This window comes from Curvibacter lanceolatus ATCC 14669 (assembly GCF_000381265.1).
Classification (GTDB): Bacteria; Pseudomonadota; Gammaproteobacteria; order Burkholderiales; family Burkholderiaceae_C; genus Curvibacter; species Curvibacter lanceolatus.
Genome location: NZ_KB906270.1, coordinates 1 through 115343, shown reverse-complemented (window position 1 = coordinate 115343; position 115343 = coordinate 1). Strand labels below are relative to the sequence as shown.

General features: G+C 66.3%; 93 protein-coding genes and 1 pseudogene (1 of these 94 running past the window's edge). 35 read left to right on the top strand and 59 right to left on the bottom strand.

Annotated elements, in window-relative coordinates:
- The 10 genes from F624_RS0124350 to F624_RS0124305 all read right to left on the bottom strand — a co-directional run.
- Positions 1–892, bottom strand: partial view of a potassium transporter Kup gene (locus tag F624_RS0124350; protein ID WP_031256141.1) — the 5' end (the start) only. The gene continues 977 nt to the left of window position 1, outside the view; the window shows 892 of its 1869 coding nt (coding positions 1–892); the start codon lies at positions 890–892; its stop codon lies off the left edge, out of view.
- Between the two features lie 168 nt (positions 893–1060).
- Complete coding sequence (gene gshA / locus F624_RS0124345) at positions 1061–2356, bottom strand: glutamate--cysteine ligase (protein WP_019576990.1); 1296 nt, start codon at positions 2354–2356, stop codon at positions 1061–1063.
- A 114-nt stretch (positions 2357–2470) separates the two neighbouring features.
- Positions 2471–3751 (bottom strand): glutamate-5-semialdehyde dehydrogenase, encoded by a 1281-nt coding sequence (locus F624_RS0124340; RefSeq protein WP_019576989.1) that lies wholly within the window; start codon positions 3749–3751, stop codon positions 2471–2473.
- A gap of 52 nt (positions 3752–3803) precedes the next feature.
- Positions 3804–4853, bottom strand: coding sequence for a DNA polymerase III subunit delta (gene holA / locus F624_RS0124335; RefSeq protein WP_019576988.1), 1050 nt, complete (start codon positions 4851–4853; stop codon positions 3804–3806).
- 12 nt (positions 4854–4865) lie between these two features.
- Positions 4866–5363: an LPS-assembly lipoprotein LptE gene (locus F624_RS0124330; RefSeq protein ID WP_019576987.1), complete on the bottom strand. Its 498-nt coding sequence runs from the start codon at positions 5361–5363 to the stop codon at positions 4866–4868.
- A gap of 1 nt (position 5364) precedes the next feature.
- The gene (leuS, locus tag F624_RS0124325; protein WP_019576986.1) at positions 5365–8043 is read right to left on the bottom strand and encodes a leucine--tRNA ligase; all 2679 of its coding nucleotides are present in this window, start codon (positions 8041–8043) and stop codon (positions 5365–5367) included.
- Positions 8044–8121: 78 nt separating this feature from the next.
- Positions 8122–8586, bottom strand: a complete 465-nt coding sequence (locus F624_RS0124320) for an ExbD/TolR family protein (RefSeq protein ID WP_019576985.1) — start codon at positions 8584–8586, stop codon at positions 8122–8124.
- Positions 8583–9233 (bottom strand): MotA/TolQ/ExbB proton channel family protein, encoded by a 651-nt coding sequence (locus F624_RS0124315; RefSeq protein ID WP_019576984.1) that lies wholly within the window; start codon positions 9231–9233, stop codon positions 8583–8585. Before F624_RS0124315 ends, F624_RS0124320 begins: the two co-directional genes overlap by 4 nt.
- Before the next feature lie 12 nt (positions 9234–9245).
- Entirely contained in the window at positions 9246–10058 is an 813-nt protein-coding gene (gene dapB, locus F624_RS0124310) for a 4-hydroxy-tetrahydrodipicolinate reductase (RefSeq protein WP_031256140.1), read from the bottom strand.
- A 58-nt stretch (positions 10059–10116) separates the two neighbouring features.
- Entirely contained in the window at positions 10117–10668 is a 552-nt protein-coding gene (locus F624_RS0124305; RefSeq protein WP_031256138.1) for an outer membrane protein assembly factor BamE, read from the bottom strand.
- Between the two features lie 85 nt (positions 10669–10753).
- Here F624_RS0124305 and fur point away from each other — a divergent pair, with 85 nt between their 5' ends.
- On the top strand, positions 10754–11176 hold the full coding sequence (fur, locus tag F624_RS0124300) for a ferric iron uptake transcriptional regulator (protein ID WP_019576981.1): 423 nt from the start codon (positions 10754–10756) through the stop codon (positions 11174–11176).
- 34 nt (positions 11177–11210) lie between these two features.
- Here fur and hprK read toward each other — a convergent pair whose 3' ends face one another.
- The 4 genes from hprK to F624_RS0124280 all read right to left on the bottom strand — a co-directional run bounded on the left by hprK (position 11211) and on the right by F624_RS0124280 (position 15778).
- Positions 11211–12161: an HPr(Ser) kinase/phosphatase gene (hprK, locus tag F624_RS0124295; RefSeq protein WP_019576980.1), complete on the bottom strand. Its 951-nt coding sequence runs from the start codon at positions 12159–12161 to the stop codon at positions 11211–11213.
- A gap of 22 nt (positions 12162–12183) precedes the next feature.
- Entirely contained in the window at positions 12184–12651 is a 468-nt protein-coding gene (locus F624_RS0124290; RefSeq protein WP_031256137.1) for a PTS sugar transporter subunit IIA, read from the bottom strand.
- A gap of 143 nt (positions 12652–12794) precedes the next feature.
- Entirely contained in the window at positions 12795–13124 is a 330-nt protein-coding gene (hpf, locus tag F624_RS0124285) for a ribosome hibernation-promoting factor, HPF/YfiA family (RefSeq protein ID WP_027477820.1), read from the bottom strand.
- A gap of 368 nt (positions 13125–13492) precedes the next feature.
- Positions 13493–15778: a sensor domain-containing diguanylate cyclase gene (locus F624_RS0124280; RefSeq protein ID WP_019576977.1), complete on the bottom strand. Its 2286-nt coding sequence runs from the start codon at positions 15776–15778 to the stop codon at positions 13493–13495.
- Between the two features lie 308 nt (positions 15779–16086).
- On the opposite strand from F624_RS0124280, the gene corA reads away from it, so the two are divergent.
- Positions 16087–17073: a magnesium/cobalt transporter CorA gene (gene corA / locus F624_RS0124275; RefSeq protein ID WP_019576976.1), complete on the top strand. Its 987-nt coding sequence runs from the start codon at positions 16087–16089 to the stop codon at positions 17071–17073.
- Between the two features lie 16 nt (positions 17074–17089).
- Here corA and F624_RS0124270 read toward each other — a convergent pair whose 3' ends face one another.
- The 6 genes from F624_RS0124270 to F624_RS0124245 all read right to left on the bottom strand — a co-directional run bounded on the left by F624_RS0124270 (position 17090) and on the right by F624_RS0124245 (position 23495).
- Positions 17090–17854 (bottom strand): 5'-methylthioadenosine/adenosylhomocysteine nucleosidase, encoded by a 765-nt coding sequence (locus tag F624_RS0124270; protein WP_031256130.1) that lies wholly within the window; start codon positions 17852–17854, stop codon positions 17090–17092.
- A 109-nt stretch (positions 17855–17963) separates the two neighbouring features.
- Positions 17964–19640 carry a long-chain-fatty-acid--CoA ligase gene (locus F624_RS0124265; protein WP_019576974.1) on the bottom strand — a complete coding sequence of 559 codons (1677 nt, stop codon included), beginning with the start codon at positions 19638–19640 and terminating at the stop codon, positions 17964–17966.
- A gap of 185 nt (positions 19641–19825) precedes the next feature.
- Positions 19826–21265 carry an NAD(P)(+) transhydrogenase (Re/Si-specific) subunit beta gene (locus F624_RS0124260; RefSeq protein ID WP_031256129.1) on the bottom strand — a complete coding sequence of 480 codons (1440 nt, stop codon included), beginning with the start codon at positions 21263–21265 and terminating at the stop codon, positions 19826–19828.
- Positions 21262–21585 carry an NAD(P) transhydrogenase subunit alpha part 2 gene (locus tag F624_RS0124255; protein ID WP_019576972.1) on the bottom strand — a complete coding sequence of 108 codons (324 nt, stop codon included), beginning with the start codon at positions 21583–21585 and terminating at the stop codon, positions 21262–21264. Before F624_RS0124255 ends, F624_RS0124260 begins: the two co-directional genes overlap by 4 nt.
- Positions 21586–21618: 33 nt before the next feature.
- A complete protein-coding gene (locus F624_RS0124250; RefSeq protein WP_157443613.1) occupies positions 21619–22356 on the bottom strand; it encodes a hypothetical protein in 738 nt (245 codons plus the stop codon).
- Positions 22353–23495 (bottom strand): Re/Si-specific NAD(P)(+) transhydrogenase subunit alpha, encoded by a 1143-nt coding sequence (locus F624_RS0124245; protein ID WP_019576970.1) that lies wholly within the window; start codon positions 23493–23495, stop codon positions 22353–22355. The genes F624_RS0124250 and F624_RS0124245 overlap by 4 nt, the downstream gene beginning before the upstream one ends.
- Positions 23496–23684: 189 nt before the next feature.
- On the opposite strand from F624_RS0124245, the gene F624_RS0124240 reads away from it, so the two are divergent.
- The 7 genes from F624_RS0124240 to F624_RS0124210 all read left to right on the top strand — a co-directional run bounded on the left by F624_RS0124240 (position 23685) and on the right by F624_RS0124210 (position 32715).
- The gene (locus tag F624_RS0124240; protein WP_043330468.1) at positions 23685–24173 is read left to right on the top strand and encodes an NUDIX hydrolase; all 489 of its coding nucleotides are present in this window, start codon (positions 23685–23687) and stop codon (positions 24171–24173) included.
- 47 nt (positions 24174–24220) lie between these two features.
- Positions 24221–25336, top strand: a complete 1116-nt coding sequence (gene mnmA, locus F624_RS0124235; RefSeq protein ID WP_019576968.1) for a tRNA 2-thiouridine(34) synthase MnmA — start codon at positions 24221–24223, stop codon at positions 25334–25336.
- A gap of 288 nt (positions 25337–25624) precedes the next feature.
- Positions 25625–26983: an NAD(P)-dependent oxidoreductase gene (locus F624_RS0124230; protein ID WP_019576967.1), complete on the top strand. Its 1359-nt coding sequence runs from the start codon at positions 25625–25627 to the stop codon at positions 26981–26983.
- 17 nt (positions 26984–27000) lie between these two features.
- Complete coding sequence (gene preA / locus F624_RS0124225) at positions 27001–28305, top strand: NAD-dependent dihydropyrimidine dehydrogenase subunit PreA (protein WP_019576966.1); 1305 nt, start codon at positions 27001–27003, stop codon at positions 28303–28305.
- Positions 28306–28414: 109 nt separating this feature from the next.
- Positions 28415–29905, top strand: coding sequence for an NCS1 family nucleobase:cation symporter-1 (locus tag F624_RS0124220; RefSeq protein ID WP_019576965.1), 1491 nt, complete (start codon positions 28415–28417; stop codon positions 29903–29905).
- Positions 29906–29981: 76 nt separating this feature from the next.
- The gene (gene hydA / locus F624_RS0124215) at positions 29982–31439 is read left to right on the top strand and encodes a dihydropyrimidinase (RefSeq protein ID WP_019576964.1); all 1458 of its coding nucleotides are present in this window, start codon (positions 29982–29984) and stop codon (positions 31437–31439) included.
- A gap of 19 nt (positions 31440–31458) precedes the next feature.
- A complete protein-coding gene (locus F624_RS0124210; RefSeq protein ID WP_019576963.1) occupies positions 31459–32715 on the top strand; it encodes a Zn-dependent hydrolase in 1257 nt (418 codons plus the stop codon).
- Positions 32716–32758: 43 nt separating this feature from the next.
- On the opposite strand, the gene F624_RS0124205 is transcribed toward F624_RS0124210, so the two are convergent.
- From F624_RS0124205 to F624_RS0124185, 5 genes are all read right to left on the bottom strand, one after another.
- Positions 32759–33439, bottom strand: a complete 681-nt coding sequence (locus tag F624_RS0124205; protein WP_019576962.1) for a TetR/AcrR family transcriptional regulator — start codon at positions 33437–33439, stop codon at positions 32759–32761.
- Positions 33440–33599: 160 nt separating this feature from the next.
- The gene (locus F624_RS0124200; RefSeq protein WP_019576961.1) at positions 33600–34604 is read right to left on the bottom strand and encodes an ABC transporter substrate-binding protein; all 1005 of its coding nucleotides are present in this window, start codon (positions 34602–34604) and stop codon (positions 33600–33602) included.
- Positions 34605–34691: 87 nt separating this feature from the next.
- Positions 34692–35843, bottom strand: coding sequence for an ABC transporter permease (locus tag F624_RS0124195; RefSeq protein WP_245573730.1), 1152 nt, complete (start codon positions 35841–35843; stop codon positions 34692–34694).
- The gene (locus F624_RS0124190; protein ID WP_031256123.1) at positions 35840–36724 is read right to left on the bottom strand and encodes an ABC transporter permease; all 885 of its coding nucleotides are present in this window, start codon (positions 36722–36724) and stop codon (positions 35840–35842) included. The genes F624_RS0124195 and F624_RS0124190 overlap by 4 nt, the downstream gene beginning before the upstream one ends.
- Positions 36711–37535: an ABC transporter ATP-binding protein gene (locus F624_RS0124185; RefSeq protein ID WP_019576958.1), complete on the bottom strand. Its 825-nt coding sequence runs from the start codon at positions 37533–37535 to the stop codon at positions 36711–36713. The genes F624_RS0124190 and F624_RS0124185 overlap by 14 nt, the downstream gene beginning before the upstream one ends.
- 476 nt (positions 37536–38011) lie before the next feature.
- On the opposite strand from F624_RS0124185, the gene bcsD reads away from it, so the two are divergent.
- From bcsD to F624_RS0124150, 7 genes and pseudogenes are all read left to right on the top strand, one after another.
- Complete coding sequence (bcsD, locus tag F624_RS0124180) at positions 38012–38485, top strand: cellulose biosynthesis protein BcsD (protein WP_019576957.1); 474 nt, start codon at positions 38012–38014, stop codon at positions 38483–38485.
- Positions 38486–38523: 38 nt separating this feature from the next.
- Positions 38524–38661: pseudogene (gene bcsP, locus F624_RS36545) on the top strand (cellulose biosynthesis protein BcsP); the annotation flags it as partial.
- Between the two features lie 742 nt (positions 38662–39403).
- A complete protein-coding gene (gene bcsQ, locus F624_RS0124170) occupies positions 39404–40177 on the top strand; it encodes a cellulose biosynthesis protein BcsQ (RefSeq protein ID WP_019576955.1) in 774 nt (257 codons plus the stop codon).
- Entirely contained in the window at positions 40174–42384 is a 2211-nt protein-coding gene (gene bcsA, locus F624_RS0124165; protein WP_019576954.1) for a UDP-forming cellulose synthase catalytic subunit, read from the top strand. Before bcsQ ends, bcsA begins: the two co-directional genes overlap by 4 nt.
- Before the next feature lie 17 nt (positions 42385–42401).
- Positions 42402–44780 carry a cellulose biosynthesis cyclic di-GMP-binding regulatory protein BcsB gene (gene bcsB, locus F624_RS0124160; RefSeq protein ID WP_019576953.1) on the top strand — a complete coding sequence of 793 codons (2379 nt, stop codon included), beginning with the start codon at positions 42402–42404 and terminating at the stop codon, positions 44778–44780.
- 122 nt (positions 44781–44902) lie between these two features.
- A complete protein-coding gene (bcsZ, locus tag F624_RS0124155) occupies positions 44903–46084 on the top strand; it encodes a cellulose synthase complex periplasmic endoglucanase BcsZ (RefSeq protein ID WP_245573729.1) in 1182 nt (393 codons plus the stop codon).
- Positions 46060–50616, top strand: a complete 4557-nt coding sequence (locus F624_RS0124150; protein ID WP_031256122.1) for a cellulose synthase subunit BcsC-related outer membrane protein — start codon at positions 46060–46062, stop codon at positions 50614–50616. The genes bcsZ and F624_RS0124150 overlap by 25 nt, the downstream gene beginning before the upstream one ends.
- A 265-nt stretch (positions 50617–50881) precedes the next feature.
- Here the strand turns inward: F624_RS0124150 and F624_RS0124140 are convergent, their stop codons facing one another.
- Positions 50882–52501, bottom strand: a complete 1620-nt coding sequence (locus F624_RS0124140; protein WP_031256121.1) for a hypothetical protein — start codon at positions 52499–52501, stop codon at positions 50882–50884.
- Positions 52502–53427: 926 nt separating this feature from the next.
- On the opposite strand from F624_RS0124140, the gene F624_RS35055 reads away from it, so the two are divergent.
- On the top strand, positions 53428–54252 hold the full coding sequence (locus F624_RS35055; protein ID WP_157443612.1) for a PAS domain-containing protein: 825 nt from the start codon (positions 53428–53430) through the stop codon (positions 54250–54252).
- Positions 54253–54455: 203 nt separating this feature from the next.
- Entirely contained in the window at positions 54456–55289 is an 834-nt protein-coding gene (locus F624_RS0124125) for a hypothetical protein (protein ID WP_019576946.1), read from the top strand.
- Positions 55290–57393: 2104 nt separating this feature from the next.
- Here F624_RS0124125 and ssb read toward each other — a convergent pair.
- Both ssb and F624_RS0124110 read right to left on the bottom strand, forming a co-directional pair.
- Positions 57394–57966, bottom strand: coding sequence for a single-stranded DNA-binding protein (gene ssb, locus F624_RS0124115; protein ID WP_019576945.1), 573 nt, complete (start codon positions 57964–57966; stop codon positions 57394–57396).
- 16 nt (positions 57967–57982) lie between these two features.
- A complete protein-coding gene (locus F624_RS0124110) occupies positions 57983–59182 on the bottom strand; it encodes an MFS transporter (RefSeq protein WP_019576944.1) in 1200 nt (399 codons plus the stop codon).
- 160 nt (positions 59183–59342) lie between these two features.
- On the opposite strand from F624_RS0124110, the gene uvrA reads away from it, so the two are divergent.
- Positions 59343–62288, top strand: coding sequence for an excinuclease ABC subunit UvrA (gene uvrA, locus F624_RS0124105; protein WP_019576943.1), 2946 nt, complete (start codon positions 59343–59345; stop codon positions 62286–62288).
- A 33-nt stretch (positions 62289–62321) separates the two neighbouring features.
- On the opposite strand, the gene F624_RS0124100 is transcribed toward uvrA, so the two are convergent.
- Entirely contained in the window at positions 62322–64313 is a 1992-nt protein-coding gene (locus F624_RS0124100) for an EAL domain-containing protein (protein WP_019576942.1), read from the bottom strand.
- A gap of 260 nt (positions 64314–64573) precedes the next feature.
- Between F624_RS0124100 and F624_RS0124095 the strand changes: the two genes are divergently transcribed.
- Together F624_RS0124095 and F624_RS0124090 are read left to right on the top strand one after the other, a co-directional pair.
- Positions 64574–65026 carry an acyl-CoA thioesterase gene (locus tag F624_RS0124095; RefSeq protein WP_019576941.1) on the top strand — a complete coding sequence of 151 codons (453 nt, stop codon included), beginning with the start codon at positions 64574–64576 and terminating at the stop codon, positions 65024–65026.
- Complete coding sequence (locus tag F624_RS0124090; protein ID WP_019576940.1) at positions 65023–65964, top strand: EamA family transporter; 942 nt, start codon at positions 65023–65025, stop codon at positions 65962–65964. Before F624_RS0124095 ends, F624_RS0124090 begins: the two co-directional genes overlap by 4 nt.
- 9 nt (positions 65965–65973) lie before the next feature.
- Here F624_RS0124090 and F624_RS0124085 read toward each other — a convergent pair whose 3' ends face one another.
- The 8 genes from F624_RS0124085 to F624_RS0124050 all read right to left on the bottom strand — a co-directional run bounded on the left by F624_RS0124085 (position 65974) and on the right by F624_RS0124050 (position 72846).
- On the bottom strand, positions 65974–66939 hold the full coding sequence (locus F624_RS0124085) for a M14 family metallopeptidase (protein WP_031256115.1): 966 nt from the start codon (positions 66937–66939) through the stop codon (positions 65974–65976).
- Between the two features lie 4 nt (positions 66940–66943).
- Entirely contained in the window at positions 66944–67942 is a 999-nt protein-coding gene (locus F624_RS0124080) for a Bug family tripartite tricarboxylate transporter substrate binding protein (RefSeq protein WP_019576938.1), read from the bottom strand.
- A gap of 181 nt (positions 67943–68123) precedes the next feature.
- Positions 68124–69026, bottom strand: coding sequence for a LysR family transcriptional regulator (locus F624_RS0124075; protein ID WP_019576937.1), 903 nt, complete (start codon positions 69024–69026; stop codon positions 68124–68126).
- Between the two features lie 34 nt (positions 69027–69060).
- The gene (gene pyrF, locus F624_RS0124070) at positions 69061–69885 is read right to left on the bottom strand and encodes an orotidine-5'-phosphate decarboxylase (protein ID WP_019576936.1); all 825 of its coding nucleotides are present in this window, start codon (positions 69883–69885) and stop codon (positions 69061–69063) included.
- Between the two features lie 65 nt (positions 69886–69950).
- Positions 69951–70691, bottom strand: a complete 741-nt coding sequence (locus F624_RS0124065) for a uracil-DNA glycosylase family protein (RefSeq protein WP_019576935.1) — start codon at positions 70689–70691, stop codon at positions 69951–69953.
- Positions 70688–71140 carry a ribosomal protein S18-alanine N-acetyltransferase gene (gene rimI / locus F624_RS0124060; protein ID WP_019576934.1) on the bottom strand — a complete coding sequence of 151 codons (453 nt, stop codon included), beginning with the start codon at positions 71138–71140 and terminating at the stop codon, positions 70688–70690. The genes F624_RS0124065 and rimI overlap by 4 nt, the downstream gene beginning before the upstream one ends.
- Positions 71141–71148: 8 nt before the next feature.
- Positions 71149–71838, bottom strand: a complete 690-nt coding sequence (gene tsaB / locus F624_RS0124055) for a tRNA (adenosine(37)-N6)-threonylcarbamoyltransferase complex dimerization subunit type 1 TsaB (protein ID WP_019576933.1) — start codon at positions 71836–71838, stop codon at positions 71149–71151.
- A gap of 15 nt (positions 71839–71853) precedes the next feature.
- Positions 71854–72846: a DMT family transporter gene (locus F624_RS0124050; RefSeq protein ID WP_043426616.1), complete on the bottom strand. Its 993-nt coding sequence runs from the start codon at positions 72844–72846 to the stop codon at positions 71854–71856.
- A 93-nt stretch (positions 72847–72939) separates the two neighbouring features.
- On the opposite strand from F624_RS0124050, the gene dacB reads away from it, so the two are divergent.
- From dacB to F624_RS0124030, 4 genes are all read left to right on the top strand, one after another.
- The gene (gene dacB / locus F624_RS0124045) at positions 72940–74397 is read left to right on the top strand and encodes a D-alanyl-D-alanine carboxypeptidase/D-alanyl-D-alanine endopeptidase (protein WP_019576931.1); all 1458 of its coding nucleotides are present in this window, start codon (positions 72940–72942) and stop codon (positions 74395–74397) included.
- A gap of 14 nt (positions 74398–74411) precedes the next feature.
- Complete coding sequence (locus F624_RS0124040) at positions 74412–74666, top strand: SemiSWEET transporter (RefSeq protein WP_019576930.1); 255 nt, start codon at positions 74412–74414, stop codon at positions 74664–74666.
- Between the two features lie 139 nt (positions 74667–74805).
- Positions 74806–76422 (top strand): alpha/beta hydrolase family protein, encoded by a 1617-nt coding sequence (locus F624_RS0124035; protein WP_019576929.1) that lies wholly within the window; start codon positions 74806–74808, stop codon positions 76420–76422.
- Between the two features lie 27 nt (positions 76423–76449).
- Positions 76450–77157, top strand: coding sequence for an OmpW/AlkL family protein (locus F624_RS0124030; RefSeq protein WP_019576928.1), 708 nt, complete (start codon positions 76450–76452; stop codon positions 77155–77157).
- A gap of 152 nt (positions 77158–77309) precedes the next feature.
- On the opposite strand, the gene F624_RS0124025 is transcribed toward F624_RS0124030, so the two are convergent.
- Genes F624_RS0124025 through purE form a run of 4 tightly spaced genes read right to left on the bottom strand, consistent with a single transcriptional unit; the run spans position 77310 to position 81001 of the window.
- A complete protein-coding gene (locus tag F624_RS0124025) occupies positions 77310–78251 on the bottom strand; it encodes an SGNH/GDSL hydrolase family protein (protein WP_031256109.1) in 942 nt (313 codons plus the stop codon).
- 43 nt (positions 78252–78294) lie between these two features.
- Entirely contained in the window at positions 78295–79284 is a 990-nt protein-coding gene (locus F624_RS0124020) for an L-threonylcarbamoyladenylate synthase (RefSeq protein ID WP_019576926.1), read from the bottom strand.
- A gap of 20 nt (positions 79285–79304) precedes the next feature.
- Entirely contained in the window at positions 79305–80501 is a 1197-nt protein-coding gene (locus F624_RS0124015; RefSeq protein WP_019576925.1) for a 5-(carboxyamino)imidazole ribonucleotide synthase, read from the bottom strand.
- Positions 80498–81001, bottom strand: coding sequence for a 5-(carboxyamino)imidazole ribonucleotide mutase (gene purE, locus F624_RS0124010; RefSeq protein ID WP_031256104.1), 504 nt, complete (start codon positions 80999–81001; stop codon positions 80498–80500). Before purE ends, F624_RS0124015 begins: the two co-directional genes overlap by 4 nt.
- 106 nt (positions 81002–81107) lie before the next feature.
- Here purE and trxA point away from each other — a divergent pair, with 106 nt between their 5' ends.
- Positions 81108–82067, top strand: coding sequence for a thioredoxin (gene trxA / locus F624_RS0124005; RefSeq protein ID WP_019576923.1), 960 nt, complete (start codon positions 81108–81110; stop codon positions 82065–82067).
- Between the two features lie 302 nt (positions 82068–82369).
- Here trxA and F624_RS32805 read toward each other — a convergent pair whose 3' ends face one another.
- From F624_RS32805 to pyk, 5 genes are all read right to left on the bottom strand, one after another.
- Positions 82370–82744, bottom strand: coding sequence for a ribbon-helix-helix domain-containing protein (locus F624_RS32805; protein ID WP_043426626.1), 375 nt, complete (start codon positions 82742–82744; stop codon positions 82370–82372).
- A 98-nt stretch (positions 82745–82842) separates the two neighbouring features.
- Complete coding sequence (locus tag F624_RS0123995; RefSeq protein WP_019576921.1) at positions 82843–83424, bottom strand: DJ-1/PfpI family protein; 582 nt, start codon at positions 83422–83424, stop codon at positions 82843–82845.
- Positions 83425–83550: 126 nt separating this feature from the next.
- Complete coding sequence (locus F624_RS0123990; RefSeq protein ID WP_019576920.1) at positions 83551–84459, bottom strand: phosphoribosylaminoimidazolesuccinocarboxamide synthase; 909 nt, start codon at positions 84457–84459, stop codon at positions 83551–83553.
- Positions 84460–84670: 211 nt separating this feature from the next.
- Complete coding sequence (fba, locus tag F624_RS0123985; RefSeq protein ID WP_031256100.1) at positions 84671–85735, bottom strand: class II fructose-bisphosphate aldolase; 1065 nt, start codon at positions 85733–85735, stop codon at positions 84671–84673.
- Between the two features lie 178 nt (positions 85736–85913).
- On the bottom strand, positions 85914–87350 hold the full coding sequence (pyk, locus tag F624_RS0123980; protein WP_019576918.1) for a pyruvate kinase: 1437 nt from the start codon (positions 87348–87350) through the stop codon (positions 85914–85916).
- Positions 87351–87749: 399 nt separating this feature from the next.
- Here pyk and F624_RS0123975 point away from each other — a divergent pair, with 399 nt between their 5' ends.
- Positions 87750–88856, top strand: coding sequence for a fatty acid desaturase (locus tag F624_RS0123975; protein WP_019576917.1), 1107 nt, complete (start codon positions 87750–87752; stop codon positions 88854–88856).
- 95 nt (positions 88857–88951) lie between these two features.
- On the opposite strand, the gene F624_RS0123970 is transcribed toward F624_RS0123975, so the two are convergent.
- From F624_RS0123970 to def, 6 genes are all read right to left on the bottom strand, one after another.
- The gene (locus F624_RS0123970; RefSeq protein ID WP_019576916.1) at positions 88952–90148 is read right to left on the bottom strand and encodes a phosphoglycerate kinase; all 1197 of its coding nucleotides are present in this window, start codon (positions 90146–90148) and stop codon (positions 88952–88954) included.
- A 93-nt stretch (positions 90149–90241) separates the two neighbouring features.
- Entirely contained in the window at positions 90242–90577 is a 336-nt protein-coding gene (locus F624_RS0123965; RefSeq protein WP_019576915.1) for an AzlD domain-containing protein, read from the bottom strand.
- Positions 90578–90600: 23 nt separating this feature from the next.
- Positions 90601–91338 (bottom strand): AzlC family ABC transporter permease, encoded by a 738-nt coding sequence (locus F624_RS0123960; protein ID WP_019576914.1) that lies wholly within the window; start codon positions 91336–91338, stop codon positions 90601–90603.
- A gap of 14 nt (positions 91339–91352) precedes the next feature.
- Positions 91353–92312 carry a methionyl-tRNA formyltransferase gene (gene fmt / locus F624_RS0123955; protein ID WP_031256097.1) on the bottom strand — a complete coding sequence of 320 codons (960 nt, stop codon included), beginning with the start codon at positions 92310–92312 and terminating at the stop codon, positions 91353–91355.
- A gap of 27 nt (positions 92313–92339) precedes the next feature.
- Complete coding sequence (locus F624_RS0123950; protein ID WP_019576912.1) at positions 92340–92858, bottom strand: hypothetical protein; 519 nt, start codon at positions 92856–92858, stop codon at positions 92340–92342.
- A complete protein-coding gene (gene def, locus F624_RS0123945; protein ID WP_031256093.1) occupies positions 92858–93364 on the bottom strand; it encodes a peptide deformylase in 507 nt (168 codons plus the stop codon). The genes F624_RS0123950 and def overlap by 1 nt, the downstream gene beginning before the upstream one ends.
- A 169-nt stretch (positions 93365–93533) precedes the next feature.
- Here def and F624_RS0123940 point away from each other — a divergent pair, with 169 nt between their 5' ends.
- From F624_RS0123940 to F624_RS0123930, 3 genes are all read left to right on the top strand, one after another.
- Positions 93534–94823 (top strand): LysM peptidoglycan-binding domain-containing protein, encoded by a 1290-nt coding sequence (locus F624_RS0123940; protein WP_019576910.1) that lies wholly within the window; start codon positions 93534–93536, stop codon positions 94821–94823.
- 42 nt (positions 94824–94865) lie between these two features.
- Positions 94866–96038, top strand: a complete 1173-nt coding sequence (gene dprA, locus F624_RS0123935) for a DNA-processing protein DprA (RefSeq protein WP_031256092.1) — start codon at positions 94866–94868, stop codon at positions 96036–96038.
- A gap of 68 nt (positions 96039–96106) precedes the next feature.
- Positions 96107–96613 (top strand): Smg family protein, encoded by a 507-nt coding sequence (locus F624_RS0123930; protein WP_019576908.1) that lies wholly within the window; start codon positions 96107–96109, stop codon positions 96611–96613.
- Between the two features lie 48 nt (positions 96614–96661).
- Here F624_RS0123930 and F624_RS0123925 read toward each other — a convergent pair whose 3' ends face one another.
- The 5 genes from F624_RS0123925 to F624_RS0123905 all read right to left on the bottom strand — a co-directional run bounded on the left by F624_RS0123925 (position 96662) and on the right by F624_RS0123905 (position 106270).
- Entirely contained in the window at positions 96662–99079 is a 2418-nt protein-coding gene (locus F624_RS0123925) for a DUF1631 domain-containing protein (protein WP_019576907.1), read from the bottom strand.
- A 32-nt stretch (positions 99080–99111) separates the two neighbouring features.
- Complete coding sequence (secF, locus tag F624_RS0123920) at positions 99112–100065, bottom strand: protein translocase subunit SecF (protein WP_019576906.1); 954 nt, start codon at positions 100063–100065, stop codon at positions 99112–99114.
- A gap of 62 nt (positions 100066–100127) precedes the next feature.
- Complete coding sequence (gene secD, locus F624_RS0123915; RefSeq protein WP_019576905.1) at positions 100128–102014, bottom strand: protein translocase subunit SecD; 1887 nt, start codon at positions 102012–102014, stop codon at positions 100128–100130.
- Between the two features lie 83 nt (positions 102015–102097).
- Positions 102098–102433, bottom strand: a complete 336-nt coding sequence (gene yajC / locus F624_RS0123910; protein ID WP_019576904.1) for a preprotein translocase subunit YajC — start codon at positions 102431–102433, stop codon at positions 102098–102100.
- A gap of 243 nt (positions 102434–102676) precedes the next feature.
- Complete coding sequence (locus tag F624_RS0123905; RefSeq protein WP_031256089.1) at positions 102677–106270, bottom strand: indolepyruvate ferredoxin oxidoreductase family protein; 3594 nt, start codon at positions 106268–106270, stop codon at positions 102677–102679.
- Between the two features lie 344 nt (positions 106271–106614).
- Here F624_RS0123905 and F624_RS0123900 point away from each other — a divergent pair, with 344 nt between their 5' ends.
- From F624_RS0123900 to F624_RS0123885, 4 genes are all read left to right on the top strand, one after another.
- A complete protein-coding gene (locus F624_RS0123900; protein WP_019576902.1) occupies positions 106615–108021 on the top strand; it encodes an alkaline phosphatase in 1407 nt (468 codons plus the stop codon).
- A 38-nt stretch (positions 108022–108059) separates the two neighbouring features.
- On the top strand, positions 108060–109496 hold the full coding sequence (locus F624_RS0123895) for an alkaline phosphatase (RefSeq protein ID WP_019576901.1): 1437 nt from the start codon (positions 108060–108062) through the stop codon (positions 109494–109496).
- Positions 109496–110233: a hypothetical protein gene (locus F624_RS0123890; RefSeq protein WP_019576900.1), complete on the top strand. Its 738-nt coding sequence runs from the start codon at positions 109496–109498 to the stop codon at positions 110231–110233. The genes F624_RS0123895 and F624_RS0123890 overlap by 1 nt, the downstream gene beginning before the upstream one ends.
- A gap of 112 nt (positions 110234–110345) precedes the next feature.
- On the top strand, positions 110346–110849 hold the full coding sequence (locus F624_RS0123885; RefSeq protein ID WP_019576899.1) for an Lrp/AsnC family transcriptional regulator: 504 nt from the start codon (positions 110346–110348) through the stop codon (positions 110847–110849).
- A 43-nt stretch (positions 110850–110892) separates the two neighbouring features.
- Here the strand turns inward: F624_RS0123885 and F624_RS0123880 are convergent, their stop codons facing one another.
- A complete protein-coding gene (locus F624_RS0123880; RefSeq protein ID WP_019576898.1) occupies positions 110893–112800 on the bottom strand; it encodes a PhoX family protein in 1908 nt (635 codons plus the stop codon).
- Between the two features lie 133 nt (positions 112801–112933).
- Positions 112934–114175, bottom strand: a complete 1242-nt coding sequence (gene mltA, locus F624_RS0123875; RefSeq protein WP_084679637.1) for a murein transglycosylase A — start codon at positions 114173–114175, stop codon at positions 112934–112936.
- Positions 114176–114365: 190 nt separating this feature from the next.
- Here mltA and F624_RS0123865 point away from each other — a divergent pair, with 190 nt between their 5' ends.
- Positions 114366–115019, top strand: a complete 654-nt coding sequence (locus F624_RS0123865) for a YiaD family glycine zipper/OmpA-like lipoprotein (RefSeq protein WP_031256081.1) — start codon at positions 114366–114368, stop codon at positions 115017–115019.
- The last annotated feature ends 324 nt before the right edge of the window (positions 115020–115343 follow it).

The following is a 115343-nucleotide window of genomic DNA, read 5'->3' as shown; positions in this document are numbered from 1 at the left end:
CAGTGGCCATCGTGGCCAGCGCGACGATGGGCAGCAAGGCCCACTCAGGCGCCAGCAGGAAGAACGGGTTTTCCGCAGCCGAGGGATCACGCAACACCAGGGCGCCTTGGCCGAAGTAGTTGAGCATCAAGGCCGGCATCACCAAACCGAACCATGCGATCTGAATCGGCTTCTTGCCGAAGTGGCCCATGTCGGCATACAGCGCCTCGGCCCCTGTCGTGCAAAGGAACACGGCGCCCAGGGTGATGAACGCCAAGCCGTAATGCTCGATCGCGAAGTGGATCGCATAACCAGGCCAGACGGCCTTGAGCACAGAGGGGTTCTCGACAATGGGCGGCACACCCATGGCAGCGATCGAGATGAACCAGACCACAGTGATCGGCCCGAAGAACTTGCCGATATCGCCTGTGCCACGCCGCTGAACCAGAAACAGCAAAACCAACACGGCCAGTGAGATGGGGACCACATAAGGCTTGGCCGATGGAGTCAGAATCTCCAAGCCCTCGACTGCGGAGAGGACCGAGACGGCCGGCGTGATGATCCCGTCACCAAAGAACAAGGCCACGCCAAAAACACCCGCCGCCACCAGAAGACCCCTGGCTTTCGGACGATCCTTCACAGACAGGGAGGCCAGGGCCAGCAAGGCCATCAAACCACCTTCGCCGTGGTTGTCCGCCCGCATGATCAGCGCCACGTACTTGACGGACACCACCACCGTCAGGGTCCAGAAAAACAAGGACAACACACCCAACACATTGTCTGGAGTGATGGGCACATGCCCGCTGATAAAGACTTCCTTGAACGCGTAAAGACAGCTGGTTCCGATGTCGCCATAGACGACACCAATGGCGCCGAGCGTGAGCGCCGCGAGAGAGGATTTAGAAGCTGACACAAAAAACGCCCTGCCCGCAAAGGGCGAGGCCGGTTGCCTGAGGGATCGCTATTGTGCTCTGCAGGCCAGATCGCGCAAGCAGTCAATCCCCCCTAATCCAGCGGGAAGGACTGGCTCTGTTGCAGCGCAGCAACTTCAAGGCCGCATCGGTTGCGGCGTCACAAAAAATCAGGCATAGACCTCGGCATTCGGATCGGTGGCCTCCATCTCATAGCTGCTGGCCAGCATCGCCAAGCGGGCCACCACACCGTACATGTAGAAACGATTCGGCGCACTGGCCCCCGGTTTCATCCCCGGTTGCGGCAGATGGGTGCTGTGCTCGAAGGCCAAAGGCACAAAGCTCGCACCTGGGGCATTGAGGTTCTCGTCCACTCCGCGGTCGGCATGGATGCGGTAAAAACCACCCACCACATAGCGGTCCATCATGTAGACCACGGGTTCGGCCACGCTGTCGTTCACGCGCTCGTTGGTCAACACGCCCTCTTGGATGATCACTTCATTGACGGTCTGGCCGTCTTTGATCATGTTCATCTTGTTCTTGGTCTTGCGGTTAAGCACATCCAGGTCTTTGACGTCACGCACGGTCATGATGCCCATGCCGTGGGTGCCGTTGTCGGCCTTGACCACCACAAAGGGCTTTTCGTTGATGCCGTATTCCTTGTACTTGCGCTTGACCTTGGACAGCAAGGCATCCACGTTGCTGCGCAGGCATTCGATGCCTTGATCGGCCGAGAAATCGACATCACCACACTTGGCGAACATCGGATTGATCAACCAGGGGTCGATGCCCAGCATCTTTCCGAAACGCTTGCTGATGTCTTCGTAACTCTGGAAATGATTGCTCTTGCGTCGCACCGACCACCCCGCATGCAGGGGCGGCAACAGATACTGCTCATGGAGGTCTTCCAGAATCCCCGGGGCCCCGGCTGACAAGTCGTTGTTCAGCAAAATGGTGCACGGGTCAAAGTCCTTAAGCCCCAGGCGGTGCTGACTGCGGATCACCGGCTCCAGGGTGACCTGCTCCCCACCGGGCAGGTCGATCACCGTGGTTTCCTTGATCTCTGGGCTGATCGAGCCCACGCGCACATTCAGCCCGGCCATGTGGAAGATGCGCTGAAGCTGCACCACATTGCTCAGGTAGAACGTATTGCGAGTGTAGTTCTCCGGAATCACCAGCAGGTTCTTGGCCTCGGGGCAGATCTTCTCGATCGCCGCCATGGCGGCCTGCACGGCCAGCGGCAGCATCTCGGGGGTCAGGTTGTTCCAGCCGCCGGGGTACAGATTGGTGTCCACCGGTGCCAGCTTGAAACCTGCGTTGCGGATGTCCACCGAGGTGTAGAACGGAGGCGTGTGCTCCATCCACTCCAGACGGAACCAGCGCTCGATGGCCGGCGTGGAGTCGAGGATGCGCTGCTCGAGTTCGTTGATCGGGCCTGTCAGCGCCGTGATGAGATGCGGAACCATGCGGGCCCTTGTGCGAAGGTGTAGAAACTGAAGAAAGGCAGAACTGGAACGATATGGGGCTGGGTCAGGGCTTTGCAAGCCCCCATCCAGCCAAACAACACCCGAACAAGCGAATCAAGTCCGGATCTCGCCTTCCCCCAACACAATCCATTTCAGAGAGGTCAGGCCCTCGATGCCCACAGGGCCACGGGCATGGAACTTGTCTGTGCTGATGCCGATTTCGGCGCCCAGACCATACTCAAAGCCATCGGCAAAGCGGGTGCTGGTGTTGACCATCACACTGGCCGAGTCCACCTCACGCAAAAACTGCTGGGCATGCACATGGTCACGCGTCAGGATGGCCTCGGTGTGGTGCGAGGAGTAGCGGTTGATGTGGGCAATGGCCTCATCCACCCCGGCCACCACCTTCACGCTGATGATGGGCGCCAGGTATTCCTCCGACCAATCCTGTTCGGTGGCCTCGACCAGGTTCGCCCCCGGCACGGCGGCCAGAATCGCCAGCGCTTCGGCATCGCAGCGCATCTCAACCCCCTTCTGGGCAAACACGGCCCCGATGCGCGGCAGAAAAGCCTGGGCCACACCGCGGGCCACCAGCAGGCTTTCGCTGGCATTGCAGGGGCTGTACTTCTGGGTCTTGGCGTTGTCGGTCACCTTGATGGCCAGGTCCAGATCGCAGGGGTCGTCCACATAAGTGTGGCAATTGCCGTCCAGGTGCTTGATCACCGGCACCTTGGCCTCGCGGCTGATGCGCTCGATCAAGCCCTTGCCGCCGCGTGGAATGATCACGTCCACGTACTCGGGCATGGCGATCAAATGGCCAACCGCCTCGCGGTCCGTGGTCTGCACCAGTTGCACGGCATGGGGGGGCAAGCCGGCTTCCGTCAGGGCCTGCTCCACCAGACGCGCCAGCGCCTTGTTGGACTCGATGGCCTCAGAGCCACCGCGCAAGATGCAGGCATTGCCGCTCTTGATCGACAGGCTGGCTGCCTCGATGGTCACGTTGGGGCGGCTTTCGAAGATCATGCCGAAGACGCCGATCGGCACGCGCATCTGCCCCACACGGATGCCGCTGGGCTGCTGCTTCATGCCAAGCACTTCGCCCATGATGTCGGGCATCGCAGCCAATTGCTCGCAGCCTTCGGCACAGGTCTCGAGCACCTTGGGGGTCAATTTCAGGCGGTCCACCATCGGGGCCGACAGGCCAGCGGCTGTGGCACGCTCCAGGTCGCGCGCATTGTCGAGCGCCAAGGCGGCGGTGTTTTCGCGCAGCAGGCGGGCCAGGGCCTTCAAGGCCTTGTTCTTGATGGCAGGCGTGGCGCGCGCCATGCTGGCAGAGGCCACCTTGGCCTGCAAACCGAGGGTCTGGGTGTATTCGGCAACGTTCAGGGCATTCATAGCCCCATTTTGCCGCAAAGCACCGCAGCAGGCCGCCCCGTCAGGAGCGGGGTCAGGGACGGCAGAGCGAACAGACCATCATGGCCAGGCGCTGCAAAGCCTGCCAGTTGTCGGTCGGCCAATCCGGGCGTTTCAAGCCTTTGACAATGCCATCCACCAGGTGCGCCGCCCGCAACAACTCAGCCAGTTCATGCGAGGCCAAGCGTGGAATCACGCGCTCAAACAGGCGTTCGCGCGGGCCCCACACCCGCTGCTCACGCAGGGCCATGGGCAAGGGTCGCCCGGCCACCACGGCGTCCTTGACACGTTTGAGGGCCCGGATGTCCTCGGCCAGCGTGTAGTGCACCAGCACCTCAGCCTCGCCTTCGGCACGCAAACCATCCAGCATGCGCTGCACCCGGCCGGCACGGCCCGACAACACCGACTCGGACAACTTGAACACGTCATAGCGCGCCACGTTCAGCACGGCGCCTTCCACCTGAGCCGCCGTCAATTCGCCAGCGGGATACAGCAAGGCCAGCTTCTGGATCTCCTGGTGGGCCGCCAGCAGATTGCCTTCCACCCGGTCGGCAAAGAACTGCAAGGTTCGCTGCCCCTCTTCACCCGCCGCCACCCGCTGTCCCTGCTGTTGCAGGCGCTGGGCAATCCAGGCCGGCAAGGCCTGGCGCTCGATGGGTTCCAGCGCAATGGTGACGCCCTGCTGCTCCAGCGCGGTGAACCAGGCGCCCGTCCGGGTGGCTTTGTCCAGACGCGGCAGGACGAAAATGGTGAGCGTGCTGTCGTTGCCGACAGCCGCCTGCGCCAGTTGCTGGATCGCCGGGCTGCCCTCTTTGCCGGGCTTGCCGGAGGGGATGCGCACCTCCACGATCTGGCGTTCGGCAAACAGGCTCAGCGAGCCCCCTGCCGCCAGCACCTCACTCCAGTCGAAGTGGGCACCCGCCACCGTGTAGCTGCTGCGCTCGGTATAGCCCTGCACACGCGCTGCCGCCCGGATCGCATCGGCCGCCTCCTGCTGCTGCAGTGGCTCATCACCGTGCAAGGTGTAGAGCGAGCGCAGGCCTTTGGCCAGATGGTTCTGCAGTTGCGCGAAAGCCAGTTGCATGAAACCAGGCCCTCAAAGCTCGCGCACAGCCGCCAGGCGCCGCATGAGTTGCTGCACCACATCGGTCTGCATGCTCTTGTAGAGCAGGGCTTCTTCGGTTTCCTTGGCCAGGGCCAGGGTTTCGCTGTAGTTGATGTCGCGCTGCTGCAGGATTTCAGTCGGGGCAATCAGCTCCTTGCCCTGCAAGGTGCGCAGCTTGAAACGCACCCGCACCCGCAGCTGGAACTGCCGCACCTGGCCCGAGGCGTTCAGGGCCACCACCACCTTCTCCCGCTGATCCGACAACAGGTCAATGATCACCTGCGCCGTCTCCATCTGCCGGGCATCCCGGATCACCTGCAGCTTGTCGAGCGACTCCAGGTTGCGGCGCAGTTCTTCAGACAAAGGCGAATTGGGCTGGCCATTGATGAACACGCGCTCGAAGACGAAATCGGGCGCCCGGCGCAGCTGGAAGCCGCAGCCGGTCAGCAACAGGCCCACAGGCCAGATCAGGGCGGTGCGGCGCAGCACGTCAGACCACCAGGTTGACGAGACGACCGGGCACCACCACCACCTTCTTGGGGGCGGCACCGTTGGCCAACTTGACAAACACCTCGCTGGCCAAGGCGATGCCTTCGATGGCCGCCTTGTCCGCCGCGGCCGGCACCAGGATGGAGCCGCGCAGCTTGCCGTTGATCTGCAACATCAGTTCGATCTCGTCTTGCTGCAGCGCCGCTTCGTCCACCTGAGGCCAGGCGGCATCCAGCAGGTCGCCCAGCGAGCCGGCATAGCCCAGCTCGGTCCACAGGCTGTGCGCGACGTGGGGGGTGGCGGGGTAGATGCAGCGCAGCAAGATGCCAAAGCCCTCAATCAGCGCCACCTGGGCACCTGGGCAATCCATGGCCTTGAAGTCTTCCAAGGCGTTGAGCATCTTCATGGCGCCCGACACCACGGTGTTGTACTGCATGCGCTGGTAGTCATAGTCCACCTGCTTGAGCACGGTGTGCACCTCCAGGCGCAGCGCCTTGGCCTCCTTGCCGAACACCACCTCGCCCAGCGAACTGGCCTGGGCCGTGCTGGCGTTGGCGGCCTCGACATTGATCGCCAGCAGCTTGCTGCCGAAGTTCCAGACGCGGCGGAGGAAGCGGTAACTGCCTTCCACGGCGGCATCGTTCCACTCCAGGGTGGCCTCGGGCGGCGCCGTGAACATGGTGTACAGCCGGGCCGTGTCAGCGCCGTAGCGCTCGATCAGGTCCTGCGGGTCCACACCGTTGTTCTTGCTCTTGCTCATGGTGCCCACACCCTCGTAATCGATGGCGGTGCCCACGGGCAGGTCGCCCACGGCATTCTTGAGCTTGGCGCCGATGACCTTGCCGGCTTCGTCGAGCACGTGCTCCACATCGTGGGGCCAGAAGTATTCCTTGCCCCCTTTTTCGGTGCGGCGCGAATAGATGTGGTTCAGCACCATGCCCTGCGTCAGCAGCTTGGTGAAAGGCTCATCGACCTTCACCAGGCCCAGGTCTCGCATCACCTTGGTCCAGAAACGGGCGTACAGCAGGTGCAGGATGGCGTGCTCGATGCCGCCGATGTACTGGTCCATCGGCATCCAGTAATTGGCGCCGTCGGCCACCATGGCCTCGCTGTTCTTCGGATCGCAGTAGCGCATGAAGTACCAGGACGAGTCCACAAAGGTGTCCATGGTGTCGGTTTCACGGCGCGCCGGCTGGCCGCACACCGGGCAGGTCACGCCGGCGTGGAAGCCTTCGTGCTTGTGCAGCGGGTTGCCAGAGCCATCGGGAATGCAATCCTGCGGCAGCACCACCGGCAGGTCTTTTTCGGGCACCGGCACGGGGCCGTGCTCCGGGCAGTGGATGATCGGGATCGGCGTGCCCCAGTAGCGCTGGCGGCTCACGCCCCAATCGCGCAGGCGCCAGGTGGTCTTCTTCTCGCCCAGTCCCTTGTCGGCCAGTGCGGCGGCCACGGCATTCACGCAGTCGGCAAACTTCAGGCCATCGTATGGGCCCGAGTTGATCATCACGCCGCGCTGCTTGTCGCCATACCAGTCGTGCCATTGGGTGAAGTCGTACGCCTCCCCCTCGACCTGCACCACCTGACGGATCGGCAACTGGTACTTGAGGGCAAACGCAAAATCGCGCTCGTCGTGAGCTGGCACGCCCATCACTGCGCCGTCGCCGTAGCTCATGAGCACGTAGTTGCCCACCCACACGGCCACCGATTCGCCGGTCAGGGGGTGGATCACGCTCAGGCCGGTCGGCTGGCCCTTCTTTTCCTGCGTGGCCAATTCGGCTTCAGTGGTGCCACCCGACTTGCATTCTTCGATGAAGGCCTGCAGCGCCGCATTGCCACGCGCCGCATGCTGGGCCAAGGGGTGCTCGGGGGCCACGGCGCAGAAGGTCACGCCCATGATGGTGTCGGCCCGGGTGGTGAAGACATACAGCTTGCCGTCGCCGATCAACTGACCGTCATCGCCGCGGATGTCATGCGGGAAGGCAAAGCGAACCCCTTCGCTCTTGCCGATCCAGTTCTCCTGCATCAGGCGCACGCGCTCGGGCCAGCCCGGCAGATGGTTCTGCACCTGGTCCAGCAACTCGCCTGCGTAATCGGTGATCTTCAGGTAGTAGCCCGGGATTTCGCGCTTTTCCACCAGGGCACCGGTGCGCCAGCCACGGCCGTCGATCACCTGCTCATTGGCCAGCACGGTCTGGTCGACAGGGTCCCAGTTCACGGTCTGGGTCTTGCGGTAGGCAATGCCTTTTTCAAGCATCTTCAGGAACAGCCACTGGTTCCACTTGTAGTAGCTCGGATCGCAGGTGGCCACCTCGCGGCTCCAGTCGATGGCCAAGCCCATCGCCTGCATCTGCTTCTTCATGTAGGCGATGTTGTCGTAGGTCCACTGGGCGGGCGGCACGCCGTTCTTCAGGGCCGCGTTCTCGGCCGGCAGGCCGAAAGCATCCCAGCCCATGGGCATCAACACGTTGTAGCCGTTCATGCGCAGGTAGCGCGTCAGCATGTCGTTGATGGTGTAGTTGCGCACGTGGCCCATGTGCAGCTTGCCGCTGGGGTAAGGCAGCATGGAGCAGGCATAGAACTTCTTCTTGTCGGCCTGTTCGGTCACACGGTAGGCGTCGCGGGCGGTCCAATGGTCGTGCGCGGCGCGCTCAACCTCAATGTGGTTGTACTTTTCTTGCATGGAATACTCTGTGGCGACCACGGTTGCCGCCGGTTGGAGGAGCAAGCCCAGCGGCTTGCGATGGGTGGATTTTAGGCGCTAGCGGGCTGGGCCCGGGCCGCCGGGCACTGCAGGGCTGCTTGGGGACGCCGGGCGAGGATCCGCCACAAAGCCAATGCGGCTCAAGCCGGCTTTCTGGGCCAGGCCCAGCAACTCGACCACCCGGCCATAAGGAACCCGGGCGTCGGCGCGCAACTGCACCTCGATCTGCGGGTCCTCCTGGGCCAGTTCATTGAGCCGTTGCGCCGCAGCCAGGTCGGTCAAGGGGGCCTCATTGAGGTAGATCTGGCCACCGGTGTCCAAGGCCAGCGACACCGAGCGATGGCTCTGCACCGGCTGCGCCGCCTCGGCGTGCGGCAGATCCAGGCGCAGGCTGCTGGCCAGCAAGGGGGCTGTCAGGATCAGGATCACCACCAGCACCAGCATCACATCCACCAGCGGCGTCACGTTGATGTCACTCAGGGGCCGGGAGGTATCGCCCCGCTCAAGGCGCCCGAAACTCACGGCAGTGCTTTCTCAAGCAGCAATTCACGCAGATCGCGGGCAAAGCCTTCCAGATCGGCTTCGATGGCGGCAATCAGGCGGCCCATCACGTTGTAGGCCAGCAGCGCCGGAATCGCCACCCCCAGCCCCGCCGCAGTCATCACCAGGGCCTCCCCCACTGGGCCGGCCACCTGGTCCAGAGTCAGGGTGCGCACGCCGGCCAGAGCGGTCAGCGCATGGAAAATCCCCCACACCGTCCCCAACAAGCCCACGAAAGGAGCCGAGGACGCCACCGTGGCCAGCAGCACCTGCCCCCACTGCAGGCGACGCAGCACCCCATGCAGGGCATCGCGCAGGTGGCGGGTCAGTTGCTGTTCGCGCGAGCCAGCGCCCGCCAGCGAGCCCGCATGGCTCAAGGAAGAAGCCGCCTCCACCAAGGGCAGCAGGGCCCGATCACGGTCCAGCGCCGCCAAATGGGCCAAGGCCTGCTCCATGCCCTGCGCCTGCCAGAACAGGGCCGTGGCCCGTGGCACATCCGCCCGGGCACGCCACAGCACCCAGCTCTTGCGCAGAATCACCACCCAGCTGGCCACCGACATCAGCAAAAGCAAGGCCGCGACCCCGCGCGTGAGCAGGTCGCCGTCGCCAAGCAATTGCAGGCTGCCCATGGCGGGGGCCGATCAGTTCAGGCCCAGCACGTCGAACATGTCGAACAGGCCCGCCTGCTGGGTGGCCAGAAAGCGCACCGCCCGCAGGCTGCCTTGGGCATAGGTCGATCGGCTGGACGATTTGTGCGTGACTTCAATGCGCTCGCCGATGCCGGCAAACAGCACCGTGTGGTCGCCGACGATGTCGCCACCGCGCACCGTCGCAAAGCCGATGGAGGACGGGTCGCGCTCGCCGGTCACCCCTTCACGGGCGTAGACCGCGCAATCCTTGAGGTCGCGCCCCAGAGCATCGGCAATCACCTCACCCATCTTGAGTGCCGTGCCCGAAGGGGCATCCACCTTGTGCCGATGGTGCGCCTCGATGATCTCGATGTCGTAGCCGGTCGACAGGGCCTTGGCGGCCATCTGCAGCAGTTTGAGCGTGACGTTCACGCCCACGCTCATGTTGGGCGCCATCATGATGGCGATGTCGCGCGAGATTTCGGCAATCTCCGCCTTCTGGGCGTCAGAAAAGCCTGTGGTCCCGATGACGGCCTTCACCCCCAGCTCGCGGCAGACCTTCAGGTGGGCCAGCGTGCCTTCGGGGCGAGTGAAGTCGATCAGCACCTGCGCGCCCTGCAGGCCCGCGCGCAGATCCGAGGTGATGTGGATACCGCTGCTCTGGCCCAGATAGGCCGTCGCATCGGTGCCCAGAGCCGGGCTGGTGGGCACATCCAGCGCACCTGCCAGAACGCAGTCATCGGCGGCCTGAACCGCCTCCAGCAACATGCGGCCCATGCGGCCCGAAGCGCCAGCAATGGCGATCTTGTGCAAAGCAGCACTCATCTTCTGAATATCCTGTCGGTCGAAAAAAAGAAGCTCGGGCCCAGGGCACCGGGCCGCCTCAGCGGCGGGTGGGCTCCAGCGGCGGGTAGGTGGCCGGCAAAGGCGAATCATCCACCTGGGAGCTGGCGCTGACGCTGCGTTTGGGCACCGGAAACTTGCTCAGTTGCTCGTCGGTGGCCTCCAGGGGCGGGATCTTCTTCGATTTGGTGCGCGAATCCAGCGTGGCCACAAACTCGGCCTCGCTGGGCATTTCGTCGCCTTCAAAACGATCCAGGGCATCGCCCTTGAAATAGACGCTGAGGCGCCGCGACTGCGGCTCCACGCCTTGGCGGCGCAGGGTGAACACGTAATCCCAGCGATCGGAATGGAAGACGCTGACGACCAGTGGGGTGCCCAGCACCTCCTTGACCTGTTGCCGCGTCATGCCGGGCTGCAGGGCCGCCACCTGCTCCTTGGAGACGAAATTGCCCTGGACGATCTCGATCCGATAAGGCGTGATGGCCGTGGCGATGCGGCTGCTGGCGCCGTCGAACGAACCACAGGCCGCGACACCGGCACACAATGCCAGCGACAAACTCAGCCGGGCGCTTCGAGGGGAATAAGCAGACATGGGTCGGGAGGTAGCGATATGATCGGCCCATTGTAGCGGCTGGGCCTGTCAGAGCGGGTTGGTACGCTGGCGGAAGGACCCTTGCATGGCCAATATCGAAGAACTGAAAAATACCGGGCTCAAAGCAACGCTGCCCCGCCTCAAGATCCTGGAGCTGTTCCAGAAGGGGCGGCAACGCCACATGACGGCTGAAGACGTGTTTCGCGTCCTGCTGCAGGAGCAGTCCGACATCGGACTGGCCACCGTGTACCGGGTGCTCACCCAGTTCGAGCAGGCCGGGATCCTGAGCCGCAGCCACTTTGAAAGTGGCAAGGCGGTCTACGAACTCAACGAAGGTCAGCACCACGATCACCTGGTCTGCACCAGTTGCGGCAAGGTCGAAGAGTTCTATGACGCCGAAATCGAGCGGCGCCAGCAAATGGTGGCCAAGGCCAAGCACTGGCTGCTGCAGGACCACGCCATGTCGCTGTACGGTTTGTGCGCCAACTGCGCCAGCGACAAACGCTGAGCCTCAGCCTGAGGCCTTAGGGCGCCAGCCCCGATCAGCCCTCTTGCTCCATGGCGCGGCGGTGCCGCTCCACGAACTCCTGGTAGGTATCGATGCCGCGCAACTGGAGAATCGTGTTGCGCACGGCAGCCTCCACCAGCACCGCGATGTTGCGACCGGCCACCACCTGGATCACCACCTTGCGCACGGGCACACCCAGCACGTCCTGGGTCAGGGGCTCATAGGGCAGGCGTTCGTAATCGCGCTCCAGGGTTTCCTTGCGGACCAGGTGCACGATGAGCTTGAGCCGCATCTTGCGCCGCACCGCCGTCTCACCAAAGATGCCCCGGATGTCGAGCAAGCCGATGCCGCGCACTTCCAGCAGGTTCTGCAGCAGTTCCGGGCAACGCCCTTCGATGGTGGTCTGATTGATGCGGTAGAGATCTACCGCGTCATCGGCCACCAGACCGTTGCCCCGCGAGATCAGCTCCAGACCCAGTTCGCTCTTGCCCAGGCCGGACTCGCCAGTGATCATCACCCCGAGCCCCAGGATGTCCATGAACACCCCATGCATGGAGGTGCGGTCTGCAAAATGCTTGGACAGATAGGCCCGCAGCACATCGATCACGAAGGCCGACGACTCCTGGGTGGCAAACATCGGGATCTGTGCGCGCTCGCACATCGACAGCAGCGCATCGGGCGCTGCCTGGCCGTCAGCCAACACCAGCACCGGCGGCTCCAGGGTCACGATGCGGGAGATGCGGCGGGCGCAGTCCTCTGGCGTGGCATTGGTCAGGTAGGCAATTTCACGCTCACCGAGAATCTGGACCCGGTAAGGATGGATGTAATTGAGGTAACCCACCAGATCGGCGCCCGAGCGGGCAGCCCGGACCACCACCTCGTCAAAACGCCGCTCCGAGGCCCCCAGGCCCGCCACCCATTCCCATTTCAGAACGGAGCGGAACTCCTCGAAGAGGACATCCGCACTGACGACGTTGGGTTTCACGACAGAGCCTGCCTCGAAGACATCAGGCCGGCTGAGTGGATTGCCAGGTGGCGATCATCTGATGCAATTCAGCCGCATCGGTACAGGCCTTGATCCGCTCACGCAGCGGGGCATCGCTGAGCAGCTCGGCAATCTCGGACAGGATTTCCAGGTGCTTCTGGGTCGCCGCTTCGGGCACCAGCAGAAAGATCAACAAGCCCACAGGCTGCTCATCAGGGGCATCAAAGCCGATCGGATTGGCCAACTGAAAGACCGCAGCCATCGGAAACTTGAGCCCCTTGATGCGCCCATGAGGGATGGCCACGCCATGGCCCAGCCCTGTGGACCCCAGGCGTTCGCGCGCAAACAGGCTGTCGGTGATCAATGCTCGGCTGAGGCCATGAAGGCTCTCGAACAACAAGCCGGCTTCTTCAAACGCACGCTTCTTGCTGGTGGCGTCGACGCACACAAGCACTTGAGCAGCGGGGAGGATGGACGCGAGACGGTTCATGGTGAGTTAGGGCGGATTATGCACCGGTCGCCCAGCATCGGCGAAAAACCGCCATCGGCCTGCAACTGACAAGAAAAAAGCCGCTGATTTGCAACAGCGGCTTCGGGGAGCTTGTCAGCACACGAAATGTCTGGCAAGCAACATCACATCAGGCGCTTGGCCGGGTCGTGGTGGTGATCTTGCACCCGGTCCTTGTGACGGACGACCTGACGATCCAGCTTGTCCATCAACTCATCCACGGCCGCATACAAATCCTCATGGGAACTCTCGGCAAACATGTCGTTGCCCTTGACATGGACATTGCACTCGGCGCGTTGGCGGCGCTGCTTTTCCTTTTGCTTTTCAACAGTGAGCAAAACCTTCACATCAACCACCTGATCAAAATGTCGGGTGATCCGGTCCAGCTTGGTCGTCACATAACTACGCAAGGCGGGTGTAACTTCGAGGTGATGACCGCTGATCGTCAAGTTCATGAGTAGCCTCCTGTGCACTCTGGGTTGAAAACGCCACCGTTCAGGGTGGATGGCGAAGCTCAAATTCGATGAAGCTGAATTCACTATGCGCCCGCCAAACCCGAATTGCAATGGCTTTTCATCAAGCCGTCATGGGTTTTTGAGCCAACTCGGGAAAGCCCTCAGAAACCCCTTTGTGGCACACGGATGAGGCCTTGACGCCGCCACAGAAGGGCGGCAAATTAGGCAGGTTTTCCCCACCAGAAAACGCTGCTCAAGAGTGGGGGTTGCGCACAAAAGTACGCAAAGTGCGCCACCCGACGACAGCCCAATCTGACTGCGTGCCCGAGGGCCAGGCAGCATGCAGGATGGGCGATGCCCGCCCACCATCAGCTCAGTGCAAACTGCGCCTTGCCGGCGGCCTTGGCCTGGTACATGGCCGCATCGGCCCGCGACAGCAGCAACTCGGCTGACAAAGCCAAGCCCCCTGAATCTCCGCCCGTGATGGCCACGCCAATGCTCGCGGCCAGCGTCAATTCGCGCCCTCCGAGCACGACAGGGGTGGCCAGCTCCGCAATCAACTTGCGCGCCACCAGGGTGGCGTGCTCCGCAGGATGGGCCAAGCCCTCCAGGATGATGGTGAACTCATCACCTGCCAGACGCGCCACCGAATCGGTCTCACGCACGGCAGACTGCACGGTGCGGGCAAAGTGGCGCAGCACGGCATCGCCGAAGTCGTGTCCGTAGGTGTCGTTGTATTGCTTGAATCCATCGAGGTCGAGGAACATCAGCGCCAGCCCTGTCCCCTGACGCCGCACACGGGCCAGCGCCTCGACCAGACGCTGCAGGAACGCACGCCGATTGGGCAATCCCGTCAGCGCGTCATGGCTGGCCTCATGCTGCAGGCGTTGTTGCAGCTGATACTGCTCCGTCACATCCTGGGCCAGGATGTAGAAGCCGTAAGGCGGTCGCGACATGGCGGTGTCCGGGATGAAGTTCGTGTGGACCCGTATCTCTCCCCGCAGAGTGTTCAAGCGCGAATCGAAACTGACCACCTCGCCGGCCTGCACACGCTGCAGGGGCGCATCCCTGGTCGCCAGCAAGGCATCTTCCATGAAGCCATCCACTGAACGGCCCACGATCTGCGCCACAGGCACGCCAAACCAATCTTCATACGCCTGGTTGTTGAACTGGTAGACGCGGTTCCCGTCCACGTAGGCGATCAACGCTGGCATGTTGTCGGCCAGCAGGCGCAACCGGGTGCGGCTTTCCAGCAACTCACGCTCAACCGCCTTGCGCGCGGAGATGTCGTGCAAAAACGCGTGCAGACGCACCTGCCCCTGAAAGCGGTTCACCCCGAGCGAAACCTCGGAGGGGAACAAACGGCCATCCCGATGCTGGGTCTGCACCTCCAGCCGCCCGCCCGTCGTGCGGTCCAACCCTTCATTTCGCAGCCGCTCAAACGCTGCGTGGTAACGCTTCACCGCCCCCTGCGCCACCACCAGATCGAAAACACTGCGCCCGATCGCCTCTTCACGACGCCAGCCGAAGGTGTCTGTGGCGGCTTCGTTCCATGCGGTCACCCGGCCCGCGGGGTCGACCTCGATGAAGGCATCGGTGGCGTGGGCCAGCGTGGCCCGGAACAACTCTTTTTCATGCTCCAGCGCCACCTGGGCCGCCTGGCGCTGCGCCACCTCGGTGCTGAGGCGCGCGTTGGCCTCGCTGAGTTCCTGGGTCCGGAGTTCAACCCGGTGCTCCAGCTCCAATTGCAGCACCGCCAGCGCCTGCTCAGAGGCCTTGCGGGCGGTGATGTCCGTCGCCACCAACACAAAGGCCGCCTCAGCCTCTTCATCAGCCGCCAGGCGCGAAACGCCCACCAGAAACCACACCAACGACCCATCCGGCCGCAGAAAAAGCAACTCCTGAGGCGGCGCGGTGGTTTCAGGGGCCTGCAGATCGTGTGTCAACAGATCCTGCAAATGGCGCATCACCCGGCCCTTGTCGGGTGTGAACAGGAGAGACTCCAGGGGCTCGCCGGCCAGGCTGTCGGCGGAACGACCCAGCAACTGGGCCAGTTGCCCATTCACACGCAGCCAACGCCACTCGGGAGAGACCAGGGCCATGCCGACCGAAGCCTGGGCAAAAGTGCGCTCGAACTGCGTCACCGAGAGGCTGGCGCGTCGATCGACCTCCACCCCTCGGAAGTACTGCTCCACCAAGCCGGCGAAATCCTGCAGGTCCTGCGCATCAGCCTCGCTGAACTCCCGTGGCTGGTGATCGCTCAGGCACAACGCCCCCAAAGCGTGACCCGCCAGGGACCGGATGGGGTAACCCGCATAAAAAACCAGACCCGGAGGCTGCGCGACCAGGGGGCTGGCGACAAAGCGCGCATCCTCACGCGCGTCGGTGATCACAAAAGGCTGATCACACAGGATGGTGTGGCCGCAAAAAGAGTGCTCTCGCAGCAAGGTACGACGCTCGCCCCCCTGCACTGACTTGCTCCACTGCAGCTCCGCATCCACCAGGTTGACCATGGCCATTGGCACCCGGAAATGCCGGGCCGCCAGGCGGGTGATGCGGTCCAACTCAGGGATGGACACCAGATCGCAGACGGCCAGAGACTCCAGCACCTGCAAGCGCTGCACTTCATCGGCAGGAACGCCGTAACCCCTCATTGCGCGAACCTCCGATCAGGACTGCCACAGACCTGACCCAATGTAGCAAACCCGGTTTGACCCAACCAGCACCTGAACCCTAAGCAGGCCACAACAAGTGGCTGTAAAGCCTCAAGACGCAGGCTTGAACAAGGACCTCAAAATGATCCGACCCGCGTTGCTGCGGTGCGATAATCCGCCCAATTCAATTTTGGAGAGACCGCCTTGGAAACCTACCCCAGTTGGTAGCTTTCAATTCCCGTGGCCGCATCGGGGGTTGAAAGCACCCCATTCCCGACCGATTGCAACCCTGACCCACGGAGCGCGCGATGCTCAATATCTTTACGCTGGCCAACGGCCGGCTGTTCCAGGAAGAAATCGAATCCCTGGAGGAACTGTCCAAGTTTCAGCCCATCTGGGTGGACCTGGAATCCCCCTCGGTCGAAGAAAAGCGCTGGATCAAGCAGTACTACGGCCTCTCCATCCCGGAAGACGCGATGGACGAGGACATCGAGGAATCCGCCCGCTTCTATGAAGAAGACAATGGCGAACTCCACATCCGCAGCGACTTCCTGATCGCCGACGACGATGCGCCGCGCACGGTGCGCGTGGCCTTCATCCTGAACCAGCACAACACCGACTTGAAAAGCCGCGGCGTGCTGTTTTCGATCCACGACGAAGACGTGCCGGTGTTCCGCCTGCTGCGCATGCGCGCCCGCCGCGCGCCGGGCCTGATCGAAGACGCCAAGGAAGTGCTGCTCAAGCTGTTCGATGCCGACGCCGAATACTCGGCCGACACGCTCGAAGGCATCTACGACGAACTGGAGAAGGCCGGCAAGCAGGTGCTGTCTGGCGACGTGACCGACGCCCTGGCCGGCGAAGTGCTGGGCGCCATCGCCCGCCACGAAGACTTGAACGGACGCATCCGCCGCAATGTGATGGACACCCGGCGCGCCGTCAGCTTCATGATGCGCAGCCGCATGCTGAATGCCGAACAGTTCGAGGAAGCCCGCCAGATCCTGCGCGACATCGAGTCGCTGGACAACCACACGGCCTTTTTGTTCGACAAGATCAACTTCTTGATGGACGCCACCGTCGGCTTCATCAACATCAACCAGAACAAGATCATCAAGATCTTCTCGGTGGCCAGCGTGGCCTTGCTGCCGCCCACGCTGATCGCCAGCATCTACGGGATGAACTTCAAGGCCATCCCCGAGCTGGACTGGTCACTGGGCTACCCCTATGCGCTGGCGCTGATGGCGGCGTCGGCCGTGGTGCCGATGCTGTATTTCCGCCGCCGCGGCTGGCTGCAGTAAGCCAAGCCCTTGGCCGTCAGGACGGCTGCTGGCTCAGATGGTCCAGCAGGCCGCCCACGATCAAGGTGGTGCAGCGGCCCGCCACCGCCTCCAGAAACGCCGGAAAATCCACATGGGCCTGGTCATCGGCCCGGTCCGAGATGGTGCGCAGCGCGGCAAAGCGCACCCCGTAATCGTGGCAGACCTGGGCCACAGCGGCGGCCTCCATCTCCACCGCCAAGGCCTCGGGCAGGCGGGCCCGCAGGCCCAGCGCCTCGTCGGCAGCCGAGACAAACCGGTCCCCGCTGATCAGCAAGCCCTGGTGCACCTGCATGGCATCAAGCCCGTACTGGCGCCGCACTGACGCATCGAAATGACTCTCCACCCGCGCCTGCACGGCCCGGGCCGCCACCCGCAGACCTTCGGCCAGCACGGGATCGCAGGCGAAGTGCGCCTGACCGTAAAGCGGCACCTCATAGCGCGGGAACAGCGGTGAGGCATCCATGTCGTGCTGCAGGCAATGGCTGGCCACCACCACATCGCCCACCGTCACGCCCTCGCCCAGGCCGCCGGCCACCCCGCTGAACACGATGTCGGTCACGCCAAAGCGCTCGATCAGGGCCGTGGCCGTGGTGGCTGCGGCCACCTTGCCGATGCGTGACAACGCCAGCACCACCGGCCGGCCGGCCCACAGTCCCAGACAGTACTCACGGCCGGCGTGCTGCTCCAGACGCGGTTGGTCCAGCAAGGCGCGCAGACCGGTCTGCTCCTGAGGCAAGGCACTGAGAATAGCGAGCGTCATCCATCCAACTCCAGAACATTCGAGCAGCGCCCCCAGGCACTGCCCACGAAAAAGCGGCCCGAAGGCCGCCCGCATTGTGCCGTGTCCAGACCCGCTCACGGGCCGGGGGTCACGCCTTGTCGCGCAATTCGCGGCGCAGGATCTTGCCCACGGGGGTCTTGGGCAGATCAGTGCGAAACTCGATGATGCGAGGCTGCTTGTAGCCGGTCAGGTTGGCGCGGCAGAACTCCTTCACCTGCACATCGGTCAGCGCCGGGTCCTTCTTCACGATCACCAGCTTCACCGCCTCGCCGGTCTTCTCGTCGGGCACCCCGACGGCGGCGCACTCCAGCACCCCGTCCAGATCGGCCACCACCTCTTCCACCTCATTGGGGTAGACGTTGAAGCCGCTGACCAGGATCATGTCCTTCTTGCGGTCGACGATCTTGAAGAAGCCCTTGGCGTCCACCACGCCGATGTCGCCCGTCTTGAAGAAGCCGTCGGGCGTCATGACCTTGGCGGTTTCATCGGGGCGCTGCCAGTAGCCGGCCATGACCTGCGGCCCCTTGATGGCGATCTCGCCGGGCTGGCCCAGGGGCACCTCCAGGCCGTCGTCATCGAGCAGCTTGAGGAAGGTGCTGGGCAAGGGCACGCCGATGGTGCCTGTGTACTCGGTGGCCGTCACCGGGTTGCAGCTCACGGTGGGCGAGGTTTCTGACAGGCCATAGCCCTCGCAGATCGGGCAGCCCGTCTTGTCGAGCCACAGCTTGGCCACCGCGCCCTGCACCGCCATGCCGCCGCCCACCGACACCTTGAGGTTCTTCCAGTTCACGGTGCCGAAATCCGGGTGGTTCGCCAGCCCGTTGAAAAGCGTGTTGACGGCCGGAAAGCTGTGGAAGGTGTGGCGGCGCAACTCCTTGAACACCGAGGGCAGATCGCGCGGATTGGGGATCAGGATCAGCTTGCCGCCCGTGCGCATGGACAGCATCATGCCCACGGTGAAGGCGAAGATGTGGTACAGCGGCAAGGCGCACACGCTGGTGGGTTGTTCGTGCGCGGGCACCTGGCTCATCACGGGCGAGTTCCAGGCCTCCGACTGCAGCACATTGGCAATCACGTTGCGGTGCAGCAGCACCGCGCCCTTGGACACCCCGGTGGTCCCCCCGGTGTACTGCAGCAAGGCGACATCGTCGGCCTTGATGTCGGGGCGCTTGAATGAGCGCCGGGCACCCTGACGCACCGCATCCTTGAACCGCACAGCGCCAGGCAGGTGGTATTCGGGCACCATCTTCTTGACGTTTCGGACCACATAGTTGACCAAGGCGCCTTTGAGGAAGCCCAACTCATCGCCCATGGCGCACAAAACCACATGTTTGACCGGCGTGTGGGCCAGGCACTGCTGCAAGGTGGTGGCAAAGTTCTCGATCAGGATGATGGCCTTGGCGCCCGAATCCTTGAGCTGGTGCTCCAGCTCGCGTGGCGTGTACAGCGGGTTCACATTGACCACCACCAGACCGGCACGCAACACCGCGGCCACGCACACCGGGTACTGGGGGATGTTGGGCATCATCAGAGCGACGCGGTCACCCTTGGCCAGGCCCAGCCCCTGCAGGTAGGCGGCCAGCGCCAGGCTTTGGCGATGGGCCTGCGCGTAAGTGACGTCGCGGCCCATGAAACTGTAGGCCACCCGGCTGGCATGCTTCTCGAAACTCTCCTCCATCAAAGCCACCAAGGAGGCGTAATGCGAAGGATCGATGTCGGCGGGCACCCCTTGGGGGTAGCTGCCGAGCCATGGGCGGTCGGTCATTTCTTGTCTCTCCAGACTCTTGCTTGGGAATATGCGCAGTCCTTCGAGTCAAGTCAGGCCTGCGTCAGCACAACCTCCTATTTTGATTCGTTTTTTTACAAAACGACACTCAATCAGGACGTCCTGCCACGCAGGGCCCAACGCAAAAGTATGCAATCACACAATTGCACACTTCTGAAGCGGGGTCACTCCACCGCCTTCACCATGTCTTCGACCACCTTCTTGGCGTCGCCGAAGACCATCATGGTCTTGTCCAGATAGAAGAGTTCGTTGTCCAGGCCCGCATAGCCTGCGGCCATCGAGCGCTTGTTCACGATCACCGTCTTGGCCTTGTAGGCCTCCAGGATAGGCATGCCGTAGATCGGGCTGCCCTTCACATGGGCAGCAGGGTTCACCACGTCATTGGCCCCGAGGATGATGGCCACATCGGCCTGGCCGAATTCGCCATTGATGTCTTCCATCTCGAACACCTGGTCGTAGGGCACCTCGGCCTCGGCCAGCAGCACGTTCATGTGGCCTGGCATGCGGCCCGCCACCGGGTGAATGGCGTACTTCACGGTCACGCCCTTCTCGGTCAGCTTGGCGGCCAGTTCCTTCACGGCATGCTGCGCCCGGGCCACGGCCAGGCCGTAACCCGGCACGATGACCACGGTCTCTGCGTTGGACAGCACAAAGGCCGCGTCGTCGGCACTGCCGCTTTTGACGTTGCGCTGCACCTGCCCACCGGCCGCAGCCGTGGTGGCCTCACCGCCAAAGCCGCCCAGGATCACGTTGAAGAACGAGCGGTTCATGGCCTTGCACATGATGTAGCTCAGGATGGCGCCCGAGCTGCCCACCAGCGAGCCCGCGATGATCAGCATGGCGTTGTTCAGGCTGAAGCCGATGCCGGCCGCTGCCCAGCCCGAGTAGCTGTTGAGCATGGACACCACCACCGGCATGTCGGCCCCGCCGATCGGGATGATGATCAGCACGCCCATCACAAAGGCCAGCGCCAGCATGGCAAAAAAGGCCGTCCAGTTTTCTGTGACCATGAAGGCCAGCCCCAGGCCCACGGTGGCCAGGCCCAGCACCAGGTTCAGCATGTGCTGGCCCGCGAACTGCACCGGCGCGCCCTGGAACAGGCGGAACTTGTACTTGCCCGACAGCTTGCCGAAGGCGATCACCGAGCCACTGAAGGTGATGGCACCGATGGCCGCGCCCAGGAACAGCTCCAGCCGGTTGCCGGTCGGGATCAGTTCGCCCTTGGTGTGCACGATCTGGAAGGCGTAAGGCTCGGCCACGGCGGCCACGGCAATGAACACCGCGGCCAGGCCGATCATGCTGTGCATGAAGGCCACCAGTTCAGGCATCTTGGTCATCTCGACGCGCTGCGCCATCAGGGCGCCAGCGCCGCCGCCCACCACCAGGGCGGCCAGCACATAACCCAGCCCGCCCACGGTGGACAGGCCCGCCGTTTCCGACAGCTTGACGATCAGGGCCGCCGTGGTCAGCACGGCAATCGTCATGCCGATCATGCCGAACAGATTGCCCCGGATCGAGGTGGTGGGGTGGGACAAGCCCTTGAGCGCCTGGATGAAACAGACGCTGGCCACCAGGTACAGCAGGGTGACGAGGTTCATGCTCATGCTTTGTCTCCGTGGGCCGCCGGGGCCTTCTTTTCTTTCTTGCGGAACATCTCCAGCATGCGCCTTGTGACGAGGAAGCCGCCGAACACATTGACCGCCGCCAGCGCCACGGCCAGCACGCCCATGGTCTTGCCCAGAGGGGTTTCGGTCAGGGCGGCCGCGAGCATGGCGCCCACGATCACGATGGCCGACACCGCATTGGTCACCGCCATCAAGGGCGTGTGCAGGGCCGGTGTCACCGTCCAGACCACGTGGTAGCCCACGTAGATGGCCAGCACGAAGATGATCAGGTTGATCAGGGTTGGGGATACAACATCCACGACTGTCTCCTTTGTATTGAGGCCGATTGAGGCCTATTGAGGCAAAGCCATCGGGAAATCCGGCAGGTTCAAGGCCCCATCGAGCGACACCGCGCTCAGACGCGCCGCCTGTGCAACCTTGCGGGCCCATTCCTCGGCTGGCCGGCCGGCCACCAGGAAATCACTGTTGCTGCGCGTCACCGGCTCGGTCAGCCGGCGGTTGGCCAGCACCTGCACCAGCACGTAACCGCCGCCCTCGGTGTTGTAGCGGAAGTCCAGCGCGCCGAACGGTTTGACAGGCAGGCTCTGGCGGCCGCCCAGGTAGGTGTTGAGCTTGGGATAACGCGACGCCAGCCAATCGTGGCCATCGGCCCAGCGCTTGTAGCGCAGGCAATCGGTGCGCGTGGGGCTGCCCGCGGTGGCATCCTCGACATGCACACCGCGCTCCTGCGGGCAGGCATTGCGCACGGCCTGGCGATCCGGCCACAGACCGCTGCGGTTGGACTGCACCACCATCACGGCCAGCAAGGACTGGTCGGCACCGCGCAAACCCACCACCCGGGTGGGCAGGGTCGGCGCCGTCAGGGTCGGATCCAGGCTGTCCAGCGACTCTTCACCACCGCCCAGATCCACCCACTGCCCACCGGCTTGTGCCGCCGGCAGACTCACCTTGGCCCGGCCGGCCGAGGGACTGCCCTCCGGCACGACAGAGCACGCCGTCAGGCCCAACACCGCAGCGGCCACAGCCCAGGCACCGAAGTGCAGGTTCAGGGTCTCACTCTTCATCCTCATGCGCGCTTCACCGTTCCTTCGTGTGTCATCAGGCAGGCTGCCACGATGTCGTCTTCCAAATCCACATGCAACTGCCCTTCCTTGTTCAGCACCAGCTTCAGGAAGTCGAGCACGTTGCGGGCATACAGGGCCGAGGCGTCGGCCGCGACCAGGGCCGGCAGGTTGGTTTCACCCACCAGCGTCACGCCGTGGCGCTGCACGATCTTGTCGGCTTCGGTCAGCGGGCAATTGCCGCCCGGGCCGCCATGCGGGCCCTGCGGGCCCTTGCCCGCCGCCAGGTCCACCAGCACCGAGCCGGGCTTCATGGCCTTGACCATGTCTTCGGTCACCAGCACAGGGGCGGCGCGGCCCGGAATCAAGGCGGTGGAGATCACCACATCGGCCTGGGCCACGCGCTTGGCCACTTCGATCTTCTGCCGCTCCAGCCAACTCGGTGGCATGGGGCGGGCATAGCCGCCCACGCCCTGGGCAGCTTCCTTTTCTTCATCCGTTTCATAGGGCACGTCGATGAACTTGGCGCCCAGGGATTCGACCTGTTCCTTCACCGAGGGGCGCACGTCCGAGGCCTCGATCACCGCCCCCAGGCGCTTGGCCGTGGCAATGGCCTGCAGGCCCGCCACCCCCACGCCCAGGATCACCACGCGGGCCGCTTTCACGGTGCCGGCGGCGGTCATCAGCATCGGGAAAAATCGCTGGTACTTGTCGGCCGCGATCATCACGGCCTTGTAGCCGGCGATGTTGGCCTGCGAGGACAACACGTCCATGCTCTGCGCCCGTGTCGTGCGCGGCGCCGCTTCAAGGGCGTAGGCGGTCAGGCCGGCCGTCGCCAGGCGTTGCAAGCCCTCGGCATCGAATGGGTTGAGCATGCCCACCAGGGTGGTGCCGGGCTTGAGCAAAGGCAGCTCGGCCTCGGAGGGCGCCCGCACCTTGAGCACCAGGCCAGCGCCGAAGGCACCCGCGGCATCGGTGATGGTGGCACCCGCCGCCACATAGGCCTCATCGGTCACGCTGGCAGCGACGCCGGCACCCGATTGCACAGTGATCTCGTGCCCTTGGGCTTTCAGTTTCTTCACTGTTTCCGGGGTGACCGCCACCCGGGTCTCCCCCGCCGCAGTTTCAGCAGGAACGCCAATGAACATGAGAATCTCCTCGTGGATGATTGACCAGCTTTTTATGAATTGACCGGAGCTTACATGATGCCTGGGCGCCGATCGTGTCAACGCAGAGACCGGCTGTTCGAACCTCCAGGCACCCAATCCCGGTGCGTCGGCCGAGCTCAAGCCCCTGACGTCAAGGCCCTGTCATGCCAAGCGTGAATAATGTGCGCCATGAAAATCCGTTGGAAACCCAGTGTCACGGTGGCCGCCCTGATGGAGCGCGACGGCAAATTCCTGCTGGTCGAAGAACACACCGACTCCGGCCTCAAACTGAACAACCCCGCAGGGCACCTCGACCCCGGGGAATCACCGGCCGACGGCTGCGCCCGTGAAGCGTTGGAAGAGACCGCTCACCACTTCAAACCAACCGCTCTGGTGGGCATCTACCTCTCGCGCTTCCGCAAACAATCCACTGGTGAAGACATCACTTACATGCGCTTTGCATTTTGTGGCACCGTCGGCGACGAAGTCCCCGGCATGGCGCTCGATGACGGCATCGTGCGCGCCCTTTGGATGACGCCCGAGGAGATCCGCGCCAACGAGCACCGGCACCGCAGCCCGCTGCTGCTGCGTTGCCTGGATGATTACCTGGCCGGCAAGCGCTACCCGCTGGACATGGTCTACACCGACGAGACGGTGCTGCAGACGCCCCCGCCTTGACCCTGGCGCAGGCAGCGTTTGGGCCCGCCTGGGATAATCCCGGGGCTATGAACAAACAACGCATCGTGGTGGGCCTGAGTGGCGGGGTGGACTCCGCTGTCACGGCGCACCTGCTCAAACAGCAAGGCCACGAGGTCATCGGCATCTTCATGAAGAACTGGGAAGATGACGACGACAGCGAGTTCTGCTCCAGCCGGCAGGATTTTCTCGACGCGGCCAGCGTGGCCGACGTGCTGGGCATCGAGATCGAACACGTCAACTTCGCCGCCGAGTACAAGGACCGCGTCTTTGCCGAGTTCCTGACCGAATACCAGGCCGGCCGCACCCCCAACCCCGACGTGCTGTGCAACGCCGAGATCAAGTTCAAGGCCTTTCTCGATCACGCCATGCGCCTGGGGGCCGACCGCATCGCCACCGGCCATTACGCACGCGCCCGCTTCAACCCGGCCACGCAAAAGCACGAGCTGCTCAAGGGGCTGGACCCGGCCAAAGATCAAAGCTACTTTCTGCACCGCCTGAACCAGGCCCAGATCAGCAAGACCCTGTTCCCCGTGGGCGAGCTGCACAAGACCGAAGTGCGGCGCATCGCCGAGGAGATCGGCCTGCCCAATGCCAAGAAGAAAGACTCGACCGGCATCTGCTTCATAGGCGAGCGGCCCTTCCGCGAGTTTCTGAACCGCTACATCTCCCGCGAGCCCGGCCCCATCAAGGACGAGCGCGGCCGCAAACTGGGCACCCACGTGGGCCTGTCGTTCTACACCCTGGGCCAGCGCCAGGGCCTGGGCATTGGCGGCGTCAAAGAAAAGGGCGCCCAACGCGGCAGCGGCGACCACTCGCCCTGGTTCGTGGCCCGCAAGGACATCCCGAACAACACGCTGTGGGTGGTGCAAGGCCACGAGCACCCCTGGCTGCAATACCGCAGCCTGCAGGCCGACAACGCGAGCTGGGTGGCCGGCGAGCCCCCCGCACAGACCGGGCTGGGCGCCAAGACCCGCTACCGGCAGGCCGATGCCGCCTGCACCTTCGAGCCCGGCGCCGAGGCCGACACCTTCGGCCTGAACTTCACCGAACTGCAATGGGCGGTGACCCCGGGCCAGAGCGCCGTGCTGTACGACGGCGAGGTCTGCCTGGGCGGCGGCATCATCTCCGCAGCGCAGGCCTGATCCACCGGACGGCTCGCCGGGCGGCGCCCTCCACCGGCACACGCCTCCCCTGAACGGTCGCAACACGCGGCCGCCCCCTCCCCCAACCCCACGGACAAGCCACCGGCGCACCGGCGCGGTGCTGCGCGCCCCAACTTCAATCGCGCCCGCCGCCCAAGGCAGAAACCAGGGGCCCAGGGCCGCGCCGACATGGTGCAAACCCGCATCACAAAGCTGGCACACCTGTTGCATCATGAAAAAAGCTGACCATTTGATCAGCTTTTGACGATCAAAACAGGAGTTGCCCCCGTGACCCAGACACCGACCACCGGCCCCGACATCCAGGCAGGGCGGCTCGCCCCGGCCGACTATGCCCAGCGCTTTGCGGACGCGGGCGAACCCTTCACGGCACAGCAGGCCGTGCTGGAGGCCGAGCGCTGCCTTTACTGCTACGACGCCCCCTGCGCCACCGCCTGCCCCACCAGCATCGATGTGCCCAGCTTCATCCACCGCATCAGCCAGGGCAATGTGCGCGGCGCCGCCCAGGCCATCCTCAGCGCCAACCCGCTGGGTGGCATGTGCGCCCGCGTCTGCCCCACCGAAGAACTGTGCGAGGCCGTGTGCGTGCGCAACACCCAGCAGGGCGTGCCGGTGGCCATCGGCAAACTGCAGCGCCACGCGGTGGACGCCGTGATGCACCTGCCGCAGAGCGCCCTGTTCCAGCGCGCCCCGACCAGCGGCAAGAAGGTGGCCGTGGTGGGCGCGGGCCCGGCCGGCCTGGCCTGTGCCCACGGCCTGGCCTTGAAGGGCCACGACGTGACCGTGTTCGATGCCCACGCCAAACCCGGCGGCCTCAACGAATACGGTCTGGCCACCTACAAGACAGCCGACAACTTTGCCCAGCGCGAGATCGACTGGCTGCTGGGCATCGGCGGCATCACGGTCCAGACCGGCTGGAAGCTCGAATCGGCAGCCCAACTGGACACCCTGCGCGCCGACTTCGACGCGGTCTTCCTGGGCATCGGCCTGGGCGCCGTCAACCAGCCCGCACTGCCCGGCAGCACGCTGGCCGGCATCCGAGACGCGGTCGACTTCATCGCAGAACTGCGCCAGTGCACCGATCTCTCCTCCCTGCCCGTGGGCAGCCGCGTGGTGGTGATCGGCGGCGGCATGACTGCGGTCGACGCCTCGGTGCAGTCGCGCCTGCTGGGCGCCAGCGAGGTGCACATGGTGTACCGCCGCGGCCCCGAGGCCATGGGCGCCTCGGAAGACGAACAGACCTGGGCCAAGACGAATGGCGTGGTGATCGAGCACTGGCTGGCCCCGGTGGCCTTCGAGGGCGAACAAGGCGCCGTGCGGGCCGTGCGCTTCGAGCGCCAGCAGCTGGTCGATGGCCGCCTGCAAGGCACGGGCGTCTTTGAAACCCGGGCCGCCGACACCGTGCTGCAGGCCGTCGGGCAGAAGCTGGCGACAGCCCCCTGGCTGCAAAGCCTGCAGCTCGAAGCCGGCCGCATCGCCGTGGATGCCCAGGGCCGCACCAGCCTCGACGGCGTCTGGGCCGGTGGCGACTGCGTGGGCGGCGGCCGCGACCTCACGGTCGAGGCGGTGGAGGACGGCAAACAGGCCGCCCTCGCCATCCACCACACCCTTTCTTCTTCCAACGCCTGAGCCCCAAGGAAACCGACATGGCTGACCTGAGCATTGACTTCGCGGGCATCAAGAGCCCCAACCCCTTCTGGCTGGCCTCTGCGCCGCCCACCGACAAAGCCGTCAACGTGCTGCGCGCCTTCGAGGCCGGCTGGGGCGGTGTGGTCTGGAAGACCCTGGGCGAAGACCCGCCCGTGGTGAACGTGCACGGCCCGCGCTACAGCGCCCTGCTCTCGCCCGACCGCAAGGTGCTGGGCTTCAACAACATCGAGCTGATCTCCGACCGCCCGCTGGCCACCAACCTGCGCGAAATCCGCGAGGTCAAGCGCGCCTTCCCCGACCGCGCCATGGTGGTGTCGCTGATGGTGCCCTGCCAGGAGTCGTCCTGGAAGGCGATCCTGCCCCAGGTGGAAGACACCGGGGCCGATGGCATCGAACTCAACTTCGGCTGCCCGCATGGCATGAGCGAGCGCGGCATGGGCGCGGCCGTGGGCCAGGTGCCCGAGTACATCCAGATGGTCACCGAGTGGTGCAAGCACTACTCCAAGCTGCCAGTGATCGTGAAGCTCACGCCCAACATCACCGACGTGCGCTACCCGGCGCGGGCCGCCAAGGCCGGCGGGGCCGATGCGGTGTCGCTGATCAACACCATCAACTCCATCATGGGCGTGGACCCGCGCAGCCTGACCATGGTGCCCAGCACCGCGGGCAAGGGCTCGCACGGCGGCTACTGTGGCACGGCGGTGCGCCCCATCGCCCTGAACATGGTGGCCGAGATCGCGCGCGACGCCGAGACCGCCGGCATCCCCATCTCGGGCATCGGTGGCATCGGCACCTGGCGTGACGCGCTCGACTTCCTGGCCCTGGGCGCGGGCAGCGTGCAGGTGTGCACCGCCGCCATGGTGTACGGCTTCAAGATCGTGCAGGACATGGCCAGCGGCCTGTCCAACTACATGGACGACATGGGCATCGCCTCGGTGGCCGAGATCACCGGCCGCGCCGTGCCCACGGTCAGCGACTGGCGCTTCCTCAACCTCAACCACATCAGCAAGGCCGTCATCGACACCGACAAGTGCATCGAATGCGGGCGCTGCCATGTGGTGTGCGAAGACACCTCGCACCAGGCCATCACCGCCACCAAGGACGGCAAGCGCCACTTCGAGGTCAAGGAAGAGGAATGCGTGGGCTGCAACCTGTGCGTGTCGGTGTGCCCGGTGGACGACTGCATCACACTGCGCGACCTGGCCCCCGGCGAGATCGACCTGCGCACCGGCAAGCCCGTGAGTGCCGAGCCGCTGAACTGGACCGCGCATCCGAACAACCCGATGCGCGTCACAGCCTGAGTCCATTCCCGAAGACGGATTTATCCAGGCGGGGCAGGCTGGCTCGGGCCTTCCCAGGCCCAGCGGCCCGCCGCACCCGCCCCATCCACCCCCACGAGGAGACAAGCGCATGAACCCCCGACAAGCCGACGCCCACCCGGGCGACCTGTGGAACGAAGACCTGGCCCCCACCCAGGCGCACCAGCGCACCTGGCGCTGGATGCACTTTGCCGCCCTGTGGGTGGGCATGGTGATGTGCATCCCCGCCTACACCCTGGCCGCCAGCCTGATCGAAGCCGGCATGTCCTGGTCGCAGGCCGTGGGCACGGTGTTTCTGGGCAACCTGATCGTGCTGCTGCCCATGCTGCTGATCGGCCACGCTGGCGCCAAGCACGGCATTCCCTACGCGGTGCTGGCACGGGCCTCCTTCGGCACCCGCGGCGCCAAGCTGCCGGCCCTGCTGCGCGCCCTGGTGGCCTGCGGCTGGTACGGCATCCAGACCTGGTTCGGCGGCATGATGATCTACACCCTGGCGGGCGTGCTGATCGGCCACCCGCTGGAGGGCGACAAGCTGCCCGGCCTGGGCATCAACCTGGGCCAGCTGGTGTGCTTCCTGCTGTTCTGGGCCATCCAGTTCTACTTCGTGGTGCACGGCATCGAATCGATCCGCAAGCTGGAGACCTGGACCGCCCCGATCAAGATCGTGATCTGCGGCGTGCTGCTGGTCTGGGCCTACCAGAAGGCCGGCGGCTTCGGCCCCATCCTGGACCAGCCCTCGCAATTCGAGGCCGGCGGCAAGAAGGCGGGCCAGTTCCACGCCGTGTTCTGGCCCTCGCTGACCGCCATGGTGGGCTTCTGGGCCACCCTGGCGCTGAACATCCCCGACTTCACCCGCTTTGCGCGCACCCAGCGCGACCAGGTCATCGGCCAGGCCCTGGGCCTGCCCCTGCCCATGGGCCTGCTGGCGGCCATGGCGGTGTTTGTCACCTCGGCCACGGTGGTCATCTATGGCAAGGCGCTGTGGGACCCGGTCGACCTGGCCAGCCGCCTGACGGGTGCGGCCGTGCTGATCGCCCTGCTGGTGCTGTTGATCGACACCGTCAGCGTGAACCTGGCGGCCAATCTGGTGGGGCCGGCCTACGATTTTTCGGCCTTGCACCCGGCCCGCATCAGCTACCGCACCGGCGGCTACATCACGGTGGGCATCGCCATCGTGATGATGCCCTGGAAGATCCTCGAATCCACCCAGGGCTACATCTTCACCTGGCTGATCGGCTACTCGGCCCTGCTCGGGCCGGTGGCTGGCATCCTGATGGTCGACTACTACCTGCTGCGCCGCACCGAGCTCGCGGTGAGCGAGCTGTACGACGAAAACGGCCGCTACCACTACAGCGGCGGCTGGAACTGGATCGCCGTGCTGGCCTTTGCCGCCGGCGTGGCGCCCAATGTGCCTGGCTTTCTGAATGCGGCCTTCCCCAGCACCTTCCCCGATGTGGCCGAGGGCTTCAAACAACTTTATGCCTATGCCTGGTTTGCAGGCCTGGGAATTGCATCCGTGGTCTACCGACTCGGCATGGCAGGCAGAACCCAGTCCGTGGGTCTGGTGCGCCGCCGGGTCTGAGGCCCCTCTTGCCGGGGCCTGCCCCGGCCTGGCACGCCGCCAGCCCGTGCGGCATTTTTGATGGAGAGACTTGCTCATGAACACAGCCCAGACCTCAGCCTTGTTGATCCGCGGCGGTACCGTCGTCAACGCCGACCGCAGCTTCCGTGCCGATGTGCTGTGCCAGGACGGCCAGATCGTGGCCGTGGGTGAAGGCCTTCAGGCCCCCGCTGGCGCCACCGTGGTGGACGCCGGCGGCCAGTACGTGATGCCGGGCGGCATCGACCCGCACACCCACATGCAGCTGCCCTTCATGGGCACGGTCACGCGTGACGATTTCTTCAGCGGCACCGCGGCCGCGCTGGCGGGCGGCACCACCAGCATCATCGACTTCGTGATCCCCGATCCGCAGCAGCCCCTGCTCGACGCCTACAAAACCTGGCGCGGCTGGGCCGAAAAATCCTGCGCCGATTACGGCTTTCACGTGGCCATCACCTGGTGGGGCGACAGCGTGCACGCCGACATGGGCACCCTGGTGCGCGAGGAGGGCGTGAACAGCTTCAAGCACTTCATGGCCTACAAGAACGCCATCATGTGTGACGACGAAACCCTGGTGAACAGCTTCCGCCGCGCGCTGGAGCTGGGCGCCATGCCCACCGTGCACGCCGAAAACGGCGAACTGGTGTTCCTGCTGCAGCAGGAGATGAAGAACCAGGGCATCACCGGCCCCGAGGGACACCCGCTGTCGCGCCCACCCGCCGTCGAGGCCGAGGCCGCCCAGCGCGCCATCGCCATCGCCGACGTGCTCAACGTGCCGATCTATGTGGTGCACGTGTCGTGTGCCGAATCGGCCGAGGCCATCGCCCGCGCCCGCGCCAAGGGCCAGCGCGTGTACGGTGAGGTGCTGGCCGGCCACCTGGTGGTGGACGACAGCGTGTACCGCCACCCCAGCTACGACGTGGCCGCCGCCCACGTGATGAGCCCGCCCTTCCGCGAAAAAAGCCACCAGCAAGCGCTGTGGCGGGGCCTGCAGGCCGGCCACCTGCACACCACCGCCACCGACCACTGCACCTTCTGCGCCGAGCAAAAAGCCATGGGCAAGGCCGATTTCAGCAAGATCCCGAACGGCACCGGCGGCGTCGAGGAACGCCTGGCCGTTTTGTGGGACGAGGGCGTGAACACCGGCCGCCTGACCCCCAGCGAGTTCGTCGCCGTCACCTCGGCCAATGCGGCCAAGCTGTTCAACCTGTACCCGCGCAAGGGCTGCGTGGCCGCCGGCGCCGACGCCGACCTGGTGGTCTGGGACCCCAGCGCCACCAAGACCCTGTCGGTCAAGACCCAGCACTCGCTGGGCGACTACAACATCTTCGAAGGCAAGACCGTGACCGGCGTGCCCAGCCACACCATCAGCCAGGGCCGCCTGGTCTATGTGCAGGGCGATTTGCGCGTGGAGCGCGGCAGCGGCCGCTACCTCAAGCGCCCGCCCTTCGGCCCCACCTTCGACGCCCTGGGCCGCAAGGCCGCCCTGGCCAAGCCCACCGCTGTGACCCGTTGACCCCCAAGGAGTACCCCCCATGAACCCGAAAGACCTTCCGCCCCCCACCGAGGCCCTGCGCATCAACGGCGAGCGCCTCTGGGACAGCCTGATGACCCTGGCCCGCATCGGCGGCACCGACAAGGGCGGCGTGTGCCGCCTGGCCCTGACCGAACTCGACCGCCAGGGCCGTGACCTGGTCGTGGGCTGGGGCCGTGACGCCGGCCTGAGCATCACCGTCGACCAGATCGGCAATGTCTTCATGCGCCGCCCCGGCCGCAACAACAGCCTGCCCCCGGTCATGACCGGCAGCCACATCGACACCCAGCCCACCGGCGGCAAGTTCGACGGCAACTACGGCGTGCTCGCCGGCCTGGAGGTGGTGCGCACCCTCAACGACCACGGCATTCAGACCGAGGCCCCCATCGAGGTCGCCTTCTGGACCAACGAGGAGGGCTCGCGCTTTGTGCCCGTGATGATGGGCTCGGGCGTGTTCGCCGGCGCCTTCACCCTGGAGCACGCCTACGCCGCCACCGACACTGAGGGCAAGAGCGTCAAGGACGAGCTCACCCGCATCGGCTATGTCGGCAGCGAAGTGCCGGGCCAGCACCCCATCGGCGCCTATTTCGAGACCCACATCGAGCAGGGCCCGGTGCTCGAAGACAACGACAAGACCATCGGCGTGGTCAGCGCGGTGCTGGGCATCCGCTGGTACGACTGCACCGTGACCGGCATGGAAGCCCACGCCGGCCCCACCCCCATGGGCCTGCGCAAGGACGCGCTGCAGGTCGCCACCCGCGTGATGCAGGAGGTGGTGGCCATTGGCAACCGCTACGCCCCGCACGGGCGCGGCACCGTGGGCATGGTCAACGTGCACCCCAACAGCCGCAACGTGATCCCGGGCCGCGTCAAGTTCTCGATGGACCTGCGCAACAGCACCGACGCCCTGGTCGACCAGATGGACGCCGACATCCGCGCCTACGCAGCCCAGGTGGCCGCCGAGACCGGTCTCAAGATCGAGATCGAGCTGGTCTCGCACTACCCGGCCCAGCCCTTCCACGCCGACTGCGTGCAGGCCGTGCAACGCGCTGCCGAGCGCCTGGGCTACAGCCACATGCCCGCCGTCTCAGGCGCCGGCCACGACGCCGTCTACATGGCCAAGCTGGCCCCCACCGGCATGATCTTCATCCCCTGCAAAGACGGCATCAGCCACAACGAGATCGAAGACGCCAAGCCAGAGCACATCACCGCCGGCTGCAACGTGCTGCTGCAGGCCATGCTGGAGCGGGCTGGCTGAACCACACCTTTGTGCCCTCCGCGCCGCAGGCGCAGGGGGCCATTCAGGTGGCCAATCCACACCCCCGCAAGATCAAGCCCACCACATGCTCCGTGGCCTGGGCGTAGTCCTTGGGGGTCAGGGCGCTGCGCCCCAGCACCGAGGCGATCTGCACATCAAAGTCGGCATAGGTCTGGGTGGCAGACCAGATGGTGAAGAACAGGTGCACCGTGTTGACCGGCGCCATGCGACCCTGGGCCACCCAGCCGTCGAGCACCGCGGCCTTTTCGAGCACCAGATCGCGCAGCTCGGTCTCCAGCAGGGTCTGCAACACCGGGGCCCCGTGCAGCAACTCGTTGGCAAACACCTTGGAGGCATGCGGGCGCTGCTGTGACAGCCGCATCTTGTCGCGGATGTAGTCGCCCAGGGCCATGGCCGGGTCGGCCTCGGGCGTGATGCCGTGCGTGGGCGCCAGCCAGTCGCTGAGGGTGCGCGCCAGCACGGCCCGGTACAGCTCTTGTTTGTTGCCGAAGTAGTAATGCAGGTTGGCCTTGGGCAGGCCGGAGGCCTCGGCAATGGCGGCCATGGTGGCGCCGCTGAAGCCGGCGCCGGCAAACACGCGCTCGGCCGCCTCCAGGATCAGGCTCTCGTTGGCCTGTCGGATCTGGCCTTTGGCAGCCTCGGCAGCGGTGCCCGTGGAGGCAGAAGCCACCTGGGCAGAGGGGAGCTTGGGGACGGGAGGCATGGGATCTCTTCGGAAGAAAAAACGGGCAGCGCCCCATCGGACGCCTGCGCAAACACACAGGGGTCAAGGATACGCTGCCCGCCAGGCTGGCCCGCCGTCAAGAGCAGGCCCCGAAGGCCCGCACCAGGCGGGCCGGCTTCGGCCAGTTTGGCCGCCCCGGTCAATGCTGGGCGGCCTCCCACACCACATGGCTGTAAGCGGCCTTGCCCGGGTCTTTCTTGATCACCGGCGAGCTGCCGCCGTTGAGCAAGACCTTGACCGTGCGCTCGTAGGCGGCCGGGTCCAGGTAGCCGATCTTGTCGGTGCCAGCCTTGGTGATCAGCTTGGCCACGTTTTCCATCTGGCGCTTCTGCACCGCCACCGTGGCACTGCCCGAGCTGTCTTGCGCCACCACGATCTTGGCGGCTTCCTCGGGGTTCTTCACGGCCTCGTTCCAACCCTTGAAGGTGGCCTTCAGGAACTTGCCCATCTTGGCCACGAAGGCCTTGTCCTTGAGGCTGGATTCGAGCACATACAGGCCGTCTTCCAGCGAGGCCACGCCCTGGTCTTCATAGAAGAAGGTCACCAGATCGCTTTCCTTGACGCCGGCATCCACCACCTGCCAGTACTCGTTGTAGATCATGGTCGAGATGCAGGCCGCCTGGTTCTGCAGCAGCGGGTCGACGTTGAAGCCCTGCTTCAGGATCTTGATGTCGCTGTCGGTCTTGTAGCCCAGCTTGGCCATCCAGTTCAGGAAGGGGTACTCGTTGCCGCCGTACCAGACGCCCAGGGTCTTGCCCTTGAGGTCTTTCGGGCTGCTCACGCCGCTGGCCTTCTTGCAGGTCAGCATCAGGCCCGAGCGGTCAAACACCTGGGCGATGTTGACCAGGGGCACGCCGGCCTCGCGCGCGGCCAGGGCGTCGGGCATCCAGTTGACGATGGCATCGGCCGACTTGCCCGCGATCACCTGCACCGGCGAGATGTCGGGGCCGCCCGGCTTGATGGTCACGTCCAGCCCCGCCTCTTTGTAGAAGCCCTTGGCCTGGGCCACGTAATAGCCCGCAAACTGGGCCTGCGGCACCCACTTCAGTTGCACCGCGACCTTGTCGGCCGCCTGCGCGGCCGCACCGCCCAAGGCCAGCAAGGCCGCCAGCACGCAACCGGACAAGCGAAAAGAACTCTTCATGGGACGCTCCTTGTGATGAAAAAAGACAGACAGGGGTGAAAGAACACAGAACAAACAAACAAGCGATGCGCAGCCGGCCTGGCCGCCTCAGCCCCGCACCGAGGGATGCCAGAACGCCACCCGGCGCTCCAGGCGCACGAGCAAGGCGTAGGCCAGCGAGCCGGTGACCGCCGCCACCGCGATCGCGCTCCACACCAGGGCCATGTTCATGCGCGCCGCCTCGGTGGAGATGCGAAAGCCCAGCCCGGCCGTGGGCGAGCCGAAGAACTCGGCCACGATGGCACCGATCAGGGCCAGCGTGGCATTCACCTTCAGCGCCCCCACCACAAAGGGCGAAGCCGCCGGCAGGCGCAGGCTCCACAGCGTGCGGCCATAGCTGGCGGCGTAGCTGTGCATCAGCTCACGCTCCAGGCGGCCCGCCGATTGCAGCCCGGCCAGCGTGGACACCAGCATCGGGAAGAAGGTCATCAGCACCACCACCGCCGCCTTGGACGGCCAGTCAAAGCCAAACCACATCACTGCAATCGGCGCCACCCCCACCAGGGGCACGGTGCTGGTCAGCGAAGCAATCGGCAGCAGGCCACGCTGCAAGAAAGGCTGGCGGTCGATCGCCACCGCCACGGCAAAACCCAGGCCCGAACCCAGCAGCCAGCCGACCACGACCGCCTTGAGCACGGTCTGCACAAAGTCACCACCCAGGGTGGCCGCATGGGTCCACAAGGCCTGCAGCACCAAGGCTGGCGGCGGCAGCAGCACCCGCGGCACCTCCAGTGCCACGGTCAGCAACTGCCAGGCATAGAGCACCCACAGGCCGAACAGCAGCGGCGCCAGCGCCGCATCGAAGCGCCGCCCTTCCAGCGCCGCGCAACGCTGGATGGTCAAAATCGCCAACGCGCCCAGGCCCAAAGCCCCCAGCCAGAAGCCGGCCGCGGCCGGTGCGGCCGCCTGGGCCGGCGGCAGTTGCAACCAGCCGATGGCGGCCAGCCCGGCCAGAGCGCTCAGGCCCAGCGAGGCCCCACGGCCGCTGGGGCGCAGCCCCAGAACAGCGGCCAGCACGCCCAGCAAGGCCGCCAGCCAGCCCGCAGGCTGGGCCAGCAGCGATTGCATGGCCGGTGCCGCACCCTCGGCCTCCAGCACCATCAGCGGCTGCAGCCCGCACAGCAGCCAAAAAGCCAGCGCGGCCACGGCAGTGAACTGCCCGGCCTGGCGCATTTTTTCGGGGCTTGCACTGCTTGTCATGAGCGCCTCCTGTTGCGCAAAACCCATTGCTCCAGGCCCGCCATCGCGCCCGACAGGGCCAGGCCCAGCAGGGCCGACATCAGCAGGGCCGACCAGATCTGCACCGTGTTGCCGTAGTAAGAGCCGGTCAGCAGCCGTGCCCCCAGGCCGGCCTGGGCCCCGGTGGGCAACTCCGCCACCATGGCCCCCACCAGGCCGGCGGCAATCGCCACCTTGAGCGACGGAAACACAAAGGGCAAGGCAGCCGGCAGGCGCAGCAGCCACAAGGCCTGCCAGCGGCTGGCCGCGTAGGTGTGCATCAACTCGGTCTCGATGCGCTGCGGCGAGCGCAGGCCCTGCACCGCCGCCACCGTGACCGGGAAAAAGCACAGGTACATCGCAATCACCGCCTTGGGCAGCACCCCGCTGAAGCCCAGGCTGCCCAGGATCACCAGCACGATGGGTGCGATCGCCAGCACGGGAATGGTCTGCGAGGCCACCACCCAGGGCAGCAAGGCCCGGTCCAGGGTGCGCGAATGCACGATCAGCACCGCCAGCACCCCGCCCAGCACCGTACCCATGACAAAGCCCAACAGGGTCGACTGGCCGGTCACCCAGACATGGAACATCAGGTTGCGCGGTGAATCCAGCGGCCAGTCCACCAGGCTGGACCAGAAATCGAGCGCAATCTGGTGCGGCGCGGGCAGCACCGGGCGCTGCAGGGCCCAGGTGGTCTGAACCAGATCGGTCCAGTCCCAGGCGCCGCGCGGATTCAGCACCCGCTCGATGGCCCCGGGGGCATTCAGCCAGACCGCCAGGCCGTACCAGAGCAGCACGATGGCCGCCACGATCACCGCCACCGGCCCGACCGAGCCGCCCCGCCTTGCGTCAGTGGTGCCCATCGGCCAGTGCCTCCCGCACTTCGTGCGCCATCTGCATGAACTCGGGCGTATCGCGCAGGCCCAGGTGGCGCTCATCGGGCAGGCGCGACTCGATCACCTTCACGATGCGGCCGGGGCGCGGTGACATCACCACGATGCGCGTGGACAGGTACACCGCCTCGGAAATCGAGTGGGTGACAAACACCACCGTGCGCCGCTCGCGGCACCACAGCTGTTGCAACTGCTCGTTGAGGCCATCGCGGGTGATCTCGTCCAGGGCGCCAAAGGGCTCGTCCATCATCAGGATGCGCGGCTCGAAGGCCATGGCCCGCGCAATCGACACCCGCTGCTGCATGCCGCCCGACAACTGCCAGGGGTATTTGTTCTCGAACTGGGCCAGGCCCACCCGCCCCAATTGCTCACGCGCCACCGCCAGGGCCTCGTCCTTGGCCCGCCCCTGGATCTGCAGCGGCAGCATCACATTGGCCAGCACAGTGCGCCACGGGAACAGGGCCGGCGCCTGGAACACATAGCCATAGGCCCGGGCCTGGCGCGCCTCGCGCGGGCTCACGCCATTGACCAGCACCTCGCCGCCCGAAATCGGCTCCAGATCGGCGATCACGCGCAGCAAGGTGGTCTTGCCGCAGCCCGAGGGCCCGATCAGCGAGACAAACTCACCCTGGGCGATGGTGAGGTCCACCTCCTGCAGCGCCCGCACGGGGGCGTCGGCGGCCGGGTAGATCACGCTGGCGGCACGCACTTCCACAGCGCGGCGCGCCGTGGGCACGACGGCCTGGGGGGCAGCAGGTGTTTCGATCAGAACAGACGACATGGGGCAATCCAAAACCTAACCAAATGGTCAATTTCAGAGAACCCAAAGCTAAATCCATGCCAGGAAAAATGCACCAGACCGGGCAGAAAGAGCTGCTCGTCACAACCCACTGCACCAAAACCCGTCGCGGCACTCAGCAGTTGGGCACTGACTTGCGTCATATCGCCCCGCAAAGGGTGACCACCGGTCGGTCCGTCGCCGATGAACTCCCGCAGTCAAGGCACCTGATACCGACTGGCCCCGTCACCGGCTCGACAAGACCCCACAAAAAGAGAAAATCAACACTAAACAGTATTGAAAATCACATATCGCCTAAATGAGCAAAAAAGCCATATGGACTGATGCCCAGAACGTGGCCAATTTCACACCGTGGCAACAGGATGTTTTGTTAACATTTAGCAACCATTTGGGTCGAGGCATCGACAAGAGTCCCAGTGCCGGATACACCTAATAACATTTGAGAACAGGTTTTTGCCATGAGCGATGTCAATTCGGGTAACCCGACAGACGTGTCTGAGCATTTGGCACGTCAGCAGTGTGCTCGCCAGTGGCGCCATTTCCTTCATGCGCTGGCAGCTGAATTCGCCGCTGCACTCCCCCCCGCCGACCTGCGCGCACTGAGCCGACGCATCGGGCTTCGCTTCGCCACCGAACTGCCTTTGCCCCCTCAGCCCACCCTGGAAGGGGTGCAAGCGGCCATGTCACGCCAATGGCAAGACCTGGACTGGGGCTGGGTGAACCTGGTGCAGCAGGCTGACCATGTGGAAATTGCCCACTTCTGCTCGCCATTGGCTTCGGCCTTCGGTGCTTCGGCCACGGATTGGACCACCGGTTTTCTCGAAGGGGTCTACCAGCAGTGGTTTGACCAGCAGGGTGCACCGGGCCTTGTCGTCAGCCAGACCCAGGCCTCAGACGCCTGGGGCAGCGTCAGTTTCCGGCTTGGCCGTTGAGCCAGCCATGGCCATGAAGCCTGTCAAAGAGTGCCCCAATGACCAAATCTGAAGACATCGTCAACCTGTTCCAACAGTTCGGCGGACAAGTTGACGACTACCAGGAGTTGAGTCGCCAACAATCAGCCGAGCAGGCCAAGAAGCGCTGGCCACTGCTGTCGGCGCTGGAGTTGGGCCAGGCCACGGCCGCCACGGCCCCCGGGGTGGCCGCAGCCGAAGCCCCCGTGACCACCGGCCCGATCGAGTTCCGCCCTGCCCCCGTCGCACCACCGGTGCAGGTGCTGGCGCCAACCGGCCAGCACCTGAGCGCGGCCGAACTGGCATTGGGTACACCGCCGACACCGACACCGACACCGACACCGACACCTGCACCTGCACCTGCACCTGCACCTGCACCTGCACCTGCACCTGCACCTGCATCTTTCTCGGTACCTGCCCAGCCCTCAACGCCCGTTCAGACAGCACCGTCCGCCACCGGGATGGGCGCAGCAGCCGTGACGCAGGCCACGCTTGCCCCTGCCCCAACAGTCGCCCCTGTCCCAGCCTCCGCGCCCACGTATTGGACCGCGGCACCCACGGTGGCAGCGGCGAGCCCGGCAATGTGGGCACCGGCCGCGCCGGCGGCCCCTGTGCGCGCACCCGAACCCGCCGCGCTGCCCGTGGCAGCACCTGTGTTTTCGAGCCCTGCGGCACCGACTTCGCCCCCCTCCCCGCTGCCGACGCCCAACGCGCTGGCCAGCACGTCACCGCTGGTCAGTCTGGCCCAAGCTGCGCAGGTGGCGCCGGCACCTGTTGCCGCCCCCGCACCGAGCACAGAGCTGCAGGACATTTTTGCCCGACTGGCCGGTCGCGCCGAGGTCGCGCCCCCCCTTCACCGTCTGGCCTGGCTGCCTTGTGGCAGAACCTGCGAGGTGGCGCATGAAGGTTCTGGCCGTTGTCTCGTCCAAGGGTGGGGTCGGCAAGACCACCGTCACCGCCAACCTGGCCTGTGCGCTGGCACGCCAGGGGCGCACCGTGGTGGTGCTGGATCTGGATCCGCAAAACGCGCTGGGCCTGCATTTCGGCGTCAGCCCCAGTGAGCTCAGAGGCATCTCGCGCGCCTCGCTGGCCCAGCAAAGCTGGAAAAGCGTGGTGTTCGAGAGCCGCACCGGCGTGTATGTGCTGCCCTACGGGGTGGTCAACGAGGACGACCGTGACCGCTTCGAGCACTTGATCGAGACGCGTCTTTTCTGGCTGCGCGATCACCTGCAGGCCTTGAATCTGCCCCCCGATGCCGTGGTGCTGCTGGACACCCCGCCGGGTCCGTCGGTCTACCTCAAGCAGGCCTTGGCCGAAGCCCACCTGGCCCTGGTGGTGGTGCTGGCCGACGCGGCTTCCTACGCCGCCTTGCCCCTGATGCAGCGGCTGGTGCAGACCTACTGCACAGACCAGCCGAATTTCTCGGATGCGCTTTATGTGGTCAACCAGGTCAACAACAGCCGACAGCTCTCCAAGGACGTGTCCAACGTGATCCGCTCCAGCTTCGGCGATCGCGTGGTGGGCACCATCCACCAGGATCAGTCGGTGGGCGACGCCCTGGCCAACGACCTGTGCGTCCTCGACTACGAATCGGGCAGCCAGGCCGCCAATGACTTCCGGGCCTGTGCCGAGAAAATCGCCCAGCGCCTGTTCACCAGGACCGCCACCGCATGAGCACCTCCTCGCCCTCGAGACCGGCTGCACCCGGCTCCATCGAAGACACCCAGGCCGACCCCAGCAAACGCTGGGGTCGCTTTCTGAACAGCGTCACGGAATCCCCGGTCTGGAACCACCCTGCCGCCCAGTACGCCACCGGGATCCTGGCCTTTCTGCTGTTCCTGCTGGTGATCAGCGTGCCGCTGGACCTGACCGAGCAGGTCATCTTTGCGAGCACCACCTTTGCCGTGGCCCTGCTGCTGCGCAAGACCAAGGGCCGGGTGACGACCTTGACCATGATGACGCTGTCGATCTCGGCCTCCACACGCTACATCTGGTGGCGCCTGACCGACACCGTGGGGTTTGAAAACCCGCTCGATGCCTTCTTCGGCTTTGGCCTGGTGGCCGCCGAGTTGTATGCCTTCACCGTGCTGCTGATCGGCTATTTCCAGACCATCTGGCCTCTGGGCCGCAAGCCGGTGCCGCTGCCTGCCGACTTGTCGACTTGGCCCAGCGTCGATGTGTTCATCCCCACCTACAACGAGCCACTGGATGTGGTGAAGCAGACCGTGTTCTCGGCCATGAGCCTGGATTGGCCAGCCGACCGCCTCAAGGTCTACGTGCTCGACGATGGCCGACGTAGCGACTTCCGCAAGTTCTGCGAGGAAGTGGGCGTGGGCTACAAGATCCGCGGCAACAACCGCCACGCCAAGGCGGGCAACATCAATGCGGCCCTGGCCAGCACCGACGGCGAGTACGTGGCCATCTTCGACTGCGACCACATCCCGACCCGCTCCTTCCTGCAGGTCTGCATGGGCTGGTTCCTCAAGGACGACAAGATGGCGATGCTGCAGACGCCACACGTGTTCTTCTCGCCCGATCCATTCGAGAAAAACCTCGATACCTTCCACCGCACCCCCAACGAGGGTGAGTTGTTCTACGGTGTGGTGCAGGACGGCAACGACCTGTGGAACGCCTCGTTCTTCTGTGGCTCCTGCGCCATCATCAAGCGCGCGCCGCTGATGGAGATCGGTGGCGTGGCCATCGAGACCGTGACCGAAGACGCCCACACCGCCCTCAAACTGCACCGCAAGGGCTACAACACGGCCTACCTCGAAATCCCTCAGGCGGCCGGCCTGGCCACCGAGAGCCTGTCGGGCCACATCGGACAACGCATCCGCTGGGCGCGGGGCATGGCGCAGATCGGGCGCATCGACAACCCCCTGTTCGGCCCTGGCCTCAAGTTCGGCCAGCGGCTGTGCTACCTGAACGCTCTGCTGCATTTCTTCTACGGCCTGCCGCGACTGATCTTTCTGACCGCGCCGCTGGCCTACCTGCTGTTCGGGGCCCACGTGTTCCAGGCCACCGCCTTGATGATCTCGGCCTACGCCCTGCCTCACCTGGCCCACGCCAGCATCACCAACTCGCGCATCCAGGGCCGTTACCGCTATTCTTTCTGGAATGAGGTGTACGAGTCCGTGCTGGCCTGGTACATCATGCGCCCGGTGCTGATGGCCTTCATCAACCCCAAATTGGGCAAGTTCAACGTGACCGCCAAAGGCGGCGTGATCGAAGAGGCCTACTTTGACTGGGGCATCGCCCGCCCTTACCTGGTGTTGCTGATTGCCAACCTCTTCGGCTTCGCCATCGGCGTGTGGCAGATGGTCTTTCAGGACAACCCCGAGATCACCACCCTGTTCATCAACATGCTGTGGACGGCCTACAACATCGTGCTGTCCAGTGCCAGCCTGGCCGTGGCCAGCGAAAGCCGCCAGGTGCGGGTCACGCCCCGTGTGGCGGCCGCACTGCCCGCCGCGATCCGCCTGGACAACGGCAAGGTGCTGACCTGCCAGACCGACGACTTCTCGCAACAGGGCCTGGGCCTGACCGTGCCGGACGGGGTCCAGATCCCCACCGGCACCAGGCTGCATGTGTCACTGTTCCGTTCGGACGAGGAGGGGGTTTTCCCTGCGGTCGTCACCTTCGGCGGCAAGGGCCGGCTGGGGGTGCGCTTCGACAACCTGAGCCTGGCCCAGCAAGCCGAGTTGGCGGCCCTGACCTTCTCCCGCGCCGATGCCTGGGTCAGCACGTGGGGCCAGCGCCAGCAGGACAAACCCCTCAGCTCCCTCGGCGGCGTGCTCGCCATCGGTGTGCGCGGCATCAATGAATTGGCGAGCAACATCGTCAAGTCGCTGCGCCTGCGCCGGACCTCCAACGCCAAGTGACCTTACGCCCACAGATCATGAAGAACTCCACCTCTCAAGCCCTCTCTCTGCGCGCCGCCCACCGCGTGCCCCTGCAACCGGTCATCCTGGCGATTGCACTGCTGCTGGCCGCGCCCGGTCTGCAGCCCGCCGAGGCGGCCACCAAGGCACGGGCCGCGGCAACCGCCCGTGACGCAGGGGGGGCGGGGCGCATCATCACCGAGACCGCGGCGGAAGCAGGCGATGCCCCAGGCGCACGGCTGGCCAACGCGCGCACGGCCACCTTCTCGCTCAAGCAACTCGGGGCCCTGTTCCCACTGCAACTGCGTGGCATCCGCGGCAACAGTGGCGTGACCTTCAGCATTCGGGCTGACCAGGTGGTGACCGGCGCCAAGCTCAAGATCAACTACGCCTACTCGCCGTCCCTGATCCCGCAGCTCTCGCACATCAACGTGATGATCAACGAGCAGGTGGCCGCCACGATCCCCGTGCCCACCGAACAGGCGGGTCAGAACCTGCAGCGTGAAGTCATCATCCCGCCGCGCCTGATCACCGAGTTCAACCGACTCAACCTGGAGCTGATCGGCCACTACACGCGCGACTGCGAAGACCCCACGCACTCCAGCCTGTGGGCCAATGTGGGCAACGACAGCGTGCTGGAGCTGACGCTCACCCCCATTGCCCAGGCCAATGACCTGGCCCTGCTGCCCCAGCCTTTCTTCGACCGCCGCGACGCACTGCCACTGGCCCTGCCCATGGTATTTGCTGGCACGCCCGCCGCGTCCACCCTGGAGGCCGCCGGCGCACTGTCGTCCTGGTTTGGCGCCCTGGCCGGCTACCGAGGCGCACGCTTCCCGGCCATGCAGGATCAGATTCCAGCCCAAGGCAACGCCATCGTGTTCGCGGTCGGCAACCAGCAGATCCCGGGGGGCCTGAGCCTGCCGGCCCTGCAGGGCCCCACGGTGGCCATGGTGCCCAACCCCAACGACGCCACCGCCAAGCTGCTGCTGGTGATGGGCCGTGACGGCAAGGAACTCAAGATCGCGGCCAATGCCGTGGCGGTGGGCTCGCCAGCCCTGTCGGGCCAGGTGGCCACCATCACCAGCCTGACCGAGCTCAAGCCACGCAAGCCTTATGACGCGCCCAACTGGCTGGCCAGCGACCGCCCCGTCAAATTCGGCGAATTGGTGCAAGAGGAAAACCTCAACGTCTCGGGCTATTCTCCCGACCTGATCCGCGTCAACTTCCACCTGCCGCCCGACCTGTTCAGCTGGCGCACCAAGGGTATTCCGGTCGACCTGAAGTACCGCTACACCCCACGCCCAAACCTGGACAAATCGACGCTGAACATCAACGTCAACCAGCAGTTCCTGCGTTCGCTGCCCCTGCTGGCCATCAGCCACGAAACCCCGGGCACCGTGGAACGCGTGGTGGACAGTGTGCTGCCGACCGGCGAGCTGATCCCGGCCCGCGAGCAGTTCCACATCCCGCTGTTCAAACTGCCAGCCCAGACCCAGCTGCAGTTCCACTACTTCCACGACATGGTCAAACAAGGCTCGTGCAAGGACGTGGTGTTGGACAACGTGCGGGGCACGGTCGAGCCCGACTCGACGGTTGATATTTCCGGCTTCTCGCACTTCCTGGCCATGCCCGACCTGGCCGCCTTCAGCAACAGCGGCTTTCCGTTCACCCGCCTGGCCGACCTGTCCGAAACCGCCGTGGTACTGCCCGAAAAGCCCACGACCAGCGACTACAGCAGCTACCTGAGCCTGCTGGGCGTGTTCGGCCGCTCCACCGGCTACCCGGCCACCGCCGTCAGTGTGGTTGCGCCCAAGCAGGTCGAAGCCCTGGCCGGCAAGGATGTGGTCGTGATCGGCTCAGCCTCCAACCAGCCCCTGCTCACCCAGTGGGCGGATGCCAGTCCGGTCAACATCCAGACCGGCGCGCGCCGTTTCAAGATTTCCGACTTTGCCTACCGGGTCTTCAGCTGGTGGGATCCGAGCCAGCGCGACGGCGCCAAGCCGGGCCGCAACCAGGTGGCCTTCAACAGCAACAGCAACGATGGCGTGATCGCCGGCTTCGAGTCACCCGTCAGCGCCGGCCGCAGCGTGGTGCAGTTGTCCAGCAACAACCCCGAAGGCATGACCCAGATCGTCGACGCCCTGCTCGACGCCGATCTGGTCAAGGAGATCCAGGGCAGCACCTCGGTGATCCGCGGCAAGCAGGTGGACAGTCTGGTGGCCGAACAAAGCTACTACGTCGGCCACCTGGACCCCTTGACCTGGGTGCAATGGTTCCTCGCCGGCAACCCGCTGTTGCTGCTGGGCCTGGGCATCCTGGCCGCCCTGCTGATCGCCGTGCTGTTGTTCCTGTCGCTGCGTGCCCGTGCACGTGCCCGACTCAAGAATCAGGGATGATCCTCAGGTCCATGCAGAACCTGCCCCACGCCAACCCTTGGAGCCCCTCCCGAACGCGACCCACGCCTTCGGGGGCAGGGCCCCGACGAAGCTTCCTGACACATGTCCTGGCGCCACTGACCGTGGCGCCTTTGGTCTTGCTGGGGGGGCAAGCCCTGGCCGCACAGGCCCAGACCAGCAAGAGCCAGGCCCCCACGGCCAGTTGCAGGGCCAGCACCGACTGGCCGCTATGGGATGGCTTCAACGAGCGCTTTGCCCAGGAGGATGGCCGCATCGTCGACTTCAACGTCGCCCAGATGCACTCCACTTCGGAAGGCCAGTCCTATGCCATGTTCTTCGCGCTGGTCGCCAACCAGCCCGAGCGTTTCGAGCGCCTTTGGCGCTGGACAGTGGCCAACCTGGCCGGTGGCAACATCGCGGCCCGGCTGCCAGCCTGGCAATGGGGACAGCGCAAGGACGGCACCTGGGGGGTGATCGACAACAACCCCGCATCGGATGCCGACCTCTGGCTGGCCTACACCCTGCTGGAGGCCGCCCGCGTGTGGAAGAAGCCGGCCTACGAAGCCGATGCCCGCACGCTGCTGGCGCGGGTGATCCAGGACGAACTCGTCGACCTGCCCGGCTTCGGGAAGATGCTGCTGCCCGGCCCGGTCGGCTTCAGCTTCCCTGAGCAGAAACTGTGGCGCTTCAACCCCAGCTACCTGCCGTTGCCGCTGTTGCGCCGCTTTGCCCAGTTCGACCCCAAGGGCCCCTGGAGCGTGCTGGCGGGCAACACGGTGCGCATGATCAGCGACACGGCCCCGCGTGGGTACTCGCCCGACTGGGTGGCCTGGCGCCTGGCCGACAACGGCCGGGGCGGCTTTGTGGCCGACCCGCAAACGGGTGACGTGGGCAGCTACGACGCCATCCGCACCTACCTGTGGGCCGGCATGACCGCGCCCGCCGACCCGGCCGCCACCCCGCTGCGGCGAGCCCTGGGCGGCATGGCACAGGCCATCGAGCAGGCCGAGTTTCCGCCTGAAAAAGTACAGACCAGTACCGGTGCCGTGCAGGGCATGGGCCCGATCGGCTTTGCGGCTGCCCTGCTGCCCTACCTGCAGACAGACGGGCGCAACACCGCCTTGCTGCTGCAACACAAGCGGGTGCAGGCGCGGCTGTTTGATCCGGCCGCCCGTCTGCCCTATTACGATCACGTGCTCGGTTTGTTCGGTACAGGCTGGATCGAGAAACGCTACCAATTCCTGCCCACGGGCAGACTGCAATTACGCTGGGAGAAGGCATGTTCAACCGCCACCAAACGCTAGCCATGAGCCTGCTGGCCGCACTGAGTGTGCCGGCCGTGTTCGCCCAGGAACCCGCTGTCAAGGCCCTGCTGGAGCAGGGCAAGTACTGGCAATCGCGCGAGAACACCGAACGCGCCGCAGAAGCCTGGCAGAAGCTGCTCAAGCTCAACCCAAGCCAGCCCGAGGCGCTGGGCGGCATGGCCGTGGTCGAAGCCAGCAACAAGCGCTTTGACGAAGCCGCCAAGTACGTCGCGCAGCTCAAGAAGGCTGCCCCCAATTACCCGGGTCTGGCCAACATCGAGCAGTCGATCAACGTGATGCGCAACGGGCCGCAACTGCAGAACGCACGCGAACTGGCCAAGGCCGGCAAGCCGGCCGAAGCGGTCAGCACCTACCAGAACGCGCTGGGCGGCCAGGCCCCGCGTGGCCCGCTGGCCCTGGAGTACTACCAGACCCTGGGCGGCACCGCCCAAGGCTGGGAGTCGGCCCGCAAAGGCCTGGAACAACTGGCCCAAGAACAACCCGACGACGCCCGCATCGCGCTGGCCCTGGCCCAGCACCTGACCTACCGCGATGCCACCCGCCGCGAAGGCATTGCCCAACTGGCCCGGTTGGCCAGCCACCCCGATGTCGGCAGCGCCGCCATCGAGAGCTGGCGCAAAGCGCTGGTCTGGACCGGCAGCCGCAGCGCCGACATCCCGCTGTACCAGCAGTTCCTGCGCGCCTTCCCGGGCGACGCCGCCGTGCAGTCCCGCCTGAGCGAAATCGAGCGCCAGCAGAAACAGGCCCGCAGCCCCGAAGGCCCGGGCGCCGACCCGCTGCGCAAGCGCACCCAGGAGGCCTTCCGGGCCCTGGACGACGGTGACCTGGAAGCCGCCGAAGCCGGTTTTCGCAGCGTGCTGGAAGCCCGCCCCACCGACGGCGATGCCCTGGGTGGCTTTGGCGTGCTGCGCCTGCGCCAGGAGAACTTTTCTCAGGCCCGCGACTACCTCGAACGCGCCACCCGTCAAGGCCAGGCCGGCCGCTGGAAGAGCGCGCTTGACAGCGCCACCTACTGGACCTTGGTAGCCCAATCCACCACCGCGCGTGAAAACGGCAACCTCGACGCCGCCCGCCAAGCCCTGCAGCAGGCCGTGCGCCTGGACCCCAAGGAAACCACGGCCGAGAACGACCTGGCCGATGTGCTGGTCGAGCAAGGCCAGTACGACGCCGCCGAGGCCACCTACCGCCGCGTGCTGGCCCGCCAGGCCGACAACCCGGATGCCGTGCGCGGCCTGGTCGGCGTGCTGGCCCAGAACAACAAGGCTGACGAAGCCCTGCGCATCGTCGAGCGCATGAGCCCGACCCAGCAAGAGAAAGTGGGCGCCCTGGGCCGCCTGCGCGCCACACAGGCCCTTGGCCAGGCCAAGGCTGCCGCAGCCCGTGGTGACGACACCGGTGCCCGCGTGGCCCTGGAAAACGCGCTGCTCAACGACCCGGCCAACGCCTGGGTGCGACTGGACCTGGCCCGCCTGTACATCAAGCTGGGGGCCAAGGCTGAAGCCCGCGGCATCATGGACGGGCTGCTGATTTCCAACCCCAACATGCCTGAGGCGCTGTACGCCCACGCCCTGCTGTCGGCCGAAACCCAGGACTGGGCCGGTGCCATGGCCACCCTGGAGCGCGTCCCCGAAGCCAACCGCACGCGTGACATTGCCGCGCTGTACAAGCGGGTGTGGGTGCATGTGCAGGCCGACGGCGCCTCGGCCCTGGCCCTGCAAGGCCGCCAGGCTGAAGCGCTGGCCAAGCTGGCCCAGGTCGAGCCGTTCACCGGGCAAGACCCCGAACTGCTCGGCTCGGTCGCCCTGGCCTACACCGATGCCGGTGATGCCAACCGCGCCATGGCCACCATCCGCCAGTTGCTGGCACGCTCGGCCCGACCCGAACCTGGACTGCGCCTGCAGTACGCGGCCATCCTGCTCAAGACCAAGCAGGATGTGGAACTGGCTGGCATCCTGCGCCAGTTGCAGGGCACCCCCATGACACTGCAGCAGCGCGCCGCCTTCGACGAATTGCGCGTGGGTTACACCTTGCGCCAGGCCGAAGCCCTGCGAGAAGCGGGTGATCTGGCCGCCGCCTACGACACGCTGGCCCCGGTGCTGGCCGAGCGACCCAATGACCCGTTGGTGATGGGCGCGCTGGCCCGCATGTACGCGGCCAACAACGACTATGTGCAGGCCATCACCCTGTACAACCGCCTGCTCGAAAAAGACCCCAACAACCTGCAACTGCTGCTGCCGGCGGCCTCGCTGGCCATCTCGGCCAAAGAGTACGCCTATGCCGAATCGGCGATCCAGATCGCCCTGGTGCGTGCGCCCAACAACCCCGAGGTGCTGACTGCAGCGGCTCGCCTGTACCGGGCCCAGGGCAAGACCAGCAAGGCCACCGAGTATTTCACCGCCGCCGTGGCGGCTGAAAACCAACAGCGCAACGCCCAACTCGCCGCCAGCGGTGCCCTGGTACAGGCCCGTTCGTCCAACCCCTTTGCCAACCGCAGCAACCAGCCGCAACGCCAGCCCTTTGCCCCGCTGACACCGGGGGCCATGCCCACCGCCGTGCCAGTGGGCACCTCGTATGGCCCCAGCTCGATGGCCCCGGTCGCCGAACCCCTGCGCTTTGCTCCGGTGGCCGCACTGGGCACGCCCCCTGCCGTCGTGGCCACGCCGCGCGCAGCCACGCTGATCCCCGAACCCGCTGGTGCTGCACGCAACACAGTCGGCGCAGGCGCGGCCTCCAACCTGTCAACCTACCCGCCCACCGGTGCCGGCACGGCTCCCGCCCTGGTCGCGGAAGCCCCCAACCCCAACAACTACCAGACCCAGACCTACAAGCCCGCCCCGCTGGGCACCGTGGTGCCCTCCAGCAGCAGCGTGAACGAACGTGCCGCCCCGACGAGCACCGCGGTCAGCACACGCAATGGGGTCAGCAACACCGAGCCGGCCATCGGCAGCCGAAGCCGCAACGTCGGCAGTGCGGGCAATGCAGGCAATGCAGGCAATGCCAGCAGCCGCAATGTCGCCGACCGGGTCGCCACCCAGCAGGGCGGCAACAGCCTGATCAGCCCGGCCGAGGCCGCCGCAGCCACCTATTCGCGCAGCCAGCCTGTGCCCGCCAGCACGGCAGTGGCTCCGATCTACGCCGCGCAGCCGATTCCCGAGCCGGCCGCCATCTACAGCGGCAGCGTGCCGCCGGCCCCGAGCAATGCCACGGCCTGGGCCCCGGCCCCGGCCAACAACGGCTTCGCCCAACCCAGCCAGATTGCGCAGGCCACCAGCCTGTCGGCCGCCACCAGCGGCCGCCCGCGCAGTGCGGCCCTGGACGAGCTCAACGACATCCGTCAAGACCGCATTCCCGTGGTGTCGCTGGGCCTGGTGGCCCGTGTGCGCCAGGGTGAATCCGGCCTGAGCCAGCTGACCGACATCGAAGCCCCCCTGCAACTCAAGTTCGATGCTGGCGACGGCAAGATGACCCTGGGCATCACCCCCACCTCGCTGAACGCGGGCACGCCCGACCTCGACTACGGCACCCTCAGCCGCTTCGGCGGGGGGCCAGTCAGCTCGCTGGCCCTGCCCGATCGCTCCGCTGGAGGCCAGAGCGCCTCTGGGGTGGGGCTGAGTGTGGGCTACGAGTCGGCCAACCTGAAAATGGACGTGGGCACCACGCCGCTGGGCTTCAACAAGTCCGACGTGACCGGGGGCGTGAAGTACCGCATCCCGCTCAACGACGAGCTGACCCTGGTCGTGGACGGTTCGCGCCGCCCCGTGACGGACAGCCTGCTGTCCTTCGCCGGCACCAAAGACCCGCGCAGCGGCGACAACTGGGGTGGCGTGTCCTCCACCGGCGGACGCCTGGACCTGAACTGGGAAAGCGGTGACTTCGGCCTGTACACCTACGGTTCGCTGTACGGCCTGACCGGCACCAACGTGGCCACCAACACCCGCGTGGAGGGCGGCGGTGGTCTGTACTGGCGCCTGGACCGCAGCGCCAACTCGTCGCTGACGACGGGCTTGAACGTGACCGCGCTGAGCTACGACAAGAACCTGCGCTACTTCACCTACGGGCATGGTGGCTACTTCAGCCCGCAACGCTTCCTGTCGCTCAGCGTGCCTCTGGAATGGGCCCAGCGCAGCAATCGGTTCTCCTACCAACTCAAGGGATCTCTGGGCGTGCAGACCTTCCGGGAGGAAGCTGCCGCCTACTACCCGACCAGCTCATCACGCCAGGCGGCCGCCGTGCAGGCCGCCAACGACGCCTTTGCCTTTGGCACCGCCGGTTCCACGGCCACCGGCGCCGTGTACCCGGGCCAGACCAAGACCGGCCTGGGCTACAACCTGGGTGCGGCCATGGAGTTCCAGATGCACCCGCAATTGTTTGTGGGTGGCCAGCTGGCGCTGGACAATGCCCGCGATTACCGTCAGTTCATCGGTGGCATCTACCTGCGCTACGCGCTGCAACCCTACTCGGGCCTGCAAGCCCTGCCCGTGAACACGGTGAAATCGCCTTACGGCAACTGATCGCGCAGCACAGCCGCAGACTGAATCAAGCCCGCACCCGAAAGGGTGGCGGGCTTTTTTTCGGCACCCAGGGCCGATTCCGCAGGGGGCTGCGCACCACCGCCGGGGCCGCCGCGTTCGCCCACCGTGAGCCCGTCTTCCCCTCACAACAGCCCTGAGGCTCCAGACACTGGGGATCCACAGCGACCCCGACCATCGACCCTCCAGCCCGTGCGCCCAAGAAAAAAGGCCCCGAAGGGCCTTTTCAGAGTGGGCGTCGGTCCGCTCAGGACTTGGAGCCGATGAACACCAGGTTGGACCGGGTGGCGGCCCCGCTGTAACCCGCGGCCCCGATGCGCAGGCCGACCACGTTGTTGGCACCGTCAAACACCGCCGAGGCCGCACCCGACTGCACCGGCAGACCGGCCAGGGCACAGGTGCCGGCAAAAGTCAGGGTGTCGACGCGGTACAGATTGAGCGTGGTGTTGGTGCTGCTGTAGGCCGAGATGTTGCCCGTCAAGGTGCAGCCCGTGGTGGTGGTGCCGGTGATGACGCTCTTGGTGCCATCCGTGGTGTCGGCGGCGATCTTGAGGGTCAGGCCGGTGCCACCGAAGCCGATGGTCGAGCTGGTGTAGGTGCCATACAGCGCCGACACCGTGGGCAGGATCGGTGAGGTGTACAGGTTGGTGGTGTCGGGCACCATGCTGAAGGCCGTCTGGGCGCTCGAGGCCGTCGGGTCGGTGTACGTGCCGGTGAGGCTGCTCTGGGTGCGCACATCACCGCTGATGAGGATGCCCCCCGTGTACTGGGTCGACGCCAGGTTCTGGTTGGCAAAGTACACACCATCGGTCGAACTCAGGATGCTGGTGCCAGTGGCGACGACCAGATTGCCATACAGCGCGTCATAGCCGCCCCCCACTCGCTTGTAGAAGAAATACGAGTTGTCCGGCAGAACCATGGCGAACACATCGCCCGAACTGGTGCTGGTGGAACTCTTCCAGAAGCCCGCCGCCACCTGCTGGGTGGTCGCCGGCGTTGAGGTGCTGCCCGCCACCAGCACGCCATCGAGCACATAGGTGTTCAGGGTGGTGGTACTGCTGCGGGTGAACATCCAGATGCCGGTCTTGTTGCCCACCGTGTCGTATTTCAGGAAGGCAACACCGGATTGGGTGGTTCCGGTGGCCGCACAGGTGGTAATACCGCCCGACAGGTTGAGCACCACGTTATAGATCGCAGGGGATGCCGTGCTGTTGGCTGCCACCGTTTGGGGCGTGGCCGTGCCGGCCACGGTGCAACCCGACACCGTGCCGCTCAGGTTGCCCACCGCGTCTGCGGTCAGCACCCAGCTGCCGCCGAACAGCGCGCCACCGGTGTATTTACCCTGCAGCTTGGCGTAGGTGGCACCAAAGTTGTTCAAGGTGCTGTAGGTCATCTTGATCGAGGTGACCGCACCGGTGGCCGCTGCCGTGTTGGCCGGGTTGCTGTAGTTGCCGCTGAAGGTGTCGGTGCGCGCGGCCCCCGTGCTGGTGCTGGCCGTGCCGGCCAGGCTCAGCCCGGTGGCGAACTTGCCGTCCTGCACCGAGAAATAGGTGACATTCGTGGCCGCCACCGAGGCCACATCGACCCGCAGCAGCCCGTAGATGCTGTCATAGCCCGAGGTGCCGGCAGCGCCCTTGGCCAGGTAGAAATCTCCGCCCTTGCCATCGCTGCCACCGCTGACATAGCCCACCACATTGCGCTGGGCCGAGCCAGTGCCAGTGGTACCGGTCCAGATGCCGTCCATGAACTGCTGCGTGCCCGTGACCGCCCCCACGTTGGAGGTGTCCCCGGTGCTGCCGCCGCCGCAACCCGCCAGGGCCAACAGGCCAAGGGCAGGAACCCAATGTTTTAGCTTCAGTAACTTCAATTGCGTGATCCTCGTGACAGCCGCAGCCCCCGACCTTGGCGCAGACACAGGCCGCCCCAAAGCAAACTTACGCGATGTTACAGGCTTTGGCCCGGCCCACCCGCGCACGCCCGCCCGCTGAGACAACATTGTCACGAAAGCCCCACCACAAAGGACACCGCGCAGCGGTTGCACAACCTGCGCAACGGCGGTTCGCACACCAACGCGCCTGGAGACGCCGCCAGAATGGAAGCGAAACCAAGGCCCCATGCCGTGAATCTGAGGGGCCCAGCCTCGCCTCGAAGTCCATGGCGCTGCCAACTCAGCAGGCCTTTTCCACGGCAAATTCGAAGCAAAGGTCGGCGGGGGCCTTTCACCGGAAAGTTTTGCTCCGAGTGAATGAAAGTGACACTCAAAAATCAAATATGAAATATTTGCTCACGAGGTTCAACCCATTCCTCCAATGCGAAAAGAGGTGCCTCACCGGCCCGAAATGCTCATTCGCCAAACCGGGAATCTCCAACACTTGCTCGCCGGACTCTTGAATCACAGCAAAACACGGTCTGATTCTGTCCCAACTTTCAGCGAGCTGCATGGACAGGCGCGGGTACCGCAAAGACCGGCCCCCAGCGCTGGCGGGCTTCCCCAATAAAGCTCGCGGCGAACGCCGCCGAGAGCGGCTCCATGCCAGCACCATCCCCCCGCATCGCAGGGCACGGTGGAAGCATCCCCCAGCCAGCATTGAGGCCGCGCCCTGACGCTGTGCCGCGCTTTTCAAAGATCGTTTGACAAGCCCCGATTTTACTTATAAATTATATAAACAAGCACTATTGGCGACGGGGGAAAATCAATTTAGTCATTTGAAAAAATGATTAAATATTATAAATGATATATATGCCAGTGTGCTTGAGGGTTGTAAACAATAAATACCAAGAGTTGGAGTTCCTATGCACGTCTTTGCCAAGACACCAACGCGCCTTCACCCATTCACCCGGGAAGAGACCGCGGCCAGAAGCGGGAGGATCGGCCGTGCCAAAGAGCGCTCCAAACCATTTTTTGCCGATTCAGAATTCCACTGGCCCTCGTTCGAGGTCCCCCTGAAACCAGGCTTCAGGGGTGCCATCCACCCCATCAGGGCCGTGTTGCAGTGGCTCTCCGCGCACCTGCGGATCCAGCCCTCACCCAACGCCACGGCCTTCGTGGCACCAGAGACCTCGTGGTTAGGACAACCAGGTCGAGCACACGCACCTGAAGAAGCCATCGTCGCGCGACCCATGCGTGGTCAGGTGCGACACAACACCAAGACCAAAGGGCCTGTCGCCGCCAGCGAGCCCGCCCTGGACGCCTGGGTTCTGCTGGATGCCAACGGAGAATGCACCCGCATCAACGAAAGTTTCAGCACACTTTTCGACCTGCACATCCAGGATCTGATGCACATGCCACCGGCGGAAATCCTGGCCGCCGTCCAATTGAACTGCCAACCGCTCAAGCCGTTTCCACAATTCGGATACCTCTACGAGAAGATGCTGAACTCATCTTTGAATACACCCAACTACCAATGCATCATCGAGATCGATTGGCCCCGGAAGACGCTGGTTCAACTGTCACGCATGACCATCCGTTCAGAATCCATCTCCGGCATTTTGTTCTTCCGCGACGTCACACATTCCGTCATGGAAGCGGAAAAGCAGAAGAGAAGCCACATCAAGACCGACGAAGATTTGCGTCAGTATTTCAATGAGGTCTACGGCCTGGACAAAGCCGAGACCTGAGCGCCAAGCAGCCATGCACCTCTGGAGTTCCGGCAGAGCTTCACGGAGGATCCAGAGCACAGGAGAGGGAAATGAAAAAAACAAACTCACACACATCGGGCCACTCATGGCTCACCCGCCCCCCCCAGCTGGAACAGACTCACGGCGGCAGAGGGTCGTCAGGCCCCAACGCGTGACACGCCCCCCTCCTCCCTGGCCCGGCGATGAAGCGTTACCTCGAATGGGCGAGGGAGCAGGGGCCCCAGTTTTGGCGCTTTGGTCTTGAGCACTTCTGCATCTGCAGCGTCATCTTCATGCTGGCCTGTGTGTTGGAGCACTCAGCAGCCCTTCTTTCGGTGCAGCACAGCGATGCGGAACTGGTGCTGAGCACCCTGAATCGCGGCATCAGCTTCATCCTGGTGGTTATTTTTTCGAAAAGCGGTGCCATCGCCATCGGCGTGGCGCAGGGCTACATGGCGCAGGGCGTGCACGAGGCACTGCCCCTCATGAGCCAGCAATGGGCTCAGATCCTGCTTGCAGTGACACCATTGGTGTGCCGAATGGCGTCATTCAAACTGCTCGAAATCGACCCGAACCTGATCCGACTCAGCATTGGAAAATTTTCCAGTCTGGCCTTTTGCTATTCGCTCTTTCAATCGCTGCTATTCAGCGCAATAAATAAAATCATCGAAGGACCGTTGTCGTATACCGATTATTTTCGCCAAGATTTGATCAGCAATCTGCTTGGAATCGGACTCGCGGTTATTCAGCTTCGTTTTTTGATATTCATACTCCGAATCACATCCAAGAAATCAATTATTGAAGTAATAACCAAGCCGCTCAAAATAAGCCATCGATTTTTCGGACGGAACAATCAATTTCGAGCGGGTGTCGCCTTCGATGGATTGGGCAATGACCAGGTCGTTTTCCCGAAGCTTGGCCAGGCGCTTGTGCAAAGTGGCCGGCGAACCCAGTTCGCTCAGGCCGATGACCTGGCTGATCGTCAGGGGCTTGCCCTCGAACCAGCACAGGGTGATTGTCTCCAGAAGCGCCAATGAATTGACATCCAGATGATTCGACAAGGTTTCTGACTGAATGACCCGCGCCACTTGAAGAAAACGGAAATACGCGGCAGACAGCGGTTTTTTGGGATTCTCATCCATACCATTTGATGCTTTGGTCGATGTGAATTCCGAGGACTGGCCGGGTTGACTTATTAATACAGGCATCAGTGGGTCATCACAATTCGAAGGGTATATGGATTCCATGATTGGAGGGTTTTATGTATGACGCAGAACTGTCAAGAGCCAGCTTCTTCACGGTGTGCAGCCAATGTGGCACGCAGTTGAGCAAGCAGCCGCCGCGGCGATGGATGTCGTGCATTCCCACCGCCTGTCATTTCGGCTGCCCTTTCTGTTCTTCCGCCTATCTCGAGATTCTTGGCGTGCTCATCCGACTGCCTCCTTAGGACATCGCCGCGCCGGAGCCCATGGTCACCATGAACCTGTATGCAGACTCCAGTCGCCACCCCAACCGAAGCCATCCCAGACCGCAGGCGAGCCCCCCCCGGCAGAAGGCCTTCTGCCCGGAGGTCACTTGGCAGGCGCTTCATCCTGATGGCGCAGGCTGCGCTGGCATACGTGCGTTGACTCATGGTGGATCCGATGCTGGGAGGCTGTCGCGGTTCGTTCGGGATATGGGGCATTTTCGGGCCTTGCCAAGGGATCGACAGACCACCTCGACCCCGTGGCCGACCGATGGTTTTAGCAAACTGTCTCGAATTCTAGAAACGCAGACGGATGCCGTCATGAGGGGGGGAATAAATGATGTATCAATCTTTTCATATACGGTAATAGTTCACTGATTGGCGGGGGGCGCGCGCGCCAGGCTCACGGCGAGCGGCATCGCGGCAGCCAGCCCGGGTCGCCGGACACACACCCGATGACCACGGACCGCACTCCAGTTCTGGAGATGAAAGCGGCACCGATGGGAGAATGCCATGCTGCTTTGAAGCAGACTGTGCGGTGGCAGGGCCCACACGGCACCCGGGCTTTCGCGGAGGCCGTTCGGCGCGACCGTGATCCCGCGTCATGCAATCCAGAACTTCAGGCTGCACCGGGCTCCAATGCAGCCCCGTGGTCGATGCCGTATCCAGCCCAGGCAAGAGCCTGTCGACGCTCTTCATGTCAGTCATGGATTCCAGCGGCGATCACCGCCTCCTGTGCCATCAGTCTGTCAGCCGAATCAGTTGATGGGGCAAGGGGTGTGACGAGCCCTCTAGCCACGTCCATCCCCTTACACCGGGCCGGAGAACTCAGACCGGCGTCGCAGACATCGGGCTTTGAGGCCCCGGTGCCACCGTCATCAGCACGGTCACTTACAGAATGTAACAATTTGCTTCCTTCCTTGTCAAGAAGACCACTCACTGATGCTTCACGCGCATATTTTATACCTTTCATCTTTAAATTGATATTTTTTTACATATTTATCAAATACAAGCACTCAATCACTGCGGAAATTGAGGTGGAAAAGTAAAAATTTGCCAATGCATTCAAAGAATAGCCATGGGCGTGACGACTGGAAACATGGTTTTCATGAAGGTGTCGCACGCGTGGGGTCTGGCCGGCCGACGCTCCAGCGAGCGCCCACCCCTGCCTGGGAGACCGGCGGGTGGCGCAGCAAGGCACGCACGGGGGGCATGGTCAGGGCGTCGACCCGCCCGGGACAGCGCGGGCTCTTTCGCCAGACAAGAAGACCCGCGCAGGAGGAACCAGAAGTTGATCGACTGCCACCGAGATCGGGGACAAACCGGGCCCGATGGCCTGAGAGCTTGGAAAGTGCAGAACGGTGCCCGGCCCGCCGGGGGGGGCCACACCCTTCGATGCGGGTGTCGCGAAACCACAGGCCGGGCTTGCAACCCGCATGTGAAAGCGGGTCAGGTGGATCTTCTGGCACGTTGGCCTGCGCACGAGGCCATCGTCCCTTGGCAGAGACAGCCCCCTTGTGGACCAAGTGGATGGGTTGTCACCCATGTCGAATCCAGTCGGCGCCCCACGTTCAAAAACGGCCCCGCGACCATGGGGCCCAGCGGCTCATCATGCCAGCCGTTGCCGGCATGAGGCCCTGTCGGCGCACCTCATCAAGGTGCGGTAAAGCTCATCCTCAGAAGGGGATGTCGTCGTCCATGTCGTCAAAGCCCGACGACGGACGGCTGGCCATGGGGGCTGGGGCTGGGGCCGGGCGTGGGGCCGGGGCGCGTGCGGCAGGGGCTGCAGCCGGGGCGCGGCGCGGGGCGCTTTCGTAGCCACCGCCTTGGCCGCCACCCTGACCGCCACCGTAGCCACCGCCTTGACCGCCGCCATAGCTGCCGCCCTCGTCACCGCCGCCACCGCCCATGCCTTGGCGGCTGCCCAGCATCTGCATCTGGTCGGCGCGGATTTCGGTGCTGTATTTTTCGACGCCGGCCTGGTCGGTCCACTTGCGCGTGCGCAGCGAGCCTTCCACATAAACCTGCGAACCTTTGCGCAGGTACTGGCCTGCGATTTCAGCCAGGCGGCCGTTGAACACCACGCGGTGCCACTCGGTGGCTTCCTTCATCTCGCCCGACTGCTTGTCTTTCCAGCGGTCGGTGGTGGCGATGGTGACGTTGGCCACCTGGTCGCCGCTGGGGAAGGTGCGGATCTCGGGGTCGCGCCCCAGGTTGCCGACGATGATGACTTTATTGACAGATGCCATGGCTCAATTCTCCGATTCAGGGCGAGATTATGGCGTTACTGGGCGCGGCGACACGCCCCGGGGTGCTCATGGGCCAGGCCACCAGCAGCCACACGGCGCTGGCCAGGGTGCTGACCAGGAACAGGCCATGCAGGCCCACCGACCGAGCCAGCAGCCCCCCCAGGGCGCCACCGGCAAACAAACCCAGGGATTGCAGGGTGTTGTAGACGCCCAGCGCCGTGCCGCGCAGGCGCGCCGGCGCCAGGCGCGAGGCCAGGCTTGGCTGGCTGGCCTCCAGCACATTGAAGCCGCAGAAGAAGATGAACAGCAGGCCGCCCAGGGTGAGCAAGCCGGGCTGGTGATCGACCACCGCCCACAGGCCCAGTTGCACCAGGCCGATCAGCACGATGGCGGCCAGGAACACCGGGCGCAGGTGGCCTCGACGCTCCAGCGGAAACAGCGTGCCGCCCATGACCACGAAAGACGCCAGCACGGCCGGCAGGTACACCTGCCAGTGCAGGCTTTTCTCCAGGCCCGCCTGCACCAGCATCGAGGGCACGGCCACCCACATGGCCAGTTGCACCGCGTGCAGCACGAACACACCGAAATCAAGCCGCAGCAGCGAGCCCAGGGCCAGCACCTCGCGCAGGCTGCCACGGGGCGCGTCCACCGGCAGCGGCGGCGCCGTGGGCACACGCCACAGCACCACGGCCACGCCGCTCAAGGCCAGCAGGGCGATCAGCACGAACAGGCCCGACAGGCCCAGCCAGGCCGTCAGCACCGGCGCCAGCACCAGCGACAGCGCAAACATCAGCCCGATGCTGGCGCCGATCAGGGCCATGGCCTTGGTGCGCACCTCGTCGCGGGTCTGGTCGGCCAGCAAGGCGGTGACCGCCGCCGAAATGGCCCCGGCGCCCTGCAGGGCCCGCCCCAGCACCAGGCCGTGCAGCGTGCTGGCACCGGCCGAGATGAAGGCGCCCAACGCAAACAGCAACAGGCCGACCACGATCACGGGTTTGCGCCCGAAGCGGTCGGAGGCGATGCCGAAGGGAATCTGCAGCACCCCCTGGGTGAGCCCGTAGATGCCCATGGCCAGGCCCACCAGGGCCGGGTCATCGCCCCCTGGGTATTTGCGCGCCTCCAGGGCAAACACGGGCAGCACCAGGAACAGGCCCAGCATGCGCAGGGCAAAGATGAACGCCAGCGACTGGGTGGAGCGGCGCTCCAGCGCTGTCATAGCGGTTGATGCGGTCATGGAGTGTGAAAAGGGGGAGAGAAGCGAATGCGCGTGGCATTCAGGCACAAAAGCCATATTGTCAGCGAAGCCCGCCAAGCCGGCCTGTGCCAAACGGTGACGTGGTGTCTATCATGGTGGGTTTTTCCCAGCCCGGATCACCGTGAACCCCATTGCCCCCGACAGCGCCTCTACCGACGGCCCCTACCTGGCCAGCCTCGTCAACGAGCAGCGGCAGCAGCGCATCAGCGTTCGCGGGGCGCGCACCCACAACCTGAAGAACATCGACCTCGACATCCCGCGCAACCAGCTGGTGGTGATCACCGGCTTGTCGGGCTCGGGCAAGTCGAGCCTGGCCTTCGACACCTTGTACGCCGAAGGTCAGCGCCGCTATGTGGAAAGCCTGTCGGCCTACGCGCGGCAATTTCTGCAGTTGATGGACAAGCCCGATGTGGACGTGATCGAGGGCCTGTCGCCGGCCATTTCGATCGAGCAGAAGGCCACCTCGCACAACCCGCGCTCCACCGTGGGCACGGTGACCGAGATCCACGACTACCTGCGCCTGCTGTTCGCCCGCGCCGGCACCCCGCACTGCCCCACCCACGGCCTGCCGCTGCAGGCCCAGACCGTGAGCCAGATGGTCGACGCCGTGCTGGCCCTGCCCGAAGAGACCAAGGTGATGATCCTGGCCCCGGTGGCACGCGAGCGCAAGGGCGAGTTCGTCGAGCTGTTTGCCAGCATGCAGGCCCAGGGCTATGTGCGCTTCCGGGTGGATGGCGTGTCGCACGAGTTCGACCAGCTGCCCGCGCTCAAGAAGAACGAAAAGCATGACATCGACGTGGTGATCGACCGGCTGAAGGTGCGCCCCGACATGCAGCAGCGCCTGGCCGAAAGCTTCGAAGCCGCCCTGCGCCTGGCCGATGGCCGCGCCATCGCGCTCGAGATGGACGCCGACCCGGCCGCGCTGCGCCCGGCCGAGCACCTGTTCAACGCCCGCTTCGCCTGCCCGGTGTGCAGCTACTCACTCAGCGAGCTGGAGCCGCGGCTGTTCTCGTTCAACTCGCCGGTGGGCGCCTGCCCGGCCTGCGATGGCCTGGGCGCCACCGATGTGTTCGACCCGCAGCGCGTGGTGGGTTTCCCGACACTGAGCCTGGCCAGCGGCGCCATCAAGGGCTGGGACCGGCGCAACGCCCACTACTTCGCGTTGCTAGAAAGCCTGGCCGAGCATTACGGCTTCGACATCGACAGCCCTTTCGAGACTCTGCCCGAGGCCACCCGCCAGGCCATTCTCTATGGCTCGGGCATGGACGAGATCCGCTTCAGCTACGAGCTCGAAGGCGCCGCCGGCAAGGCGCCGCGCAAGGTGACCAAGAAGCACCCCTTCGAGGGCATCATCCCGAACATGCAGCGGCGCTTTCGCGAGACCGACTCACCCGTGGTGCGCGAAGAACTGGCCCGCCTGCGCAGCACCCAGCCCTGCCCCGACTGCGGCGGCGCCCGGCTGCGCACCGAGGCACGCCACGTGCGCCTGGGCGAGGGGCCCGAGGCGCGCGCCATCTTCCAGGTCAGCCACCTGACGCTGCGCGAGTGCCACGAGTACTTTCAGCAGTTGCACCTGCACGGCGCCAAGGCCGAGATCGCCGACAAGGTGGTGCGCGAGATCAGCTCGCGCCTCAAGTTCCTCAACGACGTGGGCCTGAGCTACCTGAGCCTGGACCGCAGTGCCGAGACCCTGTCGGGCGGTGAGGCCCAGCGCATCCGCCTGGCCAGCCAGATCGGCTCGGGCCTGACCGGCGTGATGTATGTGCTGGACGAGCCCAGCATCGGCCTGCACCAGCGCGACAACGACCGCCTGATCAGCACCCTGCAACGCCTGCGCGACATCGGCAACAGCGTGCTGGTGGTCGAGCACGACGAGGACATGATGCGCGCCGCCAACCACGTGATCGACATGGGCCCGGGCGCGGGCGTGCACGGCGGGCGCGTGATGGCCCAGGGCACGTTTGACGACATCCGCGCCAACCCGCAGTCGCTCACCGGCCAGTACCTCAGCGGGGCACGCCGCATCGAGGTGCCCACCCAGCGCCACGTGCAGAAAGACCCGGCCCAGGTGATCCGCATCACCGGCGCGCGTGGCAACAACCTGAAGAACGTGACGGTCGAGTTCCCGGTGGGCCTGATGACCTGCGTGACCGGGGTCTCGGGCTCGGGCAAGTCAACCCTGGTCAACGAGACCCTGTACACCGCGGCGGCTCACCAGATCCACCGCGCCCACGACGAACCCGCCGAGCACGACACCATCGAGGGGCTGGAGCAGTTCGACAAGGTGATCAACGTCGACCAGTCGCCCATCGGCCGCACGCCGCGCAGCAACCCGGCCACCTACACCGGCCTGTTCACCCCCATCCGCGAACTGATGGCCGAGGTGCCCACCGCACGCGAGCGCGGCTACGGCCCGGGCCGCTTCAGCTTCAACGTGGCCGGCGGGCGCTGCGAGGCCTGCCAGGGCGACGGCGTGGTGAAGGTGGAGATGCACTTTTTACCCGACGTCTACGTGCCCTGCGATGTGTGCCAAGGCCAGCGCTACAACCGCGAAACCCTGGAGGTGCAGTACAAGGGCCGCAACATCGCCCAGGTGCTGGACATGACGGTCGAGACGGCCCACGAGTTCTTCAAGGCGGTGCCCGCCATCGCCCGCAAGCTGCACACCCTGCTGGAGGTGGGCCTGTCGTACATCAAGCTGGGGCAGTCGGCCACCACCCTGTCGGGCGGTGAGGCCCAGCGCATCAAACTGGCGCTGGAGCTGTCCAAGCGCGACACGGGGCGCACGCTCTACATCCTCGACGAGCCCACCACCGGCCTGCACTTTGCCGACATCGACCTGCTGCTCAAGGTGATCCACCAGTTGCGCGATGCGGGCAACACCATCGTGGTGATCGAGCACAACCTCGACGTGATCAAGACCGCCGACTGGCTGATCGACATGGGCCCCGAGGGCGGCGCCGGCGGCGGCACCGTGGTGGGCGTGGGCACGCCCGAAGCCCTGGCCGCCCTGCCGGCCAGCCACACCGGGCGCTACCTGGCGCGGCTGCTGACGCCCCACGCCTGAGGCCGCCGCCACCCTCCACACACGCGTCAACGTTCAGACCGGCAACACCAGCCGCGGCCTGCGGCAATAGGCCAGGAACTCCTCGGGCGGCAAGGCGCGCGAGAACAGGTAGCCCTGCCCCATGTCCACCCCCAGATCTCGCACCTGGGTGGCCATGGCGGTGGTCTCCACCCCCTCGGCCACCACGGTGGCACCGCAGCGGTGGGCCAGCTCGACGATGTGCTGCACCACCACCAGCGACTTCAGCTCCCCCAGCGAGATCACCAGACTGCGGTCGATCTTGACCTCGGAAAACGAGAAGCGGGTCAGCAGCAGCAGGTTGGAGTAGCCCGTGCCGAAATCGTCAATCGACAAGGGCACACCCAGGGCCGTCAGTTGCGCCAGATTGGCTTGCACCAGGGGATCGTCGACCAGATCCGACCACTCCACCAGTTCCAGGCGCAACAGGGCGGACGGCACCCGGCACTGCGCCAGCAAGGCCTGCACCTGCTGTGCAAACCCAGGGATGCGCAGCGACTCGGCCGAGACATTGACCGCCATCGACACGCCGGGCAAGCGATTTGCCAGACCTTGCAACAGGTGCGCGGTGGCCGCCACGGTGGCCCATTCGACCTCGGCCAGCCGCCCGCAGCGGCGCGCCACCGTGATCACCCGCATGGGTGAGACGGACCGGCCCTCGGGCTCATTCAGCCGCAACAAGGCCTCGGCCCCCCCCACCTGGCCGTTGGCCAGGTGCAGCTTGGGCTGCAGCCAGATCGGCACCGTGCGCGGATCCGCCCAGCGGTTGATCTGGCTTTCGATGAAGGCATCCAGGGCCTGGTCCTGGCGCATCAGGCTGTTGAAATACGCCACCCCGCGCGGCAGCGAGTTCAGCGCCAGGGTGATCTCGCGGTAGGGCAGGTGCGGTGCTGGTGCCTCGTGGGCCGGGGCCAGATCCACCACCGCACAGCGGACGGCGGCCCGATAGCCTGGCCAGGCCCGACTGAGGCCCACTTCACAACGCCGCAGCGCAGCCTCCAGCTCGCCACGGTCTTCCAGCTCGGCCAGTGCTACCCCCTCGAGGAACAGGGCCAACGAGAAATCGCTGTATTGAAAGGGGGTCGGCCGGTAGTCCCTCAGGGCCGCCAGCACCTCGCGCAGCAAGGCCCCCCCTTGCTCCAGCCCGCCGCTCTTCCAAAGCTGCCAGGCCCGCTCATGGCCATGGCGCGACAGGAAGTCGCTCAGATTGCCCAGCTCCACCACCACCAGGCAGGCCGCCCGGGAGGGTTCAAGGCGCCAATGGGCCTGCACGCACTCACTCAGCGCACGGCGATTGGCCAGGCCGCTGACCGGATCGCGGCGCAGCAAGGCGTGCTCACGGGCCTGCTGGGCATCGATCTGGGCATCGGTGGCCAGCAGCAGCAAGGTGCAGTAAATGACCAGCAAGGAGATGGGCAACACCGCGGCACGCCCCTGCCACAACAGCACCAGAGTCTCAAAGGGGGTGTCGGAAAGCACCATGCCCACCCAGGCCCCCAGAGCGGTCGACAGCAGGCGACCGGCCCAGACCCACAGCACGGTGTGGGCCTGCAGGTGCAGCAAGGCACGTGGATCGATCAGCAGGCGCAACACCCAGCCGCACAGCACATGGATCGAACCATCGGCGAGTGCCGCCCCCAGGTGCATGATGCCGCCGTACTGCCAGCGGGCCAACTCGACCATGGCAAAGCTGAGCAGCCCGCCGCGCCAGCCTCCCAGGTAGGCCCCCAGGTACAGAAAGTCGATCACCAGGGTGGGGCGCACTTCGCTTTCGCCGTAGTTGGACACCATCGCCCCAATCACATAGCCCGCGCTCCCCACGGCCAGACCCAGGGCCAGACTGCGCTGGCGCAGCGGCAGCCCATGGCGGCGGCACACCAGCAGCACCGCGGCCAGCAAGCCCACCAAGGCGGCACCCTGCAGGCACAGCAGCGGGGTGTCGGGCGGCAGCAGGCGCAAGAGGCCGGACAGCGGCTGCTGCAGCAATTCATACAGGGCTGTGGCCATTCGGGCTCCAGGTCGGGTAGAAGAAAGGACCGCACGCTTGACCAACTTGGCAGCAGGGAAACAGCCCAGGCACGCCCTCCGAAATCAGGACCAACGGCCTGCTTCAAAGGAACGCCGGTGGATTTTTGACACCACCCCTCGTTTTTTCACACGGCCAACCGACCAGCGGGCCCCGCTGTGGCGCGCCCCACCACAAGCGCCCCAGCAAGACAACCGCTGGTCGGGAATAATGCGACTTTCAGCGACTCCTTACCCCCACCATGCATTCCATCGTCCTGCGCTTTCTCGCCGAACCCAGCACCGTCAATTTCGGCGGCAAGGTGCACGGTGGCACCGTGATGAAGTGGATCGACGAGGCCGGCTATGCCTGCGCCACCAGTTGGTCCAAACGTTATTGCGTGACCGTCTTCGTGGGCGGCATCCGCTTCCACCGCCCGATCATGATCGGCGACCTGGTCGAGGTCGAAGCCCGCCTGGCCTACACCGGCACCACCAGCATGAACATCTCGGTCGAGGTGCGCAGCGGTGACATGAAAAGCGGCCAGATGGCCAAGACCACCGAATGCCTGATCGTGTTCGTGTCCCTCGATTCGCACGGCCACACCATCCCGGTGGACACCTTCTCGCCCGAAACCCCGGGCGACATCGCCCTGGCCCAGCGCGCCAAGGCCCACATCGAGGCCGCCAAGGCCAACCCCCAGGCGCCGCATTGACGGCGGCCCCTGCCCCCATCCCCGCCGCGGGCCTGAGCCGCACCGACCTGCTGGCCGCGCTGTGCGTGGTGGTGGTGTGGGGGCTGAACTTTGTGGCCATGAAGGTGGGGCTGCGTGACTTCACGCCCTTCCAGCTCGGCGCTGCGCGCTACCTGGTGGCGGCTTTTCCGCTGGTGCTGCTGGTGCGGCGCCCGCAGGTGGCCTGGCGCTGGCTGCTGCTGTATGGCCTGACCCAGGGCGTGGGCCAATTCGGCTTTCTGTTTTGCGCCATGCAGGTGGGCATGAGCGCCGGCCTGGCCTCGGTGCTGCTGCAGACCCAGGTCTTCATCACCGCCGTGCTGAGCTTTGTGCTGCTGGGCGAGCGCGCCGGGCGGGCGCTGCAGCTGGGCCTGCTGCTGGCCTGCGCCGGCCTGCTGTGCTTTGCACTCAACTACCTGGCGCCGGGCGGCGGGGCCGGGGCCACCACCTTCTGGGGTTTTGTGCTCAATCTGTGCGCTGCGGCCATGTGGGCCAGCTCCAACATCGTGATCCGCAAGGCGCGCGAACACAGCCCCGACATGGACCCGCTGGGCTTTGTGGTGTGGAGCTGCCTGGTGCCGGTGCTGCCGTTTGCCGCCCTGTCCTGGTGGCAGGACCCGCCCGAGCTGCGCTGGCACTGGCTGCAGGCCCCTCTGCTGGCCTGGGCCGCCGTGGCCTACCTGGCCTGGATGGCCAGCGTGCTGGGCTATGCGCTGTGGACGCGGCTGCTGCAGCGCCACCCGGCCAACCGCGTCGCCCCTTTCAGCCTCGGGGTGCCGGTGGTGGGCCTGAGCGCCGGCATGCTGCTGCTGGGCGAGGGCATCACGCCCTGGCAATGGGGCGGCATCACGCTGGTGGTGATGGCCCTGGCTTGCGTGCTGGGCGGCGATGGTCTTCTGAAAAACCGCCGCCTGCGCTGACTCACCGCCTCACAAGGGGCTGCGGCGGGCGAAGCGGACCACGGTGACGCCGGCGCGGGCCTGGCGCACCGAGGGCATCACCAGCACGCAGTCGTCGTAGGGGGTGGTGACGGACTCGCCCTCGTTCCAGCCGATCACGGTGCCGGCTTTCTCGATCATCTCCAGGCCCTGGAAGGGCTCGACAAAACGGAAGGCCGGGCTGCGGGCCACCACGGGGCCGGTCACCTCCAGCGCCCACTGGCGCGGGGCGGGCGGCTGCAGCCAACCCGGCAGGGCGGCCAGCAGCACGGCCTCATCAACCGTGCCGGACTCGCGCAGAAAGCGCAGGCAGGCGTCCTGGGCCACGCTGCGGCTGGACAGGTCGCCATGGAAGCCGCACTCGATGAGCAGCGAATGCGTGCCGTTGTCGGCCAGCTCGCCGAAGCGGCCGAAGTCGCGCATGCGCACGCCATCCTTGTGCCCGGCGTCGACCACGATGTGCTCAGGCGCGCCCAGGGCGCGGGCCAGCGCCCGGTTGCGCGGCTGCACGCCGGTCAGCAGCAGGGGCTGGCCGCGCTCGTGCATGGAGTGCAGGTCGAGCAGCCAGTCGGCCTGTTCGACAAAGGGGCGCAGCTGGGCGGCGCGCCGGCGCTCCTGGCTGCCCCCGGCCTCGATGCGCTCGACCAGCCACTGGCGGTTCAGGTCTTCGTCGACAAAGCGCGAGGCATCGTGGTTCAGGGGGTCAAAACGGTCGAACGCGGCCAGGTTGCAGAAGGCCAGCGTGAGGCGGCCGCGCTGCGGCCGCAGACCGGCCTGCAGCAGGCCCAGCAGGGCCCAGGCACCGCACAGCTCGTTGCCATGCACCAGGGCGCTGATCATCACGTGGCGGCCGGGCTGGTCGCCGTCAAACTGCCACACGCCTTCGACTCCGGTGTTGCCGGTGCGCCAGGGGCCCAGGTCGGGACAGGGCAATGCGAATTCAGGGGATGCGGTCACGGGGTCACTCCTCGATGCGGGCAAATTCAACAATGCGCTTGTACTTGGCGCTTTCCTCGGCCATGAAGCGGGCCAGGTCCAGCTGCGGGTTGGCCACGGTGGAGCCGGTCTCTTCGAGCTTCTTGCGCACCTCGGGGGCCTGCAGGGTCTCGGCCAGGGCCTTCTTCAGGCGGGCAGCCACCGGCTCGGGCAGGCGGGCCGGGCCCAGCAAGGCGAACCAGGAGCTGATGTCGATGTTCTTGAGCGCAGGCGTCTCGGCCACGGCGGGCACGTCGGGGGTGGCTTGCGAGCGCTTGCGCTCGGTGGTGCCCAGGGCCAACAGCTTGCCGCTCTTGATCAGCGGCAGGCCGCTGGACAGCACGAACACGCCGTAGTCCACATTGCTGCCGAGCAAGTCGGTGGTCAGCGGGGCCACGCCACGGTAGGGGATGTGGGTCATGAACAACCCGCCCTGGTCCTTGATCATCTCGCCGGCCAGGTGCAAGGCCGTGCCCACGCCTGAGCTGCCATAAGTGAATTTGCCCGGGTTGGCCTTGACCTGCTTCATGAAGTCGGCCACGGTCTTGACCCCCGTGCGCGGCGAAGCCACCAGCACCATGGGCTGCGAGGCGATCAGCCCCAGGGGGGTGAAATCGCGCAGCTCGTACTTGACCGAGGCCGGAGCCACCAGACGCTTGATGGCGATCTCGTTGTTGGCACCCACCAGCAAGGTGTAGCCGTCGGCCGCGGCGCTGGCCACCTTCTGGGCCCCGATGGCGCCACCGGCGCCGCCCAGGTTCTCGATCACCACCGGCGTGCCCAGGCGGCGCGACAGCTCGGGGCCGATGGTACGCGCCATCAGGTCGGTACTGCCACCGGCCGGGTAGCCGACCACCAGGGTGACAGGCTTGTCGGGATAGCCCTCGGCCTGGGCCAGCGGAGCCAGCGCGGTCAGAGCACCCAGCGTGCTCAACAAGGGCCAGAGCGCACGGCGGCGCAAGGACAGGGGAGATTCAGTGTTCATCGACAGGCTCCGGACAAGACAAAACGTGACAGAGGAGAGGGGCAGAGGAGAGGGGCAGAGGCAAGGGCCGCGCAAGTGAGGCCCGTGCAACGATCGCCTGCAGCCCGACGATTGTCCGGCCTGCAGACCGACCTCCGGTGCCGAAGCAGCACCAGGTGGTGCTGTTTTTAACATCCCCCCCTCAGAGCAGGCTCTCGCTGCGCTGCCAGACCTGCTCGGCCAGGTCCGACAGGCGCCGCTTGGCGCGGTAAAGCCGCACCTCGAAACGCACGCTCAGGCGCGGATCGCCGACCCGGCCCAGGCGGCCCTCCTGCAGCGCCCCGGCCGCCAGCGAGACGGGCAGCCAGGCGACGCCCAGGCCTTTGAGGGCGTACTCGAGCAAGGCATCGGCCGAGTCGCACTCGATGACCCGGCGCAGGGCCGGGGCCTGCGGGTGGTGGGCCAGGTGGTCCTGCACCAGGCGACCCAGCGCCAGGCTGTCGGCATAGGCCAGGTAGGGGGTGGGGCTGGCGATGCCGGGGGCGAAGGCATGCAGGGGCGCGCCGCCGGCATCGCATTGGCTGACCGGCACCAGCTCGTCGCGTGCCAGGGTCAGGTGGCTGTACTGGCGAGCCGGGATCTGCAGCGCCAGCAGCGGGTGGTGGTAGGTGAGCATGAAGTCGACCTCACCGCGCTCCAGCAGGCGGGTGGTGTCGGCCAGGGCCCGGGTGCGGATCAGCACCTCGGCCTGGCCCAGCTCGGGCTGCAGCCGGCACAGCCAATCGGCCACCAGGGTGCGTGCCAGGGTCCGGCCAGTGGCCAGGCTCAGGGTCTGCTGCTCGCGCCCGGCCGCGCCGCGCAGGGCGTCATGGGCCTGGTTCAGGCCCTGCAGCAGGTGGCGGGCATCCTGCAGCAGGCTGTCGCCCGCGGCGGTCAGCGCCACCGGTCCGGGGCCGCGCTGCACCAGGGGCGTGCCGGCCCATTCCTCCAGCGCCCGGATGCGCCGGCCGAAGGCCGGGTGGGTGACATGGCGCAGCTCGGCGGCGCGGGTGAAGCTGCGCGTCTGCGCCAGCACCACCAGGTCTTCGAGCCACTTGACCTGCATGGCGATGGGCGGTGATCAGCGGCCGGACGGGGGGTCAGCCGCGCGCGGCTTGCAGCAGGTCGCGGGTGCGCAGGGCTTCGCGGCGGGCCGCGTCCTGGAAATCATCGCCCGACGAGGCGTACAGGATGGCGCGCGAGGAGTTGACGACGATGGGGGCACCGGGCTTCCAGCCGGCGCGCACCGTGGCCACGGCGTCGCCCCCCTGGGCCCCGACGCCCGGGATCAGCAGCGGCAGTGTAGGGGCCAGGGCCCGCACGCGCTCGATCTCGGCCGGGTAGGTGGCGCCCACCACCAGGCCCAGCTGCCCGTTCAGGTTCCAGGGGCCCTGGGCCAGGCGGGCCACGTGTTCGTACAACAGGGGCTGGCCCTCGACCGAGGCCAGGCGCTGGTTCTGCAGGTCGTCACCGCCGGGGTTGGAGGTGCGGCACAACAGGAAGGCGCCCTTGCCTTCGTACTTGAGGTAGGGCTGCACCGAGTCAAAGCCCATGAAGGGCGACAGGGTGACGGCATCGGCGCCGTATCGGTCAAACGCCTCTTTGGCGTACTGCTCGGCGGTCGAGCCAATGTCGCCGCGCTTGGCGTCCAGGATGATGGGCACGTGGGGCGCGACACGGCGCATGTGCTCCATCAGGCGCTCCAGCTGGCCTTCGGCGCGGTGGGCGGCAAAGTAGGCGATCTGGGGTTTGAAGGCGATCGACAGATCGGCCGTGGCATCGACGATGCGGGCGCAGAAATCGTAGATCTTGTTGGCATCGCCCTTGAGCTGGGCCGGGAAGCGGGCGGGCTCAGGGTCCAGGCCCACGCAGAGCATGGAGCCGTTTTGTTGCTCGGCGTTGCGGAGCATGTCGAGGAAGGTCATGGGCGCCATTTTAAAGAGGTGCCCGATCTAAGTTCGATCGACGGGCGATCTGGCGCAACGAAAGCTCAACCCAGGGCCAGGCACAGGTCGGCCCAGGCGCGTGCCTTGTCGGCCTGGGCACGCAGCAGGTAGGGGGCGTCGTAGGTGACCACGGCGGGCACCCCGTGCAGATCGTGCACGCGCCCGCGCAGCCGGCCCAGCGGCTCATCGGTGCCCAGGGCTTCGCGCGCCGCGGTGCGCCCCATCAGCAGCACCCGCTGCGGCTGGCGGGCCTGCAGCAGCTCGGCCCAGGCCAGGGGTTCGGCCGCCTCGTCGGCGCCACGCCGGGCCAGGCCGGCCACCCACACCTGGGGCGTCTTGTGCAGGCCCATGGCGCGCAGCATGTTGTCCAGCAGGCGGGCCGCCGGGCCGCCGTCTTCGGCCAGCGGGTCGTCCCCCGGCCAGATCGCCTCGGTGACCACCAGCCAGCCGCCCGGGGCGGCGGGGCTGGCATACAAGGCCTGGGCCGGCAGCAGGCGCCAGGTGCTGGCCGCGCCGGCCAGCACGCGGCCAGGGGCCGGGGTGGGGCGAGCCAACGGCGCCTGCGAGGCGGCTGCTGGGGGGGCTGCGGGCGCACTCATGCGCTGCGGTGCCAGGGTCGGTGTTTGGACCGATGGTTGGACCTGTGTGTGGGCCGGTGCCTGGACCGGGGCCTGCTCCGGCGCGCGCACCAGCAGCTCGCCCACCACCGGGGGCTCGGGCCACCAGTAGGGGATGTGCATCTCGTCCAGCATGGCGCGCTGGCGCGCGTCGAGGTTCAGGCTCATAGTTTCAGGCTCATCACAATCGCGTCTTCACGCCCTTCAAAGGCTGGATAGTAGGCCCGGCGCACCCCCACCCGCTGGTAGCCATGGGCCAGGTACACCGAATACGCCCGGGTGTTGGACACGCGCACCTCCAGCCACAGCCACTGGGCGCCCTGCCCGCGCGACCAGGTGGCCAGGGCATCGAGCATCACCCGCGACCAGCCTTGGCGCTGAAATGCCGGGGCCACGGTGATGTTCAGCAGATGGACCTCGTCCACCCCTTTCATGGCCACAAAGTAGCCGATCAACTGGTCATCGCCCACCAGCACCTGGGCTTGGTAGCCCGAACGGATCGAATCCAGGAAGTTGCCCCGGCTCCAGGGGTGGGTGTAGGCCTGCTGCTCGACGGCCAGCACGGCGTCCATCCAGGCCTCGGTCAGGGTTTCGAATCGGGCTTCGCTCACGGACATGGGGCACCTCAGGCCTGGGGCTGGCGGGCCGCCTTGTCGGCCTCACGCTCAGCGGTGGTCTGGGCCACCTTGTCGCGGATGTACAGGGGCAGGGCCTGGTCGGCCGGCACCGCCTGCCCCGCCTGCCACAGCGCCGGAGCCAGGCGCAGCAGCGCCGTGGCGGTGGGCAACAGCGCCAGGCCCGGCGCACCGGCCAGCCGCCCGGGGTAGGCCGCGGCGGCACTGCCGGCCAAAGTCCAGCCCGGGGGCACGGCCACGCTCTCGGGCGCACCCAGGGCGAAGTCGGCAGGCACCTGCCACTGGCCGTTCTGCCATTCGCAGGGCGCGCTGTAGACCTCGTTCATGCGGGCGTCCAGCGCGGCCACCACGCGGGTGCAGCCGTGCTGGTGGCGGGCCTCTTCGGCCACCGCCAGCAGGGTGCTGACCGGCAGCACCGGCAGACCGGCCCCGAAGGCCAGCCCTTGGGCCACCGAACAGGCGGTGCGCAGGCCGGTGAACGAACCCGGGCCGCTGCCGAACACGATGGCATCGAGCTGTTGCAACGTGAGCCCGGCCTGGGCCAGCAGCGCCAGCAGCGCCGGGATCAGGGTGGCCGACGACTGGGCGCCGCCAGCCCCCTCCTGCTGCCACACGACCTCGCCCCGCCCCACGGCCAGCGAGAGGCGTTCGGTGCTGGTGTCAAAAGCAAGAAAATTCATAATCAGGGAAAGGGTTCAACGCAGGCCTTTGGCCGGCTTGGAAAAAAGTGGCAGCCACCCGGCCGACCGCGACGGCAGCACGCCGGCTGCAATGCCCGCCGTGACCAGGGCCAGGCCCAGCATCAGGTTCCAGTGCATGGGCTCGCCCAGCAGCCAGACCGCGCCCAGGGCCGACAACCCCGGCACCAGGGCCGTGATCATGGTGGAGCGCACCGGACCGAAGTATTGGATCATGCGCGTGAAGGCGATGCCCGAGATCACCACCGAGCCCACACCCTGGAACAGCAGCTGAAAGACAATTTCGCCCCAGGGTGCCGAGCCCAGGCGGGTGGGCAGCAGGCCCGACTGCGTCAGCAGCGCAAAGACGGGCACAAAACTCAGCAGGGCCAGGGCGGTGACGGCCATCGTGGCCCGCACCGCATCGGCCCCAGTGCGGCGCACCAGCACGCTGTAGGTGGCCCAGCAACTGCTGGCCGCCATGAATAGCAGATCGCCCTTCCAGACCGTGCCCTGGCCCGACAAGGCGCCCAGCAGGCTGGCCCCACCCACCAGCAGGTCGCCCAGCAGGATCAGACCCAGGCCGAACACCCGCGCCGCGGGTGGCCGATCACCCAGCAGCCAGATGCTGAGCAGCGAGGCCCACAAAGGCAGGCTGCCGGGCATCAGCACCGAGCCGTGGGCGGCCGGAGCAAAAAAGAAACCGCTGTAGGCCAGCACGGCATAGGCCAGCCCGCCGAACAGGCCCAGCACCAGCGTGGGCCGCAGCGGCAGTGGCGACAAGCCGCCCAGCGAACCACTGAAACCCGCCGGGCTGCGCCGCTCACGCCGGGCGCGCCACAGCGCCCAGGGCATCAGCACGACCGAGGCCCCGACAATGCGCAAAAAGGCGATGTCGAAGGGGCTGAGGGTGCGCTGGGCCGAGGCTCGGGCGATCACGATGAAGGCGGTCCAGATCAGGACCGTGACGAGGGCGGACGCCAGGCCCACCGCTCGCGGAGAAAAACGCATGGGGGGATTATCCCGAAATGGCTCCAGGCAGGCGGTGCCATGTCAATATCCGAGGCCAGACTGATCTCCCTTGCGATGAAACCAAGCCGTTTGATGCCGCCGTCAACCTTCTCCCCCCTGGCCCGCGCCCGCCTGCGTTCACTGTTGGGCGGCACGCTCCTGCTGGCCCATGCCCTGTGCACCCACGCCGCCACCGCCCTGCCCCCCGAAATCGAGGCTGCGCTGCAACGCTCGCGCCTGCCACGGGATTCTGTGACCCTGCTGGTGAGCGAGGTGCAAGGCCAGCGCCCGCCCCGGCTGGCGCTGAACCCGGCCACCCCCATGAACCCGGCCTCGGTGACCAAGCTGATCACCACCGAGGCGGCCCTGGAGCTGCTGGGGCCGGCCTTCAGCTGGCAGACCCCGGTGTACCTGGATGGCCCGATTCGCGAGGGCACGCTGCAGGGCAACCTGGTCATCAAGGGCCAGGGCGACCCCAAGCTGGTGCTGGAGCGCCTGTGGCTGCTGCTGCGCCGGGTGCAGGGCCTGGGCATCCGCCAGATCAGTGGCGACATCGTGCTGGACCACAGCGCCTTCGAGCTGCCCGCGGTCAACCCGGCCGACTTTGATGGCGAGCCGCTCAAGCCCTACAACGCGGCGGCCGACGCGCTGCTGATCAACTTCCGCTCGCTGGTGCTGACCTGGGTGCCCGACCCGGCCGCCGGCCTGGCACGGGTGCAGCTCGACCCACCGATGGCCGGCGTGCAGTTCAGCCCCAGCGTGCCGCTGCTGGCCGGCGAATGCGGCGACTGGCGCACCCAGCTCAAGGCCCAGCTGGCCGACCCCAACCGCCTGAGCTTTGCCGGTGGCTACCCGGCCAGCTGCGGCGAGCGCAGTTGGCCCCTGGCCTATGCCGAGCCGGCGAGCTACAACGCCCGTGCCCTGGAAGGCCTGTGGAAGGACATGGGCGGCCGACTGGGCGGCCAGGTGCGCGACGGGCTGGTGCCGGCCGGGTTGCAGCCTGTCTTCAGCCTGGCCTCGCCCCCGCTGGCCGAAGTGATCCGTGACATCAACAAGTACAGCAACAACGTGATGGCGCAGCAGTTGTTCCTGACGCTGAGCCTGCAGCAAAAAGGGCTGGGCACGCCGGCGGGCTCGCGTGAGGTGCTGAGCCAGTGGTGGCGGCGGCGCTTTGGCGAGGCCGATCTGCCCAGCCTCGAGAACGGCTCGGGCCTGAGCCGAGACACCCGCGTGAGCGCCCAGGCCCTGACCCGGCTGCTGCAGGCCGCCTGGGCCGGCGGCACGATGCCGGAGCTGTTGTCGTCCCTGCCGCTCAGCGGGGTGGACGGCACGCTGCGGCGGCTGGGCAAGGACAACGCGGCCGTGCAGGGCGCTGCCCACCTGAAAACCGGCAGCCTGCGCGATGTGACCGCCGTGGCCGGCGTGGTGCACGGCGCCAGCGGCCGCCGCTACACCCTGGTGGCCATGGCCAACCACCCCAATGCCAACGCCCTGCGCCCGGTGATCGAGGCCTTGATCGCCTGGACCGCGCGGGATCAGAACCTGCCCTGAACCGGCCTCACCCCATGTCACTCACCGATCTGATCGGCTACCTGGCCGCCTGCCTCACCACCTGCAGCTTTGTGCCCCAGGCCTGGCTGACCTTCAAGACCCGTGATGTGCGCGGCATTTCGCTGGGCATGTACAGCGTGTTCACCTGCGGCGTGGCCTTGTGGCTGCTGTATGGCCTGGCCCTGGAGGCCTGGCCCATCGTCGCGGCCAATGCGGTCACCCTGAGCCTGGCCGCCAGCATCCTGGCCATGAAGCTGCGCTACCGGTAGGTCGACAGACACACCTGGGCGGCGTTGACAACGGCCGCAAAGGGCTTGGTAGTTTCCCGCTGACGGCGCAAGTATCGCCAGCGTTACGATGGAGCGACGCAAAAACGAACGGTCGTTCTATTTTTAACAGGAGACATCCATGCGCCATTTCATCGGCCTTGCGCCCATTGTTGCGGCCCTCTTGCTGGCAGGGTGCGGCGGGGGCGGTTCTGACTCGGGGGGCAGCAGCACCACGGACAACAGCGGCAGCCGCGGCTCGCTGCAGTACAACCCGCCCCTGCGCGTCACCGGCCTGAGCGCCACCGACTTCCAGGCGCAGCTCAATGCCAGCAGCACGGGCAAGGGCCTGCTGGCGGTGGCCGGCACGCCGAAATGCGGGATCAATTTCCACTACATCCAGTACGGCACCGTGGGCGGCGCGGGCGAAGCCACCAATGGCACGGGCGCCTTGATGGTGCCCACAGGCACCGACCCCGCCTGCTCCGGGGCCCGCCCCATCGTGCTGTATGCCCACGGCACCACCACGGCCAAGGCCTACAACATCGCCAACATCCTGGACTCGAGCAACGACGCCTACGGCGAAAGCGTGCTGGTGGCCGCGGCCTTTGCAGCACAGGGCTTCATCGTGGTGGCCCCCAATTACGCCGGCTACGACGCCTCCAAGCTCAGCTACCACCCCTACCTGAACGCCGATCAAGAGTCCAAGGACATGATCGACGCCCTGACCGCGGCCCGCACCGCCCTGCCCAATGTGGGCGGCAGCGATTCCGGCAAGCTGTTCATCACCGGCTACTCGCAAGGCGGCCACGTGGCCATGGCCACCCACCGGGCCCTGCAAGCCCAGGGCAAGAGCGTGACCGCCTCGGCACCGCTGTCGGGCCCCTACGCCCTGGCTGCGCTGGTGGACGCGGTGTACTACGGCAATGTGAACCTGGGCTCGACCATCTTCACCCCGATGCTGAGCACCAGCTACCAGAAGGCCTACGGCAACATCTACAGCACCCCCAGCGACATCTACAGCAGCAACTTTGCCACGGGCATCGAATCATTGCTGCCGTCGACAAGTTCGATCAGCACCCTGCTGAGCCAGGGCAAGCTGCCGCAGACGGCCCTGTTCAGCAGCACGCCCCCCACCGCACCGGCCGGCTCCCCGGCTGCGTTGCAAGCCACCCTGAACGCGATCACACCGCCCACCACCCCGGCCGCTCAGGCGCCGCTGTTTGCGCTGGGCTTCGGCAGCAACCCGCTGGTGACCAACAACGCACGCCTGGCCTTCCTGCTGGATGCGATGGCCAACCCGGACGGCGCCGTGCCCAACACCACGACCGGCCTGCCGGCCAGTGCCCCCACCAACACCATGCGCCAGGCCTTCAAGACCAACGACCTGCGCAACTGGACGCCCACGCGCCCGGTGCTGATGTGCGGCGGCAATGGTGACCCCACCGTGTTCTACAGCGTCAACACCCAGTTGCTGGCCAAGCTGTGGAGCGCACCGTCGCCCATGGCCATGGGCACCGGCCTGCTCAATGTGCTCGACGTGGACTCGGCCGTGACCAGCGCCAGCGACCCGTTCGCGGCCGCCAAGGTGGGTTTTGCCACCCTGAAGGCTTCCACCGCCGCGGCCGCTGTGGCCGCCGGGGCCACCGATGGGGGTGCTAGCGCCGTGGTGCAGGCCTACCACGGCAGCCTGGTGCCGCCGTTCTGCACGGTCGCTGCGCGCGGCTTCTTCCAGCAAGTGCTGGCCGCCGGCCTCTGAGCCCCACCCAAGACGCAGGAGACAAACATGACATTCCGGCTGAACCCTCTCGCCCTGGCCCTCGCCCCCCTCTTGCTGGGTGGCACAACGGCCTGGGCCCAGGACAACATCTTCAGGGTGGGCTACACCCAGGTACAACCCAACTCGTCCGCCACCGATGCCACCGGCCCCTTCCTGTTGAAGCCGAACTCGGGCGTGAGCCTGACCGTGAAAGACCAGAGCACGCTGTTCTTCTCGTACGCCCGCAAGCTCAACGATCAGTTGGAAGTGGAACTGGCCATGGGCGTTCCGCCCACCCACGACATCGCGGCCAAGCTGAACCCGGCCATCGTGCCGGGCTACATCGTCTCGGCCTACCAGGGGCAGACGATTGCCAAGATCAGGCAGTTTGCGCCCACGGTGTTCCTGAACTACAGCTTTGGCGACAGCAGCAGCGCGCTGCGCCCCTTTGTCGGGGTGGGCGTCAACTACACCAAGTTCGACCAACGCAGCTCCACCAGCATCGGCAACTCGCTCAATGGCGGGCCGACCGACATCCAGCTCAGCGACTCCTGGGGGCTGGCCGCCCAGGTGGGCCTGGAATACCGCATCAATGACAAATGGTCGCTCCATGGCTCGGTGGCCACCGCCCGCGTCAAGACCACGCTGACGGCCACCACCGCGGGTGCCGCCCGCGTGATGGACATCACCTTCCACCCCGTGGTGCTCACGATGACGGCAGGCTACCGGTTCTGAGACTGAACGGCCCCACGCCCTGAGGCCCCGCTTGCGGGGCCTTTTTCATGGGCCAGCCGCAGCCATCGGCTGGCCCATGAAAAAGGGGGCCTGAGCCCCCTGTTCTGTGCCGGCCACGCTGCCTGCGCAGCGCGCCGTGTGCGTGCACTGACTTACCAGCGCGACTTCATGCGGCCGTAGGCGTAGGTGCCGTACAGCGTCTGGGCCGCAGGGGTGAAGTACAGCTTGTCGGCAAAGGTGTACTTGGTGTAATCCACGCCACTGGCCAGGGTGCTGGTGGTGCACAGGCTGGAGTTGACCTGGCCGTTGCCGATGCCGATGCCCGCGCCGCTGTCGGTCGAGGTGCAGGCGATGTTGGTCGAATCGGTCAGGCTGTAGCTGCTGGGCGAGGCGATGACCAGGTTGTAGTAGTAGGCGGCGTCGATGTAGAGCACGTTGGCGCCCAGGTCGTTGATCGCCAGCAGCAGCGCGCTGTTGAACTTGAGCACGCCGTTGCTGATCATGCTGGCCTGGCCGGTGCCCACGCCCCAGGGCGACTTGCTGACGTCGTACATGCCCGACACCACCACGTACTTGGCGCCCGCCGTGACCAGTCGACGCACCTGGGTGCCCAGGTCCGTGCCGGCCTGGGTCATGGCCGCCGCGAAGCTGGCCGAGTTGCTGCTGTTGGCGTTGTAGCTGACCAGCAGATCACCCAGGCCGCCGTTGAGCAGCACCACGTCATTGGCACCGAACTTGTCGGCGGCCAGGAACTTGTCGACCTGCTGCACCACGGTCAGGGTGCTGCCGTTCACGTCGTCGGGCGTGCCCACGATGCGGGCATGGCCACGGGCATAGCTGGTGCCGCCCGAGGCCTGGGTGACCAGGGTGCCGCCATAGCTGGTGGCCACTTGCTGTGTCCAGACGTTGACCGTGCCGTCGTTGACGGTGTAGCGCGAGCCGGACTGGCCCAGATCACTGAGGCCATCACCGAAGGCGATGAAACGCGAGGGCGCCAAGGCCGACTCGATGGTGCTGGAGCCGCAAGCCGAGAGCACGGCGGCCGATGCACAAGCCGCCAGCAACACAGCGCGGCGCAACCATTTTCCAGTCATTGAAATCTCCAAAAGATAGCGGGTAGTTTAACGAGGGCCGGCCTCAGGCCGCAGCAGCCCGTTGCAAGCGATCGCGCACCCCTTCCCAAGCCGGGGTGGCGGGTGGGGTTTCGACCCAGATCAGTTTCACGCCAGCCTCGTCGAAGCCGCGCAGGGCCGCAAACAGCTCGCGGGCGGCGTCTTCGGCCTGCGCGGGCATGGGCCGCAGCAGCACACCCGGCGCAGGCGTGCGCAAGGGGCTGCGGGCATAGACCGCCACCGCACTGGCCTGGGGGCCGAGCACGTCGAGAGCAGTCTGCAGGGCCTGGGCCTCCATCAGGCGCACCTTGGCCTGGGGGGCGTAGTGGGCCTCGAGGGTGCCTGAGGCTCGCGGATCGGGGCTGGCCAGCTCTTCGCGCGTGCGCAGGGGCTGGCCGCACGCGGCCTCGATCTGCTCGCGCGTGACGCCACCGGGGCGCAGCAGCACCGGGGCCCCGCGGGTGCAGTCGACGATGGTGGATTCAATGCCCACCTCGCAGGCACCACCATCGAGCACCAGAAGACCGTCACCGAACTCGCCCTGCACGTGGGCCGCCGTGGTCGGGCTGACCCGGCCGAACAGGTTGGCGCTGGGCGCCGCCAGCCCGTGCACACCCAGGGCTTCGCAGGCCTTGAGCAGGGCATGGGCCACGGGGTGCGAGGGGCAACGCAGGCCCACCGAATCCTGGCCGGCCGCCGCGGCCGCACCGGCTTCGGGGCGGCGCGGCAGGATCAGGGTCAGCGGGCCGGGCCAGAAGGCCTGGATCAGCCGCTGGGCAAAGGCCGGCACATCGTGGGCAAAGGCGTTCACGCCTTCGACCCCGGCCACGTGCACGATCAGGGGGTGGTCGCTGGGCCGCCCTTTGGCCGAAAAGATGCGGGCCACCGCCGCGTCACTGCCGGCATCGGCCGCCAGGCCGTACACCGTCTCGGTGGGCAGGCCCACCAGTTCGCCACGCGCCAGCGCCTGGGCGGCGCTCAGCACCGCGGCGGGGTCTTGCCCATCAAGAATCATGGTGTCGCACTCCGGCCGGCTCAGAAAGGCGCAATGCCCAGGATGGCGGCGGCCTGCAAGGCCTGCTCGCGCACCGCCTCGGGGCTGGGGCCGGTGAAGTTCAGGTGCCCCATCTTGCGGCCCCGCTTGGCATCAAGCTTGCCGTACAGGTGCAGGTGCGCGCCGGGCAAGGCCAGGATGCGGTCCCAGGCCGGGGTGCGTTGCTGGTCGCCGCCGGGCTCGAACCACAGATCGCCCAGCAGGTTGAGCATGATGGTGGGGCTGTGCAGGCGCGGCTGCACCAGGGGCAGGCCGACCATGGCCCGCACCTGCAGGTCGAACTGCGACAGGTCGCAGGCGTCGATCGTGTAGTGACCGCTGTTGTGCGGGCGGGGGGCGATCTCGTTGACCACCAGCGAGCCGTCCTGCAGCACGAAGAACTCGACACACAGCACGCCCACGTAGTCCAGGCCCTGCGCCACCGAACGGGCGGCCGCCACGGCCTGTGCGGCCACCGCGGCGCTCACATTGCCCTCGAACACCTCGGTGACGGCCAGGATGCCGTCGCGGTGCAGGTTGCGCTGCACCGGGAAGTTGACCTGCTGACCGGCTGCATCACGCGCCACGATGACCGAACATTCGGCCGCCAGGGGCAGCATCCTTTCGAGCACGCAGGGCACCTGCTTCAGGCCCTGCCAGGCGGCGGCCAGCTCGGCGCGGGTCTTGACGCGCACCTGGCCCTTGCCGTCATAACCCATGCGGGCGGTCTTGAGGATGCCGGGCAGCAGCGCCGCGTCATCCAGCGCCGCCAGTTGGGCTTCGGTCTCGATCACGGCATACGGGGCACAGGGCACGCCGCAGCGCACGAAGTGCGCCTTCTCGCGGGCCCGGTCCTGGGCGATGGAGACGGCCGAGGCGGCCGGCGCCACCGGCAGCTGCTCGGCCAGGGTGGCCAGCGCCTGCGCCGGCACGTTCTCGAACTCGGTGGTCACCGCGCTGCACAGGCGGCTCAACTCGGCCAGGCCCTGCGGGTCCAGGTAATCGGTCTGGATGTGGTGGTGGCTGACGCGGCCGGCCGGGCTGGTCGGGTCCGGGTCCAGCACCGCGGTGAAATACCCCATTTGCTGAGCGGCGTGCACGAACATGCGGCCCAGTTGGCCGCCGCCGAGCACGCCCAGGGTGGTTTCGCCCTGGGAGGCAGGCAGAAGGGGCTGGCGTGGTGTGTTCGTCATCATCATCCTGCGACAGGCGGCAGCGTCATGGCGCGGGCCACTTCGGTTTGTTCGGCGCGGAAGGCCTCCAGGCGCTGGCGCAGCGCCGGGTCTTCATTGGCCAGCAGGGCCACCGCGAACAGGGCCGCATTGGCGGCACCCGCCGTGCCGATGGCAAAGGTGGCCACCGGGATGCCCTTGGGCATCTGCACGATGCTGTGCAGCGAATCCACGCCTTGCAGGTGGCGGCTGGCCACCGGCACGCCCAGCACGGGCACGGTGGTCTTGGCGGCGATCATGCCGGGCAGGTGGGCAGCGCCCCCGGCCCCGGCAATGATGGCTTTGAGACCGCGGCCGACGGCGGCTTCGGCGTAGGCGAACATGTCGTCCGGCATCCGGTGCGCCGAAACCACCCGGGCTTCGTGGGCGATGCCGAATTGCTGGAGAATCTGGACTGCATGCTGCATGGTGTCCCAGTCACTGCTGGAACCCATGACCACGCCGATTTGAATGCTGCTGCTTGTCATAGGCTGTAAGGTTCGGTGCGGGCCAGCGGGTCCGTTTGGGCCCGCCACAGCCGGGGACACCGGGTTGCAACCCTGAATTTTACTTTTAGGCCCAGAAGGCTACGAAATGATTGACGTCACGATCCAAAACTTTGAAACCGAAGTCATTGCCGCTTCGATGAGCACGCCCGTGCTGGTGGACTTCTGGGCCGACTGGTGCGGGCCTTGCAAACAGCTGGGCCCGCTGCTCGAAAAGCTCGAAGAAGACTACGCGGGCCGCTTCAAACTGGTGAAGATCAACGCCGATGAGGAACAGCAGCTGGCGGGGGCTTTCGGCATCCGCAGCCTGCCCACCTGCATTTTGCTGATGGGCGGCAAGCCGGTGGATGGCTTCATGGGCGCGATTCCCCCTGCAGAACTGCGGGCCTTTCTGGACAAGCACATCCCCTCTGAAGAGGCTTTGCTGGCCGAAAGCGAAACCGAAGAGGCCGAGGCCCTGCTCGAATCGGGCGACACCGAAGCCGCCATGGCCAAGCTGGCCGACGCGGTGGCCGCCGACCCGGGCAATGACGAGGCGCGCTTCGACTACGCCCGCCTGCTGATCGCCGAGGGCGGCTTTGAGGAAGCCCGAGCCCTGCTGGCCGAGCCGCTGACCCGCATCCCCAAGCCGCTGCGCTTTGAGGCCCTGCTGCACTGGATGGAAGCCCTGGAGTTCGTGGGCACGGATGAGCGTGGCCAATGGGCACTGGCCGATTTCGACGCCCGCATCGCCGAGAACAAGCGCGACTTCGACACCCGCTTTGCCAAGAGCCGCATGCTGATCGCGCTGGGCGACTGGACCGGCGCCATGGACGAGCTGCTGGAGATCATCATGCGCGACAAAACCTGGAACCAGGAAGCGGCGCGCAAGACCTTTGTGGCCATCCTGGAGTTGCTGACCCCGCCCAAGCCCAAGGCCAGCGCGGCCGATGGCAGTGGCAAGAGCGCGGGCGGCATCGAACTGGCCGGCAAATCGGTGGCCGAGCTGGACCCGCAGGCCGAGCTGGTGTCGAAATACCGGCGCAAGCTGAGCATGTCCTTGAACTGACGGCCCCCACGGTCATGCACTTCGTGTCACTCCCTGCCCCCCGAGGGGGCCCAGCCCGCCTTGGGGCGGCCCGGCGGCGGGCTGATCACTTCGTTGCAGGCCTGCTGTAGGAAGACCGGGGCCTGGCGGCCCCCAACGCTCGCTCACTGCGTGTCGCTCCGTTGATCCCGGGGGGCCGCAGGCCGCCTTGGGGCGGCCCGGTGCCGGCCTGTTCACTTCGTTGCTGGCCTGCTGAAGGAAGACCGGGGCCTGACGGCCCCACGTTCGCTTACTGCGTGTCGCGCCCTTGGGCCCAGGGGCGGTCAGGCAGCGTGGCGGGCGGCAGGTAGAGTGGGACGGAGGTGCTCTGTCGCCAGCACGCGCTCTGGGTTGAGGCTGCGGATGGGGATGCTGGTGTCCTGGGGGATGCCGCCGCTGAGTTGCAGGGCCATGTAGCGGCCGCAGCACACGCGCAGGAAGGACGCAAAGTTCTCCACGCTGCCGCGTTCGGCCTGCAGCTCGTCGTGCAGGCGGGCGCAGAGCTGGGGCACGCTCATGCCGTCGCGGGCGGCGATTTCTTCGAGCACCTGCCAGAACAGGTTTTCCAGCCGGATGCTGGTGGCCACGCCGTGCAGGCGCACGGATCGGGCACGGTTGTCGTACAGGCGCGGGTCGGCGCTGATGAACACCTGGCACATGTTGTTGTCTCCTGGGCAGGCCTGCATCTTGGCGGCGGGCCGGCGGGGCCGTCAAGAGACGGCCCTTGCTGCAGAGTGGGCGACCTCAGTGTGTGGTCTCAGTGAGTGATGCGGGTGCCCAGCACGTGCAGGAACTGCGCGATCCAGTCGGGGTGGGCCGGCCAGGCGGGGGCGGAAACCAGCTTGCCGTCGGTGTGGGCCTTGTCGACGGCGATGTCGGCGTAATGGCCACCGGCCAGTTCGACCTCGGCGCGGCAGGCCGGGTAGGCAGAGCAGGTGCGGTCTTTCAGAACGCCGGCGCCAGCCAGCAGCTGGGCGCCATGGCAGATGGCGGCCACGGGCTTGTCGGTGTCGAAGAAATGGCGCACGGCGGCCACCACGGCGGGGTAGGTGCGCAGGTACTCGGGGCCGCGGCCGCCGGGCACGACCAGGGCGTCGTACTGCTCGGGGCTCACCTCGGCAAAGCTGGCGTTGAGCACAAAGTTGTGCCCGGGCTTTTCGCTGTAGGTCTGGGCGCCCTCGAAGTCATGGATGGCCGTCTTGATGGCGTCGCCCGCCTTCTTGTCAGGGCACACCGCATGCACGGTGTGGCCCACCGCCAGCAGCGCCTGGAAAGGCACCATCACTTCGTAGTCTTCGCAGTAATCCCCGCAGATCATGAGAATCTTCTTGCCCGCCATGTCGGTCTCCTGTGTTGATTGAGGCGACCTGATTGTTCGGGCTACCCGCGATGGGCGGGTGTTATCGGGTTACTACAAGGCCAAGCGAGGGGGCGGTTGCGCGCCCCGCTCGCACGAGGCCCGGGATCAGGCCGTGAGGCGTTGCAGGGCTTCGCGGTACTTGGCCGCCGTGTTCTCGATCACCTCACGCGGCAGGCGTGGTGCGGGGGCGGTCTTGTTCCAGGGCGCGCCGTTGACGCGCACGGCTTCGAGCCAGTCGCGCACGAATTGCTTGTCGTAGCTGGGCGGGTTTTCGCCGGCGGCAAAGGCGGCGTCGTAGCCTTCGACGGGCCAGTAGCGCGAGCTGTCGGGGGTCAGCACCTCGTCCATCAGCACCAGGGTGCCATCGGTGTCCAGGCCGAATTCAAACTTGGTGTCGGCAATGATCATGCCCTTGGTCAGCGCGATCTCGGCCGCGGCCTTGTAGATGGCGATGCTGATGTCGCGGATGCGGGTGGCCAGGTCCAGGCCGATCATCTCGACCGTGCGCTCGAAGGTGATGTTCTCGTCGTGTTCGCCCATCTCGGCCTTGGCGGCGGGGGTGTAGATGGGCTCGGGCAGGCGCGAGGCGTTCTTCAGGCCTTCGGGCAGGGGCACGCCGCAGACCGAGCGACTTTCCTGGTATTCCTTCCAGCCGCTGCCGGCCAGGTAGCCGCGCACCACGGCCTCGACCGGAATGGGCTTGAGGCGCTTGACCAGCATCGAACGGCCCGTGACCTGGGCCACTTCGTCGGCGGCCACCACGCTCTCGGGGGCGTCGCCGGTCAGGTGGTTGGGGCACAGGTGGCCCAGCTTGTCGAACCAGAACAGCGCCATCTGGGTCAGCAGCTCGCCCTTGCCCGGAATCGGCTCGCCCATGATGACGTCGAAGGCAGAAAGGCGGTCGCTGGCCACCATCAGGATGCGGTCGGTGCCCACGGCATAGTTGTCGCGCACCTTGCCACGGGCCAGCAGGGAGAGGGAATGGAGGGCAGAGGTGTGCAAGGCGGTGGACATGGTTTTGACTTCAGAGAAAACGGCGGAAACCCGGAAATGAAAAAGCCCGCTGAACAGTCAACGGGCCCGCGCTATTCGGCCCGATTATCGCAAGAGTCGGCCGGCCACGCCACGAAGCGGCCCGGCAGGCGGCCTCAAGCCCGGGGCCGGGCATGAAAAAAGGCCCCGCAGGGCCCCTTGATGGGTGTGGCCCCCAAGGGGCCACACAGCCTCAATTCACGACTTGAGCGAGTTCGCCGGCCGCGTAGCGCGCAGCCAGGATCTGCAGGCTGCTGCCCTTGATCTTGGCGCCCTGGCCTTCGCAACCGAACTCGAGGTAACGCTGCTTGCACACGGCCTTGGCGGCTTCGCGGGCGGGCTTGAGCCATTCGCGGGCGTCGAACTTGTCGGGGTTCTCGGCCAGGAACTTGCGCACCGCGCCGGTCATGGCCAAGCGGATGTCGGTGTCGATGTTGATCTTGCGCACGCCGTGCTTGATGGCTTCCTGGATTTCACTGACGGGCACGCCGTAGGTTTCCTTCATCTTGCCGCCGTACTGGTTGATGAGCGCCAGCAGTTCCTGCGGCACCGACGACGAGCCGTGCATCACCAGGTGGGTGTTGGGGATGCGGGCGTGGATTTCCTTGACACGGCTGATGGCCAGCACGTCGCCGGTGGGCGGGCGGCTGAACTTGTAGGCGCCGTGGCTGGTGCCGATGGCGATGGCCAGCGCGTCGAGCTGGGTTTCTTGCACGAAGCGGGCCGCCTCTTCCGGGTCGGTCAGCATCTGGCTGTGGTCGAGCTTGCCGACGGCACCGATGCCGTCTTCTTCGCCGGCTTCGCCGGTTTCGAGCGAACCCAGACAGCCCAGCTCGCCTTCAACGGTGACACCCACCTTGTGGGCCAGGGCCACGACCTGACGGGTCACCTCGACGTTGTAGGCGAAATCGGCCGGGGTCTTGCCGTCTTCACGCAGCGAGCCATCCATCATCACCGAGCCAAAGCCCAGGTCGATGGCGCCGGCGCAGATCTTGGGGCTGGTGCCGTGGTCCTGGTGCATCACCAGCGGGATGTGGGGGTAGGCTTCGGTGGCGGCCTGGATCAGGTGCTTGATGAAAGACTCACCGGCGTACTTGCGGGCACCGGCGCTGGCCTGCAGGATGACCGGGGCGCCCACTTCGTCGGCCGCAGCCATCACAGCCTGAACCTGCTCCAGGTTGTTGACGTTGAAGGCTGGAATGCCATAGCCGTTGGCCGCGGCGTGGTCCAACAGTTCGCGCATGGAAACGAGAGACATGGTGTAGATCCCTGGGAGGTAATGATGAATCGGTGAACGCGGGCAAGCCCCGGCTTGGTAACCCCGCTGTAACTGCGGCGATTTTAGCCGGATGTCGCCACGCCACGCCATGCCCAGACGGGCTCCCAGGGCGGCAAGCTGGCGCCCTCAAGGGCGCCGGTGCCTGACAAGCCGCGCGTCAGGCGACGCGGCAGATCTTCAGCATGTTGGTGCCGCCGGGTGCGCCCATGGGCTCGCCACAGGTGATGGCGTAGACATCGCCGCTGCCGACGATGCTGCGTTTCTTGAGGTGGGCCTCGGCCTGCACCAGGGCCGTGTCGCGGTCGCCGCTGGTGTCCATGAGCAGTGGGCGCACATTGCGGAACAAGGCCATGCGGCGCTGGGTGGCCACCTTGGTGGTGAGGGCATAGATGGGCACGTGGATGCGGTGGCGGCTCATCCACAGCGCGGTCGAGCCGCTGTCCGTCATGGCCACGATGGCCTTGGCGCCCAGGTGATGGGCCGTGAACAGCGCCCCCATGGCAATCGACTGGTCGATGCGGTTGAACGATTTGCCCATGAAGTCGGCCTCCAGCTCAACCTCTTCGGCCGCTTCGGCGGCGCTGCAGATCTTGGCCATTTCCTCGACCGTCTCGAGCGGGTACTTGCCGGCGGCGGTCTCGGCCGAGAGCATCACGGCATCGGTGCCGTCGAGCACGGCGTTGGCCACGTCACTGACCTCGGCGCGGGTGGGCACGGGGTTGGTGATCATGCTTTCCATCATCTGGGTGGCGGTGATCACGACCTTGTCGTTGTCCCGGGCCAGGCGGATCATGCGCTTTTGCAGCGCCGGCACCACGGCATTGCCCACTTCGACGGCCAGATCGCCGCGCGCCACCATGATGCCGTCGCTGGCGGCCAGGATTTCCTCCAGGCGCGGAATGGCCTCGGCCCGTTCGATCTTGGCGATCAGGCCCGGCTTGTGGCGGTATTCGGCGGCCGCCACGTTGCACAGCTGGCGGGCCATTTCCATGTCGGTGGCATTCTTGGGAAAGCTCACGGCCACGTAGTCAGCCTGGAAGCTCATCGCGGTGCGGATGTCTTCCATGTCCTTGGCGGTCAGGGCCGGGGCGGTCAGGCCGCCGCCCTGCTTGTTGATGCCCTTGTTGTTGGACAGCTCACCACCGAGCTTGACCACCGTGTGCACCTGCTCGCCGCGCACGGCGGTGACGGTCAGCACGATCAGGCCGTCATTGAGCAGCAGCACGTCGCCCGCCTTGACGTCGCGTGGCAGCTCCTTGTAATCCAGGCCCACGCCCTGCAGGTCACCCAGTTCGGTGCGCGAGGCATCCAGCACGAAGGGCATGCCCGGCTCCAGCATCACCTTGCCTTCGGCAAACTTGCCGACCCGGATCTTGGGGCCTTGCAGGTCGGCCATGATGGCCACTTCGCGCCCGGCGCGCTGGGCGGCGGCACGCACCAGGGTGGCGCGGTCGATGTGGTCCTGGGCCTTGCCATGGCTGAAGTTCAGTCGCACGACATTGACCCCCGCACGGATCATTTTCTCCAGCAGGTCGGGATCGCTGGAAGCGGGGCCAAGGGTGGCGACGATTTTGGTGGCGCGGCGGGTGCTCATGCAGTGTCTCCTGTAACTTAGTTTCTATTTTCACACGGATCGAGTTACCAACGCGGAACATGCCGCCCGCAATGCCCGCCTCGCGGGCCGGGACATTCGATCCGGCCTGCATTGTGCGCGGGCCCGGACAGGCCGGGCGGCAGAACACTGGCGGGCCGCGGGGCGCCCGGGCCTCGGCTGGGCGGGACAACCCATCGGTCTCGATCAACGGCTCAGCGGCCGGAGCGGATGGTTCAAAATTCCGGTTTCGAAGCCCGGCCCCCCTCGGCAATCCCCAGTCGTTCCTGGGGGCTTTGCCACAGGACAAATGCACCGGCTTTGAGGCGCGTCAACGGCCTGTCTTGACAAAGCCCTACCATCCGCACCTGCCGCTAAATTCGCAGAATCCTTTAGGCGACCATGAACGTCACTCAGAACTCCCCTCAACCGCTGCCCGCGCCGCTGGCTCCGGACGTCCCCCTGCCGCATCGCAAGATCATCCGCTCGTGGCTGATCCCCCTGTCCGAGCGCACCACACTGTGGGCCTTTGTGCTGCTGGCTTTCGATTACGCCGTGTTGGGCGCCTTCCTCAGCGGCGTGGTGCTGCTGGGCTCGGTCTGGCTCAAGCTGCTGTGCGGCCTGGCCGCCGGCTTCATGCTGGGCCGCCTCTTCATCATCGGCCATGATGCCTGCCACCAGAGCCTCACACCGCACCGCCGCCTGAACAAATGGCTGGGCCGCATTGCCTTCCTGCCCTCGATCACCCCCTACAGCCTGTGGGACGTGGGCCACAACGTGGTGCACCACGGCTTCACCAATCTCAAGGGTGTGGACTTCGTCTGGGAACCCAAGACCCAGGCCGAGTTTGAAGCCATGACCCCGGGTCGTCGCTTCATGGAGCGCCTGTACCGCAGTGGCTGGGCGCCCGGCCTGTACTACATGATCGAAATTTGGTGGAAGAAGATGTTCTTCCCATCCAAGTCGAGCATGGGCACGCGCCGCCCGCTGTTCTTCTGGGATTGCGTGGGCGTGTCGGCCTACGGCGTGGCCTGGATCGGCGCCCTGGTGGCCTCGGCCCTGAGCACCGGCCAATCGATCACCACCTTGCTGTTGCTGGGTTTCGTGGTGCCGATGATGTTCTGGTTCGCCATGATCGGTTTCGTGGTGTACGTGCACCACACCCACGTGAAGGTGTCCTGGCATGACAACAAGGCAGCCTGGACCCGCGCCCAGCCTTTCGTGTCGACCACCGTGCACCTGACCTTCCCGCTGCAGATCGGCGCCGTGCTGCACCACATCATGGAGCACACCGCCCACCACGTGGACATGAGCATCCCGCTGTACCGCCTGAAAGACGCGCAAAAGATGCTGGAAGACCTGCTGCCGGGCCGCATCATCATCCAGCCCTTCTCCTGGAGCTGGTACTTCAAGACCGCCCGCGCCTGCAAGCTGTACGACTTCACGCGCCGCTGCTGGACCGACTTCAAGGGCCAGGCCACCAGCGTGCCGCAACCGATGCCGGCCTGATCACCTCCGGCCCGCCCAACAAAAAGCCCCGTCGATGACGGGGCTTTTTTGTGTCCGACCCTGGCCCTGGAAGGGCTCAGGTTCGGGCCGGGAAATCACTGCTCGCTGGCGCGGCGAGCCAGGATCTCGAAGGCCGGCAGGGTCTTGCCCTCCAGCACTTCCAGGAAGGCGCCACCGCCGGTGGAGATGTAGCCCACCTGCTTTTCGATGCCGTACTTGGCGATCGCGGCCAGGGTGTCGCCACCGCCGGCGATGCTGAAAGCGCTCGATTCGGCGATGGCCTGGGCGATCACCTTGGTGCCGTTCTCGAAGGCCGGGAACTCGAACACGCCCACCGGGCCGTTCCAGACGATGGTGCCGGCGGCCTTGAGCTGGGTGGCCAGGCGGGCAGCCGTCTCGGGGCCGATGTCCAGGATCAGGTCGTCATCGTCCACCTCGGTGGCCTTCTTGACCGTGGCCGGGGCATCGATGGCAAAGGTCTTGGCCACCACCACATCGGTAGGGATCGGCACCTCGGCGCCACGCGCCTTCATGGCCGCGATCACGGCCGTGGCCTCACCCAGCAGATCGGGTTCGGCCAGGCTCTTGCCGATCTTCAGGCCGGCGGCCAGCATGAAGGTGTTGGCGATGCCGCCGCCCACGATCAGCTGGTCGACGTTCTTGGCCAGGCTTTGCAGGATGGTCAGCTTGGTGCTGACCTTGCTGCCCGCCACGATGGCCGCCAGCGGGCGCTTGGGGTTGGCCAGGGCCTGGGTGATGGCATCGATCTCGGCGGCCAGCAGCGGGCCGGCACAGGCCACGGGGGCGTACTGGGCGATGCCGTAGGTGGTGCCTTCAGCGCGGTGCGCGGTGCCAAAGGCATCGTGCACAAAAATGTCGCACAGGGCGGCCAGCTTGCGGGCCAGCTCTTCCTTGTTCTTTTTCTCGCCCACATTGAGGCGGCAGTTTTCCAGCAACACCACCTGGCCCGGGGCAATGGTCACGCCATCCACCCAGTTGGAGACCAGGGGCACGTCGCGGCCCAGCAACTCGCCCAGGCGCTTGGCCACGGGGGCCAGCGAGTCTTCGGGCTTGAACTCACCCTCGGTCGGGCGGCCCAGGTGCGAGGTGACCATCACGGCGGCGCCAGCCTGCAGCGCCATCTGGATGCAGGGGACGCTGGCGCGGATGCGGGTGTCTTCGGTGATGTGGCCGGCGTCGTCCTGGGGCACGTTCAGGTCGGCTCGGATGAAGACGCGCTTGTCGCGGGCTTGGCCGCTGGCGCACAGGTCGGAAAATCGGATGACGTTCATGGCTTGGCTTCGGTTCTGGACAAAACCCTTCCATTCTAGAAGCATGGGCTTCGCCAAACTGACAGAGCACTGGCCATCGGCCAGGCCTGCCCCTTACCAGCCCAGGCCAATGTGCAGCGGCAGGTACACCGCCATGCCCAGCACGATGGTCAGCAGCACGTTCTTCTTCCAGTAGTAGGCCGCCGCACCGGCCAAGGCGCCATACAGGCGCGCGTCCTGCAGCGAGGGCGTGAGGTGGCCCTGCACCATCACCACCTCGGGCACCACCACCGCAGCCAGGGCCGCGATGGGCGCGTACTGCAGCCCCCGCTGGGCCCAGTGCGGCAGGCCCCAGGGCTTGTTCGACATGAAGAAGAAGCTGCGCGCGATCACGGTCACGCAGGCCAGGCCGATGATGACGGCAACGGTCCAGAGGTCGGTGGTACCCATCAGGTGCTTTCGAGCGATGCGCTTCAGTGGGGGGCGCCGGCCGGGCGCTGGGGTTCAAAACGCTCCAGGCTCAGGCACAGCAGCACGGCGATCGCGATGGCCGCCACGATGTTGAGCTTGAGCGGCAAGGCATAGGCCACCACGGCCGCCACGCCCGCCACGCCGACCGCCACCAGCCGCAAGCGGGTGCTGGCCAGCGAACACAGGATGCCGATCAGGCAGAGAATGCCCGCAAAGCCCAGCCCCCATTGGGTGGGAATGAAATTGGCCGCCACCACACCGACCAGGCTGGCCGAGATCCAGCTGCCCCAGTTGACTGCGCAGTTGCCGGCCAGATAGGCCGTCTGGGCCAGGCGCTCATCAGCGGTCGCGCCCGGCTTGGGGTACTGGCGGGTGAACAGCACATAGGTCAGATCGGCCGTCAGGTAGCCATGCATCAGGCGCTCCCAAAGCGGCAGATGCATCATGTACGGGCGCATGTGCAGGCTGAACACCACAAAGCGCAGGTTGACGCAAAAGCCCGTGGCCAGGATGACCCAGGCCGGCGCGCCGGCCACCAGCAGCGGAATGGCCGCCAGTTGCGAACTGCCGGCAAACACCAGCAGGGTCATGAGCACCGACTCGAACACGCTCATGCCCGACTTGACCATGGCCACGCCCGTCATCAGCCCCCAGGCGGCAATGCCCGGGGCCTGGGGCCACATCTGGGCCATGCCGGCCGAGAAGGCCGGGTGGCGGTAGTGGGTGGGGCGCAGAAACATCGGGGCGTCCGGACTCAGGCAGCCGCGCCCAGCACGGCACCCACCTGCAAGGGGAAGCCGCGCAGAAAATCAGCCACCGGCAGGCGCTTGCCGCCGGCGCGCTGCAGCACGTCCAGGCGCAGCCGGCCGTTACCGCACTGCACCAGCACACCGCGCTCATCCACCGCCAGGATGCGCCCCGGAGTGTCACCCTCGCCGACCTCTGGCGTGGCGGACCAGACCTTGATCACCTCGGCCCCGAGCACCGTCTGGGCGCCCGGGAAAGGATCGAAGGCACGCACCCGGCGGCCAATGACCTCGGCCGGGAGAGCCCAGTCGATCGCGGCCTCGGCCTTCTCGATCTTGTGCGCGTAATTCACGCCCTCCGCCGGTTGCGGCACGGCGCGCAAGCCGCCACAGGCGGCCAGCTCCAAGGCTTCGACGATCATCCGGCCGCCCAGGGCGGCCAGGCGGTCGTGCAAACCGGCCGTGGTTTCGGTGTCGGTGATGGGCAGGCGCTCCACCAGCAGCATGTCGCCCGTGTCCAGGCCGGCGTCCATCTGCATGATGGTGACGCCGGTCTCGGCGTCACCCGCCTCGATGGCGCGGTGGATGGGGGCGGCCCCGCGCCAGCGCGGCAGCAGCGAAGCGTGGATGTTCAGGCAGCCCAGGCGCGGGGTGTCCAGCACCCACTGCGGCAGGATCAGGCCGTAGGCGGCCACCACCATCACGTCGGCCTGGGCCGCCAGGATGGCCTCGCGTCCCGCCGCCGCTTCATCGGGGTACTTGCCGTCGAGCCGCAGGCTGCGCGGCTGGGCCACGGCCACGCCCTGCTCCAGCGCCCATTGCTTGACGGGTGAGGGTTGCAGCTTCAGGCCCCGACCGGCAGGCCGGTCGGGCTGGGTGAGCACCAGCGGTACCTCGAACCCGGCGGCATGCAGCCGCTCCAGTGCCACACGGGCAAACTCCGGCGTACCGGCAAAAATCACTCTCATGCGTTCAGCGCCGCCCGAGGGCGGGTGTCATCCACGGTGGTGCCCATTGGGCGGGTTGCGAACCGGCTGGTAGACCACGCGGCGCAACACGCCTTGGGGATCCAGGTGCAGGTAGGCATAGAAAGGTTCGTTGAGATCGAGAAACTGGTAGACCCAGACCGTGCCCTCGAAGCGGGCCACCTGGTCGACGCGCAAGGGCTGGCCATACAGCAGGCGGATGTCCTCGGCCCGGGTCTGGTCGATCACCATGTCAGTGTCGATGCGGCTTTTCAGCAGGGGTTGGTCCACACGCTGCAGCCGGCCTTCGGTATCCAGGTCCAGGTTGTAGACCGTCACCCCGGCGGGCAGAAACGAGTACTGCAGCCGCTCGCCCTGAGGCAGGGGGTAGCTGGCCGTGGGCGCGCCCAAGCGAGTCAGCACCTCAGCCCGGGTCGAGCCCAGCGGCTGCGACATCGGAAAGCGCGGCCCCACCCCGCCGGCGCAGCCCGCCAGGCCCAGCGCCAGCAGGCACGAAGCCAGACCGTGCCAAGCCCGGAGCAGCCTCATCAGCGGGCCTCGCGCTGCAGCTTGAGCATCTTGGTCTTGATGCGGTTGCGCTTGAGCGGCGACAGGTATTCCACGAACACCTTGCCCAGCAGGTGGTCCATCTCGTGCTGGATGCACACCGCCAGCAGGCCCTCGGCACTGATCTCGCGCGACTGGCCCTGGGCGTCCTGCGCCTTCACACGCACCGCGGCCGAGCGCTCGACGCCGTCGTAGATGCCCGGCACCGACAGGCAGCCTTCATCACCCACGTGGTGCTCTTCACTGGCCCAGGTGATTTCGGGGTTGATCAGCACCAGGGGCTGGTCGCGGTCCTCGGACACATCGATCACGATCAGGCGCTCGTGGAAATCCACCTGGGTGGCGGCCAGGCCGATGCCCTTGGCGTCGTACATGGTCTCGAACATGTCGGCAACGCGTTGTTGCAGGCGCTCGTCAAACACGGTGACGGGCTTGGCCACCTTGTGCAGGCGGGGGTCGGGGTAACAGAGAATAGGTAGAAGAGCCATGGCGTTTCGCAGCAGTTGTCGCTATTTTCGCCACTTTTGGCTGGCCCCTCCGGGCCAGGGTTCATTTTTCATTGCCCAATCAAGGGCTTGGGCGCAAAATCTGACCCGTTTTGTGACGTTCCGCCGGGTTAAAGCCGAGCTTTGACGGCGGACCCCGGGAGCTGCAGGAATGCCAAAAGACCACCACCATCAGCCCGTGCGCAGCGACCGACGGCTGATCACGTTCTCCGCCCTCTCGATGCTGGGCCTTGCCACTGCGCCCGCCTGGGCGCAGCGCTACCCCATCACCAGCGACCAAAAAGCCAGTGCCCAACAAGCCGCCCAGAACGGCGTTCCCGAAGGCGAACTGGCCACCGACGCCCCCAACACCTACACCGTCAAAGGCGGCGACACCCTGTGGGGCATCTCGGGCGTGTTCCTGAAAAAGCCCTGGCGCTGGCCAGCGCTGTGGGGCATGAACTTCGAACAGATCAGCAACCCGCACCTGATCTACCCCGGCCAGACCCTTTACCTGATCCGCCAGAACGGCCTGGCCCGCCTGAGCCTCAGTCCCGCCGACGGCTCTGCCGACATCCCTACCGTGCGTGTGTCCCCGCGCTCGCGCTACGAATCGCTGGCCGACAACGCCCTGCCCACCTTGCGCAGCCATTTGATCGAGCCCTTTCTGGCCGAGCCCGTGGTGGTCGACGAAAACACCCTGCTGCAGGCGCCCCACATCGTGGCCGCCCAGGACGACCGGGTGTTGATGAGCCGTGGCGACCGCGCCTACGCCCGGGGTGAAGCCAGCACCCCACTGCTGATGAACCCAGGCATGCCCCGCGACTTCCGGGTGTTCCGCAGCGCCACCCCCATCAAGGACCCGAACGACGGCAAGATCCTGGGCTACGAGGCCCAGTACCTGGGCCGCGCCCGCCTGATCCGCGCCGAAGGCGCACAGGACGAGCCCGACGACACCCCGGTCCTGCGCGAATTCCCGGCCAGCAACGTCAGCGAGGGCGGCTACCCGGCCGCCAAGAAGCCGCCGCCACCGACCGAGGTCATCCCCGCCTCGATCGACATCACCTCGATCAAGGAAGAGATCCGCGCTGGCGACCGGCTGCTGCCCGAGCCGCCCCGCCAGCTGATGAACTACGTGCCACGCGCCCCCCTGGTGCCCACCGAGCGCGGCCGCGTGGCCTCGATCTATGGCAGCGCGGTGGCCAATGCGGCGCAGAACCAGATCGTGGCCATCAACCTGGGCACGCGCGACGGCATCGAACCCGGCCATGTGCTGGCCATCCTCAGCGAAGGGGCCCGACTGCTGGACACCAGCGACGGCTCGCGCGTCAAGATGAAGCTGCCCGACGAACGCAACGGCCTGCTGATGGTGTTCCGTTGCTTCGACCGCATCTCGTACGCGCTGATCCTGGAGATCAAGCAGGCCGTGCGGGTGGGCGACCGCCTGGTCAACCCGCGCTGATCGCGGCCCCCCACCGTCGGTGCCCGTGTACCCGCCATGGCGCTGCAACGCGAAGAACTCCAAGCCTGGCTGCGCCTGACGCTGAGCCCGGGCGTGGGCAACCAGAGCGCCCGGCGCCTGCTGGCGGCCCTGGGCTCGGCCGAGGCCGTGTTCGAGGTCACGCCCAGCCGCCTGAACGAACTCGTCACACCCGCCCAGGCCCGGGCCCTGAGCCAGCCCCCCGCAGGCCTGCAGGCCCTGCTGGAGCACACCTGGCGCTGGTTGCAGACCCCGGCCGAAGGCCTGTGCCACCAGGTGCTGACCCTGGGTGACCCGGCCTACCCGGCCGACCTGCTGCAACTGGCCGATCCCCCTCTGATGCTGTATGCCCTGAGTGGCCAGCCGCTGCCACGCAGCGACGGGCCGCTGCAGGCCGTGGCGGTGGTGGGCAGCCGCAACCCCAGCGCCCAGGGCCTGGAGAATGCACAGGCCTTTGCCCCCAGCCTGGTCGGCCAGGGCTTCTGCGTGGTGTCCGGCCTGGCCCTGGGCATTGATGGGGCAGCGCACGAAGGGGCCCTGAGCGCCGCGACCGGCAGCGCAGACGCCGCCTTGTGGCCCACCTTGGCCGTGGTGGGCACCGGCCTGGACCGCGTGTACCCACGCCAGCACCGCGACCTGGCCCACCGCGTGGCGTTGCAGGGGGTGATGCTGAGCGAGTACCCGCTGGGCACCCCGCCCCTGGCGGCCAACTTCCCCAAACGCAACCGGCTGATCGCGGCCTTGTCGCGCGGCACCCTGGTGGTGGAGGCCGCGCTCGCCTCGGGCTCACTGGTCACGGCCCGGCTGGCTGCAGAACAGGGCAAGGAGGTGTTTGCCATCCCCGGCTCCATCCACTCACCTCAGTCCAAAGGCTGTCATGCCTTGATTCGACAAGGCGCCAAACTGGTGGAGACCGTGCACGACATCCTGGAAGAACTGCCCGCGGCCTCAAGCCATCCCGTGCAGCTGGGCCTGCCGATGGCTCCCAGCAGCGAAGAGGCCGACAGCGATGCTGAGGCCGACAGCGCCGACGAGGTGCTGGTCGCCCTGGGCCAGGAGCCCTGCACGCTGGACACCCTGCAAGCCCGTTGCGGCTGGCCCACCCCGGCGCTGCAGGCCCGGCTGCTGACGCTGGAACTCAACGGCCAGCTCAGCCGCCTGCCGGGTGGGCGCTTTCAGCGCATCGGCATGGCTTGAAAGGCAACGAAAGCGCCAGCCTCGGCAGGCCCCAAGGGCCGTCTGGCGAACTCGGCTATATTGCCCGGATGATGGATGTTCTGGTCTTTGTGTACGAAAACTATGGGCGCAGCGACGCCTGCCCCGAACTGACGCAGCTGAGCCACAAGCTGACAGCGGTCGGATTCGAGTCGGAGGAGATCGAGCAGGCACTCGACTGGCTGGAGGATCTGCAACAGACCGCCGCGGGCATGCGCGCCGTGGTGCCGCGCCATGGCAGCAGCACACCCCCGCTCACCCGCCCCCGCGTGCAGGCGGCGCGCCACGACAGCGTGCGCGCCTACCTGCCGCGCGAGATCGAGCACCTGGGCTCCGAAGGCCTGGGCTTTCTGCTGTTCCTGCAGGCCGCCAAGGCCCTGCCGACCGAGCTGCACGAGGTGGTGATGGACCGCGCCACCGCCGCGCACGACCGCCCGCTGACCCTGGACGAGCTGAAGATCATCATCCGCATGGTGTTCTGGCAGTTCGACCACGAGCCCTGCGCCCTGGTGCTCGACGAGCTGTGCCACGACCGCAGCACGCAGACGCTGCACTGAAAGCGCATTGACGTCTTGAAAGGGCCGCCAACGCGGCCAGCCCCGGCCTCAGTTGAGCAGGCGTTCGGGATTGGCGTCGAGCTTGGCCAGGGCGTCGCGGGTGGCCCGCAAGGTGAGGGTCTCTTCCTCCTGGGGCACCATCAGGCCGGCCTGCAGGTAGGCCGCCAGGCGGCGCAGCTGGATCAGGTAGCTGGTGCCATCCATGGCCGCAAACAGGTGCAACTGGCGCCGGTCGCTGCGCCAGGCGTACTGCACCTGCTTGACCGAACCGTTGTGGTCCAGCGAGAACCAGAGCCCGGTCTGCAGCTCCAGAGCCCAGGCCAGCATGTCCTCGCTGGGCTGGGTGCCTCCGCCAGCCACCACGGTGAGCGCGGCGCCATCCACCCCCAGCATCACCTCCAGGCTTTCGGCATCCAGCGGCAGCTCGTCCAGCCCCTCTTCGGTGACGTAGTCTTCCAGGTGGGTCAGGCGCTTGGCCATCGCATCGATGGTGGCCTGCGGGATGGCCTCGGTCTTGGACAGGAAGGCATCGGCCAGGGTCTCGCTGAGGATCTTGATGTGCGCCTCTTGCGGCGCCCCGGTCACCCCCAGCATGGCCAGGCCCTTGCGCAGGTGCTGCAGCAGCATGGGCAGGTCATGGATGACGCGGGCGCGGTCAGACCGGTTGGGCTTGGCACTGGCGGCCCACACCAGATCGGCCGCAGCCTTCTTGAACGCCACCGTGCTCTCGTGCTGCGGGCCGCTGCGCACCGCCGACAGGGCCAGCACCTCGGACCACACCTTGAACAGGAAATCGCGGATCTCGTCGCGCACCGGCATGTCCTTGAGCATGTTGCGCATCTCGATGGTGTACTGGATGGCCAGCGCCTCTTTCTGCTCGACCTGCTGGGCCACGGTCACCAGACGTGCCGTCTTGCCTTTTTCGGTCAGGAAGCGGTTGAGGAATTTCTGGAACTCATCGTGCACCAGCTGGAACACGCGACGACCGGTCTCGGGGTACTGCTCGATCACCTGCACCACGCGCCGGATCTCGGCCTCCAGGGCAGAGTCGGCTATTGCGTTGTCGTCAAAGCCCAGCACGCACGAGCCCATGCGGTCGATCAGCAGGCGCGCCGGGTGGCTGAGGTTGTCAAAGAACTCGGGCTCGGCCAGGGCCACCCGCAGCACGGGCACCTGCAGCCGGGCAAACCAGACCCGGATCGCCGGCGGCAGGCGCTCCTCGGACAGAATGCTCTGGAACATCAAGGCCACGATCTCGATGGTGGCTTTTTCAGCCGGGTTGGCCGTCTTCTTCTTGAGCTCGGCCGACTTGTCGCGCAAGGCGCCGGCTGCAGCCGCCACTCCGGCCGGTGTGGCCTCCATCATGAACAGGTTCTGCACCGCAGCCATGCGCTGGCCGATACCCCCCATGCTGGCCCCAGTGGTCAGCATGGGCGTGAGGGCCTGGGCCAGAGCCTCGCTGGCCGGTGCGCTGCCACGGACCGCCATCAGCCCCTGCGCCAGGCCCGCACCGCCCCCCGCCTCCACAGAGCCCAGGCTGAAGCCCTGGGAGGACAAGGCGGCCACGGCGGGTACATCGCCCACAGAGCGCACCAGCAGGCGCTGCAACTGGCCGATCAAGCCATGTGCCCGGGCCCGAGCGCGCATCAGCGGCGAGCTGCCGGACAGCAACTGGGTCTCATCACCGGTGGCGCGAGCCGCCTGCATGCGGGCCGAGCCGTCACCGGAAGCACCGGGCCGGCCGCTCAGCTCAGCATTGGCCGACACCGGGACCGCGCCCGAAGCACCCGCGTCCATCACCCCAGGTGAGGCGGGCGCACGCTTGACGCGGCTGCGCAGATCATCGGACGCGACCACGCCACGCTGCTGCAACCATTGGTTGGCCTGGCGGTAAGCCTCCTGGATCTGGGGCGCCAGGCTCTCCTTGAGGCGCTCGGACAGCAGCAGCAGAACCTCGCGGTTCAAGCCGCTGGCCACCCATTGCTCGATCAGGTGCTGGCACAGGGTTTCGGGTCGCAGCACGTCGTCGGCGCTCAGATCCCCCCCCCGCGGCAGCTCCTGCAGCTTGCCACGCAACTCCTGAAAGCCCGCACCTACACGATCAGACAGGGCCTGGGCCATGCGCGAGGCGGTGATCTGGTTGTCGAGCACATCGTCGCCCACCAGCTGCAGGTTCATCATGTCGAGCGGCTCGGCACGCGGTGCTGCCGAGCCGGGCGGATGCAAGGCCTTCAGCCAAGCCGCCTGCAGGCCTTCGACGAAGGCCTTGCGGTGTTGCTGCCAACCCAGCCAGGCATCGCGGTGCATCTGCATGTCGCGCGCCGTGCCGGTCTGGCTGGCCAGTGCCAGCAACTGGGTTTCGCAGCCCTCGGCCAAGGCAGGCAGACCCTGGACCAGCACATCCACAAAGCGGCGGCGCACCTGGGCGCCCAGCTCTGGGGGGGGTGGAGAGGGGCTGAAGACCATCGCAGGGCCGTGAGGAACTCAGAGACGGGAACTCAGACCGTGGCACCCGCGTTCGGATCGTCTGGGTCGCCTTCCTTGCGCACCGGGCCCTTGATCAGGTCCTCGCGCTTGATGCCCAGCCACATGGCAATCGCCGCGGCCACGAACACCGAAGAATAGATGCCGAACAGAATGCCGATGGTCAGGGCCATGGCAAAGTAATGCAAAGTCTGGCCACCGAACAACAGCATCGACAGCACCATGATCTGGGTCGAACCGTGGGTGATGATGGTGCGGCTGATGGTGGAGGTGATCGCGTTGTCGATGATCTGCACCGTGTTCATCTTGCGAAAGCGCCGGAAGTTCTCACGGATCCGGTCGAAGATCACCACCGACTCGTTGACCGAGTAACCCAGCACGGCCAGCACCGCGGCCAGCACCGCCAGCGAGAACTCCCACTGGAAGAAGGCAAAAAAGCCCAGGATGATGACCACATCGTGCAGGTTGGCGATGATGGCGGCCACCGCGAACTTCCACTCGAAGCGGAAGGCCAAGTACACCATGATGCCCAGCACCACCATGCCCAGGGCCTTGAGGCCGTCGTGCGCCAGCTCTTCGCCCACCTGTGGGCCGACGAACTCGGTGCGGCGCAGGCTGGCTTCAGCGTCCAGCGCCTTCAGGGCGCCCATGACCTTGTCGCTTTGCTGCGCCGAGCTCACGCCCTTCTGGGCCGGCAGGCGGATCATCACGTCCTTGGAGCTGCCGAAGTTCTGCACCAGCACATCGTCAAAGCCCAGGCCGGTGACGGTGCTGCGCACCTTCTCGAGCTCGGGCGCCTGCACGTAGGCCACGTGCATCACCGTGCCCCCGGTGAACTCCACCGACAGGTGCAAGCCCCGGGTCAGCAGGAAGAACACCGCCGCGGCGAAGGTGAGAAAGGAAATCACATTGAACACCAGCGCGTTCTTCATGAACGGGATGTCTTTGCGGATCTTGAAAAATTCCATCGCTTTGTCCTTGCTGGGCCAGCACCCGACCCCGGGGCTGGCCGTTCATCAGTCTTGCGGGCTCAATCGGCCTGGGCCACGGCCGTGCCGTCGCCATCAGGGCGCCACACCGTGCCAATGGCCACGGACTTGAGCTTCTTCTTGCGGCCATACCAGAGGTTGACCAGGCCACGTGAGAAGAACACGGCCGAGAACATCGAGGTCAGGATGCCGATGCAGTGCACCACCGCAAAGCCCCGCACCGGGCCCGAGCCGAAGGCCAGCAGGGCCAGGCCCACGATCAGCGTGGAGATGTTGGAGTCCAGGATGGTGGCCCAGGCACGGTCGTAACCGGCATGGATGGCCGCCTGCGGCGAGGCGCCGCTGCGCAGCTCTTCGCGCACGCGCTCGTTGATCAGCACGTTGGAGTCGATGGCCATGCCCAACGCCAGCGCCATGGCCGCAATGCCCGGCAGGGTCAGGGTGGCCTGCATCATCGACAGCACCGCCACCAGCAGCAGCAGGTTCAGGCCCAGGGCCAGACAGGAGAACACGCCGAACATCATGTAGTACAGGCACATGAAGGCCACGATGACCAGGAAACCCCAGGTCACGCTGTGAAAGCCCTTGGCGATGTTCTCAGCCCCCAGCGTGGGGCCGATGGTCAGCTCTTCGATGATCTCCATCGGAGCGGCCAGCGAACCGGCACGCAGCAGCAGCGAGGTGTCGGTGGCCTCCATGGCGGTCATGCGGCCCGAGATCTGCACCCGGCCGCCCCCGATTTCGGAGCGGATCACCGGCGCGGTCACGATCTCACCCTTGCCCTTTTCGAACAGGATGATGGCCATGCGCTTGCCCACGTTCTCACGCGTGACGTCCTTGAAGATGCGCGAGCCCTTGGCGTCCAGCGTCAGGTTGACGGTGGGCTCCTGGGTCTGGCTCTCGAAGCCGGGCTGGGCGTCGGTGAGGTTCTCACCGGTCAGCACCACCTGCTTCTTGACCACCAGGGCCTGGCCGTTGCGGTCGGGGTAGCGCTCGCTGCCGAAAGGCACCGGGCCGCGGCCAATGGCGGCGGCGCCAGCGTCCGAGCTTTCGTCGACCATGCGCACTTCCAGGGTGGCAGTGCGGCCCAGGATGTCCTTGGCCTTGGCCGTGTCCTGCACGCCGGGCAACTGCACCACGATGCGGTCCTGGCCCTGCTGCTGGATCACCGGCTCGGACACACCCAGCTCATTGATCCGGTTGTGCAGGGTGGTGATGTTCTGCTTGAGCGCCATCTCCTGCACCTTGCGCGCGGCCTCGGGCTTGAGGGTGGCAGTCAGCTTGAAATCGCTGCCATCGGGCGACTCGACCATCTGCAGATCAGGCAGCTGGTCGGCGATCACCGCGCGGGCGGCCTGCAGGGTCTGGGTGTCGCGGGCGCGCACCTCGACCGTCTGGCCGTTGCGGGAAATCCCGCCGTGGCGCACGTTCTTCTCGCGCAGCAGGGTGCGGATGTCGCCCGACAGGGATTCGGCCTTCTTGGTCAGCGCCGCCTCCATGTCGACCTGCAGCATGAAGTGCACGCCACCGCGCAGGTCCAGGCCCAGGTACATCGGGGCCGCGCGCACGGCACGCAGCCATTCGGGCGTGCTCGACAACAGGTTCAGCGCCACCACATAGGAGGGGTCGTTGGCATCGGGCACCAGGGCGTGCTGCAGCGCATCCTTGGCCTTGAGCTGATCGTCGGTGGTGTTGAAGCGGGCCTTGACGGAGTTGCCGTCAAAGCTGGTGGCCTCGGCCTTCAGGCCGGCCGCACCAAGCACCTCATCCACCCGCTTGAGCATGGAGGCATCCAGCTTGAGGGTGGCCTTGCCCGAAGACACCTGCACCGCGGGCGACTCGCCAAAGAAATTGGGCAGGGTGTAGAGCACCCCGAAGAGCGACACGATCAAGATGATCGCGTACTTCCAGACCGGATAACGGTTCATGATCGCGCTGGTACCTGACTAATGAAGAGACGCAGTGACCGCCCGCCTGGGGCTGGGCCACTGCCGGAATCGCACGGTAAGACTTACTTCACCGAGCCCTTGGGCAAGACCTGCACCACAGCGCTGCGCTGGATCTGCACTTCAACGCCGGCGGCCACTTCCAGGCTCAGATGGGTTTCGCCCATCTTGGACACCTTGCCCAGCAGGCCACCCGAGGTCACCACCTCGTCGCCCTTGGCCAGCGCGTCGATCATGGCGCGGTGTTCCTTCTGGCGCTTCATCTGGGGGCGAATCATCACGAAATACAGCACCACGAACATCAGCACCAGAGGCAGCATGCTGGTCACCGACGACATGATGTCGCCGCCACCGGCGGCAGCAGCGGGGGCAGTCTGGGCAAAAGCGGAAGAAATGAACACTGAAGACTCCACAGGGGGTAACAAATAAATAGGAAAGCCCGCAGGCTGACCGCAGCAAGGCGGGCAGGCGGGTGCTGGCAAGATTGTATGTCGGGCCGCTGCGGCGGCAATCGGGGCGCCAATGCCCCCACGGCATGGCCGGCCCGGGCCGCGCCCACAGGCCGGCCCGGCGCAAAGCCGAGCCGGGTTGAGGGCCTTTCGGCCAGGGTGGCCAGGGCGAGGGCCCCTCGCACCCAGGAGAGCTCAGGCCGCCTTGCGTGCGGCACTGCCCTGGCGCCATTCAGCCAACAGCTGGCTCCAGCGCTGGCGCGCCGCGGCCAGGTTGCGCTCCTTGACGTGGCCATAGCCCTTGATCTGCTCGGGCACCTGGGCCAGATCGAGCGCCAGGGCATGGCGCTCGGCGCTCAGGCCGGCGCACAGTTCCTCCACCAGCGCCTGGTATTCGGCGATCAGGGCGCGCTCGGTGCGGCGCTCTTCGGTGCGGCCAAACACATCGAAGGCCGTGCCGCGCAAGCCCTTGAGCCGGGCCAGCAGGCGGAAGCCGGTGAGCATGGCCGGCCCGAAAGACTGCTTGACCAGGTGGCCCTTGGCGTCCTTTTTGGCGAACAGCGGCGGCGCCAGGTGGTAGTTGAGCTTGTAATCACCCTCGAACTGCTCCCCGATGCGGGCCAGGAAGGCCGGATCGCTGTGCAGGCGGGCCACCTCGTACTCGTCCTTGTAGGCCATCAGCTTGAAGGCCTGGCGGGCCACGGCTTCGCTCAGCGCGGTCTTGCCCAGGGCCGCCTCGGCCTGCTGCACCCGGCCCACCAGGGCGCGGTAGCGCTCGGCATAGGCGGCGTTCTGGTAGGCGGTCAAGAATTCGACCCGGCGCGCCACCAGCGACTCGACCGTCTCGCGGGGTTTGAACTGCACCACCTGGCTGGGCGCCAGCACCTGGCGCACCAGCGCCGGGTCGTGCGCGGCCAGACGGCCCCAGTGGAAGGCCGTCTTGTTGGCCTCGACCGCCACCGCGTTGAGCTCGATGGCGCGGGTCAGGGAGGCCAGGCCCAACGGAATCCAGCCGCGCTGCCAGGCATAGCCCAGGATCATGGGGTTCACATACAGGCTGTCGCCCATCATGCGGGTGGCCAGGGTTTCAGCGTCGAAGGCGCCCAGGCCTTCGCCCACCGCCCGCGCGATCTGGGCGGCGCAGGCCTCGGCCGGGTTCTGCCAGTCGGTGTTGCGCACAAAGGCCGCGGTGGGCGTGCTGTGCGAGTTGAGCGCCACATGGGTGCGGCCCTCGCGCATGCGCATCAGGGTTTCCTTGCCGGCGGCCACCAGGGGGTCGCAGCCCAGGATCAGGTCGGCCGCGGCCATGCCCACCCGGGTGGTGCGGATGTCGTCCTGGCGCTCGCCGATCAGCACATGGCTCCAGGTGGCGCCGCCCTTCTGGGCCAGACCGGCCGCATCCTGGGTGACGATGCCTTTGCCTTCCAGGTGGGCGGCCACGCCCAGCAGTTGCCCGATGGTGATGACCCCGGTGCCCCCCACACCGGCCACCACGATGCCCCACACGCCACCGTGCTCGGGCGTCAGGGTGGGCAGCGTGGGCTGGGGCAGTTGGGCCAGTTCGAACGGCGACGGGGCCTGGCCCTTGGCCTTCTTCTTGAGCTGGCCGCCCTCCACCGTGATCAGGCTGGGGCAGAAGCCCTTGAGGCAGGAGGTGTCCTTGTTGCAGCTGCTCTGGTTGATGGTGCGCTTGCGGCCGAACTCGGTCTCCAGCGGCTCCACGCTCAGGCAGTTGGACTGCACGCCGCAGTCGCCACAACCTTCGCAGACCAGCTCGTTGATGACCACGCGCTTGGCCGGATCGACCAGGCTGCCGCGCTTGCGGCGGCGGCGCTTCTCGGTGGCGCAGGTCTGGTCGTAGATGATGACGGTGGTGCCGCTGAGCTCGCGGAACTCGCGCTGCACCGCGTCCAGGGTGTCGCGGTGCTGGATGGCGATGCCCGCGGGCAGGCCCTGCACGCTCTCGTACTTCTCGGGCTCGTCGGTGACGATGGTGATCTTCTGCGCCCCTTCGGCGCGCATGCTCTGGGCGATCTGGACCACCGAGTGGCCCTCGGGGCGCTCGCCCACCTGCTGGCCACCGGTCATGGCCACCGCATCGTTGTAGAGGATCTTGTAGGTGATGTTGACGCCGGCCGCGATGCTCTGGCGCACCGCCAGCAGGCCGCTGTGGAAGTAGGTGCCGTCGCCCAGGTTGGCGAACACATGCTTTTCGGTGCTGAAGGGCTGCTGGCCCGTCCAGGGCACGCCCTCGCCGCCCATCTGGGTGAAGCCGACGGTGGCGCGGTCCATCCAGGTGGCCATGAAGTGGCAGCCGATGCCGGCCATGGCGCGCGAGCCCTCGGGCACCACGGTGCTGGTGTTGTGCGGGCAGCCCGAGCAGAACCAGGGCTGGCGGTCAGCACCCTTGACGCCTGCCACCTCGATCACGTTCAAGGCGCTCTGCTTGGCCTCCAGGATGGCCAGTTGGGCGTCGATGCGTGCCGTCAGGTCGGCGCCGGCGGGCAGCAGGCCCAGGCGGCGCAGGCGCTTGGCGATGGCGCGGGCGATCAGGGCCGGGGTCAGATCGGCATTGGCGCGCAGCAAGGTGTTGGCCGTGGGGTTGGGGCGGGCCCACTCGCCGCCGCTGAAATCACCCTCGCCCTCGTCGAACTTGCCCACCACGTTGGGGCGCACATCGGGCCGCCAGTTGTACAGCTCTTCCTTGAGCTGGTACTCGATGACCTGGCGCTTTTCCTCGACCACCAGGATCTCCTGCAGGCCGGTGGCGAATTCACGCGTGAGCTGGGCCTCCAGTGGCCACACCACGCCCACCTTGTGCAGGCGGATGCCGAGCGCGCGGCAGGCGTTGTCGTCCAGCCCCAGGTCCAGCAGGGCCTGGCGGGTGTCGTTCCAGGCCTTGCCGCTGGCCATGATGCCCAGGCGGTCGTTGGCTCCCTGCACGGCGGTGTAGTTGAGGCGGTTGGCGCGGATGTAGGCCAGGGCGGCGTACCACTTGGTGTCGAACAGGCGCGCTTCCTGGTCCAGGGCATGGTCGGGCCAGCGGATGTGCACGCCGCCCGGGGGCATCTCGAAGTCGGTGGGGATCTGGATCTGCACCCGGTCCGGGTCGATCATGGCGGTGGCGCTCGACTCGACGATCTCCTGGATGGTCTTCAGGCCCGACCACACGCCGGCGTACCGGCTCAGGGCAAAAGCATGCAGGCCCAGGTCCAGGATCTCCTGCACCGTGGACGGGAAGAACACCGGAAAGCCACAGGCCTTGAAGATGTGGTCGCTCTGGTGGGCGGCGGTGGAGCTTTTCGAGATGTGGTCGTCACCGGCCACGGCGATCACCCCCCCCCAGGGCGTGGTGCCCGCCATGTTGGCGTGCTTGAAGACATCGGAGCAGCGGTCCACCCCCGGGCCCTTGCCGTACCAGATGCCGAACACGCCGTCGAACTTCTGCGTGCCGGCGGGGGCAAAACCCAGTTGCTGGGTGCCCCACAGCGCGGTGGCGGCCAGCTCTTCATTGACCCCCGGCTGGAACACGATGTTCTGCGCCTTCAGGTAGGGGCTGGCCTTGACCAGGGCCTGGTCGTAACCCCCCAGGGGCGAGCCCCGGTAGCCACTGATGAAGCCCGCCGTGTTCTTGCCCATCTGGGCATCGCGCAGGCGCTGCAGCATGGGCAGCTTGACCAGGGCCTGCACCCCGCTCATGAAGGCCCGACCGTAGTCCAGGCTGTATTTGTCATCCAGCGTCACGGTTTCGAGCGCACGGCGGATGTGTTCGGGCAAAGGGGCATTCATGGCTTGTCTCCTGGCGGGCCGACTCGGGCGGCCCTGGGCGGGAATTTGTCAGAGGGTGACAGGCGGTAATAAACGCGACCGCCGGCTCGGGAAAGTGTATGCGGCCTGCCCTGATAAGTCTTTGCGAATAGTGCCCAGGAAAGGCTTTTAAAATTCAATATCTTTCTAAATATCGCCTTAAAAGAAAGATTATTTCAAAATCAGAAAAGAGTCAGCAATCTACAAAATGATGACGACGCTCCTGGATTCACCGAATACCAACACACGGGCCAAGGCTGTCACAGGGCTTTCATGAAGAAGTTACAAATTTGAAGACTTTGTAAAGACCCCTTGCGGAGTACCTCATGAAATCCTGGTTGATCGCGTCCACCCTGGCGGTGGCCACCCTGACGGCCTGCGGCGGCAGCAGCAGCACCCCGCCCAAGAACGTGCTGTTCTTTCTCGGCGACGGCATGGGCCTGACCACCCTGACCGCTGCCCGCATCTACGCGGCCGGCGAAGACGGCAGCCTGACCATCGACACCCTGCCCGAAAGCGCCTTCGTCAAGACCTACTCGGCCGATGCCCAGGTCACCGACAGCGCCCCCTCGATGTCGGCCTACATGACCGGCGTGAAGATGAACAACGAAGTCATCTCGATGAGCCCGGACACCTCGGCCTACAACAAGACCAGCTTTGCCGACTACGTGTCGGGTGCCGACAGCACCTGCCCCACCAGCGGCAATGGCAGCAGCGTGCCCACGCTGCTGGAGATCGCCAAGTCCAAGGGCCTGGCCACGGGTGTGGTCACCACCACCCGCATCACCCACGCCACCCCGGCCGCCACCTACTCGCACATCTGCCACCGCGACGGCGAAAACGCCATCGCCGCCCAGATGGTGCCCGGCGGCAGTGGCTTCAACACCGCGCTGGGTGACGGCGTGGACGTGGTCTTCGGTGGCGGCCTGCGCCACTTCCAGCCCAAGGGCAGCACCGGCAGCAGCCGCAGCGACAGCCGCGACCTGGTGGCCGAGATGAAGAAGGCCGGCTACAACTTTGCCGGCTCGCGCACCGAGTTCAACGCCCTGCCCGCCAGCGGCAAGCTGCTGGGCCTGTTCACGTCCAGCCACATGTCCTACGACCTGGACCGCGACAGCAGCAAGGAACCCAGCCTGGCCGAAATGACCACCCGCGCCATCGACCAGCTCAAGGGCAACTCGAACGGCATGTTCCTGATGGTGGAAGGCGGCCGCATCGACCATGCGCTGCACGAGACCACCGCCCGCAAGGCCTTGCAGGACACCGTGGCCTTCGACAACGCCATCAAGGCCGCCATCGACAAGATGCAGGCCCTGGACCCGGGCCTGAAGAACACGCTGATCGTCGTCACCGCCGACCACGACCACACCCTGGTGCTCAACGGCTACGCCGCCCGCACCGGCAAGACCTCCGACAGCAACCCTGGCGTGCTGGGCCTGCTGCGCAGCTATGTGGACGGCCTGCTGGCCAAGGACACCGGCGGCAACCCCTTCACCATCATCGGCTTCGGCAACGGTGAGAACCGCCAGGCCACCCGCACCGCGCTCACCGACGCCCAGGTGTTCGACAAGACCTACCACCAGGAAGCCACCATCCCGGTGGCCGCCGGCAGCGAGACCCACGGCGGCGCCGACGTGTTCCTGGGCGCCATCGGCAAGGGCGCCGAAAGCTTCACCGGCGTGATCGAGAACACCGCCGTGTTCGGCCTGATCCGCAACGCCATGGGCCTCTGATGAGCGCCGCCACACACCCCAGATCTGGAAACACTGCCATGAACCCGTTGAACCTCTCCCTGCCCCGTGGCCCGCGCTTTGCACACCGCCTGCTGGCCCTCACCCTGGGCGCCCTGTGCGCCGGCCAGGCCTTCGCCGCCGGTGAAGCCAAGAACGTGATCTTCTTCCTCGGTGACGGCATGGGCCCGGTCACCGTCACCGCCAGCCGCATCTACAAATACGGCGAGTCGGGCCAGCTGACCATGGAAACCCTGCCGCGCACCGCCCGCATCAAGACCTACTCGCTGGACGCCCAGACCACCGACAGCGCCCCCTCGATGGCGGCCTACATGACCGGCGTGAAGATGCGCAACGAAGTGCTGTCCATGGACGGCAACACCCAGGCCATCAAGCCCGGCGCCGACACCAGCGTGAGCCCCAGCGTGAGCAACGCCATCAACAACTGCCCGGCCAGCGGCAACGGCGCCAGCGTGCCCACGCTGCTGGAACAGGCCATTGCCGCCGGCAAGGCCACCGGCGTGGTGACCACCGCCCGCCTGACCCACGCCACCCCGGCCGCCACCTACTCGCACATCTGCCACCGCGATGCCGAGTACCACATCTCGCGCCAGGCCGTGCCCGGTGGCGCCGGCTTCAACACCGCGCTGGGCAAGGGCGTGGACGTGATGCTGGGCGGCATCAGCTACTTCTGGCGCCCCTTCAACGCCAGCACCACGCCCAAGGGCCGCCCCGACGGGCGCGACCTGGTGGCCGAGATGCAGGGCCAGGGCTACACCTTCGTGAACGACCTCGCCAGCCTCAACGCAGCCCCCAACGGCCGCCTGCTGGGCCTGTTTGATCAGGCCCTGTCGCAAGGCCACATGTCCTACGAACTGGACCGCGATCCGGCCAAGGAGCCCAGCCTGGCCCAGATGGCCACCAAGGCGGTGGACGTGCTGTCGAAAAACAGCAGCGGCTACTTCCTGATGGTCGAAGGCGGCCGCATCGACCACGCCCTGCACGGCACCAATGCCAAGCGCGCCCTGGCCGACACCATCGCCTTCGACGACGCCATCAAGGCCGTGCTGGCCAAGGTCGACCTGAGCAACACCCTGGTGGTGGTGACGGCCGACCACGACCACACCATGGCCTTCAACGGCTACTCGCACAAGGGCAACGACATCCTGGGCAAGAGCACCAACAACCGCACCAAGCAGACCGCCCTGGCGGCCGACGGCAAGCCCTACACCACCCTGGTGTTCGGCAACGGCGGCGGCCCGCGCAAGTCGGTGCGTGACGACCTGAGCAACGTCGACACCTCGGGCAACAAGGACTACCTGCAGGAAGTGGGCGTGCAGCTGGGCAGCGCCGGCTCGGAAACCCACGGCGGCGGCGATGTGATGCTGTTCGCCACCGGCGCCGGCAAGGCCCCGTTCAAGGGCACGCTGGACAACACCCGCGTGAACGCCCTGGTGCGCCAGGCCTTCGGCTTCTGATGCGCACCCACACCGCATCGCGCCGCCACCTGCTGCAGGCCGCACTGGCCTGCGGCCTGGCCGCCGCAGCGCCCTGGGCGACGGCCCAGAGCACGCCACAAGCTGGGGCCCAGGGTGGGGCCCAGGCCGTCGGCTCCGGCCCCAGCCTGGACCTGCAGGTGCGCCACACCAGCGTGTCGCTGGGCGCCGATGGCGTCAAGCGCACCGCCGAGTTCAGCGAGCGCGTGCACCGCCGCCCACAGATGGTGTGGATCGAACGTGTGATCCCGCCGCACGCCCACTCGGACGAAGAGCACGCCAAGGGCCACAAGGCCCACAAGCACCTGGACGTGGCCGCCGCCGCACGCTGGGTCACCCGCGACGAGCGCGGCGAGCCGCGCCTGCGCCTGGTGTCGGCCGAAGACAAGGTGGTGATCGACATCGCCCGCACCGACTACGGCAACGTGGGCTTCGATGGCTCCTGGCCCGCCGCCTGGCACCTGATCGACCCGGCCGTGCTGCAGCAGCTCAAGGCCGCCGCGCCGGTGGGCGACACCACCACCTACACACGCCAGGAGGCCAACAACCGCCTGACCGTGGTCTGGAACCACAAGCTGATGGTGCCGGTGAGCGTGGAGTCCAGCGGGCCCCAGGGCTCGCGCAAGACCGTGGTGCAGGCCATCCCGGCCCCCGCCACCCCACCCTGGACGCGGCTGGATGGCTACGGCAAGAAGGATTACTCCGACTACCTCGACTGAGCCCCTGGATTCAGCCCCCGAAGGCCGGCGCCCTGCGCCGGCCTTTCTTTTTGTTTGTCGGCTATGCTGCGGCCCTCACCCCAACCGATCGACCTTTTCGCCCCCTCAGCCCGTGGACTCCCTCGACAAATTCGACATCGCCATCCTGAACGAACTGCAATCGGATGCCCGGGTGACCAACGCCGAGCTGGCGCAGCGCGTGGGCCTGTCGGCGGCCCCCTGCTGGCGCCGGGTGCGGGCGCTCGAAGAGGCGGGCTTCATCAAGGGCTACCGGGCCGAGATCGACCGGCAAAAAATCGGCCTGGGCGTGCTGGCCTTTGTGCGGCTGGATGCCGAGCGCAACACCGGCGACGCCACCAAAAAGCTGGAGGACGCAATCCGCCAGTTGCCCGAGGTGATCAGCTGCCACTACATCAGCGGCACCGGCACCTTCGAGCTGCAGGTGGTGGCCCAAGACCTGGACAGCTTTTCGCGCTTTGCGCTGAAAAGCCTGATCAACCTGCCCAATGTGAAAGACCTGCACACCAGCTTCTCGCTGGGCGAGGTCAAGGCCAGCAGTGCCCTGCCCCTGGGGCACCTGACACCGGCCGGCGGCAAGGCCAGCAGCCCGCGCTGACCCAACCAGAGCGCCCGCCGAGAAGGTCCGTCTAAATGGCTGATCAGGCCTTGGGCGTGAACCCGGTCAGGTAGCCGACCGAGGCGCCGAAGCGGTCCTTGAAATTGGCGCGCACCAGCGGGTCCAACGTGTCCTTGACCTTGTCATGCAGCGGCTTTTCCCAGTCGCCCGGGTGCTGGAAGTTGCTCATGACGTAAGTCCAGCCGTTGATCTCGTCCACCGCATGCAGGCCGGTCGACTCGGCCCCCGAGGGGCACGACAGGATGCGCGTGAGCTGCTTCGTGTCGACGTGGTAAGCCCACAGGAAGTTGTTCACGTGCATGCCGCTGTCCTCCCCGATGAACAGGGTGCGCAGCTTCTCGGAGAACTTGATGTTGTCGGGGTTGGCGATGTGGTCGGCGTGCGCCAGGTTGCCCAGCGCATCGGGGGTCTTCAGGTCCACGCCCACCAGGGCGGCTGGCGGCTCCATGTGGGTGGACACCCATTCGCTGTCGATCGCTTGGCCGCTGCTGTCCTTCTGGCCGCCTTGCAGCACGTGCTCGTACACCGCGCCCGCCTTGGGGCCCTGCACCCGGATGCCACCCGAACCATCGAGCATGCTGGTCTGGATGTAGGACATGGCCGAGTAGGCGCGCTTGTCCTTGGCATTGACCGTGGTGCCCTCCATCTTGGTGAAGCCCAGGCTGCCGCCCACCAGGGCGGCGTAGCGGTGGGTTTCGAGGAAGGCGGCGGCCTTCTCCATGCCGGGCTTGAGCTTGACCCAGTTGAACTTGCCGTTGAACGGGATGCGGGTGTAGTTGGCGTCGGCCGGGTCGCTGGTCTTGACGTCCATGATGTCGCCGGGGCGGATGCCGCCGTCCACCAGGGCGCGGATCTCGGCGCTGGTCGCATGGCCCAGGCGGATCCAGCCGATGTCACCCGCACCCGCGCCCACGCCGGAGGTCTGCTTCCAGGTGGCCACGTACAGGGTGCCGGCCGAGAGGTCGCGGGCCCGGTCGGCCACGAACATGAACAGGCCGCCGTTGGTGGCGTCATCGCCCATCAGGGCGGTGCGCTCGTCGGGCATCACCTGCACCAGCTCGTGCGAGATGCGGCCCATGCAGTAATGCTTGGCGATGCGGCCCGTGCCATCGGGCAGCACCGTCACCTCGGGCAGGTGGCCGTAGTGGTAGGGGTTGGCCTTGGCGGCGTCGCCATACAGGTTCTGGCTGAAGGCCTTGAACTGGGCGTTGCTGGCCAGGGCGAAGGCATCGGGTTCGTACTCTTCGCTGGACAGGTGCGTGTTCCAGGGCGACAGGCTGGCGCCGCAGGTGATCCACAGGCCCTGCACCGAGGAGGTGTCCACGTTGTGGTACTTGACCACGCTGAGCGCGCCGGTGGCGGGGTTCTGGTCCAGCGTGATCACGGCGATGGGCGAAGGCAGCTGGCCGTAGGTGGCGGCGCCGGCCTGGTTGCGCGTGGCGTACTCGAACTGCACCACGGCAAACACCGTGTTGCCCTTGACCCCTGCCACCTGGGCTTTGGGCAGGGTCAGCAGCGAGGAGCCATCGGGGCAGTCAGAGTAGAAATGGCGCTCGCGCCCGGGCAGCGAGCGGTCCAGGATGGGCTGGTTGCGGATGTCGTAGTACCCGCCGGCCAGCACCTGGCCGCCCTGCCCGTCGGGCAGCATCTCGCCTGTCATGAAAAAGGGCTGGTAGGCCAGGGCCTGGGTGCGCTGGCTGCCGTCGGCCAGGGTCACGCTCAGGGCCGACTGCACCGTGGTCGTGGCCATGGCCTGGGGGTTGGCCAGCGTGGGCGCCGCCATGCCTTCAAAACGCACCGAGCGAAAGGCCGCGGGGCGCGCCGCCGGGGCGCTGGCGCAACCCGCCAGCCCCCCCAGGGGGAACAGGGGGGCGGCGGCCAGGGCACGCAGCAGCTGGCGGCGTGAAGCGGTGTGTGAATCTGCAGACATGGGGCAAACTTTCCGGTAGGGGTTGGCGAGAGCAAGAGCGCGGGCCAAGACGAGCCCAGCCAAGCCGGGCAGCCTAGGCCGAGGTCATGACAACTTCATGACGAGCACAGCCGAAAAGACCGCACCGCGTGCCTCAGCGCGGCCACAGCGCCCACAGGCGCAGCGGCTGCTTGAGCCGCCCAGCCAGCTCGCCTGCATCGGCCCCCCAGCCGGCAAAGTAGTCGGCCCGCACCGCGCCGATGATGGCGCTGCCGGTGTCCTGCGCCAGCACCAGGCGCTGCAGCTGGGCCGTGGGCCCGCTGGAGGCCAGCCACATGGGCGTGCCGTAGGGGATGTTCTGCCGGTCCACCGCGATCGAGCGGCCCGGCGTCAGCTCCACACCCTGGGCGCCGCGCGGGCCCTGGCTGGCGTCGCTGGTGGACAGCGCCTCTTCGCGGAAGAACACATAGCGCGGGTTGCTCCACAGCAGCTCGTTGGTGCGCTGCGGGTTCTGCGCCAGCCACTGGCGGATGCCGGGCCAGGTGGCGTCGCGGGTCTGGCCCTGGTCGAGCAGCCAGCGGCCCACGCTCTTGTAAGGCTGATCGTTGGTGCCGGCAAAGGCCAGGCGCACCAGGCGTTGCGAGCCATCGGGCTCGGTGATGCGCAGCCGACCCGAACCCTGGATGTGCAGCACCAGGGCCTCCACCGGGTCGGCGATCCAGGCGATCTCGCGCCCGCGCAGCGCGGCCTGGGCCTCGGGCAGGGTGTCGATCTCCTGGCGCGTGTACCAGGGCCGGCGCTGGTTGAGGGTGGCAGGGGCACGGTACAGGGCCACGTTGTAGCCGTTGCCGGGCAGGCGGCTGGCCGGGATCACGGGCTCGTAGTAGCTGGTCAGCAGGCCCTCGGCCTGCCCGTCCAGGCTCTCCACCCGGTAGGGTTGCAGGCGGCGCACCAGCCAGCCCAGTTGCTCTTCGGGCGTGGCGATGCTGAGCTGGCGCACCTCGCCGCACAGCGGGGCAAACACCGGGCCGGGGCGCTCGCAGCTCTTGATCCAGGCGTTCCAGGCCTCGAACAGCGGGTCTTGCCCCAGGCCGGGCAGCTCGGCCCAGCGCACCGGCACCCAGCGGCTGTTGCCCTGCACACGCGGCGGGGGCAAGGGGCGGCTTTCGTCTTCGCTCAGCGTCCAGCCCGGCAGGGGGGTGGCGGGTTCGCCGGGCGTGGCCGGGGGGGTGGCGGGGGCCGTCGGGCTGCTGGGGGGTGGGCTCGCGCACGAAGCCAGCATTCCTACAATGACGGCCATCACCGCCTTCCACAGGAGTCTTTTCATCATGGGTCTGATTTTGCTTGAAGCCCTGCTGGCCTTGCTGGTGCTGGTGGCGATTGTCTGGTGGACCATGTTTTCGGGCCGCCGCGGCGGCGAACCGGCGCGTGCCGAGAGCGCTGAAGCCGAAAAACCACACAAAAAATAGCACTTTGGGCACGGCACTGCGCCGCAATTGCGCTTACAACGCGGGTTCGCCGTCCGTTTCAGGGCGGTCTGTAGATTGGCCGGACATCGGTCTGTTGGATCCAGGAGAGAACCCATCATGCGCAAGAACACCCCATCCTCATTGATTCTGATCCCCGTGCTGGCCGTTGGCCTGCTGAGCGGCTGCGCCGACATGAGCGAGAACCAGCGCCGCACCGGCGCCGGTGCCGGCATCGGCGCCCTGGCCGGCGCGGTGCTGAGCTCGGCCACCGGCGGCAACGCCGGCACCGGGGCCGTGGTAGGGGCCGGCATCGGCGCCCTGGGCACCTACATCTGGTCGCGCCACATGGACGAGCAAAAGCGCGCCATGGAGCAGGCCACGCAGGGCACCGGCGTGACGGTGGTGCAGACCGCAGACAACCAGCTCAAGCTCGACATCCCGAGCGACATCTCGTTCGACACCGGTAGCGCCGTGGTCAAGCCCAACCTGCGCCCCATCCTGGACCGCTTTGCCGAGGGCCTGCGCAACAACCCGCGCGCCGAGGTGCGCATCGTGGGCCACACCGACAGCACCGGCAGCGATGCGGTGAACAACCCCCTGTCGCAAGACCGTGCCGCCAGCACGCGCGACTACCTGGTGGCCCGTGGCGTGCCCTTCGACCGCTTCATGGTCGAGGGCCGGGGTTCTCATCAGCCGGTGGCCAGCAATGACACCGCGGATGGGCGGGCGCGGAATCGGCGGGTGGAGATTTTTGTGGGTGAGAAGGGGTAACTTTTCATCCTGCGGATTGAGGCGGGCTGCATCTGGATGATGTGCCTTGTCCACTTGGTTGTGGTCTTGTTGCGCCGCTTCGCTCTGGTCCCTTTGCGCTTCGTTTGAGGGCGGAGGCCGGGATTGCGCCCCGGCGGGCGCCTCACTTTCTTTGTCTCGCCAAAGAAAGTAAGCAAAGAAAGGCGACCCGACGTGCACGCCCTGCTGCGCAGGGTCCGCTGCGCTGCTCAACTTGGGCGGGGTCTCGCTAAACTCGCTGCGCTCAAACAGACGCGAGCCCTTTATCCGCCCAAGTCTGCGCTGCTCGCCGTGCCCGACGGGAGG

Coding starts and splice junctions, on each gene's coding strand:
- gshA (WP_019576990.1), bottom strand. CDS start 2,356: ATGGTTCCGCATCTCATCACGGCGCTGACAGGCCCGATCAACGAACTC.
- F624_RS0124340 (WP_019576989.1), bottom strand. CDS start 3,751: ATGAATGCCCTGAACGTTGCCGAATACACCCAGACCCTCGGTTTGCAG.
- holA (WP_019576988.1), bottom strand. CDS start 4,853: ATGCAACTGGCTTTCGCGCAACTGCAGAACCATCTGGCCAAAGGCCTG.
- leuS (WP_019576986.1), bottom strand. CDS start 8,043: ATGCAAGAAAAGTACAACCACATTGAGGTTGAGCGCGCCGCGCACGAC.
- F624_RS0124315 (WP_019576984.1), bottom strand. CDS start 9,233: ATGGGCAGCCTGCAATTGCTTGGCGACGGCGACCTGCTCACGCGCGGG.
- dapB (WP_031256140.1), bottom strand. CDS start 10,058: ATGAGTGCTGCTTTGCACAAGATCGCCATTGCTGGCGCTTCGGGCCGC.
- F624_RS0124305 (WP_031256138.1), bottom strand. CDS start 10,668: ATGTCTGCTTATTCCCCTCGAAGCGCCCGGCTGAGTTTGTCGCTGGCA.
- fur (WP_019576981.1), top strand. CDS start 10,754: ATGGCCAATATCGAAGAACTGAAAAATACCGGGCTCAAAGCAACGCTG.
- F624_RS0124290 (WP_031256137.1), bottom strand. CDS start 12,651: ATGAACCGTCTCGCGTCCATCCTCCCCGCTGCTCAAGTGCTTGTGTGC.
- hpf (WP_027477820.1), bottom strand. CDS start 13,124: ATGAACTTGACGATCAGCGGTCATCACCTCGAAGTTACACCCGCCTTG.
- F624_RS0124280 (WP_019576977.1), bottom strand. CDS start 15,778: ATGAGGGGTTACGGCGTTCCTGCCGATGAAGTGCAGCGCTTGCAGGTG.
- corA (WP_019576976.1), top strand. CDS start 16,087: ATGCTCAATATCTTTACGCTGGCCAACGGCCGGCTGTTCCAGGAAGAA.
- F624_RS0124270 (WP_031256130.1), bottom strand. CDS start 17,854: ATGACGCTCGCTATTCTCAGTGCCTTGCCTCAGGAGCAGACCGGTCTG.
- F624_RS0124265 (WP_019576974.1), bottom strand. CDS start 19,640: ATGACCGACCGCCCATGGCTCGGCAGCTACCCCCAAGGGGTGCCCGCC.
- F624_RS0124260 (WP_031256129.1), bottom strand. CDS start 21,265: ATGAGCATGAACCTCGTCACCCTGCTGTACCTGGTGGCCAGCGTCTGT.
- F624_RS0124250 (WP_157443613.1), bottom strand. CDS start 22,356: ATGAGGATGAAGAGTGAGACCCTGAACCTGCACTTCGGTGCCTGGGCT.
- F624_RS0124245 (WP_019576970.1), bottom strand. CDS start 23,495: ATGTTCATTGGCGTTCCTGCTGAAACTGCGGCGGGGGAGACCCGGGTG.
- F624_RS0124240 (WP_043330468.1), top strand. CDS start 23,685: ATGAAAATCCGTTGGAAACCCAGTGTCACGGTGGCCGCCCTGATGGAG.
- mnmA (WP_019576968.1), top strand. CDS start 24,221: ATGAACAAACAACGCATCGTGGTGGGCCTGAGTGGCGGGGTGGACTCC.
- preA (WP_019576966.1), top strand. CDS start 27,001: ATGGCTGACCTGAGCATTGACTTCGCGGGCATCAAGAGCCCCAACCCC.
- F624_RS0124220 (WP_019576965.1), top strand. CDS start 28,415: ATGAACCCCCGACAAGCCGACGCCCACCCGGGCGACCTGTGGAACGAA.
- hydA (WP_019576964.1), top strand. CDS start 29,982: ATGAACACAGCCCAGACCTCAGCCTTGTTGATCCGCGGCGGTACCGTC.
- F624_RS0124210 (WP_019576963.1), top strand. CDS start 31,459: ATGAACCCGAAAGACCTTCCGCCCCCCACCGAGGCCCTGCGCATCAAC.
- F624_RS0124205 (WP_019576962.1), bottom strand. CDS start 33,439: ATGCCTCCCGTCCCCAAGCTCCCCTCTGCCCAGGTGGCTTCTGCCTCC.
- F624_RS0124200 (WP_019576961.1), bottom strand. CDS start 34,604: ATGAAGAGTTCTTTTCGCTTGTCCGGTTGCGTGCTGGCGGCCTTGCTG.
- F624_RS0124195 (WP_245573730.1), bottom strand. CDS start 35,843: ATGACAAGCAGTGCAAGCCCCGAAAAAATGCGCCAGGCCGGGCAGTTC.
- F624_RS0124190 (WP_031256123.1), bottom strand. CDS start 36,724: ATGGGCACCACTGACGCAAGGCGGGGCGGCTCGGTCGGGCCGGTGGCG.
- F624_RS0124185 (WP_019576958.1), bottom strand. CDS start 37,535: ATGTCGTCTGTTCTGATCGAAACACCTGCTGCCCCCCAGGCCGTCGTG.
- bcsD (WP_019576957.1), top strand. CDS start 38,012: ATGAGCGATGTCAATTCGGGTAACCCGACAGACGTGTCTGAGCATTTG.
- bcsQ (WP_019576955.1), top strand. CDS start 39,404: ATGAAGGTTCTGGCCGTTGTCTCGTCCAAGGGTGGGGTCGGCAAGACC.
- bcsA (WP_019576954.1), top strand. CDS start 40,174: ATGAGCACCTCCTCGCCCTCGAGACCGGCTGCACCCGGCTCCATCGAA.
- bcsB (WP_019576953.1), top strand. CDS start 42,402: ATGAAGAACTCCACCTCTCAAGCCCTCTCTCTGCGCGCCGCCCACCGC.
- F624_RS0124150 (WP_031256122.1), top strand. CDS start 46,060: ATGTTCAACCGCCACCAAACGCTAGCCATGAGCCTGCTGGCCGCACTG.
- F624_RS35055 (WP_157443612.1), top strand. CDS start 53,428: ATGCACGTCTTTGCCAAGACACCAACGCGCCTTCACCCATTCACCCGG.
- F624_RS0124125 (WP_019576946.1), top strand. CDS start 54,456: ATGAAGCGTTACCTCGAATGGGCGAGGGAGCAGGGGCCCCAGTTTTGG.
- ssb (WP_019576945.1), bottom strand. CDS start 57,966: ATGGCATCTGTCAATAAAGTCATCATCGTCGGCAACCTGGGGCGCGAC.
- F624_RS0124110 (WP_019576944.1), bottom strand. CDS start 59,182: ATGACAGCGCTGGAGCGCCGCTCCACCCAGTCGCTGGCGTTCATCTTT.
- F624_RS0124100 (WP_019576942.1), bottom strand. CDS start 64,313: ATGGCCACAGCCCTGTATGAATTGCTGCAGCAGCCGCTGTCCGGCCTC.
- F624_RS0124095 (WP_019576941.1), top strand. CDS start 64,574: ATGCATTCCATCGTCCTGCGCTTTCTCGCCGAACCCAGCACCGTCAAT.
- F624_RS0124080 (WP_019576938.1), bottom strand. CDS start 67,942: ATGAACACTGAATCTCCCCTGTCCTTGCGCCGCCGTGCGCTCTGGCCC.
- F624_RS0124075 (WP_019576937.1), bottom strand. CDS start 69,026: ATGCAGGTCAAGTGGCTCGAAGACCTGGTGGTGCTGGCGCAGACGCGC.
- pyrF (WP_019576936.1), bottom strand. CDS start 69,885: ATGACCTTCCTCGACATGCTCCGCAACGCCGAGCAACAAAACGGCTCC.
- F624_RS0124065 (WP_019576935.1), bottom strand. CDS start 70,691: ATGAGCCTGAACCTCGACGCGCGCCAGCGCGCCATGCTGGACGAGATG.
- rimI (WP_019576934.1), bottom strand. CDS start 71,140: ATGTCCGTGAGCGAAGCCCGATTCGAAACCCTGACCGAGGCCTGGATG.
- tsaB (WP_019576933.1), bottom strand. CDS start 71,838: ATGAATTTTCTTGCTTTTGACACCAGCACCGAACGCCTCTCGCTGGCC.
- F624_RS0124050 (WP_043426616.1), bottom strand. CDS start 72,846: ATGCGTTTTTCTCCGCGAGCGGTGGGCCTGGCGTCCGCCCTCGTCACG.
- dacB (WP_019576931.1), top strand. CDS start 72,940: ATGCCGCCGTCAACCTTCTCCCCCCTGGCCCGCGCCCGCCTGCGTTCA.
- F624_RS0124040 (WP_019576930.1), top strand. CDS start 74,412: ATGTCACTCACCGATCTGATCGGCTACCTGGCCGCCTGCCTCACCACC.
- F624_RS0124035 (WP_019576929.1), top strand. CDS start 74,806: ATGCGCCATTTCATCGGCCTTGCGCCCATTGTTGCGGCCCTCTTGCTG.
- F624_RS0124030 (WP_019576928.1), top strand. CDS start 76,450: ATGACATTCCGGCTGAACCCTCTCGCCCTGGCCCTCGCCCCCCTCTTG.
- F624_RS0124025 (WP_031256109.1), bottom strand. CDS start 78,251: ATGACTGGAAAATGGTTGCGCCGCGCTGTGTTGCTGGCGGCTTGTGCA.
- F624_RS0124020 (WP_019576926.1), bottom strand. CDS start 79,284: ATGATTCTTGATGGGCAAGACCCCGCCGCGGTGCTGAGCGCCGCCCAG.
- F624_RS0124015 (WP_019576925.1), bottom strand. CDS start 80,501: ATGATGATGACGAACACACCACGCCAGCCCCTTCTGCCTGCCTCCCAG.
- purE (WP_031256104.1), bottom strand. CDS start 81,001: ATGACAAGCAGCAGCATTCAAATCGGCGTGGTCATGGGTTCCAGCAGT.
- trxA (WP_019576923.1), top strand. CDS start 81,108: ATGATTGACGTCACGATCCAAAACTTTGAAACCGAAGTCATTGCCGCT.
- F624_RS32805 (WP_043426626.1), bottom strand. CDS start 82,744: ATGTGCCAGGTGTTCATCAGCGCCGACCCGCGCCTGTACGACAACCGT.
- F624_RS0123995 (WP_019576921.1), bottom strand. CDS start 83,424: ATGGCGGGCAAGAAGATTCTCATGATCTGCGGGGATTACTGCGAAGAC.
- F624_RS0123990 (WP_019576920.1), bottom strand. CDS start 84,459: ATGTCCACCGCCTTGCACACCTCTGCCCTCCATTCCCTCTCCCTGCTG.
- fba (WP_031256100.1), bottom strand. CDS start 85,735: ATGTCTCTCGTTTCCATGCGCGAACTGTTGGACCACGCCGCGGCCAAC.
- pyk (WP_019576918.1), bottom strand. CDS start 87,350: ATGAGCACCCGCCGCGCCACCAAAATCGTCGCCACCCTTGGCCCCGCT.
- F624_RS0123975 (WP_019576917.1), top strand. CDS start 87,750: ATGAACGTCACTCAGAACTCCCCTCAACCGCTGCCCGCGCCGCTGGCT.
- F624_RS0123970 (WP_019576916.1), bottom strand. CDS start 90,148: ATGAACGTCATCCGATTTTCCGACCTGTGCGCCAGCGGCCAAGCCCGC.
- F624_RS0123965 (WP_019576915.1), bottom strand. CDS start 90,577: ATGGGTACCACCGACCTCTGGACCGTTGCCGTCATCATCGGCCTGGCC.
- F624_RS0123960 (WP_019576914.1), bottom strand. CDS start 91,338: ATGTTTCTGCGCCCCACCCACTACCGCCACCCGGCCTTCTCGGCCGGC.
- fmt (WP_031256097.1), bottom strand. CDS start 92,312: ATGAGAGTGATTTTTGCCGGTACGCCGGAGTTTGCCCGTGTGGCACTG.
- F624_RS0123950 (WP_019576912.1), bottom strand. CDS start 92,858: ATGAGGCTGCTCCGGGCTTGGCACGGTCTGGCTTCGTGCCTGCTGGCG.
- def (WP_031256093.1), bottom strand. CDS start 93,364: ATGGCTCTTCTACCTATTCTCTGTTACCCCGACCCCCGCCTGCACAAG.
- F624_RS0123940 (WP_019576910.1), top strand. CDS start 93,534: ATGCCAAAAGACCACCACCATCAGCCCGTGCGCAGCGACCGACGGCTG.
- F624_RS0123930 (WP_019576908.1), top strand. CDS start 96,107: ATGATGGATGTTCTGGTCTTTGTGTACGAAAACTATGGGCGCAGCGAC.
- F624_RS0123925 (WP_019576907.1), bottom strand. CDS start 99,079: ATGGTCTTCAGCCCCTCTCCACCCCCCCCAGAGCTGGGCGCCCAGGTG.
- secF (WP_019576906.1), bottom strand. CDS start 100,065: ATGGAATTTTTCAAGATCCGCAAAGACATCCCGTTCATGAAGAACGCG.
- secD (WP_019576905.1), bottom strand. CDS start 102,014: ATGAACCGTTATCCGGTCTGGAAGTACGCGATCATCTTGATCGTGTCG.
- F624_RS0123905 (WP_031256089.1), bottom strand. CDS start 106,270: ATGAATGCCCCTTTGCCCGAACACATCCGCCGTGCGCTCGAAACCGTG.
- F624_RS0123900 (WP_019576902.1), top strand. CDS start 106,615: ATGAAATCCTGGTTGATCGCGTCCACCCTGGCGGTGGCCACCCTGACG.
- F624_RS0123895 (WP_019576901.1), top strand. CDS start 108,060: ATGAACCCGTTGAACCTCTCCCTGCCCCGTGGCCCGCGCTTTGCACAC.
- F624_RS0123890 (WP_019576900.1), top strand. CDS start 109,496: ATGCGCACCCACACCGCATCGCGCCGCCACCTGCTGCAGGCCGCACTG.
- F624_RS0123880 (WP_019576898.1), bottom strand. CDS start 112,800: ATGTCTGCAGATTCACACACCGCTTCACGCCGCCAGCTGCTGCGTGCC.
- mltA (WP_084679637.1), bottom strand. CDS start 114,175: ATGGTCCACCAGACAATCGCCACCAGCACCAGCAAGGCCAGCAGGGCT.
- F624_RS0123865 (WP_031256081.1), top strand. CDS start 114,366: ATGCGCAAGAACACCCCATCCTCATTGATTCTGATCCCCGTGCTGGCC.